We start from the raw sequence: 90,126 nt of genomic DNA, 5'->3' as shown, positions 1-90,126 counted from the left end.
TGGGACGGAGACAATGTACAACAAGTGCTCCATCAGCGGTGTGCGTATCTCAATGGCTACTTCTCAAGATGAGTCTTGCAAGACTGGGATACACCCGGGCATTAGCAGGTAGAGTGTGTTTCTGGCTCAGTTTAATTGCGGCTTAATTGCGGCGATCGCCAAAGCTTTTGGTACAGCAACAACGCACCGCTTACCTGGTTGAGACTACAAGTTAGGCCAGTGATTTTGCGCGAAAATCATGCTCAAGCTAGTGCATGACGAATAGCATTTCCTCTCACACTGATCGAGTCTGAGGTTGAGTCGATTCAACCTCTAGATCCCTTCAGAATGAAATGGCCCTGACCCCCAGCCCAGGCTATGGGTGGTTGACCAACGGGTTTCACCCCTCTCGTCGTTGGTCAGGGGCATAGCGCTACCCACGCTACCAGCCGAGGGCGGTGCCGTCTCCCCTGGGGTCAGCCCCACCCCACAGCACCCCTGTCTCGGGGTGAATGTGGATCATCTGGGCGTGGCCCATCTGCTCGGCCCAAGCGGGCAGGGCCGCCACCGGATGCCCCCGCCGGGCCAACTCCGCCTGAATGGCTTCAGGAATGCGGCCCTCTAAGGAGAGGCGGCTGGTGCTTTCGCCCCAGGTGCGCCCCTGCAACCAGCGGGGCCAGTCGATCGCCGACTGGGGGTCAAGGCCAAAGTCGATCGTTCGGGTCAGCAGGGCCGCCTGGGTTTGGGGCTGACCTTCACCGCCCATGGTGCCCAGCACCCACTCCAGGTCGCCAGCGGGGTTGAGCGCCAAAGCTGGAATCAAAGTGTGAAAGGGGCGTTTGCCGCGAGCCAGGCTGTTGGCCTGGGCGGGGTCGAGGGAAAAGAACGAGCCTCGGTTTTGCAGCACAATGCCGGTCTCGCCCCCTACCACGCCACAGCCGTAGTCAAAGTACAGGCTTTGGATGGTGGCAACGGCGTTGCCCTGGTCGTCGACGACGGCGCAGAAGGTGGTGTCGCCATTGCCGATACCGGGGCCGTAGGGTTGAGCCTGGGCCATGGCGATCAGGGGTCGCCGCCGATCGGCGTAGGGCTTGCTAATCAGCTCCTGGATCGGGATGTTGACGAAGTCGGGGTCGCTGAGCCAGCGATCGCGGTCGGCAAAGGCCAGTTTGGTGGCCTCGACCATCAGGTGATAGTAGTCGGCGGTGTGGTGGCCGATGGCCTGGAGGTCATACCCCTCTAGCAAATTGAGTATTTGCAGCACCGCAAACCCCTGGGTGTTGGGGGGCATCTCGACTACCCGGTAGCCCCGATAGGTGGTGGCAATCGGCTCGACCCAGTCGCTGTGGTGAGCGGCAAAGTCGGCGGCGGTCAAAATGCCGCCCCGGTCGGCCAGGTGACGGGTGATTTCGGCGGCGATCGCCCCTCGGTAAAACTCAGCGCTGCCGCCGCTGGCAATGGCCCTCAGGCTCTGGCCCAGGCCCGCATTGGTCAGCACCGTGCCTCGGCTGGGCACCTGCTGCTGGGGCAAAAAACAGCGCTGGGCATAGGGGTCTTGGCTGAGCAGATCGCGGTTGTGCCGAGTCCACACCTCCTGGGAGGTGGAGACGGGGTAGCCCTGCTCGGCGTAGTCAATGGCAGGCTGGAGAATGTTGTCGAGGGGCAGGCGACCAAAGCGATCGTGGGCAGTACACCAGGCATCGACGGTGCCCGGTACTGTGATCGCCGCCAGGGGGCCACGGCTGGGCAGCTCGCGGTAGTGGCGATCGCAGTAGTACTCGATGGTGGCCTGGGCCGCCGCCCGCCCCGAGCCGTTGAGGCCGTGCACCTGACGGGTGGCGGCGTCGTAGATTAACCAAAATGAGTCGCCCCCCAGCCCGGTCATGTGGGGATAGACCACGCCCAAGGTGCTGTTGAGGGCGATCGCCGCATCCACAGCACTGCCCCCCATCTGCAACACCCGCAGCCCAGCCGCCGAAGCCAGCTGGTGGGGCGAGGCTACCATACCGCGAGTACCCACAGCCGGGGGACGAGTTGGAACCTGAAAATCTAAGGCCATGGCGATAATTTAGATCTCTAATTTAGATCTCTGGCATCCAAGAAACATGGGCGGAGACAATCTTCCAACCCTCAGAAAATTGTCTCCAAACTTGGGTCAGTCTGCCTGAGCGAGCCGGTTGGCCAATCAAACCACCATAAAACTCCAGCGTAACGACGGCGGTATCACTATTAAAAGCTGTCACCTTAAAGTTAGAAATCTGGCGACTGAGTTTGCTATCTGGCCGAGATTTTCTGTAGTTCTGGATCGCCTCACTACCATAAAGGTTTTCCATTGGCCCAAAGCGCACCACCTCTGAAGAGTCCCAGAAAAATTTAGTCAGCGTGGCCACATCATTATTGCAAAGGGCCAATTCATACTGGTTATAGAGCTGAGAAATCTCTTCGACCACCTTAGGATTGTTGATTTCAGTCATGGGGTTACCTGGCAGAATTCACTGGGGCAATGGGGGCTTTGACTATTCCCTGGGCTTCCAGAACAGCCGCCGTCCGCAAAATTAGAGATTCGCGATAGGGAGCTGCAATGATTTGTACCCCCAGTGGCAAAGCCCCAGGCCGATAGACCGGCACCGACAGCACCGGCAACCCAATAAAGGAGAGGGGTTGGGTAAACCGTCCTAGGTTGGTGCGTGAGGGCAGCGTTGCCCCATCGACTTGGATCGTGGTTTGCCCGATAGGGAAGGCTGGGTAAGGCGTGGTGGGAGCCAAAATGATGTCCACATCCTGAAAAATCTGCTGCACCTGCTGGCGATACCATTGGCGAAATCGCTGGGCCTGAATGTACCAGGCGGCCGGTAAAAGGGCTCCGGCCAGCAGGCGATCGCGAGTCATGGGGTCAAAGTCCTGGGGGCGATGGCGCAAATCCTGAAAGTGCAGTTCTGCCCCCTCACAGGCGGTAATGGTCAGGGCCGCTGCTCTGGCTCGATGGGGTTCTGGTAGTGTTACCTGCCGTGTCACCTGTAGGGCCTTGGCCACGTGCTGAACCGCCACCAGCGCTTCAGCGGTTGCTCCCTCCGCAAAATAACCGTCGGCAACGGCGATCCGTAAACCCTCTACTCCCTGGTTGAGCTGGGGCAGACAGGGCTCGGGGGGGCGATCGCAGCAGACCGGGTCGCGCTGATCTGGCCCCTGGAGCAGATCAAACACCGCTGCCATGTCTCGCACCGACCGGGTAAATGGCCCCACGTGGTCGAAGCTGCCCACAAACAGCGCTGCCCCCGCCCGCGACAGCCGCCCATAGGTGGGCTTGAGGCCAAACACACCACACAGAGAGGCGGGCACTCGAATCGAGCCATTGGTGTCAGACCCCAGGGTGAAAGGCACTAGGCCCCCCGCCACCGCTGCCGCCGACCCCCCCGAAGACCCCCCGGCGACGCGGGCGATGTCATGGGGATTGTGGGTAGGGCCGTAGTGGGTGTTTTCGGTCGAAAAGCCGTAGGCATATTCATCCATGTTCAACGTCCCCACCAGGATGGCCCCAGCCTGCTTGAGGGCGGCGATCGCGGTGGCATCTTGGGTGGCGGGCGGCTTTTCGGCATTGATGATCGACCCGGCCAGGGTGGTTACTCCCTCAATGTCAAACAAGTTTTTGACCGCAAAGGGAACTCCGGCCAGGGGGCCAGGATTCACACCGCTGGCGATCGCTCGATCCACCGCCTCGGCCTGGGCCAGGGCTGAGTCAGAGAGTACCGCTGTAAAGCAGTTAAGGGCTGGATCTAGAGCCGCGACTTGCGCCAAAACATCCTCAATCACGCCGGTTGCCGTGACCGTCTGATCGTGAATGGCCTGGGCCAGGCTAGTTGCGTCAGTATGAATTAGGGTCATGGTTGGAACCTCGGTGCGGCTTCGATATCTTCAGGGATAGAGAAGCTCAAGAACACTTGAGAAATCCTGTAAAGTTGATGCAAATTTTCGACTACACCAGGCTGGTGGTCGGGGTGAATGGGCAGGTCAATTAAATACGACATCTGCTCTATGTAGGCAGCGATCTCTTCAGGCGACTTATTCGGTTGATTCACAGATTTCTCCTTAGAAAAAGTTGACAACTTCCCAGAGAACAGAACCGAGGGTGAATTTGCGGCTATAGCGTTATCTGGCAACGCCCTAATCAGCCGCAATCCACCACTGGAAAAACTGCTTAGATGCCTCATGAAAAGATAGAGGCATTTTATGTTCTGGGATTACTAAATCCCTCATGCTTTCGCTAGTCAAAAGTTGGAACAATAATCCGATGATGAGTGCAGAAAAACCTGGTAGAAGTGAACGGTATGACAAATTTCTGGTTGACTGACAAAACTTCTTAGCCCCATCTCCGGAACCCCTCACCCTAGCCCTCTCCCAAGGGGAGAGGGAACTGGAGGCGTGGATCGGCTCCCCTCGAGAGAGGGGTTGGGGGTGAGGGTATACAACTTTTGTCAGTCAACCTGTTCTCAGGCTGCGATCGCCGCTTGCAGAGCCTCAATTCCGGCCTGGGCCACCTCCACATCTTGTGCCCCAGTGCCGGAGCCGACCCCGATCGCCCCCACCACCTGGCCATCAATTACGATGGGCAGTCCTCCCTTGAGGTTGGTAAGTTGCCCCCCGGTGGCGAGAGCGAGTTTAAGCTCCACATCGGCGGCAATGCCCCCGGTGGGAGCACAGCTGGAGGCAGCGGTCACAGCTTTTTGCGTGGCAGAAATCTGGCTTAGCACCTTGGCACCATCCATGCGGATGAACGCCAGCAAATTACCGCCGGTATCCACAATGGCAATGCACTGGGGTACATTCATGGCTTCGGCTTTGGCGATCGCCCCTTGGAGCACGATCAGAGCAGCGGCATGGGTGAGTTCTTGGGTTTTGCGGAGATACATGGGTCGGTGGGTAAAAAAACGGTAAATAATAATGTGTGAGCTGCCAGGTAAACGATAGCGGGTAGACCGTACACCCTGACTTGGCACTACTCGGCTTCAACAATCGCGGCCACTAAGTTGCTACCGGGTACGCCCTGGTGTTCATTCCCGGCGGAGGCCAAGATCATGGGGTCGCCGACCACAGAGGCGACGACGGCATTGGCCACGGCCTTGGCCACAATTCCGGCGTAACCGGAGAGAAAATCACTGTGGATGGTATGGCGTCGGTCACGCACGGCGTTGACGGCATCGGCACCACAGTTCACAAACATTTGAACGATGCGCTGTTGTTGCTCGGCGGTGAGGGGCGTGCTGGGATGAAGCCCGGCAGACTCTAGGGCAGCATAGATACCAGCGGTATCGAGCTGATCGGCCATCACGCCGTGGCCAACCCGGTAGGGGCTGATAGATCGTTCCGAATTGCCCATCACCAGGATGCGACAGGCCGACTGTTCTCCCCCGGCAGAGACAGACCCCCGGTCGGTGTAGAGGCTGCGATCGCGGTTGACCACCCCCTCCACCAGCTTGGTTTCAGGAATTTCCTTCAGCCCTAGGGCAATGCCCAGGGCACTGGCACCTTTTGACAGGGAGCTGGCCTGACCGAGATTGGTGCTGACGACCGCAACCCCTCGCTGGGCGGCGTCTGCGAGGCGAGCCGGAGTCATGGCGGGGCACTTGACTTCGACGCAGTGAACATCGGCCAGGTCGGTAATGCCCGCATCGGCAATGGCGGCTTCTACCGCTTCGGCCACCAGTTTGATCTGGGTCAGGGTGCCGTATTCTTCAGGCTTTAGCACGCGAGTGTTGGCGGCCCCTACGGTCAAGCGTTTGCCCGAGGGCGGGTGAGCCGGAGCGGCTGCGGACTGGCGGGTAAAGACCGTGTAATGGGGGCTCATCAACCCGCCGCAGAGGCCGATCATCATCATGGGAATGCGGTCAAACACCGCCTGGGGCGACATCTTGAGATAGTCGGCCAGCAACAGCTGCATGCAGAGAGAGCTATAGCCCCGGGCGTAGCCGGTGCCCTCGGTCTGGGCAATAATGCCGATGATCGATTCTGCCTGAAGTTGGCCGGTTTCTAGCAGCATTTTTAAGCCGCTAACGTCTTCGGGGGCGCTCATAGGCAAGCGAAATACCCCGACATTGATCCAGTCTTGCTGCGTCATTAACCTTGTCCTGAATGATAGATATGTAGTTGAAACCCTTTGAATTAAGCCTCTAGCGCCTGGCGAGCTGCCGCTAATGTGGTTTGGATGTGGCTGAGGGAAAGGGCGATCGCCTGATCGGCGTCTCTGGTTCGATAGGCGGCCAAAATGTCGTGATGCTCTTGCTCAGAGGCACTGCGCTCGGCCCCGTTGTGGGTAAACGACAAATTGATGTAAATCGTGGCAATATCCTCCAATCGCTCCAGAACGCTTTGCAGGTGCTGGTTAGGTTTAGTGCCGTAGAGACATCGGTGAAAATCTCGATTTAGGGCGATCCAACGGGTCTGATCGACCTCGGTAGCCATTTGATCGAGAATGACCGCCGCCTGATCGAGCTGTTGGGGGGTAGTCTGGCTAACGCCCCGGCGCACACAGGCGGGCAGCAGAGCCGTCCGGACTTCAAAGATATCTTCCAGCTCAGTCATCGTCGGCACATGGACAACGGCCCCTCGAAAAGCACCAAAATCGACCAACCCCTGGCTGTTCAGTTCCCACAGAGCTTCGCGAATAGGGGTTACACTGATCTGCAGGGCGGTGGCTAGCTCCGCCTGCACGAGCCGAGTGCCGGGGGGCAATTCCCCCGACAAAATGGCCCGACGCAAATACTCCACAACGTTAGCTTGGGTTGTACGGGAGATTCCCTGTACCCCTGACCACAAGAGTTTGGTAGTCACGCGTTTTCCTTAACGTAAGATTTTGGATGGGAAACGTTCACAAAATGCCACTGGCATTTATGTCGAAGTTGAGCATCTCTATTCCGTAGCCTAGGCTACAGCGTGCAGAAAGGATTGGCCGTTTCATACTTCATATATGATGCATGATACTTGAAGAGTACATCATATATAAAAGATGAACAAGCCTAATAGCTGCTTTTGGAGTCTTTATGGTCAATAAGGAGTGTTTTGACGCTACTTCCACCGTTTTAGTGGCGCTTTCTGGTGCTTACGCCCCCATGCGGAGGGTCTGTCTGTGCAGGGAATGCTAATTGTAGTGCTGGGTTCCCTGTGTCTGGCTACCCAAAACGTTCTGCTGAGGGTCATTTTTTCTGAGAGTTCTATTCTGGGGCAGTTCGACTGGGGAGAGTTGATTCCGTCCTCTCCTGGCAATTCGCTACTGGTGCTGCAGATGCGATCGGTGCTGATCTTGCCGGTTATGGTGCTGCTGTCTTATCGGCTCTATCCGTCTACTACCAGTGCTTTGCGGCATCTGGCTCAACCCCAACGACGCCCTACGTTGCACCTGGCCCTGCTCAGCAGCAGTTTTTTATTCTTAGCCCTGGCGCTTTTATTTATTGCCATTGCCAGCATTCCGGCTGGGGTCGCCACGGTACTGTTTTTCATTCATCCGGTGATTACCGGGCTGCTGTCCTGGAAGGTGTTTGGCAACCGACCCACCCGTCTGCGCTTCGGGGTAACGGTGGGGGTACTGCTCGGCGCGGTGCTGGTGTTGCCCAGTTTTACCGAAACGATGAGTGGTTCTGTGGCCCTGGGGGTAGGTACTGCATTGGGGGCTAGCGTAGCCTATTCTCTTCAAGGAATTTTGGCGCAGATATGCTTTAAGCACATCCATCCGGTACCATTTACGCTGATTAATTTTGCCGTCATGGCACTGCTCTCCACGGCAAGCCTGATGCTGGTGACCATTGACGTACCGCCGGGGCAATGGGAGATTTTGTGGTTAATGAGTCTGATTACAGCTGGCCTAACGCTGCTAGGCCAATTGTTTTACAACATTGGCATTCATCTGGTGCGGGCGGCTTCAATGTCTATTGTGGCGGTGAGTAATCCAGTCTTTACCGTGATTATTGCCTGGCTGTTTTTGCAGGAAAATTTGCAGTCCCGCCAGATTCTCGGCATGCTGCTGGTGGTGATCAGCATTGTGGTGCTCGGGCAGGAACAGTCCCGACGGCTGGATGCGGCTCCGCCCTAGGGACTGTGACCTACTGTGCAAGTTAGGCAGTACCGACGGTCAGGGGAATGCCCTGCTGGCAGAGAGGGCAGGCCTCAGGATCAATGGCATCCATATTTTGCAGAGAAATCAGCACCTCGACCGGGCAGGATAGATCGACTTGAAAGAGACCTTTGGTGGCAATTAAGCCAACGCCAACCGGTTCTGCTTGGGCCGCTTTTACAATCTCGATGAGTTGTTTTGCAGTTCCTCCTGTGGTGGTCACATCATCAACGATTAGAACTCGCGCGTGGGGATGAAATGCGAAGCCATCGATGAGGTGATAGTCATGATTTTTTTGACGTGCGATCGCAACCGTTGCCCCCAGGCGCTTAGCCACTTCAAAAGCTAAGATACTTCCGGCTTCATTGGCTCCTAAGACGGCATCAATAGTGCCGCCAAACCGTGCGGCTAGAGCATCAAATAAAAACTGAGCCTCGGTTGGTCTTTGGAACAATTTTATGCATCGGAAAAACCGCCGACTGTGCAGCCCACTGGCCAGCTTAAAGTGACCAGACTGAAGGGCTTCAGTCGCTTCGGCTAACGACTGAAATTGTGTATCTAGATCGTTCGATTGGGGCATAAAGCTAAAGAGAAAGAAGACAGTGTTACAGCTATTATCATACTGTTTAATCTCCCGGTTGTTGAGAGACGCCATGGGCAAAGCTTCCTTGCGGTGACAGGAAATTCCATCCTCGCAATATTCAAAGATTCTACGAGAAAACTGCCCGTAAACTGCTCAGTATTTCTGGCCAAAAAGAATGTTTTTTGTGCCCTCGATTACATTAGTCTAGGCAAAATTATTTCAAGATTTAGGTCTGGTAAATTCTCGGCACAAGCGGTGTCTTAACCCTATGAAAAATCTGTTTTCTCTAAAGCCATTAGCCGTCAGTGCTATTACGTTGGCGGCACTCATCGGTTTATCTAGCTGTCAATCTCCCGAGTCCACTATTTCGCAAGATACCGAGGCGGCGGCAGAGACCACTCCCGATGCTGCAACCCAAGATTTGACCCCGGTCAAGTTCACCCTGTCCTGGTTGCTGCAGGGGGTCGATGCGCCCATGACCCTGGCTATGGAGCGGGGCTACTTTGCCGAAGAGGGCCTGGAGGTGCAGTTCGAGCGGGGCTACGGTTCCTCTGACACCGCCAGTAAAATTGCCGTTGGGCAGTACGACATGGGCTTTGGCGACATGTACTCAATGATTGAGTTCAACGAGCAAAACCCAGATCAGAAGCTTGTAGCGGTGGCCGTTCCCTACAACAAGGCTCCTTTTGTGTTGATTTCACTAAAAGAGACCGGCATTCAGTCACTCCAAGATCTAGAAGGCAAGAAGCTGGGTGCCCCAGCCGGGGACGCCCCCCGTCGTCTGTGGCCAGTGTTGGCCGAAGAGGTTGGGGTAGACGCTGATTCGGTTGAATGGGTCACCATGGAACCGCAGCTGCGGCAAACCTTCTTGCTGCAGGGCAATGTGGATTCTATCAGCGGGTTTGTGTATTCCATGATGCCCGCCCTGGTGGAAGGGGGCAAAACTGAAGATGACCTCGATATCTTCTACTACACCGATAACGGCCTCGACTTCTACGGCAACGTTATCCTCGTGAAAGAGTCGTTTCTAGAAGCCAATCCTGACGTGGTGCGGGGCTTTTTGAAAGCCTACATTCGCGGGCTCCAGGATACGCTGATTGACCCCGTTGCCGGACTGGATAGCGTCATCGCCCAGGGGGATGAGTTGATCGATCGAGATGCTGAGAAGCTGCGGCTGCAGCTTGCCCTCGACGGCATGTTAGTCAACGAAGAAGTGGAAGCTAACGGTCTGGCAGCGGTTGATCCTGAGCGCCTCCGGGTAAGCATTGAACAGACGGTAAAAGGCTTTGGCCTAGCCAACACCCCCGCCATTGAAGAGGTGTTTAACGACAGCTATTTGCCGCCTCTGGCGGAACGGCAAGCCCCCCCGGCAAGTGAACGGACGCCTCTGGAATAAGCGTCATCATCCCTTTAACGCTAGTGGGGCTAACCCTGGGGTCAGGCAAGGTTGCTTGCCTGACCCCAGGGTTAGCCCGAGGCCAGGAACACCCCCAGGGCATGATCACGTTTTCGGAGGTTTGCAATCCTATAGCTCAATTGGGTGGGGCAAAATCGCCTTGGGCAGAATGCCGTGAACCCCTTTTTGGGGCATATTCACCGCCTGGGTAATGTGAAAATGGACGCCCAGGCTACACAGCAGATAGGCGTCTTCTGTGCTCAGCCCCAGCATTTTTTCTAGAAAAGTCAGCATGTGGGTTAGGGCCATTTCAAAGGCGGCATCCAGGGTTTCGCCAAACCCCATGGTGATCCAGGCGTCGGTGGTTTCTGCCAGGGGCAGGGGCAGGTGGGATAAATCGGTGCGTCGCCAGAGCTGAATGGTGCCTGCCATGGAAGTTTCTAATGCGGTCAGGCAGACTTCGCCATCTCCCTGTAGGCTGTGGCCATCGCCAATGGAAAAGAGCGCTCCCGGCAAAAATATCGGCAGAAACAGCCGACAGGGCGGCTGCAGCAGGCGATTGTCTAGGTTGCCGCCATAGCTTCCAGGGGGAACCGAGTGGCGATTAGGCTCTGCCGTGGCCACTCCCAAAATGCCAAAAAACGGCTGTAGTGGCAGCCGAATTCCGCTCTTGGCTGGGAACTCGATGCTGCCACTGGCCAAATCAATGGGAATGAACTGTAGGGTTTTGTCTGGTAGCAGCCTGGGTAAAGCCCCCTTAGCAGGGTCGCTCAAGATAAAACCCACAGGCAGGAGAGGCTGGATCGACTCCAGCCGAATTTCCAGCACTTCTCCAGGGCAGGCCTCTTCTATATATATGGGGCCAGTCAGCAGGTGGGGGCCAGAGTTAACGCGACGGTGCAGCGGCAGATTTTGGCAAATGTCTAGAAAGGCCGGGGGCAAAAACTCAGGGGGAGCCTGCTGATATACCGGTAGACCAGAGAAGGTTTCAACGGTGATGCGATCGCCCGATCGCACCGTTAACGCGGGCGGAATTTGGGAAGAGAAGCCGCCATAGTGAACTGTTTCGCACGTCGCTTTCAGGGTGTAGTGAGTCACGCTATTAATTTAGTAAATGATCAAACAAGAGCGACCTCAATAAATTAACCCTTTCCCAATAGGTTAAAGACGCTACCAAACATCACTCTTTTTGATTTCTAGCTAAAAGAACAATTTATTTGGTAGCCGTTATTACAGTTTGTCAGGCCACACTCTCAGACAATATATCATATATGATTCTTGAGTCGGTCCTGACAAAACCTTCGTGGGTTAAGGCTTATGGTTGAGCACGTATCAGTTAAGACATTGCCTCGGGTAGATACATCTGCAGCTTTAGAATTTCGTAATGTCAGCCTGAACTATCGCAGTTCAGGCCAGTCTCTGTCGGTAATTGACCAGGTTTCGTTATCGATTAACCAGGCAGAGTTTGTCTCTATTGTCGGCCCCAGCGGCTGCGGCAAAACATCGCTTTTACGCATGATATCGGGGCTAAATCCGGTAGAAGAAGGGAGCGTTTCCTTTCGTGGAGAAGAAATCACTAAGCCCCTAAGCAATGTAGGAATTGCGTTTCAGAACCCAGTCCTTTTGCCCTGGCGCACCACGATTCAAAATGTGTTGCTCCCCCTAGAAATTGTGCCCGCCCACAAGCGGCGATTGAGAGCTAACAGGGCAGAATACATGACGGCGGCGCAGGAGCTGCTCGCCACCGTCGGTCTGAAGGATTTTCAAAACCACTATCCCTGGCAATTGTCCGGTGGCATGAGGCAGCGGGCTTCCCTCTGTCGGGCGTTGATTCACCAGCCGGAGCTGTTGCTGCTCGATGAACCGTTTGCCGCCCTTGACGCCTTCACCCGTGAAGAGATGTGGGAACTGCTGCAACGCCTCTGGGAACGCACCCAATGTACCAGCGTGCTAGTAACCCACGATCTGCGGGAGAGCATTTTTCTCTCAGACACGGTCTACGTCATGGGGCCTCGACCCAGCCGGGTGGTCTACGTCTTAAACGTTGATTTGCCCCGCCCTCGCACTCTAGATATGTGCTTTACCGAAGATTTTCACCACATGTATACAGAGCTGCGGCGGCATATTCAGCGCTACTAGTTCTTCTAGCTAGCGCTGCAGCCCGACGCGGCAACGGCTCATCACTGCGATCCCATTACTTCTTTAACGCGTTACCCCTATGGTGCTGACAGAATCCCTCAAAACTCCTGCCTTTAATGTCAAGTTTCTGCTGAATTCTAAGCACAGTAGCTATCTGTTGCCTGCGATCACTCTGGTGTTGCTGTTGGTGGTGTGGGAACTAGCCGTGCACCTGTTTTCAGTGCCAACGTTTATTTTGCCTGCTCCCACGGCCATTCTGGCTGAGATTCCTCGGTGGGGCTTGGCGGTAGCTAGAAATGCCTGGATTACCCTAACAACAACTATGTTGGGATTTCTAATGGCTCTGGTTTCTGGAGTGCTGTTAGGCTTTGTGATTGGCTATTCTCGCCTGGCCAATTTAACGATTTATCCACTGCTAATCGGGTTTAATACTATTCCCAAGGTGGCACTGGTGCCGCTGATGTCTATCTGGTTTGGCATTGGGGCCATACCGGCGGTGCTGACGGCTTTTTTGCTGGCTTTTTTCCCCATTGCGGTGAACGTGGCCATTGGTCTAGCTACGGTAGAAACCGAGATGCAGGATGTGCTGGTTTCCCTGGGGGCTTCGCGCCTTGAGGTGTTTCAAAAAGTGGGTCTGCCCCACACCATGCCCTACCTGTTTGCCTCTCTAAAAGTGGCCATCTCCCAGGCCTTTATTGGCTCGGTCATCGCCGAAACCGTAGCGTCTAATGGCGGCATCGGCTATGTCATTCTTTCCGCCAGCTCTAGTTTTAATGTGCCCCTGGCATTTTTGGCCCTGTTGTCTCTGGCGGTGATGGGGGTTGTGCTCTACAGCATTTTCGCAGTGCTAGAAAAGCGCTTTGTTCACTGGATTTGAACCATTCTTCGATGAAAATTGATCTCTACAAAATTCCCCAGGCTAGCCCTGATGACCTGTCTGGGCTAGAGACGCTGATCCGGCAGGGGAGCTTGGACCCGGCCCAAATCATTGCCATTTTGGGTAAAACCGAGGGCAATGGCTGCGTCAACGATTTTACCCGAGGCTTTGCCACCCAAACGCTTAAGACCTATCTGGCCACCCACATTGGTGCGGCGGCGGCTAAGCAGATTGTGTACATCATGTCTGGGGGCACCGAGGGAGTTCTCAGCCCTCATCTGAACGTTTTCACCCGTCAGCCGGATGCCCCCGAGGCCTTGCCCCACTGGGGTCTGGTGATGGGGGTCAGCCGTACCCGTGCCTTTGAGCCTGAGGAAATTGGCTCTCTGGCGATGGTAGAGGCGGTGGCAGAGGCGGTCTGCGAAGCCGTGGCGGAGGCTGGGCTGACTCCAGACCATGTTCACTTTGTGCAGATTAAATGCCCGCTGGTGCAGGCCAACCGGGACAGTGGCCACCAGCGCAGCAGCTATCAATCAATGGCTGATTCTCGTGGGGCCTCGGCCCTGGGGGTGGCCCTGGCCTTGGGGGAGCTCAAGCTAGAGCAAATCACCTCAGACTTGATCGGTCATGACTTTAGCCTCTACTCAAAAACTGCCTCAACCTCTGCGGGGGTAGAGCTACAAAACTGCGAAATTTTTGTGTTGGGCAATGCCGCCCATGCCACTGGCGATCTGGTGGTTGGCCATGCCGTGATGCAGCATGCTCTGGATATGGCAGCGGTGCAACGGGCGATCGCAGATACCGGGCAGCCTGCGTCACAGGTGGTCAACATCTTCGCCAAGGCCGAGGCCGACCCCAACGGCACCGTTTTGGGCCGTCGGCACACCATGCTAGATGACTCAGATATTAGCCACACTCGCATGTCACGGGCTGTGGTGGGGGCCGTGGTAGCGGCTGTGGTGCAAGACCCGATGGTCTATGTGTCGGGCGGCAGCGAGCATCAAGGCCCACCCGGAGGTGGCCCCGTGGCCGCGATCGCTCGCATAGCCTAAGGTCGCTTGCCCCCGCCCCTCAGCGATCGGCCAGAGTGAACCGGTGCTGGAGCGTGGTCTTTCGTCAGGTCGCCTCTGGCTCCGGTTGGGGTGCGGGGTTGTTCGCCCAGGTGCGCTTGCTGATCAATACGGCTCGCCGTCAGGGTATTTCTGTCTGCGAGGCCATGGCTCGCGCCCTTACCTCACAGCAGTCTGACTGGCTACTGAATGGAGCAATGGCGATTTCTTGGGGTGGGGGAAGAGATGGTGGTGAGTGATCGTTAAGTGCTGACTAGGCTACGTGAGCCGCGATGGGGAATGATTGCATCAGGAACATCAGCGTGGCAGTTTTAGTGCTTATTTAGGCGATCGAATTTCCTATGTTTTTTGCGGTTTAATGATGATTTTTTGTGGCTGAGTTAAAGCTAACTAGACAAGGCAATTGAAAAATATTTCATGTTTTACCTGTTTGATTAGTACCAAATCCTGCTTGACTATCCCTGATTCAGCAGGGAGCACAGCGGTGCGCCCCTACAGGTTGGTCGCTTGGAAATCAGGAGTATAAAATTCGGATTCGGTATAACTATCTCGATCGAAATTTATATGGTCTAGATTGGTAAAAATTAATGCCTCTATGGAAACTGAGGTTTTGTCCTGACTGTATACTGCCTTAGTTATTTTATGAAGCAAACATTATGAAATTATCTGGCTTGATGGTTCTACCGTTGATGCTTGGCCTCTCTGCTCTGACCGTTGCCTGTGACGCTGGCGGAAATACGGAGGCTGACGAGCAGCAAGAAACAGCGCCTGCTAATGCCGAGCCGATGGACGGTGAGGCGGACGACGACGACGATGACGATGACGAAGAGGATGACGGTGACGGTGACGACTAGAGGCTTTTAATCGATAGCAGGCGAATGCGCCCTAAGGCATTCCTCTGAGGGGTTGGTGCCAAGGGGGCAGGTGTCTTTCAAGACTATGGCAACCCTATGAGCACCGCAGGCACTTGCCCCCTTGGGTGTAAGCGGGTTTCAAATCGGTGCTAAGCCGTTACTTCGATCGTGCGGCGGGCTTTTTGGCTGGGGTTGGCGGCATCGGTGACGATTACCTGACGGGTGCCTAGGGCTGCCGTGGGCGCAATCGCCAGGGTGACCGTAGCCCCCGCCACGGTGGGTGTGATGCCGTCGCCATTGGGCAAAAGGGTGACGGTGGCCGCTGCATTGACGGGGCCGCCGCCGATCGCTTCGCCGGTGAGGGCCAGACTGGCTCCCTGGGCGACTTGATAGCCCGCGGCATTGATCAACCGAAAGTGGGGTTCGAGGGTGAGGCTGGTGGTCAGGGTAGCGGTGGTGCCGCCCCGCCCCACCTGCACAGTAAAGGGCAGCTGGGCGGTTTCTTCCGGTGGGTCATCGACAGAGAGGCGCAGCTTAAAAATGCCGCCATCGGCGATGAAGCCCTGCAAGGGGGCGGGCACCGTCTCGGCGGTGATAGTAGGGGTGGGATTGGTCACCGATGGGGGAGCGCCACCAGGATAGGTGACTGTACCCAGGGTCAGCGGCGCGAGGATAGCGGTGGGCACCAGCACAAACACCTCATCCCCAGGGTGGCGGTTGGTAGTGACAATGCTGCTGGCCTCTAGGTCAATGGCGCTGCGAATGGGCAAGGTGTTGGTGACCGCGATCGCAAATCGCCGGACGGAAATGAGCAAATCGCTGGGCAGGTGAACGCCGTGGTGGTTTAAGCCGCCAGCGTCAAAGCGGGTGCTGTCGGTGTCGAACCGATACACCCGCGCCACATCTACCAGCTCATCCGCCGTGGTGTTTTGCGCCTGCGCCACGATGACGTCTTCGCCGTCGAGCCGAAGGTTGGCCCCGGTGGTGGGGCTGATCAGCAGCAGGGTGTAGCGGCGATCGCTGTTGGGGGTGGTGACCACCGGGGCTCGCTGGGTTTGCACCAGGGTAATGGTGGCGTTCTCCGCGACGGCCTGACCGGCCACCTCAACGGTGACATCGGCCACGGTGCGGTTATAAAACAGCGTTTGGGTTGCGCTATCCTGGGCGGCGCGCCCGTCCTCGGCCCCTGGAATGTTGGGTGTTACCCCTGCTGCTGTGGTTGTATTTTCCTGGACGGTGATGCGGTGGTCGCCGGGGCGGGTAAAGGCCACGTACATGCCCTGGCAGCGCTCCAGCAGCGCCGTGGTCGGAATCCAGCCGCGATCGCTCGGCACCATGCTGCGAATGGGGTCAGCCACATTGGCCGACACATCCACCGGGTTGTTGAGGTCTTTGCGGTAAAACCCATCGGCCACGGCGTTGCCCGGTTGGGTGGTGGCATCCCCAGCGGTGGCCCCTCGGTTGGGGTTATCGGCGGTGGTTTCGGCGGTGACAAAGGGCATCAGCCGCACCCGATTTTGCATGGCAATGCCGGGTATATCCTGGCGATCGCTTTGCAGCACCGTACCTTCACGATTCAAAATGAAGTACCAGTAGCGGGCCATATCGCCCACAAAGGCGACCTCGCCGCGCAGTCGCCCCAGGGGGCTGTAGAGATCGCCGCTCTCCTGAGAAGACTCCTGCTCCATCATTGACAGGTGGCCATTGCCGTCTTGGTTAAAGGCGTTGTCCCACCAAAAATAGCCGGGCACCAAGGGCGACCAGGCTTTGGTGCCAAACAGGTATTTGCCAATGCGCCCCAGCACATCTAAGAAAGAGCCGCGCTCGGGGCGAGTGCGGAAGTAGAGCTGACCGTAGGGGTCAAAGATCCACCGCATCCAGTCCATCCCGGCTTCGCGGATCAGCACACTGTCGGCGTTGCCCATGGGGTCATCTTCGCCCACCTTGGCAATGCGAAACTCCCGGTCTTCGCCCAGGTCAAACAGCACGGTGTCTTGCAGTTCGACGGTGCCATCCGCATTCACTGCAGTGACCACCGTGCGTTTTGAGATGTTGCGCGTGGTGACCGTCACCCGATCGAGGGTCTGGAGCGATAGGGATGACCCATTCACCGGCTCAATGCGAATGGCGGCGGGTCGGGCCGGGTCGGGCACCGCGGCCGGGTAGTAGTCGTGCCAATCCCAGGCAGAATCGGGTGTGTGGGTCGAATAGGGGGCCACCTGCACGGTGCCGGTATAGGGGATGGGCGATCGCAACGTCACGGTATTGCCCTCAACCCGTTCTACGGCGCGCACCACAGATCCACTTTCGGCCTGCACGATCACCCGCGAGGCCGGGCGCACCGCATTGCCGCCCGCGTCGGTGGTCAGGCGCAGGGTCAGCCCGTCGGGGTCGGCGGTGGCGGGGAACACATCGCCGCGCCCCCCGATGGTGCGCCCCAGGGCGTAAAACAATTTGCCGATGCCCAGCAAAATGCCCGAATAGGTGCTGCCCACAAAAAAGTTGAGCAGCCCCCCGTGGGTGAGAAACAGCAGCGCATCGAGGGGCCAATCGACCACGCTCTGGGAGCGGCGCACATTGACGGCACCGTTGGGCAATTCGGCCCGGCTGCGGGTAATGCGAAACCGCTGGCCATCGCGATCGCCCAGCTTGAGAGTCACCGGGCGGCTGCCGTTGGTGATCTGAACGTCGTCATCCTTGGCAAAGGCAATGCCGCGAAAGTCAGGCATGTGCAGGTAGCGGTTGTCGCCCTCTTCGACAATTTCGCCCGGCACGTAGGCAGAAAATTCTGGCAGCGCCACATCGGAGGCCAGATCATAGATCAGCTCTACCGCCCAAACCGGAAAATAGCCCAGCAGCAGTGGCCCCCAGAGCGCACTCTGGAGGGTGTGGTTGAGTTCGTGATCGACCAGGCTTTGGTGGCGATCGACCTCCCAGTTTTCGGGGTCTTGGGGAATGCGGACGGTGCCGGGGCTGAGCTGCCCCGCTGCGGTGCGATCGCCCTCTGTGGCCCGGCGGAAGGGCACTACCAGCACCAGCTCAGGGCCTGTGGGCAACGCATCTACCGGATCTTGAGCATTGATAGCGCCAAACTCGCGCGCCACCAGGCTGGCCGCACCATCTTGGGTAAAGGTGGTGGCATAGCGGGTGTGCGTCACCACAGGAATCTGGACGTTGATCGGGCCTGCCATGGTGGGTGCCGTGGCCAACGCCAGCTCCAGAGTGCGATTCCCGTTACTGTCAATGCGCAGGGGCCACACCGTCTCGCCATCGACCAGCGCAAAGTTATTGCCCGCCGTGAGCACATCCGGCTCCCAGACCTGAAATTTGAACTGGTTCGTGGTGACTGTGCCGCCGCTGACGGTGCCAATGGGTTCCCCGTGAATGCCAACGTGGGCGTTGCCGGATAGGGCAGTTGTCGTTCCGGGCTGCACCGCAGCGGTAGGGGCCAGGCGCTGCACCGTTAGCCCCGCAATCGCCCCCGTGGCGGGAAGGTCGGGCGGTGGCGGTGGGGTGGCCGGGGTGGGGGTTTGCAGGTCTAGGTCTCCGGTCAGGGTCAGGGTGGTGCCTTCGACGGCGCTGACTCGGTATTGCCGGGGGCGAAGGGCACCCGTCCAGTCGATCTGCACCAGTTCCCCGACGCCAAAGACGGGCATGTGTACCCGATCGCCCCCGACGCGGGGCTGAACGGTGACCGTCAGCGGAGCCTGCCGCTGCGCCTCATAGGCGGGGCTGTCGGCGATCAGGGGCACGATGCGCAGGGCCGGATTGCCCGCCGGGTCGCGCACCGTGAGGGGGCGATCGCAGGTGACGGTCAGCATGACCTGGCGCACCAAGCCCCACTCTCGGCTGGGGCCGTTGACCAACAGCACGGGCTGGGCCGGGCGAGGCTGGTTGGGCAGCGCGGCGGCGGTGGGTGTGACGACGAGGCTGAGGGTGGAGCCAGAGATAGCCATACCGTTGATCGGCGTGCCCGTGGTAGCGACGCCGCCGATGGCCGTCGCCCCAAACCGCTGAATCATCAGCGTTTCACCGTTGAGGGTAACGGGCGGGGTAAGGGCGATCGCCACCTCCCGGTCGATGGAGAGTACGGTCAGGGCTGCACCGCCAAAGGTAAAGTGCTGCACCTGGTAGGGGTTGGCCGGGTTGCCGGGGAGATTGCCATCCAGCACCAGGCCATCGTAGACCCGGCTAGCGACGGAGCGCACCGCCAGATTGGCGGCATTGTCTTCCACCCAGAGAAAGCCTACGGTCGGTGCGGTGCGCACGGCCTGGGGCTGGTAGGTCAGGGTCGTGCCCGCCTCTGGGGCGGCGGTGCGTTGGCCCAGTTCTGCGCCGCGCACCAGGGGTTGCCAGGTGACACTGCCGCCAAGGCCCAAACTGGTGAGGTCGCGATCGACCTGGCGCACGGTGCCCCCAGGGTTGGCGGTGACGCGCACCGCTAGGGTATTGCCCGCGCCCGTCACGGCGATCGCATCCCCGACATTGGGGGGCGTGACGCTGCCAAAGTCGAGGCTCTGGGCTGCGGTGAGGGTGGCGGGTTGGGCGGTGCCGCTGAGCTGGGCGATCGCCACGGTCAGCGGCTGCACAAAGGTTCCAGGCAGGGCGGCATCTAGCGTTACCTGAGCCTCTAGGCGCTCAATCAGCAGGGTCGCTTCATCGGTGTTTTGGGTGATGTGCAGCGGGTCGCCAGCGGCGTAGGCGGCAGTCGTGCCCACCGCATTCAAAAGAGTTGGGGAGACGCTGCTCACGGCGGTGTCGGTGGCCTGGGGCGCGCCCAACCGCCGCAGGGTGACGGGGTTTTGTAAGGTCGGGATGTCGCGATCGAGGCGGAGGCGAGTCTGCCCCGATGCTTCGGTTACGGCGATCGCCTCCACAACTTGCCGCAGCGTGCCGCTGTCTTGCAGCAGCCCAAACTCGTTGACCACAAAGCCCAGCCCGGTGCCATTCAGCACCGCCACGATGCGGGTGTCGCTGGTGCCGACCCCCAGCCCATCCGACACCTCCAGCTCATGCACGGTGCCCGCCTGGGGGCCGCTGAGGGTCTCGCGAACCCGGTTGAAATGCAGCCCCCCGCGCGGGAACTGGGGCACCAGGGAGCCGGGCACCACGGCCTCTGCGGTGCCGCCCGATCGCGACCAGTTGAGCAGGCGCATATCGGTGTTATTCAGAAGCCTTGTAGAGTCATTGGCGTCCGTCACTGTCTCGGGTGGAATGTTGCCCGGCAGGGCGGTGCCCCGCAGCAGAAAGGGCTGGCCACTGCTGGGCTCCACCTTTAAAAGGGTGCCGTAGAGGGTGGGGCGAAAGTCGGTGTCGGGGGCAAAGACGCGCACCCGCGTCAGCGGTTCAAAGGCCAGGCGGCGGTTGGCCCAAATAATGTGCTGAAACGTCCAGGCCCGCTCGCCCCCTTGCTGAAAGGTGCCGACAAACCCGTCGCGACGCACCCCAAACGACCCCAGGCGATCGCTGCTGCCCAGTCCGTCGGAGTCGATAAACCGGCTGCCCCAGTCGGTGACAAAGGGCGGCACGATCAGCCCCACCGACATGATGAAATTTAGCCAAAAATCCATTCCTAGCCAGCTCACCAGGTTGTTTTGCAGCGACCAGGTGAGGTCACTCAAAATCAGCGGAATCGAGATCTCTCCGGTGGGGTCGGCGCGCCCAATCGGGTCGTGCTGACAGAGGGTGTAGGGGCCACTGGCCACCGCCTCAACGGTGAGGGGGCCAGCGTAGCCGTCGGTGCGGCGGGGGTCGGTGTGGCGGCCATGCCAGGGGTCGGGGGCGGTGAAGCATCCGGTCAGGGGGTCAAGACTGCGCGATCGCAAGTACACCTTGCCCTGCCAGACGCTGCCGCCATACAGCCCCGGCACCCCGTCATGGTGCAGCACCGTTTCGCCAAAGGCATCGCGGGGGATGGGGGTGATTTGATCGCGGCGAATTTCGCGCACGGGGGTGCCCGAGGGGTCGAGGGAAAAGGCGGCGCTGAGCGGCTCGCCCAGTGGGCCATCGATGCGCCCCAGACAGGCAAAGCCATTCCACAGGTAGGTGGTCTGAATGCGACCCTGGGGGTCTTTGACCACCCACAGGCGGCCCAGGTCGTCGCGGTGCCAGTGGGTGGGTGGGGGCGTGGTGCCCAGGCGATCGCCCCCGCTATGGTAGGCCAGGGTTTGCACCCCATCGCCCTGACGCACTCGGATCAGACGACCTTGTCCGTCGTAGGTCAGGTGTCGTGTGCCGGTGGGGCTGGCGATCGCCACCAGCTGATCGTTGGCGTAGGCATAGAACCAGTTGCCCTGGTCGCTGAGGCAGGCGGTGACGCGGTGTTGGGCATCCCGCCGCACCTCGACGCCGTCGATCCACACCGGGCGGCCAGCCTCGTCCCAGCGGTAAGTCTCGGTCCAGCGCTGGTGGGCGGTCTGCCCGTGGCGCAGCAGCCCGCTGGGCAGCATCACCTCCGAGAAGGTAACCAGCCCGTCGCCCAGTATGCGGCGATCGCCATCCTGCGCTAGGTAGGGGGTGCCGTTGCAGTGCAGGCGCAGCAGCTGCCCGGTTTCCCGATCGCGCTCATAGACCAGCAGCCCATCGCTACCGGGAATCGAAAAGGTCTGGATGTCGCGGGTCATGGCTACACCTCCACGGTGACAGATGCGCTGGCGCTACCGCTGGCATAGCGCAGTGCCTCCAGCAGGTTGATGAGTTCCCGGCGAATGGCTTCGACCGCCTCCTCAAAGGCTTCCACCAGGCGTGGCCCTAGCCCTTCGACGGCGTCGAGCAGCTCGGTAGGGTTGAGGGCGTTGAGGCGATCGCCGATCGCCGTCAGCGATGTCCCAATGCCCGCCAGAGCCTGGGTCGGCAGAGCGGCCTCCAGCTGGTTGAGAATGTCGTCTAAAAAGGAGAGATCCCCCAGCAGGGCGGCGGGGTTGAGCGATCGCACCGCCGCAACCACGCTATCCAGCACCGCCTTCAGCTCCTGGGCAAAGATGGCGGGGTCGTAGGCGGCTAGGGTGGCGCGCAGGGCGGCGTGAACCTCCCCCAGCTCGGCCACCAGCCGTCGGGGGTTCAGCACATCTAGCTCGTCGCGCAGCACCGACACCACCGCTAAAAAGCGCTGGGCCTGGGCACCGGGGTTAATGATTTCGATCAGCGATTGAATGCGCTGCACCAGTCGGGGCAGCTCGGCGTTGAGGGTAGGCAAAACCTGGGAGGCTCGCCGCAGGGCAGCGGCCACCAGTTCATCCATCTCCAGGGCGATCGGCTCTGGGTCGAGGGCGGCCAGCAGGCTGTCGAGACTGCCGCCCAGGCTGGTCAGACGGCACCGTTCTAGGGCGGTGGCGGCGGTTTCTATCGACGCCCCCAGGGCACCGCCGGCGATCGCCGCCAGGTTGCCCACCTGGCCTTTGGTTTGCTGCACCTCGGCGGCGAGGGCACTGCGCAGCGCCCCTGGCCCCACCAGGGCGATCGCCCCCAGCGCCCCTTCGACATTGAAGCTGCCGCCCGATAGGTTCGCCTGCACCGCCAGCTGGGCCCGCAGCTGGGCAGGGCCAATCGGCAGCAGTAGGTCATCGAGGCCGCGCTGTAGACTGGCCTCCAAATCCCACAGGTGGGCCTGAAGCTGGCGCAAATCGCGGGCCAGGCCGCCGCTGAGCCCGTCGATTTGGCCCAGCACTTCCCCCGCCGGGCCAGCCGTCAGCGCCGTCAGCGCTTCCCTCAGTTTGTTGGGCAGATACCCAAACATGCGTACCACATCCCCGGCCCGCAGGTCGTTGGGCAGGTCGGGGGCGGCAGGGGTGGCGGCGGGGCTGGCGGGGGGCGCATCGAGGGAGACGCTGCCCTCGGGGGCCAGCTGTTGAATCGGGCTCACCACCGTGCGCGACAGGGTTTCGCCCACATTGCCAATGGCGTCGCTAGTGCTCTGCACCACGGCTTCGGGGGAGGGCAGCGACAGGTTGCCCAGCAGATCGTCGTAGGCCTGCACCACCGGCTGGAGCAAGATTCCCGGCTGCACGGCATCGATCGCCTCCAGCACCGCCTGGAAGGGTTGACGGATGTCAGCCACCAGGGGCGTGGGGTCGAGCTCTTCTAAAAACGAAACCGCCTCATCCAGGTAGCCGGTCACGCCCGCTAGCAGGCTGGAGGGGTCAAAGTTGCGGATTTGATCAAAGGCGGCCTGGATCTCGGCTTCGATGGACTCAATCAGATTGGCGGGAATCAGGTTGGCGATCGCATCTCTCGCCGCCTGCAACCCCTCCGAAATGCCGTTGCGCACCTCCTCGGGCAGGTTGAACTGATCCACCGCGTCGCGCACGGGCTGAAACACCGCCTCCAAGTCGATGCCTTCGAGAAACTCGATCAGCTGCTGCACCACGGCCCGCAGCGGCTCCGGCAGCGCCACCCCAGACAGCAGCTCCTCGGCGCTCTGGCGCAGCTCCACAATGCTGGTGATGATCTGGTCGGTCGCCGCCTCAATGTCTAGCCCGTCAATGGCGGCGGTCACCTGGTCAATGACGGCTTTGAACTGGGTGAGGGCATCGGCCACCCGCTGCAAAATGGCCTGGGCCTCTGCCGCCAGGCTATTCACGGCGTCGCCAATGGTTTGCAGGGCGGTGGTGACCCCGCCCAGGGCGCTGCGGATGGTCGATTCTACCTCCTCCAGCACGCCGCGCATCTCGGCGCCCAGATCCACCGTTTCAATGGTGGTGCGGATCTGTTGCAGCATGCCCCTGGCCTCGCGGGCATAGCGATCGAGATCCAGGTCTTGAATGGCCTGGGCCGCGCCGTGGATAAAGCGGCTCACTTCTGCCCGCAGCGATCGCAGCGGCAGCTCCCGCAGCAGATTGCGCACCCAGGCCTCCAGCTGATGCACCTGCTGCTCCAGCGGCCCCACCACGTGAGCCTCGATCAGCGCCTCCAGGTATTGCACCCACTGCCCCAGGCCGCTGCTCAACTGCTCGGGGGTCAGGGTATTGAGAAAGTTACGGGCCAGCACCAGCTGTTCGCGCCACTGGTCCATAAATTCTAAAATGCCCTGCTCGGCACTGCGCAGGGTGCCGCTGATCTGGTCGAGGGGGCGCAGCACCAGGGTCAAATCTATTCGGTTGAGCTGCTGGTAGACCGATTGCAGGTCACGGCGCAGCACCGTCAGCGTGTTTTCGCGCACCCGCGCCAGCAGCGCCAGCCCCGCCTCCACCTGGCGACTATCCCCCGCTTCGGCAGCCAGGGCGATCGCATTTAGGGCGTCCACCACGCCAGCGGTGCGGTTCGTGGGCAGCGCAATGCTCTGGGCGGCGGCAAAAATGCCGTCCAGGTTCTGGCGCACCTGCACCAGCCCGGCTTTGGGAAAGGGCAGCAGAATCTCGATCGCCAGCTCGGCCAGGGCCGTCGGCTCCGTCGGCATGCCCCGCTCCACCGTATCGATCAGGTAGCGAAACTGCCCTAGGGCATCGCCCCCCGCCTGCACGTAGCCCTGACTGCCCGCCTGCAGCAGGCTGAGGGTGCCGCTGAGCGATAGCCCCAAACTCCGCCCCAAAATGGCGGGGTCGCGATCGATGCCCTCAAACAAGCTGAGAATCAGCGTAGTGCCGTCGCGCACCGCCTCCACGTACTGGCCAATGGGTACGCCATCGAGGTTGAGCGGTTCGAGCAGGGCGGCGATCGCCTCCATCAGCGGCTGAATGAGGGCCGTGGGGTTATCCGCCGCCGTTCTCAGGGTCTCAATCGCCTCTGACAGGCTGCCCAGCGCCGTTTCCACGGCGCCCCCCTGCAAGACCTGTTGCAGCTGGGGGCTATTGACTGAAACAGTGATGTCAGCGCGGGCGTTGACAATGGCCGAGAGATCAAGGCTTTGCAGGTCTTCTAGGAGCGTCATCGGGGATACCTCAAGACCAGGTCAGATACATCGAGGGTGAGAAACAGAGGGCTGCTCAAGCGCGGCGGCTGGGGTGCAAAGGCCGCCGCTGGCCAGTTGAACCCAGGGAGATGCTGGTCGGTTTGGGCGATATTGAGCAGCGGCTGACCGTTGAGTAAAAGGGGGCGATCGCCGGGTTTGTCGTCTCGCACTGCCAGCTTCACCAAGGGCAGCGGGCGCTGTACCCAGAAAAAGCGCCCCTGATTGGCTCGCACCGCAATCCCCACCGGCACGGTAGGCGCAGGCAGGGCCGGATCATCCATCCAGGGCAGGTCAACCCACACCAGGGCAATGTCGCGGCTGGCCTCAAGCTGACACACTCCTGGGCGGCCCAGGGCGCTGCCCGGTACCCCCGACGACAGATCCACCAGCGAGACGGAGATCTCACAGGCCACCGGAGCCCGACCGATCAGGCCCACCTTGACCGGCGCTAGGGTTTGTGAAGCTGACGGGCGGAGCACCGCTGGGGGCAGCGATCGCACCACCGGTTCTGCGGCTACCACTACCCCTGCGATCGCCTCACTGGTGGTGGGCATTTCATCGGCAACGGTCTCTAGCAGGCGGATGCCCTCGTAGTGAATGGTTAGATCGGCGATCGCCAAACCCGGCGCTTCGGTGGCCAGGGGCGTTTTTAGCAAGTTTGGATCAAGGGGCAGAGCCTGGGATTCTCCTCGCAGAGCAACCGACGTGACGCCAGGGAATTCACGCACCAGGGCTCCCTGCACGGCGGCGGTGCCAAAGCGCACCCGGCTGGGGGTATTGCCCTTGAGCAAAAAGGTGACGCTGGGGGCCTGGTTGGCCTTGAGTCGCTGCTCTAGGGCGATCGCCAGAGGAGCCTTGAGATCAATCTCGGCCACGGGGGCATCCAGCGGCCATTCGTTGGGGAGCGCCCAGATTGCGGTGCCCTCGGGGTCGAGCAGTTGCAGGTTCTGCGGCAAAATTTTGGCCCAGCCCGTCACCTCCCCCAGCTTCATCTCCCGTTCCTGAAAGTCTTGAGGAGCGGCATTTTTGACGATGGTCAGGCGCAGCCGATTGGCGGCCATCGTGCCCGGCAGGGCCAGGGTGCGGTTGCTAAAGCTGGCCCCGGTAAAGAGCGCCGGAATCGCCCCTCGCGCCCCCACCGCAGGCACAGCGTAGAGCGGCAGCCAGCCCCCCGCCGGGTTGGGCATTGACACCAGCAATCGCGCCCCATCCCCCAGGTGTTCTGCTCCGGCCACATCGGCCCAGGTGCCCCCATCAGTTTTGTACTGCAACCCCTTCAGGTTCAGGCTGGTGATGCGTTTGCTCTGGGGAATAGAGATCTCAAACCCGTTACCCGCCGATCGGGGAGACAGAATGCCGAGAGACTGCGTCAGCGCCGCTGAGCCGACCTGCACCGTGGCCGACTCCACCACCGCTCGGCTGGCGCCGGGGACGGGGGGCCAGGTAATGGCGATGGCCTTGCCCTCCGCTGGCAGGTCTATTTCTGGCAAGAGCAGCGGCGTCACCCGCCCTACCAAATCAGCCATGCCGCTGACGACCCGTCGGTCTTGTAGCCCCAGTTGAAAATCAACTCTCATGTTGCCCTCACCATCAGGGGAAACCGCCCCAGCTCAACACCGACCTGCCCGGCCCCATCCTCTAGACCCACGACCAGTTCGTCCCTTGTGGCCTCGGCGGGGGGCGCATAGCGAATATTGGCCTGGCCCTCGGCCACCGTTACCAGCCGCACCCCGGCTACTCCGTCGCTGCCGCCCGTGAGGCTGCCCGCACCGGGGCGACCGCCCACCCCCGCCAGGGTCATGGCCAGCCGATCAAAGGGCAAGGCGGCGGCAGGTTCGCTGGCTCGCAACTGCAACCCCTGGGCAAACCCCAACTGCAACACCAGATCCACCGGGTCACCGCCCGCCACCAGGCGGGGGTTAGCGGGGGCGATCGCCAGGGGCCGCGCCACACCGCGCAGTCGAATTTCGCCAATTTCTCGCCCGGCTGCGCCTACCACGCCCACGGGCCAAAAACAGCCCGTCGCCCTGAGGGTGAGCGTTACGGGGGTAGTGGTCGGGCCGGAGACGGGGGGCACCGTTGCGGCGCTGAGCAGCTGCAACTGCTGAATCAAGAACCCCGGATCGGTGCCCCCCCGCAGCGCCGTGCCATCCTGAAAATCTGGATTGCCCAAGGCATAGAGGACGGCATCGAGCCCCTGCATCTGTTGCGATCGCCCCTGGTTATTCGCCGCCAAAATCTCGATCGCCACCTCGCACTGCAACCGCAAGATGCGCCGAAAATCGGTGGAACCGGGCACGATCTCGGGCCGTACACTGCCAAAGTCAGGCTCCACAGGCTCCACCTGGCGCACGCCCACCAAGAGTCGGGGGGCATTGCCCCCGCTGCCGGGGGTGACCTCAACCCGGCCCCCAAAGGGAGCCGCCAATCGCCCCCCGAGCACCTCCGCTAGCCGCAGTTCAAACTCACGAATCATGGCTGTTACGGTTCCCTCAAGCGTTCTGTCACCGCCCGATCGACCAGGTTGGGCAGGTTGACCGTGGTGCGCTCCACCTCCCGGGTCACCACCGCCGGAATGCGGGTGTTGAGCAACTGGTTGACCTGGGTGGTCATGTTTTGCGCGAACTGGGTCTGAAAGGTATTCAGATCAGTGCGCGTCACAAACGTCTGCCGCACCTCAGTCTGCAAGGCCCCCAATTCGGCCTTGGTCGCCGCCGTCTGCTGAAATTCCGTCCGCAACGCCCCCAGATCGTCGCGGGTGACAAAGGCCTCCCGGAACTGGGGCGTCAGGGCGGCCAGCTCATCCTGCACCACGCCGCGCAGTTCACCCCGAAACTCGCTGAGGGCGGCGCGGCTCTCGACCACGGCAGACTCCCGAGCGATCGCCCCCAGTTCCGATCGCAGCTCGTCGCGCAGGGGCGCGATCGCCTCACCCACCTGCACCCTGGTCTGCTCGCCCAGTTGCCCAAACCGACCCTCAAGGCCGTCTAACAATCCAACGTTGCGGCGATCGATCTCCTGCATCAGGTTGTCGCGCAGAGAAATCCGAGCGGCGGCCTCACTGCGGAACCCGGCTTCGACCCGACTATCCAGCCCCTCCAAACGGGTGTCAAACTGGCTAAGGCGAGTGTCGATGCCCCCCAGGCGAGTAGTCTGTTCGCGCAGCTGGGTCTGAAGCTGGGTGAACTGCTGCGACAGCCCCGCCAGGTTGCTTTGCAACTGACCTAGACGGTCGGGCAATTGGCGATCGAGGGCGGCGGCCACCAGCCCCTCGGCCTGTTGCCCAAAGGTTTGGGTCAGTCTTCCCTCCACGGCGGTGAAGCGCTGGTCGAGCCCCGTCTGAAAGCCCTCCAGCTGACTTTGCAAATTGGCATTGACCTCAGCCCGAATGCCCCCCAAGACCGATTCACTAATGCCCGGCAGGGAACCGGCGATCGCCTGGGATACCAGCCCATCCACCTGGGCCAGCCGATTCGCCACATCGGCCTGGAGTTCTTGCCGCAGCTGGCCGGTGGAAACCCGCAGATCGTTAGCCAGCGATGCGGTCAGCTGGGCCCGCAGATCGCCCACCTGGGCATCGCTGATGCGGCCGGGGCGATTCTTGAGGGCGGCGTCTAGCTCTGCCTCGGTGACCAGGGTATTGGTCAGTTCGGTCAGGCGCTGTTCTAGGCGGGTGGCATCTAAGAAGTCTCCCGCCGGGGTGCGCAGTCGTTCCCGAAACGATTCTAGGCTGCTGAGGCGGTTGGTGACGGTTTCAAAATCGAGGGGTTGCCCGTTGACGGTGAGACTGTCGCTCAGCTCTAGCACTCGCTGCACATTGGCCCGCATGCCGCTCAGGTCTTCCCGCAGGGTGAGAATGTCGTCGCGGGTGTTGGGCAGTCCTTCAAACTGGCGGCGCACCACCGTCAGGTCAGACTCACGCTGTAGGTCACGGCTGACCAAGCTATTGATCTGGTCCCGGAAGGTTTGCAGGTCATCCTTTAAATCGGTAACCTGCGTGGGAACGCGGTTAATCCGGCGCTCTAGCTCCGAGAGCTTAGCGGTTGAGCCCGGATCGCTGAGCGGCCCCTGTTCGAGCAGGGTGCGCAGCCGCGGGTCGAGCCAGGCCAGTTTGACCTGGTCGGGGTGTTCGTGGGGCGGCACTGTTTCGGGGGCGGCCTCGGCCAGCACGGCCCGGGCCACCTCGATGACCACGCCCACTAGGGCATTCCAATCCTGCGCCTGAATCAGCTCACCCCGCTGCCTCTGGGCCAGGGGTGTGAGCCGCGAAATCAGGGCTTGTAAGCGTTCTAGCTCGGCAACGGTTGGCATGGCTTATCCTCTCAAACCCTGGAAGTTAAACAGTGTGGCTCCGCTGGCTGCCCCGGCTCGCTGGTAGACCTGAAGCTCTGAGTCGGCGCGAATCTGGGTGCCCGCCTGGGAAAATTGCTGCGCTTTGGTCGTCAGTTGTTTCACCGACTCCTGGTTGAGGAAGGTATCGGCGTTGTCGCCCTGGGACACCGCGAGTTGCTGCACCTCGGTCAAGATCAGGTTGCTGGCGATCGCCAGCTTGCCCGTAAACACCGACGGGTCGGCCCGCACCGCATCCTTGAGATCCTGCACCCGGCCCCTGAGGCGATCGCGAATGGCCGGGGTAGCGCCACCCAGGTCGAGCACATCATTGACGGTTTTGTCGAGGTTGGCGGTTTCTAGCTCGCGACGAATCTCCAGCAGGCTTTTGCCAAAGGCTTCGGCAAAGCGCCGCAGGTTGCCCTGCACCTCGTCGATTTTTTCGGCAATTTCGGGATGGTCGTGGCCCTTGGGGGCCACCAGCTGGGTCAGTTCGCCGATCGCCCCGGCCAGATCGCTGACGGCGGCCACCATCACATTCCAGTCCGCCGCCCGAATCGCTTCGCCGGGGCTCTTACCACCCACGGGCTCTAGCCGTCGCCGCACATCGGCGGCCACCTGCTGCACCGGAGCCAGATCGGCATCGGGAATGTCGCGAATGGGCGTGTCCCGAAACAGCTCCTGGGGCACCGGAATCGTAATCCGGGTCGGCGTCGGCTGGGGAAACAGCCGAATCAGCCGTCGATCAATCGGCTGGATCAAGTTGGGGTGACGCACCTCGACCTCGTAGGGGCCGGGGTCGAGATCGCGCACGACCAAACTGCCGTCTAAGAAGGGCGATCGCTCCACAACTGTGCCGGTAGCCTGATTAACCAGACGCACCGTGGCGTCTCGGTTGGCGGCGGCGTAGCCCTGGAGTTGAATGCTAAAGCTGCTTTTCATAGGGGTGAGGGGGTGGGTGGATGGGTGAGTGAGTGGATGGGTGGGTGGGGGCCGTTTAACTCATCTACCCGCCCACCCATCCACCCTTAGAGCAACCACTGCAAATCTCCGTAGGGAAAGCTGACTTCCCAGAAGAGGGTGAGTTCGTGGTCGTCGTTTTTGACCAGCGGGGCAAAGATGACCCGGTTGTAGAGAATGGTGCTGTCTTCCTGGCGGGAGAGCAGCCCGGCTTCGCGGATGGTGCCGACGGCGGCGGCGGGGGGCAGGGTACTGCGGATACGGACTCGCACCACCCGTCGGGCTTCGTCGAGCTGGGGGGCGGCGAAGGCGTCGGGGGGGAGGGCAATTTCGGTGGGAGACGCCAGCGGAGCAACGTCACCCACCGCGACATTGGTCAATTGGGGGGTGTTAAAGGTGCCGGTTTCGGGGCTGTCGCTGGTGCCCACGCCCATGTGGGTAATGGGGGAACCGCGTCCGGCAATCAGGTTGGCGATCAGCTCAGCCCCCCCCTGCATGACGGAGTTGTATTCCTCCCGAACCGCTAGGATGCAGCCCTGGGGATCGGTCAATTCAAGTCGCAATCTGGCGCGCATGGCGGGTCTCTTCCCTCCCTCAGCGAAATGTAGAATCGTCAAATTCGGTCACGCTAAACAGGCCGCCCACCTCCAGCAGCTGATCGCTCCCGGTTGGCCCCGTCTCTTGTATCTGGATGGGCGAAACCCCGGTCATATAGTCGGCCTGGGCCTGGATTTCGCTGAACACCTGGAACTCCACACTGGCGGCTACCCCGGCGGGTTTGAGTTGAGCTACCCCCTGGTTGAGGGAGCTGTGCAGTTCCTCATAGCTGGCGATCGCCGCTTGCACTGCCCCCGGTGGGTGGGCGAGGGTGGCGGCGGGTAACTGCACCGAGAAGCGGGCCGGTTGGGTCTCAACCCAGGTCGCCTGGAGCGCGATCGCGGGTTCCTGGTAGAACAGCGCCTGGTCAAAGTTGACCTGGTCATAGAGTCCCTGATGCAGCAGCAGGTCGGGCAGCGAAAACAGAAACCGATCGAGGCCGCGCTGGTCGTAGTGGGCCACGGGCAGAAACCAGAGGGTGTTGGCCCCGGAGCAGAGGGTGAGGGCGATCGCCGGATCGAGCAGCTGTTCGGGCGTCCAGGGCACCCCTGGCTGGAGGTTCACAATCGATCGGAGTTGGGCCGTAACATCGCGCTTTTCTAGCTCTGCGGTGACGCTGCCGTCGGGGTTGGGGCGCAGCCAGAGGCGCTGGCCGGGGGGCACCTCGCCCAAAAACAGCAGCCCCTCCCCCGTCGTCACATTCACCACCAGAGGCACCGTCTCGGGGCCATCGGCCAGCCCCGTGAGCAACAGCCCCAGGCGACTGTCATCTAGCCCGTTGTTGGCCAGCTCAAAGGACTGCAACGGCTGTAGCCCACCGGCCAGCGGAATGCGCTCGTACTGCCGTTGGGGCGGCGTATCGAGAATGGCAGGCCCCAGCCGGTGAACCTGCCGCCCCAGGGAGAGCGAATCGGGGGGCGGGGTGAGGCCGTCGCCGTAGATGGCGGTGCTCGCTTGCCAGCGCAGGATCGGGGGGATAGTGCGAATGCCCACGGCCGCCTGGTAGCGACGCACGTAGTCGGCGACAAAGTTGGCGATCGCCCGCTGCGTCACGGCCCCATCCTGCAACCGCGCATCTCGCAGGGCATGCACCCAGGCGCGAAATTCCCCCAGGTCTTGCCAGGGCTCTGGCAAAATATCGAGCACCGCCGCCAGTTTCGCCGCTTCTTCCAGGGTGAGCACCGCATCAAACCAGTGGGCGCGCTGTACCTCCAGGGCATCCTCATCCAACATTTCAAGCTGCACGGCGGGGACGGCGAGCATGTCCTCCACCAGTTCGCCTTCGCGGTAGAGCAGCGGCAATCGGTTGACCATAGCCTTGAGGTGTGCCATCAGACCTGGCCCTCCCGCACATCAATCTCAATCGCGTCGATTCGCAGGGTTTCAACGGGGGCGGGGCGATATTCACCGATGCCGTCGCGCAGCTGTAGAAAGCGGCGATCGGCGGTTTCTAAGGTGATTGTGGCCTCATCGCGAATCAGGGCAAAGCGGCTCTCATCGCGAATGGCGGCGGCCAACCCGTCTACGGTCAGCGGCGCATTGGCATCGCGCCCTTGGACGTGGCTGTTCACCGCGGCGTTGATGGCGGTGGTGGCATTTTCAACCGTCACGCCGGGCAGCAAATGCACGGGCAGCACAATGCTGACGGTGGTGGTGGTGGTGGCTGTTGCCGCCGCCGCTCGCTCGTATTCAATCGTCTGAATTTGAATGCGATCGCGGGTCACCTCCAGCACCTCACCACCGCCCAGGGTGAGGTCGTCTACCGCCGTGCCGCCGTCGGGCACCAGGCGAATGGTGGCATCGACAATGCGGGAGTCGCTGAGGGCGATCGCCAGCAGCTGGGCGCGGCGGATCTGTCCGCCAGGGGCAATCTGGCTGAAGTAGCCCAGCAAACGCTGCTTCAGGGTTTCGACCAGGTTGGTCTGCTCGGCGGCGGGCAGGGTACTGCCCGCCAACACCAGCCTCTCAATCCGCACATCCAGCCGTTTTGCCGTAGCGCGTCCGACCAAAACCCGGACGCCCGCTGGCTTGAGAACTTCAATGCGCTGACGCACTTCCTCCCGTTTGGCGGGGGTATCTTCGCTGTAGGCCACCTCAACGCGAATTTCTCCCGGTCGTAGGGTGGGGTCAGTGTCCGGATCGGCGATCGCCACATCCTTAATGCCCTCCAGCGACAGCAGACCAAACTTGATCGCATCCAGCGTGCCCCGCACCGCTCCGGTCAGGGCGCTGCGGGTGCGGCGGCGCAACTCATCATCGGTTTCAGGGGCGCTGAGGCGGCGAGCGGGTTGGGCATTGGTGACCTCAACAATGCCCGCAATCAGCACCTCCAGACGGTTGAGTGCCCCCGTCTCAACGGGCTCCGTCCCCTGGGTTTCGCCCCCTGCCAGCACGTCTCGGCTCGTCTCTCCCGGCTCCAGGGTCAGGCTATCGAGGGTCAGGTATCGGGCTCCCGAGGCGCTGACCACCGCTGTTCCCGCTGGAATGGTGATCCGCCCCACCGTCCCTTCCTGCCGCGAAAATCGCAGCCGCACCACGGGGTTGCCCGTCGGCAGGCGAGTCACCCCCACCAGCGCGACCACTTTATCGAGGGAGTTGCCCTCCGCCGTTTCTAAAAAAGCAGATTTGTAGACCAGCTCCAGGTTCAGCTCACTAACCGCCAGTTCACGGCCAAAGGTCTCCATCAGGGTGCGCGCCACCGACCCCACGTTGAGATCGGTCAACGGCACCGGATCGGTTTGAATGGGGTAATAGTTAACCGTCAGCGGCGTACCGGCAATGGGGCGATGACCCTCTGGCCTAAACCGGATGGCATCTTTCTCAGTTTCGCGGCCCGTGGTAGAAATTAGCTCAAAATCGGCGGGCGTAAACCGGTAGGCAATCTGTTGATCGGGCAGCCGCCCGGCCACCTTACCCTGGAGGTGAGAGATGCGCCGCACCGGACGCCGATTGAGCAAAATCGGGTTGTCTCCCACGGGCATCGTCAGGCTTTCGCGCACTGTTCCCCCGGTGAGAACAGTGAGCAGATCCCGCACAATGTCGGGGTAGAGTCGGGGTGAATAGCTCATACGCCCACCTCCAGCGAGAGTACCAGCGGGTCGCCCTCTAGCACCGGCTGCACCGCCAGGGTAAAGACAAAGGAATCCAGGGTTTCGGCGTCGGGGTCAAAGGTGAGTTCCACGGCTTTGTTTTGGACGCGCGGCTCCTGGGCCACCACCTCCAGCACGTAGGCGCGGCAAAGATTGCGCAGGGCCGGGGTTTTGCGTTCGCCGATCAGCTCGTGCAGGCGCGACCCGTAGCTGCTATGGCCCAGCTCTGCCAGAGCACCCACCGGGGTCAATAGCCGCAGCAGCAACGCCTGGGCCAGATTTTCGCGACTGCCCAAGGTCTTGAGATCAAACGCCTCCTTCGCGCCGCCCACCAGCTTGCCGCGAATGGGCCGCCGCTCGGTCACCAAATCCAGCGCGGCGGCATCGTGGGCCACCAGGTTTGGCACCACCGCTAAGTCAATTCCCAGAACGCTCTGCGTCATAAAACCCCATCAACATTTGAGTTTTGAATTTTGAGTTTTAAGTTTTGAAGTTTGAGTTTTGAGTTTTTCCCCACCTTCTCCACCTCTCATCCCCAAAACACCGTCCCGACTGCCACAATCTGACCCACCGGCACATCCGCCGGATCGTTGCAGGTCTTGACCGGGTCGGCATTGCGGGCGGCGGCTTTGCCCCCAATTTTTACCGTCATGCTGCCCATAAAGACGGTGCCTTGATTGGCCGGAGGTTTCTGAAAGGCCGTGCCGGGGGGGGTGGGAATGTGGGCGGGCTGGTTGGTGGCGGTAGACCCTTCCACCGCCGCCGGTTGGCCGTTAATTTTGACGGTGTTGATCAAGCCGCCGTCCAGCATTCCCACAAAGGGATGGGGCAGGGGGGTGGGAACGGGGCCACCCGGTGTCGGCACCAGCACGATGTGGGTATCCACTGCTGTAACCAGATGATTGGCGATCGCCGCTGGCATTCCCATCAGTTCACCTCTACCTTCGCGCCACGAATTTTGACATTGCCCGAGCCGCTGATCTCGACGTTGGTGCCTTCCAGCACCAGGTCCCCGGCCGCTTTGACGACAATATTGCCGTCTTGTTTAAGGGTGATTTTGGAGCCCCCCGCCGCGACCTCGGCTCGGCCACTGCCAGAGCTTTGCAGGCTGAGCTGCACCTCCCCCACCGTGACCTGCACCTTATCTTTGAGAATCTCCAGGGTGACGTTGTCTGGCAGCTCACAGCGAATCGAGGGGGTGTCGCCCTTAACCTCAAGCTTGAGTTTGGGGCTGCTTTCCCCCGAGGGCAGGTGCAGCACCAGCTGGCCCTTGTCATGCACCGGGGGATTTTGGTCGGGGTGGTAGAGCCGCCCGACCACCACCGGCGCGTTAACGTCACCGTCGAGAAACAGCACCACCACCAGGTCATCGACGGCGGGCATGGCGGCAAACCCCAGCGCCCCCACGACGATCGGCACCCTGGGCAACACCAGCCCCGAGTCGCGCAGTTCCACCGTCACCGCATGATCTGGGGAGGGAGAGCCCTCTGCGGCGGCAAACTGGCTGACGACTCGACCCACCGCCGCTACGCCGCGGGCATTGGCTTCGTAGCGAGCAATGCGGGCGATGCTTTCGTACAGTGCTGTGCTCATTACAGACCTCCCAGGGCAGAGAGGGCAGAACCCAGCAGCCCATCCAGCAGACCCGCCGTGGCTACGGTCACCCCGTCAAAGGTGGTAGAACCACCGTGCAGTGGGTCTAACCGATGCTGCACCCGCGTCAACAGCCAGGCCCCGGCAGACAACCCATCGGGTAGGTCTTGCACCTCCAGCACGGTGCCAGGGCGCAGGGCTGGCAGCAGAAAAGTGTGGGCCGTCACCTGCTGGGTCAGTCGCGCCGCCTGCTGGGTGGCCGCTTGGGAGGCACGCTGGGCCACCTGGGGCGATCGCAGCAGCGCCACCGATCGCCGCACCGTTTGCCGCCCAGCGACTGGAGCATTGTCGGGCACGCCCTTGAGGCTGGGACGCAGGGCGTTGGGGGCTTCAGCCGAGCCAGCGGGGCCATGGCCCATGAGGGCCACCTGCTGCGCCGGTGCCGCCCGTTCCTCGACGGAGTAGGACAAGAGCTCCCGCCCGTAGAGCAGGGCTAGCTCTGGCTGGCTCACCGCCGCAGACGCCACGGTGAGCGCATTGTCGGCGTCAAAATGGGCGATCGCGCCCCCTAGATCCGCCAGCAGGGCAATGTGTTCGGCGGCGGTGCGGCCCTGGTGAGCGACGTAGGCGGCCAGCGGCAGATCCAGATCAATCCGCCCTACCGAGAGATTGACCTCCCCCGCTAGGGCTTGAATGATCTGCTTGGCGCTCTGCCGCTCGTAGGTCGCCGCCGGACGAAATTTGGCCAGCGTGGCCCCGCCATCGACCCCCACCACGACCGTAGACCACAGTCCGCGCTGAACACCTTGCACCTCCCCCGTCAGCACCCGTTCTTCGCCTTCGCCGCCGTCCAGACTCAGCTCAACCGCATCCCCCGGCACGGCGCTCAGCTCGACTGTGGGCGGCAGCGTAACCTGAAACCGCCCCACCCCCGGCAGGCAATTCAATTCCACCTGTACCTGGGCTACTTGAGTGGTGTAGCGCAGGTTGCCAAGGGTGACGGTAATTGCAGGCGATAAACTCATGGGGAAAACAGGGATGAAAGGGTTTGGGCCGCGTCGGTCAAACTGGAGGCAATCTGCCCCATGTTGCTAACCACGTTATCCATCGGGGCCAGCACCCCATCGAGGGACAGGCCGTCTAGGTTGGCCAGGGCGCTGAGTTGGTCAATGGCGGCCAGGGCTTGATCGACGGCCCCGGCCACTTCGCCCGCCAGGTCGCTCAGGTCGCCCAAAATATCGGTGTCAAAGCCCAGATCGCCCAGCCCAAAGTCGTCTAGGCCCCCAAAGCCAGAAACCTGGGCCGGGGGCGGCAGGGGTGGGCTTTCCGCCAGCGACAGCTGACATTGGTAGAGCTGGGGCAACCCGGCTATCTCCTGGGCGCTAAACCCGGTGATCACCACCTTTTGCAAGTCCAGCGCTGAGGCTATATCCGCCGCAAAGGTCAATTCTGCTCCGGTGGCAGCGGCCTGTTGCAGGGTTTCGAGCTGGGCTTTGGCCTCGGGGCCAGCCAGCACGCTGGCGATCTGAATCTGGTGAGAGGGCCGTCCGGCGCGCTGCTGCAATGTGCCGGGCAGACTCACAATGCGCGTCGGCACAAAGCCAGCATCCAGGGTGTGCTCGATGTGCTGAATCGCATCGAGAGAAATGTCGCCTAGCAGCGGAATCGGTCGAGTTGTTTCGGTCATCGGGGAATCCCCCTGAGGTCAGCTTCGTGGTGTAGGAGGGTGGCGAGGGTGTCGGCCAGGTCGGCGGGGAGGGGGGGAGATGGGGAGGGGGCGGGGAAGTTTTGAGTTTTGAGTTTTGAGTTTTGAGTTTTGAATTGGGGCGGTGGGGAGGGTGGGGAAGAGGGGGATAGTGGGGTGGGGTGAGGTGGGGAGGGCGATCGCCCGTTCCACGGCTGAATTGGTTCGGGTATTGCCGTTTGAATAGGTTCAGTTTGAATGGGGCCAGGGGTTGGCTCGACGATCTTCCCTGCCGTTTGCCCGATAGTGGGTGGGTGCATGGGGAGTGGGGGAACAGCGGTTTGGAACGACGATAGCGATCGGGTGGAAAAGCGCTGTCTTTTTGGCAATGTGTCTAGTGGATCGGCCTGATCGGCTAACGGAGCAGATTTGGTTTGGAAAAGGTGATCTGGTTGAGCGGCAACCCTGGGTTGAACCTGAGGCGAATGGAGGGCACCCGCAGTTTCGAGTTGGGATGGTTTGGTTTGAAGGCTGAAATGGTGGAGCGCAACTCTGGCGTGATTTGATTGGGCAATGGGTTTGACTGCGGGTTTGTACTCGTGGTTTTTGTACTCGTGGTTAAAGGCGGCGATCGCCTGCGCCTGAGTTTCGACCATTGCCTGCTCAAACAGATTCTCAGCCCGATCGCCGCGACGGAACATTGACGGGCTCAGTGGCTCCTCCTGCCAATCCTCCGTTGAACCTGCCCCCTCCCCTCGGCGGAGCAAGTTGTTGGCCAACTGTTCTCGAATGTAGGTCAGGTCGCTTTCTTCCTCAGACAGCAAGACCAGACGCTTCCAGCCAGTGTCTGACGAGGCGGGGGCTGACAGCGATTCCTCTAGGGAAAGGGCCAGCTGATCGACCTCAAGGGCGATCGCCTCGGCCAGCTGTTGGGGGCTCCACCCCGTCTCTTGGGCGACCAGCCTCACGGTGCGATCGAGATCGGGGGCGCTCTCCCATAGCCCACCGGCCAGGGCCAGGGCGATCACATCGAGCACACAGTCATCCATCGGTTCATGGTGTTCGTCTTGGGATTGGCCTGGGGCGCTGATGCTTCCCAGCGATCGCAACCCCTCCCAAAGAGTTAGTTGCGGCTGGGTCGAGGCCATCGCTTCCCACACCAGCCGATTGCGTTCACCCAGGGTAAGCGATCGCACCAGCGGCCCGGTTTCACCCCCAACCCGCAGTTCGCCCTGGGAACCCGCCGGGGCGATCGCCACCGTCATGGTTCCGAGGCGAGCTACCCCGCGCAGGGGTTCTAGCGAAACCAGGGGAGAGGTCAGCATTAGCCCAGTTCCTCCCGCACTCGCGTTGCCGTGAAACTGTAAACAGCCTCACCGTGGCCCCCCACCCCCAGATTGAAGCTCTTTTCGAGCAAAAAGCACTCATCAAAGGTCACCGCCATCTGGGTGCCGCCCTGCTTGAGCTGAGCCGTAATTTGAAAGGGTGTGTCGCCGGTGATGCTATCGAGCTTGGCATTGGTGGAGGCGACCATCAGCCGCCCTTCCACTGATTGCGGCCCCGAAACTAGGCCAATGCGCTCTGCACTGCCCAGAGCGTAAATATTTTGGCGCACCTGCTGACGACGATATTCAATCGTCCGCAGCCCCTCAATGGGCTCTCCATCCACCAGGGCTGAACTTTCGTTAGCAGCAAAAATTGTGGGCATAGCCTCCTCCTAAAGAGCACGGTTGATTCTGTTTCGCTGACTCTGTTTGGCTGAATCAGGCGCTAGTTCTTGACCCGAATGGTGGCGTAGATGTAGTCGATCGCCCGCACCGGACGCACGGCAATGTCAATGCGCACAATGCCCTGGGCAAAGTCTTGCTGCGTCGAATAGACATCGACCACAAAGGCCGGATCGCTGCCATCGGTCGAGGGCACCAGCGCCCCGGCCCGTTCCATGCGGGTAAACACCGCCACAATCTGCTGTTTTAGGGCCATGCGCGCGTCTTCGGTGTTGAGCCGCCCGATGAAGTTTTCGGACATGGCCTTGGTCTCGCGAATGGCCTGATCGGCCACGCGCGTCACCGAGATTTGATCGCCCGTGGTGTCGATGCCCCGCAGCGCAATTACCCCCCGTCCGGTGCGCTGTTGCACCACCAACAGGTTGATGGCCGTGCCCAACAGCTGGTTGAGCTGGCTCTCGCGATAGTTGGCGGGTTCCAGATCAAACAGTGGGACTGACTTAAACGTAGGCGACTCCTGCGGGTTGAGCCGCCCGATCACCCCGGCCACCGCGCCCTCGGCCCCCGCTGGCGACACCAAGACAAAGCGTCGATTGCGCCCGACGGCGGCGTGATCTTTGATCTTGTTGACATCGTTTTGTTCGTCCGCCGTCACCGAGCCAAAGGCGATGCGGGGGGCACCATTTTCTGATAGGGCCACCGCATGGGCCACCAGCGCCTGGTGAATTTGACGCACCTCTGCGTTGGGTCGTCCCGGTTCAACGGAGGCGGCTACCAGGTCAATGCGAGGGTCGTCTGCCAGCAGGTCGATGGCATCGCGATACTGATCTACCGTGGGCGAGGTGCCGTTGCCAAAGGCCTGTAGGCTGGTGGTGGCCGTGGGCAGGCGATCGCTGGCCGAGGCCGAAAGGGCCGGGCGCACCCGCACCAGACGACTCTGGGCCAGCAACACGTAGGGCAAATACTGGTCACTGTCGGGGTTCATCCCCAGCCCGCTAAAGTCTTCCTGCAAGCCCCCCTGAAACACCCGCAGCCGAATATCATTGGTGCCTGAAACCGTCAGCTGCACACTTAGCCCATCGGGGTCGGCCTCATCGCTGGGCAGTAGTTGAAATAGGGTTTGGGCACCTCCTTGGCGGGGCACATCCAGCGGCGCACCATTGGCGGCAAAGGCATAGGTGTCTGCCGTGGGCTGAGCCGACTCAAACCCTGGGTCAATCGCCACCACGTAGCGAGACGACCGATTGAGCGTGTCAAACACATCATCGGCTTGCCCCGGTGCAATTTGCAGATCGCTAAAGGTCTCTACAATTTTTCCGTCAATCAGCAGGCGCAGGGTGATGCGCACCAGATTGCCCGATGCGTCGGCAATGCCGCGCACCTCGGCCCGCAGCCGGTTGCCCCATGCGCCATTGGAGCGGCACCGCAGCTGTACCGCAGGCTGGCTGTTGGCGTTGAGCAGCACTAGATCGGCTGGGCTGCCCCCCACCACAGGCGCAATCACCGCCTCGCTCACGCCGTTTGCCAGCGCATGCACCACCTCTGGCATGCTGACCAGCGTTCCTGGCCCCAAGAGCTGCCGCACTTCGGTCACTTTGGTGACGCCCACCAGACCTCCCCCAGCGGGGATGCGATCGACAATGCCCACAATGCCTAAAATGCCAGCGGTGGCCGGTGGAGCAGGCAAAACATCAAAACGAGCCTCAACTCGTACGCCTGGGACAACCAGGGTAGCCATAGCGCCTCCTAAAAAATAACGGATCGGCGAAACGTCTTTGATTTAGAACTTCTGTTAATTGGCGGCGAATTATGATGATTAGCCCCAATCTCTTTACTCCAAATGCAGAGACTTAATTAAAAAAAAGCAGAAACCATCGAGGCAATAGAGCCTTTAGGCTCTATACCAGCTCCAGCTTAGAATCTGGAACTTTTCTATCGGCAAAACTCACTGCTGAATTTTAGATCTGGTTGATCTAAGTCTGATCTATCTAATCTGGAAGCAAGTCAAAAAGCTTAACCAGAAAAGAGAAGGTATGCTCTTGGGCGTAGTTGCAATAGAAACTATCTCCTTAAGCGAAAAATCTTGTGGCTCACACAAAGTGGCCAGTTTTAGACTGATTTATGTGGGTAGTATGCTCGCCTTGAGCATGTAGATATCTCGTCTGCACGCTCAAATTTCACAATTTATGCAGGGCTGCTGTAGCGGCTTGCTAAGAAATGAGGTGCACCCAGGTTGCGAAGCCAATCAGAGCAAAAGACTTAAGCCTTTGCCCGTACTTCCAAAGGATTGAGACCCGCTACAGTCAAAAAATCTACAGGTAGAAAATCACAGATGCTTGAGAAAACAATTTAATTTGTAGATGACTTTTCTCAGGGACTTTAACCATAGCCTGACCAGGCCCAAATTGATGGCGTGCTTTGAATAAGCGTAGAATAAGTTGATGTTTCTTAACCTCAGTTCGGGATGACGCTGCCCCTTCCTTTGGAGGGGTGCCCGAAGGGCGGGGTGGGGCAAACCTGCTCCAGCGAATAATCAGCTGCATACGGTGATGTTTCGCCGCTAACCCAGGCTGACCCACCCCTGCCCCTCCCAGGAGGGGACAGCAAGCCTGCTTTTGCAGAGAATTTTTTTATCCCGAACTCAGGTTTAGTTAGGTCTATAGAAAAAACCTTACGCCGCCAATATTTTGTCATCAAGGGTGAAGTCGACATTGGCCTGGGCAGCACCGGAGGCCAGATAATCGTTTCGGAATGAATCTGTTAGCCCCGTTACCAGGTCGTAGGTGGGTGTCCAGCCGAGCTCGGCCTGAGCTTTGTCGATCGCCGTAAAGAAGTGTTGCACCCGCATGGGGAATGCCTTGGCTTTGCCAAAGTCAAAAGCCTTGGGGTCGTAGTGGACAATCGCTTTAAGATCTTTGCCAGCGGCTTCGGCACAGGCGCGGGCGAGCCCGTCAAAGGTGACGGCTTTTTCGCCAGAGATATTGTAGATCTGGCCGATCGCCGTCTCGTTCCCCAAGATTGCTGCCATCGCTGCGGCTAGGTCTTGCACATGGCCGAGCTGGGTAAGGTGCATGCCGTTGCCGGGGATGGGGATGGGGCGATCGCGTACAATCCGGTCGAAAAACCAAGATTCTAACGGGTTGTAGTTCTGCGGGCCGTAAATATAGACCGGGCGCACTGAGGTAAAGGGCACCCCCTGGGCCTGGAGGTAGGCTTCGGTTTCAAACTTACCCTTGTGACGACTTTTTGGATCCACCGCATCGCCCTCAATGTGAGGCATCTGGTCAGATTTAAGATAGACTCCGGCGGAGCTGACATAGACAAAGTGTTGAATCTGGCTGCCAAAAAGCTCTACTAGGGGCTGGGTGTCAGCCAGCTCGCGCCCGTTGTTGTCGAAAATGGCGTCGAAGGTTTCGCCTGCCAGCCGGGTTTTGAGGTTGCTAGCGTCAGTGCGATCGCCCACAATGGTCGTCACCCCAGCCACCGGGGCAGGGCGGTTGCCCCGGTTAAACAGCACCACCTCATGGCCCTGCTCTACCAGCAATTTTGTGAGATATACCCCGATAAACCGGGTGCCACCCATCACCAATACGCGCATTACTCTCTCCTTATAGCTAACCAGCGCCCTCAGGATATGCCCCAGACGCACTGGACTTAATGTATGTATATTAAGCTGCTCTGATCCCCGAAAATCTCTTGAAAAATCAACGCATCTGGGCGTCAACCCGTTAAGCAAACCGGTAGATCAATGCCCAGGTCTTACGCTCCGGGGGGAACCCGCATAAAATGTTATGAGTTGAGCACTGGCCTCAGCACCCTACGCGAGATGGTCTATACATGCGCGAGCTGGACAACGCCTATAAAGTTCTAGAGCTAGAGCCTGGGGCATCCCTTGAGGATGTCAACCAGTCCTATAAGGATTTAGTATTTGTCTGGCACCCAGACCGCATGCCCCAAGACAACGAGCGGCTGTACCAAAAAGCCCAAGATAAAATTAAAGCGCTAAACCACGCCCGCGACTTGCTGCGATCGCACAGCCGCAATGCCAGCAGCGCCAGCAGCCGCTATGGCAATTATGGCAATGCCAGCAGCTACCGCCCCGCTTCTGCTAGCCACAGCTCCACCGACTACCGCTCGACCTACAACAACGGCTATAGCAGCAATGGCTATAGCAACACCGGCTACAGCAGTGCCCAAGCTCAGAGCGCTAGCGATGATGGCGAGTCGCGATCGTCCTCCCATAACCGCTACTATCGCTACCAGCGCAACACTTACAGCAGCAACTACTACGGCACCACGGGGCAAAGTAATGGCAGCCCTGGGTCTTCTGGCACTGGTGACAGCACCGAGGCCTCCAGCGCTGGCTCTGCGCAGACCTATCGCCAGCGTCGCGATGCCGCAGCGGGGGTAGGCAGTAGTAAAGCTGCCGGAACTGCTAGGCCAGCGGGCACCGCCTCAACCAACGGCGGCTCTTCCCAAGGCAATGGCCAGACCCAGAGCAAACCCGCCAGCGACACCTACAACAGCTACAACGCCCACACCCGCAACGGTGCCTCTAGCACCCACCGATCGCGCCAAAGCCCTGACCTCAGCGGCACTGACATGAGCGGTGCCAACCTCCGCGAAAAAGACTTCGCGGGTCGCAACCTCAGCGGCGCTAACCTCAGCGGGGCCGACCTCAGCGATGCGTTTTTGCACAAGGTCAACCTCAACCAGGCCAACCTTAGCAAGGCCAAACTCTTTCGCGCCAACTTGCTTCAGGCCGACCTCAGCCACGCCAACCTGCGCGAAGCCGATCTGATCGGTGCCGACTTTAGCGGGGCCGACCTCAGCGGGGCCGACCTCAGCGGGGCCAAGGTGGCCGTAGGCGGGCGCACCATGGTCAAGCTCACTGGCACCATTCTCACTGGGGCGATCATGCCCGACGGCTCGATTCACGATTAGACCCATGACGGCGGCCGATCGCCTTGAGGGGCCTGATACCGAATCCGAATTCCATACCCCCGACTTCCCACTGACCCACCTGTAGGGCGTTGGCGTAGCCTGGCCGGAGGCCTTACCGCTGTTCGCCCTGCTGAATCGTGGGTTAGGCGAGCAGGATTTGGTATGAGTATAAATAAGCCGGGGGAAGACTCTCAATACCCCTCAAATGGCGAATTTGCGCCTGGCATCCCAGGGGTTGACAGGAACCGCGCGTCGAGCCTTCTCAGCCGAAATGACGCTGAAATACCGGGGCGGGAAGGCTCGATCAGGCGAAAGACAGGTCGTCAGCAAGGTATTTTGGCTCTCAAAATTAGCTTTCGTCGGTCACCCAGACGGGGGCTGTTGAGCAAGATGAATCGCGGTTTTTTCGGCCTCTAGCTCCCGCGCTAAAAACACATTGAGGAAGGTTCGAATGATCGCTAGCAGAGCCAGTCGCCCTAGGGCCTCTAGGGAGGGAGCCACGGTGGTATTGGCAATGTCGGCCCCCAGCTGAAACTCTAGGGCCAAGGAGAGCCACAGGCCAAAATTGAGCCGAACTTTGGCCAGGGCGATCTCTGGATCGCGGGGGGTGCGCTGGGTCAGGGGCGATCGCCGCCATCGCTGCTTGACAGCAAGTTGTAGGGTAGACAGCAGCCCCACCAAAATGCAAAATACCGAGATACTCTCCAAAATCAGCGCTAACGACCCCGCCACATGATTGAGCAGGGATTCCAAAACTTCCAGCATTTATCTCGTTCTCCGTCAGCTTTAGAACGTTGGCATGGGGGCGGGGGCGCTATCCCAGATCAGCCTGCACCCAGCGACCCGCCGATACTACTCAGCAGTACCCCCACCACAGCTTTGTCGGCAATAGACCAGGGAGCTAAGATCGCCAGAACTGAGGCATCGTCAGCGCTGGGTTAGGGTCGTTGGGATGGCAAGTCTTCAGGTAAAGATCTAGGATCCAGGAGCGACAACCAGGACATCGACTAGGGCGATGAGACCAAAGACAATAACGACGCCAACTATCACCGAAAGATTAAAAATTTGGGGCGGTTTAGCCAGGTAGTCACCCCGCTCCAGGGCCTTGATGTCGGAACGGTGAGTGATAGCAATGGGAATCAGCAGGGCAATGCCCAGGGCGATCGCCCCTAGGCTGAGAAAATCGCTAAGCTGAACATTGCTGGCGACGGGATTGGGTGAAACTTGCTGAACTTCGGCAGCAACTTCATGAATAGAAATACCCAGCCCTAGCAGTAATAAAGCACTGTTAACCCAACTGGCAATCGTTCGTTCTACAGCCTGACGATTGCGTTCTTTGGCCAGTTCTGTAACATCGTTGGTGGGTCTAGATGAGGGGTAAATCATGACCTATGACTGTCTAGGGTTGGCTGACAATACAAACGTAGACACAATGGCGTCGGTTGATTAAAGCAGGGCTTTAACGATAATCCCTACAAAGGCTGTGACCCCAATGCAGATTAAGCAAATCGCTACGGTTAGGCCCAGCGAGCGCCGAGGCTGATAGAGATAGCTGCCCTGCCGCTGAATACGATGCAATTCTTGGTTATGTTCGAGGGCCGCAATCACCATGGCATAGGTGCCTAAGGCAATGAAGGCCAGACCCAAAATGCGAGACAGCCGGACTGGATTGATGTCTGCGGTTTGATTAAAGCTATGGATGACCGTCACAATGCGGTCTATGCCAAAGCCAAAGCCAATTAGCGAGAGGCTCGTGCGAATCCAGGCCATCAGGGTGCGTTCGGCGGCAGCTCGGTTGCGCTCTCGGGCTAGCTCGGCCTGAATGTTGGGTGGGAGATCTGGCGGTTGGGGGACGGTTGACATAGCAAGTTTTGGGGGTGAAAGGTGGGCTGGGCAGGGGTTACAACGTAGCCCTGATCTTGCGGCGATAGTTGTCGATCAACACGTAGACGCTAATCAGCAGGATCCACAGCGGCAAAAACAGTACCACCCAGCCCAGGCGATCGATGTGGCCCACCCGAAACAGCATGATCAGCGCCAGGCCGTAGCCTAAAAATGACAGCCAGCGGGGCAGCACCCCGGTGCGTAAAAACAGGGTCGCGGTCGAAATCATAAACACCCCGGCCACTCGAATGGCGTAGTTGATCATGATCTCCTGGGCAAAGGCGGTACCGATCGCATAGTAGCTGGCCGCAATCTGGGGGTTGGGCTCGTTGGCGTAGAGCGTCAGCAGGCTGCCGGTCACCGCCGCACTGGTAAACAGCATGGCGATAAACAACAGCCCGCTGCCAAGAAATACGGTAGAAAAAAACTGGTCTTCGCTGCTGCCCAGGCGATCGCGCACCACCCCCATAAACCACAAAAAGGCAATGCCCGCAAAGGGGATCAGGTTCAGCCCCACAGCCAGCGTTTGCCGATGGGCATTAAACACCTCGGAGGTAGTTGTGTTGCCGGGCAGGGCCACCAAAAAGAGCACCAAACTGGTGATAAATAACCCTGAAAACACAATGCCCGCAATGGCGGCGGCCTTGGGGGCGGTGAGCTTGGATCGGCGAGGTAGGGGGGCTTCGGGGGGCATGGTAGGCTCTGCTTAACCTCTGTGTGGGATAACTTCACATCGAAGAGATACTAAATAGTCCCCTCCCCTCCCCGGAGGGGTGCCCGCAGGACGGGGTGGGTCAGTCTTGGCAATCGGCTCGTTGCTTACCGTGGGTAGCTCGGTTGGTTGTCTGGGTTAGACCCACCCCTGCCCCTCCCAGGAGGGGAGCAACCCTATTCTTCCTAGGCCTAACTCTAAAGAGTCAACCCAGGAGGATCAGGCTGCCGTACGATCAGCCGAAAGCTGAGGTGACAGGTGGAGGTATCCACCGGCTCGGCCATGCGGGCGGGGGGGCGATAGCGGCGGCAGTAGCTGGGGGCACACAAAAACGAGCCGCCCTTGATCACCTTGCGGGGAATTTTGATCTCGGCGCTCTGGGGGTCGTAGCTGGCCGCGCGTTCGCCGCCGCGCGGGTTCACCCGTTCGCCACAGCAACTATCTTGCTTGATCTGGCGGTGCTCCTGGTACCAGTCGGTGGTCCATTCCCAGGTGTTGCCGATCATGTCGTAGAGGCCGTAGCCGTTGGGCGCAAACACCCCCACCGGAGAGGTGCCTTCGTAACCATCGGTCTTCAGGTTTTGCCAAGGAAATTCACCCTGCCAGGTGTTGGCCATCATTTTGCCGTTGGGGTGCAGTTCATCGCCCCAGGCAAACTCGGCGTTTTTGCGCCCGCCCCAGGCGGCAAACTCCCACTCCGCTTCGGTGGGGATGGCTTTGCCAATCCACTGGGCGTAGGCGGCCACATCTTCGTAGGCGACATGCACTACGGAATGGTTTTCGCGCCCTTTGATAGTGCTGCCGGGGCCTGCGGGGTGCCGCCAGTTGGCCCCAGCAACATAGGCCCACCAGTTGTAGTGGCTGCCCTTGTCTACGGGGCGATCGGGCTTAACGAATACGCAGGAAGAGGGTGCTAGCAGCTCTGGCTGGGCACCGGGGTAGTGGTCGGGGTTGGCGGGGCGCTCGGCCAAGGTGACATAGCCCGTGGCTTTGACAAACTTTTGAAACTGGGCGTTGGTGACCAAATATTTATCCATCCAAAAGCCGTCTACGGTGACGGGGTGGGCCGGGGCCTCTTCGGCATAGTGGTGGTCGGAGCCCATGGTAAAGGTGCCGCCCGGTATCCACACCATGTCTTTGGCCGGGGGGCGACCAGGGGGCTTAGCGGTGGGCAGGGGCGATCGCGCCATAAAACCTCTCCTTGGGGACAACGTGCAACGGTCTGAGGCTACTGCCAAGCAAACATGCGGTTCCAATCCTGTTTCATATCCACCACTACCCAGCCCTGCTGGGGGGCTTCGGATAGAGCCACATTCAGGCGGCCCATGGGCGATGTGTCGTAGGCAAACTCGCGATCGCCGTCGGTATGGCGCACAATCAGCCCCAGGCGTGACCCTGACCCGGCGGTAGTCCACTGCAACATTTGCAGGTCGCCATCGGAGTTGCCGAAGGCCGCGATCGGGCGTTTGCCGATGTAGTGCTGAATGGCGGCGGGTTTGCCCGCTTTGTCATTGAAAAAATAGAGTTCGGGCAATCGCAGAATCACCGGTTGGCCGTCGCGCAGCTCGTACTGGGTCTTGCCGCTGCTGCCAATCACCTGCTCTGGGGGAACGCCATAGATCGGCTCGGCACAGGCCCGCATGAACTCGACCCCGCCCCCGGAGACGATAAAGGTTTTGAAGTCGTTGGCCCGCAGGTATTCCAGCAACTCCACCATCGGCTGATACACCATCTCGGTAAAAAGCGTTTGCGTGGTGGGGTGTTTCGCCGTCGCCAGCCAATCCCTAACGATCGCCGCAAATTCGTCACTGGTCATGCCCGCATGGGTAGCCATCACCAGCTCTAGCAGCACCTGCTCACCCCCCGTCAGGGCGGCTTTCAGGTCGCCCCGCAGCACCGAAGAAAAGGGGGCTTGAGTCTGCCACTCGGGGTGCTGGGGGGCCAGGGCGCGAATGCGATCGAACACAAAGAACGCCTGCACGTACATTGGGTACTCGCACCAGAGGGTGCCGTCGTTGTCGAAGGTGGCAATGCGATCGGCAGGGGGCACAAAGTCAGGACTATTCTCTGTGGTTACCTGGGTCACAAAGTCGAGAATCGCCTGTTTGGCGATGCCATCGTTCCAGGAGGGTAATGGGTCAGTCATGGAAGACATCAATAGGTATGGGGGATTCGACGATTTAGATCCCAGGGGTTTTCATGAAAGTAATGGCCATCCCCTCCTGGGAGGGGTGCCCGGAGGGCGGGGTGGGTCTCGGAGTCTAGGCTGACCCACCCCTACCCCTCCCAGGAGGAGAGGTTGAATCTAGTGGTTGCGGCTGCTGCCCGCTTCCGCTAGCTGGCGCATTACCGCATCCAAATTGAATGAGGCAGGTTTTTGGCGAGGTGGAAACTGCGTAAACGCCTCAATCTGCTGCGCTACCACCGCCTGCATCCCGTAGATCAAGTAGGCGTGGGAGATCACCCAATCCCAGTAGGTGTTAGAGTTTTCGTCAGCCCGTTCAAAGGGGTCGCGGCGCAGATTAAAGATCTTCGGTGCCCGCAGTGACACAAAGGGCTCAAACCAGCACTGTAAGGTCTTGGCCCGCTGCTCCATCAGCACCGTCTTCCAGTCGCCGACGCGAATGGCCAGAATGTCGCCGTCGTCACTGATGTAGAAGAAGTATTTCCGAGGGCTTTCCTCTACTTCACCACACAGGTAGGGCAGCATGTTGAATCCATCGAGATGCACTTTGTAGGTCATGTCGCCAATGGTGTGGCCCTTGAGCAGCTTCTCCTTCACCTCTGGCTCACCTGCCGCCGCCAATAGAGTCGGCAGCATGTCTTGGTGCGAGACAATGCCATTCACCACCGAGCCAGCCGGAATTTTACCCGGCCAGCGCAGAAACGCCGGGACGCGCCAGCCGCCTTCCCAGTTGGTGTTTTTTTCGCTGCGGAAGGGGGTGATACCCGCATCGGGCCAGGTATTGTAGTGAACCCCGTTGTCGGTGGAATACATAACAATGGTGTCGTCGGCAATGCCCAATTCATCTAGCTTGTCGAGCATTTCGCCGATGTGCTCGTCGTGGGCCACCATCGCATCGTTGTAGTCGCCCTGACCGCTCTTGCCCTTGTTCTTGTCGGCTACGTGGGTGCGAAAGTGCATAGCCGTGGTGTTGTACCACATAAAGAAGGGCTTACCGTCCTGGTGGGCCTTGTCGATGAAGCCCAGGGCGCGCTCCGTCACCTCGTCATCGATGGTTTCCATGCGCTTTTTGGTCAGCGGGCCGGTATCTTCGATGGTTTGGCCACCCTTGCCATCGGCCAGGCAGTGCAGCACACCCCGAGGGCCAAACCGCTTCTTAAACTCAGGATCTTTCGGATAGTCGGGGTCTTCGGGCTCTTCTTCGGCGTTGAGGTGGTAGAGGTTGCCAAAGAACTCGTCAAAGCCATGCAGGGTGGGCAAAAATTCGTCCTTATCGCCAAAGTGATTTTTGCCAAACTGACCAGTGGTGTAGCCCAGGGGCTTGAGCAGCTCGGCAATGGTGGGGTCTTCTTTTTGCAAACCCACATCGGCCCCCGGCATGCCCACCTTGGTCAACCCGGTGCGGATGGGGTTTTGGCCGCAGATAAAGGCAGCGCGGCCAGCGGTGCAGCTCTGCTGGGCGTAGTAGTCGGTGAAGGCCACCCCTTCGTTGGCCACGCGATCGATATTGGGGGTGCGGTAGCCCATCTGGCCCCGGCTGTTATAGCTGATGTTCCACCAGCCGATGTCGTCGCCCCAGAGAATGAGAATGTTAGGCTTACCGTTTGGCATGTGGTTTCTCCTTGTATTAAAGGGTTTTGATGTTATTGAAAGGTTTTAAGAGCAGCCGGGGACTGCCCTAGGTAATATCTGCTATGACCGAGACAGCAACGATGTCTCAGATGTAGAACTGGGGATGGAGATGCAGGACGTATGTCACTATAGTGATCGCGGATTTCTTTGAGTATCCGAAACTTCCAACCTGGCTGATAGTTACAAATCGTGAGCTAACATAACAATGAGCCGAAGGAGAGCCCTTTGACCTTAGCGATCGCTTAGCCAATGTCTGATGCCTCAGTTTTTGAAGCTGTAAGCCCAACGTGGTAAACACATTAGATCGGCCTAGTCCTATTCTGTATCGTCAGTTTCAGGATGTTGATGCTTTTGGCCAAGCCTTTTATGCCGAGGGGCTTTCCTTAACCCAGCTAGAATCTGGACAATTTTCAGGTTCCGTTACCAAGGTTCAATTTGAGGATCTGCAACTGGTGCGCCTGACCACTAGCTGTAGTCTTTATAGCCAGGGGGCTAAGGCTCCCAATAGCCAGATCTTTAGCGTTAGCTTGACTGAGCCTAATGGCCAGATCCTGAGCCATAGGAAAGCACTGCCGCCTCAGTCGCTGTTTGGCTTTGACCCAACCCGCGAGATTAGCTTAATTACCCCAGAAAACTTTCAAATGGCGATTGTTTTGGTGCCTGTAGAGCGACTACAGCAGTACCTCCAGGAAGTAGACCGCGATGATTTAGACACCCAATTTTTTCGGAAAAACACCATCCAAATTGAAGACCATCGGCTGGACGATCTACGCGACTACCTCAACCAAATCTTTCACCTGGCGGTGACGAACCCTGATTTTTTGCGGCGTTCTTACCTCCTGATTATGGGTGACCTACTGCCCCTATTGGTCAACTGCTTTAGCGATGATAATTGCTCCAGGCCCTGCCCTCACCCCTTTCGCCGGGCCACCCTGGTGCAAGAGGCCGAGGCATTTATGCTGGCCCACCTCGACGAGCCCATTACCCTAGAGGCCATCTGCAAAGCGGTCAAAACCAGTAAAAGTGCTCTCTCCTACGGGTTTCAAGAGATTTTTGGCCTCAGCCCCATGGCCTACCTCAAAACTGTGCGACTGAACGGGGTGCGCCGAGCGCTCAAGGCCAGTGACCCAACTCAAGCCACAGTGATTGGTCTTGCCAATCGCTACGGTTTCTGGCACATGGGCCATTTTTCTCGTGACTACCGGCGTATGTTTGGTGAGTCGCCCTCGGAGACCTTGAGGGGGCTCCTATAGACAGGTTTTCACGAGTCAGTAGAGGGGCAAAATGAAACGCTGCCGTAGTGTTTTTGCGAGAGATTGGGTGCGTTACGCTGAGCGGTGACGCACCCAATCTCTGGGCTTGGCTACTTAGTTTTGGCAGCCACGAACGTTAATATTGTAGGCAATATTATTTTCACCGCCAACGCTGGTATTGATGAGAAAGGGCCGCTCACCGGTTGGAGAAACGAATCGTCGGGAATAGGTTTGATCTTTCTCAACTGCTGCCGAGGTAGAGAAAACGTTTGCCTGGGAACCATCGGGATATCTGAAGTTGACGCCTATGGCATAGGTCGCATTGTTCTCAGGCACAAACGTTACTTCGTAATAGTCGATAGCGCCATTGGGAGGTACGGCAAAATCTAAATGAATGTTGCCGGGGCCAAAGAGGGAGAATTTAATCACCCGCCGAATTTGAGATTGACCGGTTGTGACCTCTAGTAAATCAATACAGGTGTTGCTCTGGCTGGCTTGGCTGATGGCTGGAGCTGGCGTATTGGCCTTGACATCGACCCCCAGCATACCTACTAGTGACCCTAAACTAGCGAATAGTACTAGTCCGAGCAAGTAGCGTTTTTTCATGGTGCAGTCATATCCTTCGTATATTTTTTGAGTGATTCTGATCGGAGTCAGAAGTTTCTAAGCATTAGATGTGTTGTTTTGCTATGTTAGCCAGAGGCTGATTGAGTCTTTGAAAAAACATCACTCTATTGTATTGAACAGCTTTTAGCTGCTCAGATAGAGCTGATGTTATCAGTTGTTTGGCGTTATGAAAATCTTAAAATGATAACCCCTTAGAGTCGCCTGAATCGTAACATTAAATTGGTTAATATATGTCTCGATCAGAGCATCAAAAAAATAAGGCCTCCAAAACTAATTTTCTTTTTTGAAGATAAATAGTTGACTTTAAAGAACAGCAAAACTTGATGTATCGGTTGCGGTAAGGTGCCGATCATCTCGCTGCCCACAGTAAATCCGAGTTTTAATCTGTCGCCTGCTGTGGAAAATGTCTGCGATCGCCAAAGTGATTTTTGCCAAACTGGCCGGTGGTGTAGCCCAGGGGCTTGAGTAGCTCAGCTTGGTGGGGCCTTCTTTTGTAGTCCCAGCCTGGCTCCCGGCATACCCACCTTGGTCAACCCGGTGCGAATGGGGTTTTGCCCGGTAATAAAGGCGGCGATGCCAGATGCAGAGTGAGTGCTAGAGATGCACCGCATGGGCCACTATAGAGATCTTGCCTATGCGTGAATATCCGAAAATTCCAATTTGCCGTTCTTTACAAAGCGCAATCTTGGGCGATCGCGATCGCGCCTATGAGCCTCAGTCACCCAGCTAGAAGCTGGACGCGTTGAAGGATCTGTCACTACAGTTCAACGAACAATGGTTGCCCATAAACAGGCGCTGTTTGGCTCGGGCGCTCAAGGCCAGCGACTGCTGTCCCCTGGTTTGATGGGAAGTGTCTTCTCCGCCCGTACAATCGCTTGTCCTTCTCGCGAATCGAAACAGTCTCCCTAAGCCTAACCAAGCGTGCCGCCATCGAGACAAATGTAGTACAATTGATCTGTTCGATCCACGCTAGGCAAAGGGTCGATATTCTGGCTGCCAAACTACGAGCACTGGGGATAGACCCCGAGACGCTGACCTAGATTGCCTTCCCACGGAGAATCTGGCCTTGCTGAGTGACAGTGCGAACGTGGGGATGGGGGCGCAGCGCGCCCCTGGGAGGACCATGAATACTTGAATGCATGCCGGTGCTCAGCAACCCCAAGCATCTAGAGGGTTGCCGACGGCCCTGGGGTAGGGCGGAACGACTTCTTTCGATTTTGTTCCTCTGTGAGGCTCCATCTGGCCTTAGAATCAAGCGATAATTTTGGACTCATGCCCGATCAGACCGGCCCCCGAGGGCCAACCCACCGCCCCACAGGATGACTCTCCATGGCCATTATTGCCCTCAAAGCCTGGTACCTCGAAGCCTATGAACCGCTACGAGAGTTAGAAAAACGCCCCCACGACCTGCGCCTGAGCAAAAACAGCCTGCTCAAGTCGGCGCTGCGGGCCGATTTTCTTGACGACAGCGATGAGGTAAAGCAGTCGGCCTGGTTTCAGCGGTACCTCGATGGCGAGACGGTAGAGTTTTATATCGAGGGCAGCGGCGGCTATGCGATCGCCAACATAGACCTGATCAGCCACGAGATCTATTTCACCAAGCAGGAGGTGATGGCTCACCTAGAGCCGATCATCTATTTCTGCTACCAGCCAGAGTACAGCCCCTCTGCCGAGGCTCTGCACCAGGCGCTCACCGATGCTGTCGAGAGCTTGAACCAAAAATCTCGCGTAGCGCTCACCCTCGAAGTATCGCACCGGCTCAGCGATGGCCCCGCCCGGCTCAACAGTGCCCTGGCCCGCAAGATTCGCAAAGCGCTCTTGTTTGTGGCCGATGGCACCCCGATCACCATGGTAGAAGGCAGCCCTACGCTGCTCGTGCCCAGCCCCCATGTGTGTGTTGAGATGGGCTATGCTCTCCAGGCCAAGCCCGCTGAGCAGATCTTGCTAGCCCAGATGGATCGACCCGATATCGCCGGGCAATATCCCTTTGACCTGCCCGCTCAAAATCGGCTGACCTTTAAGACCAAAGCCGATATTGCCAAGCAGCTGCCCCAGGCCCTAGAGCAACATTTATCTCGCTTTAATCTCTGGGCCTAGGGAGCCGCTACCCTAGGAAACGTAGTTTAGGCTTTAGACCGTGCCCCGGTGGCTACCGCGCCGTTGGGTCGGATGATTTAGAGTAAAACCGTTGCATTCCCATGCTTGCCCCGAGGAATTTACCATGCTAGACACTCCCGATCTTCTCAGGCTCCTGCATCCCTTTCTGGCCGTTACCTTTTTGATGCCGCTGATTGGGGTGGCATTTTACTTTGCCGTACAAACTCGCCAGCGGCGCTTGGCGGTGGTCAACCAAGAGAAATCCACCATTGCTCCGGTGGTTGGCAAAGAGCATATGCGCGTTGGTCAGTGGCTCTCGGGGTCGGTGGTGGCCCTGGTGCTGCTGGGGTTGGCCCATCCTATTTTCAAGACCATTACCCGCGAAAACGCCTGGGTCGAAGACCCCTTTCGGGGATTTTTTGTGCTGGCGATATTTGCCCTGACCATTGCCTCTCTGGTCTTTTTGTACCGGGCTACAACACCTCTGTGGCGAGGGGTAATGGCGACCCTCACCGGTACGGGGCTGTGGCTGCTGGGTATGCAGCCAGGCGTATGGCGGCGCGGCATTGAGTGGTATGTTTCCCACTTTTATCTGGGCATGGCGGCAGCAATGCTGATGATTTTTGCCCTGGCGACCCTGCCTGAGATCTACAAGTCAAAGCGCTGGCGCTTGGCCCATGCCGCCCTCAACACCGTGGCGGTGCTGCTGTTTATCAGTCAGGGCATTACCGGTGTGCGCGATCTGTTAGAGATTCCGCTGCACTGGCAAGAGCCGTTTATATTTCAGTGCGACTTCGCCAATAAGACCTGTTAGAACATGAGTTCGGGATAAGAAAACTCCCTACATAATTCAGAGTCACTTTCCCCTCCTGGGAGGGGTAGGGGTGGGTTAGTCAAGGTCAGCAGGGGATCTTCCTATATTCAGAAGCTTATTTTCCGTAGCAGTTTTGACCCACCCCGCCCTTCGGGCACCCCTCCCAAGGAGGGGAAGTCGTTATCTCGAAATGAGGTTGCTTAGGGTTCGCTGCGGTCAACACCTCGTACAGACCCCAGATGGCCATGGGGCGCAGTAGTGGCAGGCGCGGTAGGTGCCCAGGGTGGCGATCGCCCCAAAGCCATAGCCTACAATGGGGGCAGCCCGATCGCCCCCTTGGAGCCGCTGCGATGGAACCCGTGAGCCTGACTGCCGCCGCGATCGCCACTCTGGTGGCCACCAAAGCCTTTGAAAAAACCGGCGAAAAGCTATCCGACAGCCTGTGGAACCTGGTCAGCGGCTTTCTGACCTCCCTGCGCAAAAAAGACCCCGCCACCGCTCAGGCCATTGAGCAGGTGGCCCAGCAGCCTGCATTGGCCGAGCAGCAGCCCGCCACCCACGGCACTGCCGCCCTGGTCAAAACCGTGGAGACCCTGGCCGCCCAGGATGGTGAAATTCAAAGCGCGGCGGCGGCCATCCAGACCGCTGTGCAGGCCCAGCCGGGGGCGATCGTAAACATGACCCAGCTGGCGGAAAAAATCGGTGTCGTCAACCAGGGCACCATCATCAACCAGCAAAACACCATCAACCTGTAGGGCCAGCCGGTGGTTGAAAAGATTGGGGTCGTCAACCTGGACAAGGTTGAGTACCAGACCAACATCATCACCATTCACGAGGCCGAAAAGGCTCGACTGATTTATAGCGACCCCCTGCCCGACCTGCGCTACTTTCAGGGGCGGCAGGCTCAGCTTGGCGACATGACCACCTGGCTGCAAGATGGCACCACCGCCATTGTGGGCGTGCGGGGCGAGGGAGGTATTGGCAAATCAACCCTGGTGGCCAAAGCCTTTGCCGACTGCCCCGGCTTTGCCAGTAAGTTTTGGGCCGATGTGCGTACGGGCACCAACCTGGCGACTCTGGCTCGGCGGGCGTTGCAGGAGCTGGAGGTGCCCCTCGACCAGGTGCAGGCCATGGATGACAAAGACCTGCCCCAGCGACTGCTGCGCCATCTGCAAACGGGTCGCTACCTGCTGGCGATCGACAATATGGAGTCGCTGCTGACGCCGGAGGGGGAGTGGCAGGGGGGCTACGCCGACTTTTTGCGCGATTTTCAGCAGTTGGGCAGCCAGAGTGTGCTGCTGCTGGCCAGTCGAGAGTATCCGCCCAGGTACTTTGGCTGGCGACAGTCGGAGTGGCTGCTGCTGGAGGAGGGACTGAGCCCGGAGGAGGGGGCGGCGCTTCTGGTGGATCTGGGGGTAGAGGATGCCCCCGCCGATCTGCTGCCCCTGGTGCGGCGGGTGCAGGGCAACCCCCTGGCGCTGACGCTGGTGGCTGGGTGGCTGTGCAATGAGTATCGCCCTGGCAACCGCCGGGTGAGCCATCTAGAACAGTTCGAGAACCTGTTTCATCTGAGGGGCGATCGCCCCTACGAGACCAATATCAGCGCTGAGGAGGTGCTGACCTGGAGCATGGAGCGGCTGCCGGGGCCGCTGCGGCACCTGCTGAACCAGGTGAGCGTGTTTCAAAACGAATTTACGGCGGAGATGGCCGCTGCCTTGGTGCTAGAGCAGCCTGTAACGGATGCTGACCTGCGCGATTTGGATCGGCGATCGTTGCTGCAAGAGCTGGCCCAGCCCAGCGCTGCTGGTCACCTGCAATTTCGTCTACAGCCCCGCATTCGTGAGTTTGTGCAGCGGCAGGCGGGCGATTTGACCACTGCCCATGAGCGGGCGATCGACTATTTTTGGAGCCATCGGCAACAAGAGTTTGGCCCCAACGACAGCCAAGAGGCTGCGAAGGAATCTCTGGAAACTTTCTACCACCTGATACAGCTGGGGCGGTTCAACGATGCGGCCACCGTAGCGATTGAATGCGACAGTTTTTTTAATTTGCGGGGATACTACACTACCCTGGCTAACCTGTATGGACAGCTTCATCAGCAGTGGCAACCCACCACCGCAGAGAGGCTCAATTTTGCTTCGGTTTGCGGCAATTTGGGCATTGTGTACCGTTCGCTGGGCCAATACCCCCAGGCCATTGAGTATCACCAGCAGCAGTTAGCGATCGCACGGGAGATCGGTATTCGCGAAGCGTTCCCGCAGGAAAGTCGCTACTACGAGGCCATTTCCCTAGGTAATTTAGGCAATGTATACAATTCGCTAGGACAATTCCTACAAGCGATTGAGTGCTTTCAACAGACATGGGCATTCGCGCAGGAGACCAGCGATCGAAGAAGCGAGGCTAATTCTCTAGGAAATTTAAGCAGTGCATACATTGCGCTGGGACAGTACCCACAAGCAATCAAGTGCCTTCAGCAAACGTTAGCTATTGCACAAGAGATCGGCGATTGCAGAAGCAAGGCCAACTCTCTATGCAATTTGGGCCTTGTGCACCATTCGCTGGGACAATACTCACAAGCAATTGAGTACCACAAGCAGGCATTAACAATCGCTCGGGAGATCGGCGATCGTAGATGTGAATCAAGTGCCTTGGGCAGTTTGGGCAATTCGTATCATGCGCTAGGGCAATATCGCCCAGCGATTGAGTATCACCAGCAGTGGTTAGCGATCGCACGAGAGATTGGCGATCGCCGGGGCGAAGCCGATTCCTTAGGTGGTTTGGGCAATGCATACCGTGCGCTGGAGCAATACCCCCAGTCGATTGAGCATTATCAGTATGCATTAGCTATCAAGAGGGAGATTGGCGATCGTTATGGTGAGGCCATTGCCCTTTTTAACATTGGCAGAGCTTTGGCTAGATTGGATGAGAAATGGGACGCTCGCCAAGCCTACGAAGCAGCAAACGTGCTGTTCCACAACATGGGCTTACAACAACACGTTGAAGACTGTGAGCAAGCACTCTATAAACTGGCCGAAGAAATTGTCGTAGAGCCCAAGCAAGCTCCGACCATTGGCAACCCAATACTGCTATCTCGCCTGAAAATCCCGATCGCTCTATGGTTCTTGCTCGGCATTGGATTTTCTGCCCTGCTGTGGTGGCTCCTGCGGTAGGGTGCATTCGCGGCCCCAAACCCACGCCCATAACCCACCAATTCTCGCACCGCAATGCACCGCCCACTCATCGCGAGAATCCCCAAAACCGGGTTCCTCGCTGTGGTGCATTGCGGCGGGCGGGGGTGAAAGGGTTAAAGCAGGGGGTGTCGCGCCGCGAATGCACCCTACGACTGTATTGATTTGGCCTATGATCGCTCTATAGCCCACGGTTACTCGCCCATGCTGACTCGCTACATCCAAACCGCCATGCATCAAGCGGTCTACGAGCTGTTAGACGACGGCACCTTTTACGGCGAAATTCCCACCTGCCCAGGGGTTTTGAGCAACGCGGCCACCCTCGAAGCCTGTCGTGAGGAACTCCAGAGCACCCTAGAAGAATGGCTGATCCTGGGTTTACGCCTGGGCCACCCCTTACCCATTCTCGACGGCATCGACCTCAACCTCGCCGCTGTTGAGGTGGCCTAATGCCTGCCTTTGGCCCCATCCAGCGTAAAGACCTGATTCGCTATCTCAAACAGTTGGGTTTTGAAGGGCCATATTCTGGCGGTAAGCATCAGTTTATGGTCAAAGAAATGCTCCGGCTCACCATCCCTAATCCTCACCAAGGAGAAATCAGCAAAGCTCTTTTGGGCAAAATCCTGCGTCAGGCTGGCATTGGCCGCGACGAATGGGAGAACTTGCGATAGTTCAAGATCTCTATGCAGCAGTTCTAGCGGTAGGGTGCATTCGCGGCCAACGGATTCTTGTGCGAAGGCGATCGCCTCCGTGCCGCAATGCACCGCCCACCCATCGAGAGAATCCCCACAATCGGTTTCTCTCGATGGTGCATTGCGGCGGGCGGGGGTGAAAGGGTTGAAGCAGGGGGTGCCGCGCCGCGAATGCACCCTACGGATTGGTGCTGGCGGTGAGCACATTGTACAAACCCCAGATCGCCATGGGGCGCATGTAGTGGCAGGCGCGGTAGGTGCCCAGGGCGGTGATCGCCTCGGGAGTACGAAATTGCAGGCCATAGTCATAGGTTTGCTGGATGACGGCGGTGGCGATCGCCATCGCCTCTTCCCGCTTACCCATCTGAGCAAAAAACGCCGCCAGACCAAAGTTGATGCCAATCCACACCTCCTGCTGGTGGGTGCTGTCGGGGTCCTCCGGGCTACCGTCCGGCAGAACGCCGTTGGCCGCACCGATCGCCATCTTTAAAGTTGCCGCGCTAAAGTTGCCCAGCTGTGCCCCCTCAAACTTTTGCTGGGGCGGGCGTTCTTGGCTCTGCACCACCTGGTTAAACTTCACAAAGCAGGCGTCGTAGATGGCATCGAGGGCCGACAGGGTGAATTCGTCCTCCACCAGGTCGGGCAGGCCCAGGTGGCGCACCATAAACTGGCCGCAGAGCTGGTCGGCCATCACCACATCCGAGCCGCTGCCCGTATCCAGCCGGTAGTAGCGCCCGTTCCACAGCTTGGGGTGGTAGGCCTTGAGGCCGTTGTCGAGCCAGCGGCGGTACTGGCTGAGCAGAATGGGGGTATTGCCGGGGGCGAGGTTATTGGCGGTGAGGATTTCTGCAATCGCGATCGCCGCCTCCATGGCCCCGAGCCACAGCCCGCCGCAGTAGGCGCTGATGCCCTTGAGCTGCCAGTCGTCGAAGGTCTGGTCGGGGGCACCCTCGTTTTCGGGAATGCCGTCGCCGTCGCGGTCAAACTGCTTCAGGTATTGCAGGGTATCGACCACCGCTGGCCAGCAGTCCTTTAAGAACGCTACATCCGTCGCGCCCGTGAACTGGTAGGCGCGGTAGACCTGGAGCACAAAGTCGCTGCCCAGGTCTTTCCACAGGTTGCAGTCTTGGTAGCTGGTGTAGTTGGTCTGCTCCCAGGGGTGCTCGTTGGGCGCTCCCAGGTCGTGGGGCGTCGCGCCTTTGAGCTTGCGGATCGCCGGGGGATTTTCTAGCCCCATGGTGACGTAGTAGCCGATGATCCGCCGCCGCTCGTCTTGGGTGGGGATGGCGCGGGCAAAGGCGCGCAGCACGGCTTTCTCTAGCTCGGGCCACAGCAGTAGGGTGGCAAAGCCGCCGTAGAGGCGCACGTCCAGGCTTTCGTACCAGCGATAGTCGATGCACTCTAGCACCGCAAACTGGCCCACGGGGTCGGCCTCGGTGGCGGCGCTCCACAGGGTGCCGCCGCTGGCCAGGTCGTAGAGCTCGTTAAACAGCGCCATTTTGAAGGCGTCGGGCAGGTCGGGGCGATCGAGAATCGGCTGCTGCCAATCCACGATGTGCTGCTGCCAGGTTTTGTAGTCGCTGAGGGCAGTAAAGGCGATCGCCCTCGCATTCCGCCCCGTTTTGCCAAAAAAGTCGGTATAGCGGCGATAGTTCACCACTCCAGCGGCAAACTCCGTCACGGGCAAATCCCAGGCCAGGGCGACGGGGATTTGCTTGGTTTCGCCGGGCTGTAGGGTAAAGCGCAGGGCGATCGCACCCCCAATCTGCTCCCCCTTGTTTGCCGGGGACGTGTCCAGCAGATTCATCAGCCGCCCCAGCTTAGCGAAGCTATCCCACAGGTCGCGCCCGTCGCCCGCTGGGTTCCAGCGCAGGTCGTAGGAAACTTCGATATTCGGATCGTCCAATGTGGCGATGCACCACTGGCCGTCGCCCTCTTTGGGTTCACCCTGCCAGGCCCCGTCCATCACCAGCGCCTTGAGGCCGTCGGCGTTGATGAACTGGTTAAAATTGCCCTCGCTTTGGGCGATCGCAGGCACGTAGTCGTAGTAGGGGCTGCCGTCGTCGCGCTGGAGTACCTCGGGAGATTTTTGGGTGTTGGTAAACCAGCCCACCATGTTTTGCCAGCTCACCAAAATGCTCAGGGTGATGGGAAAGCGGGTGGGGTTGTGGGCCGTCCACTCAAAGGCCACCACCGGATAGCTGGCTTCTTTGTAATTTTGGGGCCAGATCGGAGTGATCTGTTCACAGGTGATCTGAGCGCGGAAGACATGCTCGTAGTGGTACCAGCTGCGCGGGTAGAGGGCGTGGTAGCTGCCCGTAGTTTGTGCTTTGGTGGATGCGGGATACCACTGCCAGGAGGACAGAGTCTCGTCCTGAGGCGACTCGGTGCTGAGGGCGTAGGTCTGGGTGCCCGCCCCGGTGCTCTCCCACAGGGCGAACTGGCAGCCAGGAAAGCTCTGGAACACATGCTCGCCGCCATCGAGGTGCCAGAGGTTGAAGTCGCCATTGGGCGATCGCCCCACACAGCCCGCTCCCAGCCCGCCTAGAGGGGCACCATGGCTGGGGCCATCGTCTAGGTTGCTGCCGTAGCGCACGATGTAGTGATGCTCCCAGGGCTGGCCGAGAGGCCGCTGCCACGCCTGGGAAGGAATTTTGGGCAAAGAACTGGAGGGAAGAGGTGGGATTTCAGTCATCCCCAAATCTTACCGGAAGAGGATTACCAGAAGCGTATGCCGGGGGTACGGGCACAACAACGCCTCTCCTAAACGCCTTTCCTAAGATAGAGATATTACGAGCGGCAGCCTTCTATGCTAGGTCTGCTAAGGCGCTGGTGCTTTGATCACCCGTAACGTTTCTCAACCATATCCCCCCCTTGCCTAAGCCTGAAGCCAGTACCCTGAGTCCAGATTATTCACAAAATTGTCTATCAGGAGCTGTCGTTCTTGTCTTGACCGACATTTAGGTGAGGCAGCCTACTTCAGCATGGATTTTTACCCCATGCCTTGGCGGGGGCAGGTTTGACGTGAGCATGACGAGATCTTCAACAATTTGATAAACAATGCTGGTTGAGTCTACTGCTGTGATCTGGGGCTTGGGAATAGTCGCTAGCTTGGGGCTAGTGGGGCTGGCGGGAATGCTCTATCTGCGAGGGGTGCTGCGGGTAGAGGCTGACTATGGCATTGTCAACGTTCCCCTGGTTGATGACCCCACCTTTGATCTCATGCTCAAGGGGCTGACCAACTCCACCGCGACTACCGGGCGGCTGACGGGTTTTTGGCATGAGATCGACGATATCTATGCGGCTCGCTGGGCTGCGATCGCCGGGGCCGAGCAGCTGATCCAGTACGAGACCTACTTTATGACCCCTGGTCGCCGGGCCGATGCCTTTGCCGAAGCGATCGCCGATCGCGCCCTGGCTGGAGTCAGGGTGCAGCTGCTGTTTGACCACCACGGCACCGAAGCCATGCCAGAAAAATACTGGCAGCGGCTGCGCAATGTGGGCAGCGAGATTCAGTTTTTTCGGCAGCCCAACTGGCGAGCCCCGATGCAATACAACTCGCGATCGCATCGCAAACTGCTGCTGATCGATGGGCAGCGCGTCTACATTGGCGGGGCCGGTGTTTCCGACTGTTGGGATGGCACCGAGTTTGATCACGACACCGCTCCCTGGCTCGACTTTGAAGTCGCCTACGAAGGGGAAGTGGTGAACATGCTGCAGGGCAAGTTTTTGCGCAACTGGGTCTATGCCGGTGGCCAAATCAACCTGGCCAATGACCTGCACCCGGTACCGGCTAGCGCTGCCACGCCCCAGCAAGAAACGCCCCTATACATTACCGATGACACCTCCAGCCTCAATGAATCCACCATTCGTATGCTCATGCAGATTGGCATATTGACGGCCCAGCAGCGCCTGTGGATTGGCAGCCCTTATTTTGTACCCGATGGCAACACCACCCGCGCTCTGCTAGAGGCCCACAAAAACGGCGTCGATGTGCGAATTCTAACTATGGGTGCCGCCACCGATAAACGCATGGTGCATCTGGCCAGTCGTGAGCTCTACGGCCCTCTGCTCCAGGCGGGCATTCCCATCTGCGAATACCAGCCCAGCATGATGCATGCCAAATTTATGCTGGTAGATGATGCCTGGGTGAGTACTGGCAGCGCCAACTTAGATCCCCGCAGCTATTTTCACAACGACGAGCTCAATATCTCAGGCGTCTACCCCGAGCTGGCCCAGAAGGTAGAGCAATTTTTTACCCGTGCGCTGTCCGACAGCCAGTGTCTCACCTACGCCGAGTGGCAAAACCGACCGCGCCCCGAAGCTCTCAAGGGCCGGGCAGCACTGCTGTTAAAAAACTTGCTGTAGAGCATTGTGCCTAGACTATTGCACCCGCCAGCAACCCAACCACGGCCCCGGCGGGTACCAGTTGCCAGGTGGGGCGACGGAAGTGCACTAGGGCCACCAGGGCAGCCAGGCCTACGGCGACGGCGACCAGGGTGCGGGGCAGGGTCGGTTGCAGCAGCGCCGCGCCAGCGAGGGGAATGGCGGCGGCGGCGATCGCCCCCAGGGCCGCAGGCATTACCCCCTTGAGAAAGCTCTTGACCCAGGGGTTTTGGCGCAGCCGCACCAAAAAGGGCGAGGCAAACATGATGAACAAAAACGACGGCGTAAAAATGGCGACAGTGGCGACCAGCGCCCCCAAGGCTCCAGCCACCTTGTAGCCCACAAAGGCGGCGGTGATCACCACCGGGCCGGGGGTGAGTTCGCCCAGGGCGACGCCGTCGATAAACTGGTTGCGGGTCATCCAGCCAAAGTCATCGACCACGGCGGCTTCGAGCAGGGGAATGATCACCAGACCGCCACCAAAGATAAAGGCCCCGGTCTTTAAAAAGAAGGTGGTGAGGGGTACCAGGTAGTCTTGAATGCGGTCAAATCCCCAAAAGCTGGCGGCGGCGGCAGGCTCGGCAGGGAGGTTGGCTAGCCAAACGGCTGGCCCCTGGGTGAGGGGCAGCAGCGGGGCCAGCCAGGCGCTAGCGGTGGGGGATGGCCCCGCTGGGGGGGGAACCCTGGGACGATAGATGATCAACCCGACCAGGCCCGCCAGCAAAAACAGCAGCAGAATATTGACCCGAAAGGCGAGAAAAAGAATGAGCACGGTGAGGGCGATCGCCACCCCCTGCCAGTCTTTGATCGCCTTTTTGCTCAGCTTGTAGCAAAACCCAAAAATAATCGCGATCACTACCGGCGAAACGCCCAGAAACAAATGCTCGATCTGGGGCACCCCTTCGAACTTAAAGTAGGCCCACGACAGGGCTAAGACAATCAAAAATGCTGGGGCAACAAAGCACAGCCCCGCCACCAGCGCCCCCAGCTGGCCCGCTCGCAGGTAGCCGGTGTAAATGCCCGTCTGGGTAGAGGCGGGGCCAGGCAGCATTTCACAGATGGCCACCCCTTCGAGAAACTGCTCTTCGGTAAACCAGCCCCGCCGCCCCACCGCCTCATCGTGGATCATGGCGATGTGGGCCTGGGGGCCACCAAAGCCAATCAAGCCCAGCTTAAAAAACAGCCGGGCTAACTCCTGAAGGCGGGCCGACAGAGACTCTGGGGCAGGGGCCAAGACCGATGACTCGGGCGCGGGAAGCTGGCTCATAGGATAGGAAAAATAACTGAAAGCAGTCTATCGACTTTCGATAGCGAAATCCTATAGCGCAGACTACATTTCTGGGCGATCGGGCTCCTCAAAGAGTTCGCCAAATAGCTCTTTTACCTTATGCTTGGCCTCCTCTAGCTGCTGTTTGCCCAGGTCGGTAGCCCGATAAAAGCGCCGAGTCTGCCGCCCATGCTTCTCTTCGCTAGATGATAGAAAACCCTTGCGCTCCATAGCGTGGAGCATGGGGTAAAGCGTGCCAGCGCTGAGCTTGTAGCCGTGGCGGCCCAGCTCATCGATAATGCCGAGGCCAAAGATCGGCTCCTGCACAGCGTGGTGCAAAATGTGCAGGCGAATCAGACCAGAGTAAAATTCGCGTCCATCCATAGGGTTGGCTATAGGGTCTAGTCAGGCGATCGCCCAGGCCAATGTGCGGGGTAGAAACCGGTTGCCTAGCACCAGCAGCCCCAGCTACCTGGTTTCTTTGCCCCTACTATACCGAGCCTTGCCACAGCGGGAATATGAGGAATCGATCGCCTAGCCTGCCCCAGGTCTAAACCGTCACCGCACTCGCAGTCTTAGGATCTGGCAGTTGGGTGGTGATCAGCGCCGCCGCCAACACAAACACACTCGACGCCCACAGACAGCCCACCAGCCCAAACCACTGGTAAAACAGCCCCGAGGTAATCGTTCCCAGCAGCCGCCCCCCCGAGTTAGCCATGTAGTAAAAGCCCACGTTCAGCGTCACATCCTTGTCTTCGGTGTAGGCCAGAACTAGATACGAGTGCACCGCCGAGTTAAAGGCAAACACAACACCAAACACCACCAGCCCCACCGTCACCGCAATGTCACCCCGCACCCCCACCCTCAGCATCAGAGCGATGAACGCCGGAATCACCGTTAAAATCGAGGTCCAAAACAGAATCGTCTTGGCTCTGGGCACTACCTTCCCGGCGCTGTTTTTTCGCAGCAGCTGTGGGGCCAAAAACTGCACAATGCCATAGCCAATCACCCAGGTGGCCATGTAGGTGCCCACCTGCATAAACGTCCAGCCCAGTACCTCGTACAAAAACACCGGTAGCGCCACCACAAACCACACATCCCGCGAGCCAAACAAAAAGAACCGCGCCGCCGACAGCACGTTGATCGCTTTGCTCTTAGAAAACAGTTGCCGAAAGGTCACCTTCTTGCCAATCTTGCCCATGCCAGCGGGCAGCAGCGCTCCCGAAATCAAAATCACCCCCAGCACCGCCGCCTGAATCAGCAGCGCCGAACGAAAGCCCACCCCCTCCAGCAGCGCCGCCCCTACAAAAAAACCCACCCCCTTGAGCGCGTTTTTCGAGCCAGTCAGCACCGCCACCCACTTAAACAAGCGCGACTCGGCCTCCTTCGGCACCACCAGACGAATGGCGCTTTTAGAACTCATCTTGGTGAGATCCTTGGCAATGCCCGAGAAGGCCTGGGCCACCATCACAAAGCCCACCTGCACCGGCACCACCCAGTCAGGGTTCAAACAGCTCAGCATCCCCAGGGCAAAAATTTGCAGCGCAATGCCGCCGTAGAGGGTCTGCCGAATGCCCACCTGGGAACCAATCCAACCGCCAAAGAAATTGGTGACCACGCCAAAAATTTCGTAGAAGAGAAACAGTGTGGCAATTTCAAGCGGCGTGTAGCCCAGCACATGAAAGTGCAGCAGTACCATCATTCGCAGGGCACCATCGGTGATGGTAAAGCCCCAGTAGGCAGCGGTGATGATCGCGTAGTTGCGAATGCTTTCGGGTTTGAAGGTGGAGGGGGGCATGGGGGTGGGTGAGCAGATGGGTGGATGGGTAGGGGCACACTGCGGTGCGCCCGCACGGGATGGATGAGGCTATAGGCTCTGGGCTACCTTGCGGGCTAGCTCAGCCATGCGACAGGAGTAGCCCCACTCGTTGTCGTACCAGGCGAGAATTTTCACCTGGGTCTCATCGACCACCATGGTGGAAAGGGCATCGACAATGGAGGAGCGGGGATCGTTGAGGTAGTCAATGGATACCAGGGGACGAGTCTCATAGCCAAGAATGCCTTGCAGAGGGCCGTCGGCAGCGGCCTTGAGCATTTGATTTACTTCGTCTGCGGTGGTGGAGCGCGCCACCTCAAACACGCAGTCGGTCAGCGAGGCATTGAGCAAAGGCACCCGCACCGCCAGGCCGTTGAGCTTGCCCGCCAGCTCGGGGTAGATCATTGTGATGGCGGTAGCTGACCCCGTGCTGGTGGGAATCAGCGACAGCCCCGTGGCGCGGGCGCGGCGCAGGTCTTTGTGGGGGGCATCGACAATGGTCTGGGTGTTGGTGTGGTTGTGGATGGTGGTGATGACGCCGTGGCGAATGCCCAGCCCCTCATGGATTACTTTGACTACCGGAGCCAGGCAGTTGGTGGTGCAGGATGCGGCGGTGAGCAGGTGATGTTCTGCCGGATTGTAGAGATGGTCGTTGATGCCATAGACCACGTTCAGCGCGCCTTCCTTCACTGGGGCGGCAACGATCACCTTTTTGACGCCGTTGTCGTAGTACGGAGCCAGGGTTTCAACGGCGCGAAACTTGCCGGAGCACTCCAGCACTAGGTCAACGCCGTAGTTGGCCCAGGGCACCTCGCCGGGGGCAGCGTGGCCGCTAACGGTGAGGGGAGTGCCGTCGATGGTGAACTTTTCGCTGCCTACGGCTTCCACATCGCGATCCCAGCGCCCGTGCACTGAGTCGAACTTGAGCAGGTGGGCGCAGGTTTCGGCCTCGCCTTTGATCTCGTTGATGTGGACAAATTCCAGCTCTGGGAAGGCCCAGCCAGCCCGCAGCACCAGCCGCCCGATGCGGCCAAATCCATTGACGGCAACTCTGACCATACGTTCTCCTGGGCGCGATCGCGCCAACACATCCACGCATCAAGCAGTGGCCAAAGGCAAGCTTGCCCTGACCTACGAATCGTTATTTCAAAAAAAGTTGATGCTTTTATTGTTTCAAGGAAACTTGATTTGTCAAGTTTCCTTGGCTACATTGAAAATTGGCGACTCCTCAACCCGTCGGGGCTCTCCATGCCCTACAGCGGTAATGCGCCATAGCCGCCACCGCCCGGCGTAGCAATTTGAATGCAGTCTCCCGGCTCCACCGCCACCGTAGCCTGCCCCGGCAGCACCTCCACCCGCCCATTGGCGCGGATTACCCGGTTTTCGCCCACCTTTCCCGGCTGACCCCCTGCCAGCCCAAACGGCGGCACTAGCCGATGGTTCGAGAGAATCGCTGCCGTCATCGGTTCGCGAAATTCTACTCGGCGCACAATGCCGTTACCGCCCGCAAACTTCCCCGCCCCGCCGCTGCCCGGTTGAATGGCGAACTCGCGCAGCAGCACCGGAAAGCGCCACTCCAGCACCTCGGGGTCGGTGAGGCGCGAGTTGGTCATGTGGGTATGCACCGCATCGGTGCCGGGGAAGCCGGGGCCAGCCCCCGAGCCGCCGCAGATGGTTTCGTAGTACTGGTGGTGCGCGTTGCCGAAGGTGAAGTTGTTCATGGTGCCCTGGGAGGCCGCGATCGCACCCAACGCCCCATATAGCGCATCGGTCACCGCCTGCGATACCTCCACATTGCCCGCCACCACCGCCGCCGGGTACTGCGGGTTTAGCATCGAGCCTGCGGGAATGACAATTTCCAGCGGCTTCAGGCAGCCCGCATTAAGCGGAATATCGTCATCCACCAGGGTGCGAAACACGTAGAGTACGGCGGCCTTGCACACCGCCGCCGGGGCATTGAAGTTGCTGGGTCGCTGGGGAGAGGTGCCAGAAAAGTCAATTGTGGCGCTGCGCTGTTCCCGGTTCACTGTCACCTGGACGGCGATCTGACTGCCATCATCCATTTCGTAGGTAAACTGGCCGTCGTGGAGGCGATCAATGACTCGGCGCACGCATTCTTCGGCGTTGTTTTGTACGTGCTGCATGTAGGTCTGCACCGTGTCGAGACCATAGTGATCTACCAGTTTTTGCAGCTCTTGTGCCCCCTTTTCGTTGGCCGCAATCTGCGCCTGCAAATCAGCGATATTCTGCGTCGAGTTCCGCACGGGATAAGGTGCTGTAGTCAGGATTTCCAGTAATTCAGTTTCTAAGAAATGGCCCTGATCCATGAGCTGCACGTTGTCGAGCAGCACACCCTCTTCTTCGATACTCGTACTGTCGGGTGGCATTGAGCCAGGGGTGATACCGCCTATGTCAGCGTGGTGCCCCCGAGACGCAACGTAGAAGAGGGGGCGGGTGGATGGGGAGTGGTTCGTCCCCTCCTGGGAGGGGCGGGTCGCCGCCAAAAATACGGGTGTGATTACGGTGATATCGGGCAGGTGGGTGCCGCCGTTGTAGGGGTTATTTTGCAGATAAACATCGCCGGGTTTTAGACCGTCGCCCTTAGCCTCAATCAAACTCCGCACGCTCTCGCCCATGGAGCCCAGATGAACCGGAATGTGGGGCGCATTGGCCACGAGCTGACCATTTTGATCAAACAGCGCGCAGGAGAAATCTAGCCGCTCTTTGATATTCACTGAGTAGCTGGTGTTTTGCAGCGTAATCCCCATTTCTTCAGCCACGGCGCGGAAGAGGTTGTTGAAAATTTCGAGCAGAACAGGATCGGGTAATTTTGAATTTTGGACTTTGAATTTTGGATTGTCTTCTGCCTTCTGCCTTCTGCCTTCTGCCTTCAAAATCAAATGCCCTTTGGGGGTAAAAGTGGCATTCCAGCCGGGTTCAACCACGTTGGTGCCGGTAGCTTCGATGATGAGGGCGGGGCCTGCGATCGCATCCCCCGGACACAAATCTTCCCGATGGTAAACAGGCGTCTCATGCCATGCCCCAGCAGTGTAGACGGGGACGATAGTTTTGGGCACCAGAGGTGTGGTGCGAACCTTGTGGATCTCGGACTCTTCGGGGCTGTGGGTGTGGCCGATTACCTCCACGGCGGCGGTATCGACAATTAGGCGCTTACCCTCCTGGGCAAAGCCGTAGCGCTGGCGATGCAGAGCGGTGAACTGCGATCGCATCGCCTCTACCCCCGCAAAATCCACAGCCAGAGTCGAATCGGTGCCCTCATACTTGAGCAGCAGGCGAGGCAGCACTTGGGGGGATTTTGAGTTTTGAGTTTTGAATTTTGGCTCGTCCCCTCCTAGGAGGGGTAGGGGTGGGTCTATGAGAGAATCCTGAACTTTAGACTTTGGATTGTCGAGGGTAAACCCTTGCTGTTCCAACTCCTCTAAACCCTTAGCAGCAAGGGACTCTACAATTTGCTGAATCTCAGTCAGCGTATCCTCCCCCAGGGGCAGCTCGACCGATCGCTCGTTCAGCGCCCGCACATCCGCCAGCCCCATGCCGTAGGCCGACAGCACCCCCGCGTAGGGATGCAGAAACACCTCCCTCATGCCCAGGGCGTCGGCAATTAGGCAGGCGTGCTGGCCCCCCGCTCCGCCAAAGCTGCACAGCACATATTCAGAAACGTCGTAGCCTCGCTGCACCGAGATTTTTTTGATCGCGTTGGCCATTTTTTCGACGGCGATCGCCAAAAAGCCCGCCGCCACCTGCTCAGGGCTACGCACATCCCCTGTGGTCGCCTGAATTTCTGCCGCCAAAGCCGTGAATTTCCCTCGCACCACGCCGCTGTCCAAGGGCAGATTGCCCTCTGGGCCAAACACATGAGGGAAAAACTCCGGCTGAAGCTTGCCCACCATCACGTTGCAGTCAGTCACCGCCAGCGGCCCGCCGTGACGATAGCAGGCCGGCCCCGGATAGGCCCCCGCCGACTCTGGCCCCACCCGGTAGCGGCTGCCGTCAAAGCTGACGATCGAGCCGCCCCCCGCCGCCACCGTGTGAATCGCCATCATCGGTGCCCGCAGCCGCACCCCGGCCACCTCGGTTTCAAAACTGCGCTCGTATTCACCTCGGTAGTGCGACACATCGGTGCTGGTGCCGCCCATGTCAAAGCCAATCATGCGATCGTAGCCCGCCTGGCGACTGGTCTGCACCGCACCGACTACACCCCCGGCAGGCCCAGAGAGAATGCTGTCTTTGCCCTGAAACAGCGCCGCATCCGTCAGCCCGCCGTTGGACTGCATGAACATGAGGCGAGGAGGCGAGTCTTGAATTTTGGATTTTGGATTTTGGATTTTGGCAGCGTCTATCCCCTCCTGGGAGGGGTAGGGGTGGGTTTCCGACCGGGAGGGGTAGGGGTGGGTCTGCAACTGCCCCGCCACCCGATCCACATACCGCCGCAAAATTGGCGACAGGTACGCATCCACCACCGTCGTATCGCCTCGGCTGATGAGTTTGATCAGCGGACTCACCTGGTGGGAGATAGAAACCTGGGTAAAGCCGACCTGACGGGCCAATTCTCCCAGGCGCAGCTCGTGGGCGGGGTAGCGATAGCCGTGGAGTAAAACAATGGCACAGGCCCGAATCCCTGAGTCAAACGCCCGCTGAAGTTCCTGCCTGAGGCGACCCTCCTCTTGATCAGTCAGCGGCGTCAGAACCTCCCCCTGGGCGGTGAGGCGTTCGTTAACCTCAAGCACCTGCTCGTAGAGCATCTCCGGCAGCTCGATGTGACGGGCAAAAATGTCGGGCCGGTTTTGGTAGCCAATGCGCAGAGCGTCGCAGAATCCTTTAGTGGTGAGCAGCAAGACGCGATCGCCCTTTCGTTCCAGCAGCGCATTGGTCGCCACCGTCGTCCCCATCTTCACCGCCTCAATCGTCTCAGCGGGGATCACCTCATTCGCTCCTAGGCCCAGCAGATCGCGAATGCCGTGAATGGGGGCATCGGCATAGCGATCGGGGTTTTCGGACAGCAGTTTGTGGACGACAATTTGCCCATTGGGGCGGCGAGCCACAATGTCAGTAAAGGTACCGCCGCGATCGATCCAAAATTGCCAGCGCTGGCCAGGTAGAAAAGATGGAATCATAGGGTCAGGGGAAATTGTAGAGCAGCCTAAAACCCATTGTGAACTACGGCTAAACTCTAAAGGCAACCCGTTGGCATTGCCCACAGCCAATGCCAGACTCATGCCAACGGGGTTCAGCCATCTGCATGAGTGCTCGTGTAATTGCTATCTCAACTAACTGTTATGGATACTCGCTCTAAAGTCTACGTTGCTGGCTCCCGTGGCCTCGTCGGCAGCGCTTTGGTCAGAACCCTCAGAGCCCAGGGCTATGAGAATTTACTACTGCGCTCTAGCCAGGAGCTAGACCTGCGCAGTCAGGCGGCGGTGGATGAGTTCTTTGCTGCTGAAAAGCCAGATTATGTCTTTCTAGCCGCCGCTCGGGTTGGTGGCATTCAGGCCAACAACACCTACCGGGCCGAGTTTCTCTACGACAATTTGATGATCGAGGCCAACATCATCCACAGCGCCTACCGCCATGGAACAGAGAAACTCTTGTTTTTGGGGTCTTCCTGCATTTACCCCAAGCTGTGCCCCCAGCCGATGCAAGAAGACTACCTGCTGACGGGGTTTTTAGAGCCGACCAATGAACCCTATGCGATCGCCAAAATTGCTGGCCTCAAGCTCTGTGAAAACTACTGCCGCCAGTACGGGGTAAATTTCATCTCGGCCATGCCCACCAACCTCTACGGTCTCAACGACAACTTTGATCTGGCCAACTCTCACGTGCTGCCCGCGCTGATGCGCAAGTTTCACGAGGCCAAGGTCAACGGCGACCCCACGGTGACCGTTTGGGGCACTGGTACCCCCCTGCGCGAGTTTCTCTACGTCGATGACCTGGCCGACGCCCTGGTGTTTTTGATGAACACTTACAACGAGGTCGATTTTGTCAACGTCGGCACCGGGCAGGAAGTCTCCATTAAAGAACTGGCGCTGACTATCAAAGCCGTTGTCGGCTATGAGGGTGAACTGGTGTTTGATACGACCAAGCCCGACGGCACCCCCCGCAAACTGCTGGATGTAACGCGGCTCAACGCCGCCGGATGGCATGCCCAAACCGATCTCAAGACCGGTATTGAGCACACCTACAGATGGTTCTTACAAAATTATGACAGCCTGCGGGGGCGCGAGGCCGCCTAGGTCGGTTCACACTTGCCGCTGCGGATGAGGCCTACCCTCCGGGCGATCGCCTCATCTTGAGAGGCGTAAGGCCCCCACATAGGCCGCCGGTCTTGTAATTGCCCACGGCTGACGTTTTCGGCAGAGAGCACCTGGCAGGTTCCATCTTCCCCCTGCACGACATACCAGCCCTCATTTCGTTCAGTCATTGCCACGTTCCTCAACCACACGGTGCTAATCCATTAAACTCGGTTTTGCCCCGGCTGAGGATAGAGATTCAGTAGCAAAAGCGGTCATTGTTATTCGCTATGGTCTGACCTTTGCCCTTGCGCATGGCCCCCAGCACGGTAGAAACGACCACGCAGCGGTGGGTGTGCCGTTCTCCCGTAATCGTCACCGTGATCGTGCCCTGTTCCCCAATCGCCTTCGATTTGAGGTTGCCGTACATGTCAAATCTGGTGTAGTGAATGCCACCGGCCTGGGTTAGGGTATTGTCGATATCTGCCAAGACCACTCCGTCTGTTAAGGGTCGCCAGGCAGCCACCTGCACAGCGGGCATTGATTCAGGATGGCTAGCCCACTCGATACGCCCGTTGCGCTCTCGCAGACTAAAACGGCGATCGTGGCGGTTTTGGGTGGCATCGGCTTGGGTTGATCGCAGTGCCTGGTAGAGCATGTCTTGGGTGATGTTGATTTTGCGCTGGTTCAAAAACCCAAGGAAAGAGGGGGCGGCGATCGCCGCCATCAGCCCAATGATCACCACCACGATCAATCCTTCCAGTAGGGTAAACCCGGCAGACTCCACCCCTGGGTAAGACGGTTTGCCCGACCGCCGCCAAGGTTGAGACATATTTTGCGTCATAGTTGTAGATGCCTAAAGCCTGATGGGGTCAAGGTGCCCATCTGCCGTTGGCCCTGGGCCGTAGTTAGGGCAACAATCGGTCATTGTGCCGAGGACTGTCTGGGAAGGCTGACACATAGCCTAAGAGCCGCAAAGTCGGTAAGCTGACAAAGGTGTTGCGATGGCCCCTGGTCTAAATCTTTAAACCAATGCCCACTCAGTTGCATTTTGCCCTGGCCATCTCCCTGGGCTAGGCTACGCTAGCCCAACATTTCAACCGTTGCTTTCAACTGCTCATAAGGAGACCCCGCCCGTGGATGTTAGAGCCGCCGTCGCCCTAGGCCCAGGCCAACCCCTCACCATCGAAACCGTTCAGCTCGAAGGCCCGCGCGAGGGCGAAGTGCTGGTCGAAATTAAGGCCACCGGCATCTGCCACACCGACGCCTACACCCTCTCAGGCAAAGATCCCGAAGGGCTGTTTCCGGCGGTGCTGGGCCACGAGGGGGCAGGTATCGTAGCCGAAGTCGGCCCCGGCGTCACCAGTCTCAAACCTGGCGACCACGTGATTCCGCTGTACGTGCCCGAGTGCCGCCAGTGCGAATACTGCCTCAGTTTTAAGACCAACCTCTGCCAGGCCATTCGCCTCACCCAGGGGCGGGGGCTCATGCCCGACGGCAGCAGCCGATTTTCCCTCGACGGCAAACCGCTGTTTCACTACATGGGCACCTCGACCTTTGCCAACTACACTGTGGTGCCCGAGATCGCCCTGGCCAAAATTCGCCCTGACGCGCCCTTTGAGAAGGTTTGCTACATTGGCTGCGGCGTCACCACGGGCATCGGAGCGGTGATCAACACCGCTAAGGTCGAGCCGGGGGCCAACGTAGTCGTGTTTGGCCTCGGCGGCATTGGCCTCAACGTTTTGCAGGGCTGTCGTATGGTGGGGGCCAACAAAATCATTGGCGTTGACATCAACCCCAATCGGCGAGAGTTAGCTGAGAAGTTTGGCATGACCCACTTCGTCAACCCCAAAGACGTCGAGGGCGATCTAGTGGCTCATCTGGTAGAGCTAACCGGCGGCGGGGCCGACTACAGCTTTGAGTGCGTCGGCAATGTCAACCTCATGCGCCAGGCCCTAGAGTGCTGCCACAAAGGCTGGGGAGTGAGTGTGATCGTGGGCGTTGCCGCCGCTGGCGAAGAGATCAGCACTCGCCCCTTTCAGCTGGTGACCGGGCGAGTGTGGAAGGGTACCGCCTTTGGCGGAGCCAGGGGCCGCACCGACGTGCCCAAAATTGTCGATTGGTACATGGACGGCAAAATCAACATTGATGATTTGATCACCCACGTCATGCCGCTGGATGAGATTAACACCGCCTTTGACCTGATGCACCGGGGCGAGAGCATCCGCAGCGTGGTGACGTTTTAGGGAATCCTCACCCCTGCCTCTCTCCCCAGGGAGAGGGGTTCTGCTTGTAGTCCTGGCAGGGAAGACATGGGGGTCTGCCCCTTCCCACCACCCTCCACCCCCATCACCCTTCCATCCTCTATGTCCCTCACGCTTCACAATCAACATGCCTGCTTTGGTGGCACCGTTGGCTACTACAGCCACCCGTCAGATGTCTGTAACTGCGAGATGCGGTTTGCGGTGTACGTGCCACCCCAGGCCCAGGCTGGCCCGGTGCCAGTGCTCTACTACCTGTCAGGCCTCACCTGCACGGAGGATAATTTCACCAGCAAGGCGGGGGCGCAGCGCTATGCAGCCGAGCACGGCATTATGCTGGTGGCCCCCGATACCAGCCCCCGAGGCAAAGAGGTGCCCGATGAGGCCGACGCCTGGGATTTTGGCACCGGGGCGGGTTTCTATGTGGACGCCACAGAGGCACCCTGGAGCAGCCACTACCGCATGTACAGCTATGTCACGGCAGAACTGCCTGCGCTGATTGCCCAAGAATTTTCCATTCGCCCCGATCGCCAGGGCATTTTTGGTCACTCTATGGGGGGCCATGGCGCGCTGGTGTGCGGGCTGCGCAACCCCGATCTGTTTAAGTCGATCTCGGCCTTTGCCCCGATCGCTGCACCATCCCAGTGCCCCTGGGGACAAAAAGCATTTGCGGGCTATTTGGGGTCAAATTCTGAAAGCTGGAAGACCTACGATGCGACCGAGCTGGTAAAAGACAGGGCTCGGCCCGATTGCACCATTTTGATTGACCAGGGCACGGCTGATGCTTTCCTCGATCAGCAGCAGCTTTTACCCGAGGTGTTTGCCGCCGCTTGTAAGGCTGCTGGGCAACCTCTAATGTTACGCAAACAGGCAGGGTACGATCATGGCTACTTTTTCATGGCTTCCTTCATGGGCGATCACCTCCGTCACCATGCCGATGTGCTGACGAAGGGCTAGTCTAGGAGAGATATAAGCCCCATCTAAGTCCTAAAGGAAGTTCTCCCCCTGGTAGAACTCTAGCTCCTGGGCTGGACTGGGTATAACTGCCCCTTTCACTATGTAATTAGGAAATTAGGAGACCCGTTATGGTGAGATATTGCGTTGCTGCGCTGCTAATGATGCTGGCCTGGCTATGGCCTGCTTCGGCCTGGGCTAGCCCGTCGACGGTGCTGCTGGCCCAAGCTCCTGGAGCTGAGGTAGCTGAAGCCGCTACTAAGGCCCTGGGCGATGATGAGATTGCTATTTTTGCTAAGGCCTACCAGGCGGTGCAGACCCTGCGCATGCGGGCAGAGGGAGATATGGCCAAGGCGGTTGAGGATGAAGGGCTGACCATTGACCAGTTTAATGCGATCGCCGAAACCCAGCTCGATGGCCCAGCCCAAACCGCTGACGACATGGCTAAAGTTGCTGCTAAAGCCAAAATCTCTAAGGCCGACAAGAAGAAGTTTGACGCCGCCGTTGAGCGCATTATTGCTATTCGCCAGAGCACCGAAGGAGAAATGGAAACGGCTATTGAATCTGAGGGGCTATCGATCGACAGCTTTAATAGCCTGCTAGAGCAGTCTGCCGACGACACCGATCTACAGCGCAAAATTAGCGATCAGATCGTCAAACAAACCCTTCAATCTGCCAAGTCAGCAGATTAAGCTCAAGTCTAGAAACCGGAGGCGATCGCAGGGCTTTCTCTAGATCTGTGCCCCAGCGCAGGGTGGAGCAGCTACTTTGTAGTAGTTATCTCAGGTTTTGTGAGTTTATGTAAACCTCGCCCCTGCCCCCCAATTAATCAGCGCACAATGAGCCACAGGAGCTAAGTTCCACTGCTTGAGGGTTTTGTCATGGTGCCTTTCTTTAAAGCCGCCCCTGTGGAAGTTGATACCGAGACAAAGATTCTCCAGGCGGCGCTGAAGCTGTTTGCTAAACGGGGCTATGGTGCCACCACCACCCGCGAGCTAGCCCAGACCGCTGGCGTGGCCGAGGGCACTCTGTTTCGCCACTTTGAAAACAAAAAGGCCATTTTGGTGGCGGTGGCCAGCCAGGGCTGGGTCGAGATTCTCACCGATCTGCTGACCGAGCTGAGCGAAATGGCCAGCTACAAGGCGATCGGCCAGGTGATGCAGCGGCGCATGTTGAACCTGCAAAAAAACTCGGCCCTGATGCGCGTCTGCTTCATGGAAGCCCAGTTTCACCCCGAACTGCGGGAGCAGATTCAAACCGAGGTGATCGGCAAGATGATCGACGTCGCCGAGGCCTTTTTTCAAACCGCGATGGATCGCGGGGTCTATCGCCCGATGAATGCCCGCATGGTGGCGCGAGTTTTCTTGGGTATGTTTACCGTAGCGGGCTTTAGCCAAGACACCCTCGGCGATGAAGCCGCCTCACCCCAGGCGATGAAAGACCTGGCGGAATGTTTGACAGATATCTTCTTGAACGGTGTGCTGGCCTAATCGCTGAATATACCTCTCCCCTGGATGCCTTGATTGACCTGACTAGGCGACTCACGCTCTACGAGCTTCAGGACTCCATGGATTCGGCAGAGTTCTTTACTCAGTACAACCAAGTTGCCCTTGGGTGAGGTTTAAGGCCACCTTTGATCACAAGAACCCTGATCACAAGAATACCGAAGCATCTTGCTTCCTCCTGAGGGCGCAGGGCCTGCGCCCCTACAGCGGGGTATCTTCTTTGCCAAAAATCTCCTAATCGCTATCCTCACTAGACTGATCACCAGCCTTAGCTAGCCCAGGCTTTAGAAGTAGCCCCCAGACGGGGTTGAAGGGGTGTACGGTGGCAGTGGGGTGATTTTTGCTGACGAGCGATCGCCCCTCATTGGCCCACTGAAACGCCGACCCGGCTAGGTTGTACACCGCACCGTAGCCCGCCGATTGTAGCTGACTCACCAGTCGGGCCGAGCGATAGCCCACCGAGCAGTAGGCGACAATGGGCTGGGCTGGATCTAGATGCAGCTCGATCATGTCTTCGAGCTGAACTGCACGACGGGCACCGGGCAGATGGCTCACCGCAAACTCGTAGTCTCGACGCACATCTAGCAGTACCGGCGCGTTGTCTGTGCTCAACCAATCGGCCAACTCCTGGGTAGTAACGGTCGGCACCGCCGGAAACGATCGCCGCACCCAGAGATTTACCGCCCACCAGGCCACAGCTCGAATCGGTTGCATTAGCATCAGAGGTAGAGACTGTTTTTTCCAGGCGTCGGCGCAGGAGATCACCATGCTGGATTTTAACCCCTGGAATGATCTGCTTCAGACCTATGTGGACGATCGGGGCCGGGTAGACTATGCCCGCTGGCAGAAGAAAGACTCTGCCACCCTCAAGGCCTGGCTAGAGAGCCTGCCCTCTAGCCTTGACGGCCTGAGCCAAGAAGAATCGCTGGCGCTGCTGATCAACCTCTACAACGCTCTGACCATTCAGCAGGTGATCGATCGCTACCCGATCGCCTCTATTTTTCCCCAGGTGCTGGGGGTGCCCAACTGGCTCAGCTTTTGGCGGTTTTTTAGCCGATCGCTCTACCCCCTCGACGGCCAGCGCATCAGCCTCAACCACCTTGAGCACGGTATTTTGCGGCCCCAGTTCCAAGAGCCGCGCATTCACTTTGCTCTGGTTTGTGCCTCGGGGGGCTGCCCGATTTTGCGCAACGAGGCCTATCTGCCCGACATTGTCGAAGCCCAGCTCGAAACTGACGCCCACCGCTTTATTCACAACCCCGATAAGGTGCGCTACGCCGCCGAGACGGGGGTGCTCTATTGCAGCCAAATTTTTAAGTGGTATGGCGAAGACTTTCTCCCGGTGGCCCCATCGATGCCTGACTACATTGGCGCTTACCTGGGCCTCCAGCCGCCGCTGTCAGCGCTCACCAAGGTAGAGTATTTGCCCTACGACTGGGGGCTAAACGATCAGCGCCAAGGGGTGATCTAGCCCTGTTCTTCGCTCTCTAGCTGCGATCGCGACTCGCCCCAGTAGGCGCTGACGGTAATCACTTCCTGGCTACCTTTGATTTCTGATGTCCACCGGTAGACGGTGTTTTTGGGGTTGACGCCCACCTCTAGCAGCTTGGCACCCATGTAGTACTCCATAGAGTCGCGGGTGCGCTTTTTAAAGAACTCAGACTGATCTTTGGGCACCGTGCGGGACAGGTGGGCCTGAGTGTGTTTGGGCTTCGCCATGGACGTTAACAAAAGGAGTTCTAGGACGTACTTATCATAACCAGAGAACAGGCCGTTCTGGGGGCTAGGATCAGCTTAGGGAACTGCTGGAGAATAGTTTTTAGCAGCCATTTGCGGAGATTTTTTGACAAGGAGATATCCCTGATCAGGGCAAACGACTGTCTGCCCCTAGGGTAAAACGACTCGTTGGTGGGATAGCTACTGTGCTGAGAATCTCTATCAGCTGTGGCGATTGCCTAAAACCCCCAGGTGCGTTTGGGGCCAGTATCGAGGTGAATGATATTGGGAATGTTGCTGTAGATGCCAACGCCCCCCGGCCAGGTGAGCATGACGGCATTGGCCACCTGGCGACCACTCATGCCCTGTACCTGAATGTCGGCGGCCCGGCCAAACAGGTGCTGACTCTGGGAGGCACCGCCCACGGCTGCGTTAACGGCAGGGGGCCGATACCAGGAGTTGATTTGAAACGGGCGACCAAGGCGATCGCGCACCGGCTGCAACGCCCGCGCCAGACCAATGATGTTGTCGACAATGGCCTGGGTCTCGGGAATACGGGTGGCGTTGCGGGTGGCCTCGCCCCAGGTAAAGCTGCCGCCGGGGATGATCGGCTGGTCGGTATAGAAGGTGGAGGTATTGCCCGGCAGCCGGAACGGGCGGCCCACGTACTGGGGCGGCGGCGGTGGCGACGGCGACGCTGGTGGCGGATAGACCACTGCGCCAGCCCGCTCTACCTGAGCATGGCCCTGGAACACGTACCAGGTATTCAACCCGTTGATGTCGTCTTTGACATACTTGAGGGCAAAGCGAATGTGGCCGTTAAACGGCCCCTGGGCATCGGCAAAGGCGTAGCTGCTGAGGGTGAGGGTGGTGCCGGGAGAGACGGGGGTCTGCTCGGTGGGGGCTAGCTGGCTGCTGTCAACCGGGCGGCGCTTAAGCAGAGTGTTGGCGGTCACCCGCAGCACAAAGGCGTTGGGGTCTGGGCGCGGAAACACCACTTCGTTGTCGAGGGTGACGAAGGCGTGGGGGGTGAAGACAAACCAGGTGCTCAGCCCGTTGACAAAGTCTTGGGGGTTGCGAATGGCAAATTTGATGTGGTTATTGAAGTTGCCCTGGCTGTCGCTAAAGGCGTAGGAATGCAGGTCAAAGGCCCGTCCCCGAGGCACGGCCACGGTTTCATTGGCGTTTAAAAGGCTGGAGTCGAGGGGGCGACGCTTGATCAGGGTGCCGGTGTTGATCCACAGCACGGGCATGCTCTCCTGGTCTTCGTGGGGGTAGACCACCACGCCATCGGCCTCAACCTGGGCCGCTTGGCTGGGCACAAACCAGGTGTTGAACCCGGTACCGGGGGGGCGATCGCCCAGGGCGACTTTGATATGGCCATTAAAGCCGCCGTTGATGTCGGCATAGGCATAAGATTGCAGCGGAAAAATGCTGCCAGCGGCGATCGCCACCTGCTCATTGGCCGCCAGCTGCCCCGGCGGCTCTGGCCTCAGTACAAAGGTGGTGGCCCGATTGACTCGTAAAACTTGATTCACCATGCACCCTCTGCGATCGCATTGCCCTGGGCCAACCCATCATATGGCATGGTTAAGGGACTGTTCTCATACCTGGGAGATAGGCCCGAGGAAAAAAATTAGGGAAAACACCAGGGAGAGCATCGCCGTTTTGGGTTGGGTACCACTATGACTGTTTGGCAGGCCGATCTGCACCGCCCGCCCCTGGTGAGCGATCGCGGCGAACCCCTGTGGGAAATTTTGCTGTGCAGCGACGACTTTAGCTTTAGCTATGGGGCCACAGCGCCCCAGGCAGCCATCAACAAAGCCTGGGTTACTGCCCAGGTGCAAACGGCCTTAGAAAAAGCTGGCACTGCCCCCAAAAAAATCCCCGAAAAAATTCAGGTATTTCGTCCCCAGGCGCTGTCGCTACTCACCACCGCCTGCGAACCCCTGGGCATTGCCGTAGAGCCGACCCGCCGCACCCCCACTCTGCACCAGTGGCTGCGACAGCGCACCCAGTGGTACCCCACCCAGCCCAACGCCATTGCGGTGCCCTACAACCCGCTGCACATTGATCTGTCACCCCCGGTGCCCCTGCCCGAAAATCTCTGGGGCGACAGCTGGGGCTTCACCGCCCTCTCGGCCTACGACTTTGAGCAAACCCTGCCCTACGAACCGATCCCCCTCCGCGCTCTGCGGCCAGAGCTGATACCCTCCCGATTGGGCCTGGCCAGCACCACCCCGATTCCGGGCGTAGTGGTCGATGCCGGACGGCAGGCCATGGCCCTAGCTCAGTGGGTGCAGTCCCAGGCCCCGGCCTGGCTGAGCTATGGGCGCGGCGAACCCGATGGACTGATTTTAGATGCGGGGCTGTGCGATCGCTGGGTGTTTACGACCTTTAGCGACCCTGAGGTGGCGATCGCCGGTCAGCGCTTTGAGCAGCGCAAACGCCAGAGCCAGGGCCTCCATTTTCTCATCATTCGCCCCGATGACTCAGGCATGACCACCACGGGGCTCTGGCTGCTTCAGCAGCCGATCAGCCGTCCCTGATTGCCCCTGGCAGATCGGTATAGACTCTGTCGATGGGGTGAAATGCAGTGAAGCCAACAGCAGTGAGCTTGGTTGGGTGCTGCTGGCGCGCCACCCAACCTACAACTTTAGAACTGACAGACCACTAGGCGACATTTTTGTGTACAAATGTTGCGGAGAGAAAAGTGCTGAACCCCTTTTCCCGTAAGAATTAGAGAGCATCACAGAGTGATAAGCTAACGGTTACGCTTTAGTTTGCTTTGAGCCGGGCGCTTTTGTGGCGCTGCTTGTTTCAAGGGCAGGCCGAAAAGGTGGATTCTCCCTTGGTAGGACTCCGCTGTTGCCCCTGGCTTTGGGTTAGAAACGCTTTTTTGTAACGCTGTTTTTGTAAATTGGTGACGCCTCAAATGACCGCAGTGAACCAGGTACCTCTGTTGCTCCGCGCCGCTCGCCACGAGGTGCTGGAGCGCCCCCCCGTGTGGATGATGCGCCAGGCGGGCCGCTACATGAAGGTGTACCGAGACCTGCGCGATAAGTATCCGTCGTTTCGCGATCGCAGTGAAAATGCCGACCTGGCGATCGAGATCTCGCTACAGCCCTGGCGCGCCTTCCGCCCCGACGGCGTGATCATGTTCTCCGACATTCTCACCCCCCTGCCGGGTATGGGCATTCCCTTCGACATTGTCGAGAGCCAGGGGCCGATCATCGATCCGCCCATCCGCACCCAGGCGCAGATCGACGCCGTCCACGAACTCGATCCCGAAACGGCGCTGCCCTACATCCGCACCATTCTGCAAACCCTGCGCAGCGAAGTGGGCAACGAGGCCGCCGTGCTGGGCTTTGTCGGCTCCCCCTGGACCCTGGCGGCCTACGCCGTGGAGGGCAAGACCTCCAAGAACTACACCAAGATCAAAGGCATGGCCTTCTCAGAGCCTGCAATGCTACACCAGCTGCTGGGCAAGCTGGCCGACAACATTGCCGCCTACGTGCGCTACCAGATCGACTGCGGCGCCCAGGTGGTGCAGCTGTTTGACTCCTGGGCTGGGCAGCTCAGCCCCATGGACTACCGTACCTTTGCCCTGCCCTACCAGCAGCGGGTGGTACAGCAGGTGAAGCAGACTCACCCCGACACCCCCTTGATTCTCTACATCAGCGGCAGCGCCGGAATCTTTGACCTGATGGGCGAGTCGGGGGTCGATATCGTCAGCGTTGACTGGACGATGGATATGGCGGAGGCCCGCCGCCGCCTTGGCCCCACCATTGGCGTGCAGGGCAATATCGATCCCGCTATCCTGTTTGGCTCCCAGGCGCTGATTCGCGATCGCATTCTCGACACCATTCAAAAAGCGGGCAATCGCGGCCACATTCTCAACCTGGGCCACGGCATTTTGCCCGGCACCCCCGAAGAAAACGCCGCCTACTTCTTTGAGACGGCCAAGAATGTAGATAAGCTGCTGGCGGCTGTGTAGACCTGCACGTTAGACCGTGCGAACGTTTTAGGACAATTCTGACAAGGAAAATACCTCAGGACTTTGCTTCCTCCCGAGGGCGCAGGCTTTGCGCCCCTACGTGGAGGTATCTTCTTTTCCAGAGATCTCCTTAACGCTTCTTTTAGAGCTACTTGCCATGCTCTCTCTCACCCAGGGCCACCTCAAGCTGCTGGAGATGTGCCCTCGGCGCTACCAGTACACCTACCTCGATCGCTACACAGCGCCCACGGCCCCGGATCAGCTCTTGCGTCAGGAGTGGGGCACCCAGTTTCACCTGGTGATGCAGCAGCGGGAGCTGGGGCTGCCGGTAGACGATCTGCTGCGAGAAGATGCTGATTTGGCCCAGGCCGTAGAAGGCATTTTGGCGGCTGCACCCGAGCTGTTTAGTTCTAGCCCCGGTGAGTTTCGCCAGAGTGAGCACCGCCGCACCCTCGTGTTGAATGGCTATCTGCTGACGGCGGTTTACGATCTGCTGGTGCTGGGGCCGACCCAGGGTCAGATCATCGACTGGAAAACCTACCAAAACCCGCCGACCCAACGCCAGCTGACCCAGGAGTGGCAGACGCGCCTGTACTTGTACCTGCTGGTCGAAACCACTGGCTTGACCCCAGAACAGGTGACGATGACCTACTGGTTTGTGCCGCCGCCTGGGGCTGAGGGCACCTCGGCCCCGCCGAGCAGCATTGCCCTGGCCTATTCTGCCGTCCAGCACCGTCGTACCGAGGCTGACCTGCAACGGCTGACCGATCGCCTCACCACCCTGCTGGCAACCCCCGGTGACCTGCCCCAGGTTGATCGAGAGCGAGGGCTTTGCACCCACTGCCCCTTTGCGGTGCGCTGTCGGCGATCGTCAGAGCGCTACGGGCTGGCTGGATTGGCCAATCTGCCCGCGATCGCCGATATTGCCGAAGTGCCGCTGTAGGGCTGTTCTATTCTCACTATCAGCGAGACCCAGCTCACCACCCCTGTTTCGCCATCGAGTCACCGAAATAGATAACAGCGATGAAACCCTACCAGGCCATTCCCATCGATGACTGTGGCGAGCCGCTGGTGCCTATACCGCGCGATCGCTTTCCTCTGGTGCAGCCTCACCCCTACCAGGTGCTGGGGGCACCCTACGGCGATCGATCGCCCTATTGGCTGCGCCAGGGGGTGTTGATGGCGCTGATCCAGGCGCAAGATCGGCTTCAGCAACAGCAGCCCGGCTGGAAGATTCAGGTGTTTGATGCCTTTCGTCCTCTGGCGGTGCAGCAGTTTATGGTCGACCACACCTTTCTGGCCCAGGTGCGGGGGCGGGGTTGGCCGACCGAGGGGCTCACCCCCGCCCAGCGTGAGGAGGTGATGGCTGAGGTGGTGCAGTTTTGGGCGGTGCCCAGCGATGACCCGGCTACGCCGCCGCCCCACAGCACCGGGGCCGCTGTGGATGTGACCTTGGTCGATGATGCGGGGGTGCCGGTGGCCATGGGATCGCCTATCGATGAGGTGTCGCCGCGATCGCACCCTGACCATTTTGCCGCTAGTACTGCGATCGCCGAGCAGGAGTTCCACGCCCACCGCACTCGGCTCCATGAGGTAATGCAGGCCGCTGGGTTTTGCCGCCACCCCAACGAGTGGTGGCATTTTTCGCTAGGCGACCAGCTGTGGGCCTGGCAGCGGCGACAAGAGACCGGCAGCAACAAGTTTTTGGCCCACTATGGGCGAGCCTCGGTAGACTTGGGGGAACATTAAACCCCACGGGTCTCGCAGCGGTAAGGGAGAGAGCAGCAATGGCATGGACTAGGCTAGTCAGAGCACAGCAACCGCTGTCTGCAATGCGGGGACGACTGACCTGGAGCCTTGCCCTGGTGAGTGCCCTGGCCAGCGCCACCCCTGCCCTAGGGCAAACTACCGAGACGGTGCAGGCCGCCCTTCAGCTGGCGGTCTGTCTCAATGACTGGGATAGCGCGATCGCCCGCACTATTCAGCTAGAGCAGGTGCCGGGGCTACCGATCAAAACCCAGGCTCAGCTGGTGCAGTTTCGTCGGCAGATGCAGATTTGGCGACAAAACCAAACCGTAGTCAGCAACATCTCGGGCTGTGAGCCCGTGCTGGCTGGGTTCGGTATTCCTGGGTATACGGGGCGACCGCTCGAAGTCGAGCGCGCCCTGGCCAACGCTGGGCTGATCGACCCCATCGTCGTGCCCGATGTCATTTTGCAGGAGCAGGCGGCGCTGTGGCAGGCCAGCCTAGGGGTCACTGCTGATACCCCCCTGACGCCCCTGGCGGCGGCCCAGCGCATCAACACCCGCACCGGCAGCGGCGTTTCTACCGGGGCGGTCAGCCGTCGCGTCGATATCTATGCCTTTGTGGCGGCCCAGGGCGACCTGGCTGACCTTAGCCTGACCGTCACCCAGCAGCGGCCTGGTCTGCTGTTTACAGACGCCCAGGCGCTGCTCTTTGTGTTTGACGCCGAGGGCCGACTGCTGGCCGAAGCCCGCACCGCTGCTGCCACACCGCCCCGTTTAACGGGTCTGCCCTTGCCCAGCACCGGCGGCTATTACATTGCTGTCACCACCCCCGAGCACCGCCCCGTGCTTGACGAGGGGGGCTTTATCGTTGGCTGGCAGGGCATTGGCACCAGCGCCATCACCTACACGCTGACTCTGACGGGGTTGACCCCCTCGCCCCAGCTGGGCGTTGGCACGATCGGCCTGGGCGCACCGTAATGGCTCACCGTCACGGCGTGGAAACAGGACAGACATAGGCAGCCTTCTCGCCACTTGAGGAAAATCCAGTCCCCATCCTTCCTGCTGTTCACCCCTAACGTCAGTTCGAGCTAACGCCGTCCCCTCCTCGGAGGGGTGCCCGGAGGGCGGGGTGGGTCAAAATGGCGACGGGACGTCAGCTTCTGAAGCTGGGCAAAAGCGTCTTACCGCTGAATTAACCCACCTCTACCCCTCCCGAGAGGGGACGGGCTGCCTGTTGGCCCAAAGGACCATTCTCAGTCGAACCCATGTATCCCTAAGGTTGGCGGCAAATGCCAAATACCGAGGTAAACCCGTGGAGAAAGGTAGTCTGCCCCACTGGGCCGATCTCACCGCCACAGAAAAAGCCGCCCAGGGGCACCCCCGGCAGGTACTGGGCAAACAGGCTAGAGTCAAAATTGGGCTGTTCGTAGAGGCCTTCGCCGCGCCCCATACAGGCAAACATCAAAGCCCCTACCGGGGCAGCTGTGGTCTGCTGCTGGTAGCGCTGTAGCAGCGTCTCTAGATCGATGGCTGAGGTCTGGGCATCGCGCAGGTGAAACTGCACTCGCTGGCCGGGGCGCAGGCGATCGCCCACGGCAATGGCCCCTGTTTTTGGGTCTACCCCCAGCAGGGTGCGAATGAGAAAGTCGCCGGGTTCGAGGCTGAGCTTAAAGCCGTCTTGGGCGATGCCAATAAATAGGGAGCTTTGGGCTAGCTGGCGATCGCTCTCCGACAGCGTCTCAAACATGGTCTGCAACAGTTCTAGGGGCGGGCGCGAGGTGTCGCTCTCTGGTGCCCCGAGGGACAGCAAGATATTGCGCTCGACCTGGTCAACCCGGTAGATCGGGCCGATGGGGCGACAGCCCTGGGCGACAATGGTGTCGAGCACCACGGGGCCAGACAGGGCTACCCCTACTACCCCTTCGGTGTACAGGGTGCGATCGCAGAACAGCCCGCTGTGGCGGCGAAAGGCGTCAACGCCTGCCAGACCGCCGATTTTAACCCCGTCGGGGTAGGCAAAGTCGAGCCCCTGGAGCAGGTCAGTCACCTTCGACGAAAACGGATCGGCCATCAAAATAAACTGCGGATTGTCGGCGGGGGCAACCCCGATCAGCTCGGCCCAGGCGTCGGGGGGGCTGTCGAGGTCGGGCAGGTCGTCTGCCGCTAGGGCAAAGGTCTGCACCGCGACCCCCGGCAGACAGGCCACCGTCAGGCTGAGGGCCGGGGTGCCCTCTAGCTCTTGGGGGTGGCCCTCGGCGTCAACGCCAATGATGCCGCCCCCGCTGCACCCCACTAGAGCGGGCATGGGCAGCAGGTCGTGGATCAGGGGCAGCAGCCGAGCAAACTCGCTGGTAAATGACGACGAAATAAACACCAGCCCCAGGGTAGGGGTGCCCGTCAACCGGCCACGCAGCTGATCGACCACATCTTTGACGGCCCCCTCTAGGGAAGGCCGACTAGAGACGGCATTGACCCACTCCATGGCTGGCTGAGCTGAGGGATGGGCCACTGGCTGGGTTTGGGGAGAGTCAGTCATGGGTAAAACCCCTGCTTTCAGTGGTTACAGTCTAGATCGGATTGTCTAGGGCAAACGCATTGGCAAAGGGAGCGTAACAGCGGCAGAAGTGAAGTAGTGAGGGAGGTGTTGAGCGGAGAGGATGCGGGTGGTGCTGCGATCGCTGCCTGCATCCCCAATTTCTCTGGGGGTACCATAGCGATAAGGTTTTCTCTGCCGCCGTGGATCGCACCCAGCTCTTTGCCACCCTCAGCAATTTGTCGCCCGCCGACTTTGAGCGGCTGCTGGTTGATATGAAGATGCCCAGAATGAATCGAGCTGGAACCTCAGCGAAAATTGGCGAGCAGGTTAGCGCTTTCCTAGAATGGGCCGATAGCAATATTGGGCCGGGGGTGGAGGCGATCGCCCGGCACCTGGCCGACCTCAATTGCTTTGAGTTTGATGGATACCTGCGATCGCTCGTCGCCACCTACGAAAAATGGCGGGAGCACTACACGCTGACCGATGCCACGGGCAAAGTTGAGCTACCACAGCCAGAGCAACCCTCGGTTTTTGACTTTGGCCTGATGGTGCAGGCTGTCGGCAAAGAGAAGGATGCCCTCGGTTCTGAACCGCGATCGGAGGAACGGGAGAAAACGGAGCGGTTGCCCGTGCTGAAGGGCATTCGCAAGTATGCCGATGGCCATGTGCTGCTGGTGGGCCGTCCTGGCTCTGGCAAATCGACGGCGCTGATTCGGCTGTTGCTGGAGGAGGCGGTGGCCCTCACCCCCGGCCCCTCTCCCAATTTTGGGAAAGGGGATCTGGAGAAAATTCCGGTTTTGGTGGAGCTGCGCTATTGGCAGACTTCAATTTTGGAGCGCATTCGGGCGTTTCTCTACCAGCACGACCCCGGCCTCAATTTAGAGGATGCCGATCTCAATGCTCTGCTGCGCCAGGGGCGGTTTTTGCTGCTGATCGACGGGCTGAATGAGCTGCCGTCTGATGAGGCCCGCAGCCAGCTGGCCAGCTTTCGCCGCGACCACCCCAGGGTGCCGATGATCTTCACCACGCGGGATCTGGCCCTGGGGGGCGACCTAGGGATTGAGAAAAAGCTGGAGATGCAGCCGCTCACCGAGCCGCAGATGAAGGAGTTCATTCGCGCCTATGTGCCTGACCAGGCGGAGGCGATGCTGCGGCAACTAAATAACCGCCTGCGGGAGTTTGGCCAAACGCCGCTGTTGCTGTGGATGCTGTGCGAGGTGTTTCAGCAGTCGCCCAATCGGCAAATGCCTAATAATCTTGGTGGCATATTTCAAGTGTTTACTCGCACCTATGAAAACAGCAGTGTGCAGCAGCACAAAATCGCAGCCCTAAAGGGAGATGTTAAACCACTGACAGATCGCCGCCTGTGGAAAGACGCCCTCAAAGCCTTGGCAGCCCTAATGATGCAGGGCGAAACCCCGGTCGATTTTCGCGTGGCGATTCACCGCACCGAAGCCGAGCGAGAACTCGGCAAACTCTTCGCCAAGGAGAGGTTCCCCGTTCGCGACATTTTAGACGACTTACTTAAATACCACCTGCTGCAAAACCGCACCACCGACCAACTCGAATTTCGCCACCAGCTCATTCAGGAATATTACGCCGCAGAACATTTGCTGCGGTTATTGCCAGAGCTAAGCGATGAACAACTCAAGCGCGACTACCTCAACCTGTTGAAGTGGACAGAACCTATTGCTTTGATGTTGGCGCTGGTGAATGAAGAAGCCCAGGCTCTGCGGGTGGTGAAGTTGGCGATCGATGATGTGGACTTGATGCTGGGGGCGAGGCTTGCAGGGGAGGTGCAACCGGTGCTTCAATGCACGACAGTTAGCTGGCTGAATACTCTTAGCGTTCCACTCCTCCTTAAGTGTAATTGTTGGTCAAACAGCCACTCTGATAGAGCTATAGAGGGCTTGCTAGACGCACTCAAAGATCCCGCTCCTAATGTTTATCGAAGTGCAGTTGGTGCATTGGGAACCATCGGCAGTGAACGTGCCATTGAGGTATTACTAAATGTTCTAAACGAAGCTGAATATTCTGATGTTAATGACATAATTAGAGCATTGAAAATAGTCGGCAGCGAACAAGTTGTCAATGGTTTATTAAATGCTCTACGTAGTCACAATCATGATGCCGATTATAGTGTAGATATTGTAGAGGCATTAGTGAATATTGGCAGCGAGAGTGCTATTAATGGTTTGCTGAATGCCTTAGAGGATAGTCGTTCTGATGTTCGGTGGCCTGCTGCTTTTGCGTTAGGGTTTTCTGGCGATAAGCGTGTCGTTAATGGTTTGCTGAATGCCCTCCATGATACTGACACTACTGTTCGCATTGAAGCAGCAACAGCATTGCAATTAATTGGTGGCGAGGAAGCTGTTGATAGCTTAATAATTACTCTGAACGATACTGATTATGATCTTGGTTTTTGCGCAGCAGTAGCCTTAGCAAAAATCGGTAATGAGCGTGCCATTGCAGAATTGCTGAATTCGCTAGATAGTACTGATATTGAGATGCGCAGGATTGTGACCACTGCCTTGAAGTACGTTGGCAGCGATCGTTTCAATGGGAGCTTGTTGAACCTGCTAAATGATGCTGATCTCTATATTCGATTAAGAGCAGTAGAGGCACTAGGCAAAATCAATAATGAACGTGCTATAGATGGTCTGCTAAATGCCTTAGATGACACTGAGGCTTTTGTTCGAAAAGATGCGGCAGAGGCATTGGGGAAAATCGGTAGTGAACGTGCTATAGATAGCCTGCTAAATACCTTGGATGACACTGAGGCTTCGGTTCGAAGAAATGC

75 protein-coding genes and 1 pseudogene are annotated in these 90,126 nt (G+C 59.1%); 28 read left to right on the top strand and 48 right to left on the bottom strand.

Annotation, left to right across the window (positions count from 1 at the left end; genetic code table 11):
* Positions 1-421 precede the first annotated feature (421 nt).
* The 7 genes from ggt to AC0QKW_RS05710 all read right to left on the bottom strand — a co-directional run bounded on the left by ggt (position 422) and on the right by AC0QKW_RS05710 (position 6,804).
* Positions 422-2,038 carry a gamma-glutamyltransferase gene (ggt, locus tag AC0QKW_RS05740; RefSeq protein ID WP_473150102.1) on the bottom strand — a complete coding sequence of 539 codons (1,617 nt, stop codon included), beginning with the start codon at positions 2,036-2,038 and terminating at the stop codon, positions 422-424.
* Between the two features lie 22 nt (positions 2,039-2,060).
* The gene (locus AC0QKW_RS05735; RefSeq protein ID WP_473150101.1) at positions 2,061-2,453 is read right to left on the bottom strand and encodes an AtzH-like domain-containing protein; all 393 of its coding nucleotides are present in this window, start codon (positions 2,451-2,453) and stop codon (positions 2,061-2,063) included.
* A gap of 4 nt (positions 2,454-2,457) precedes the next feature.
* The gene (locus AC0QKW_RS05730) at positions 2,458-3,861 is read right to left on the bottom strand and encodes an AtzE family amidohydrolase (protein ID WP_473150100.1); all 1,404 of its coding nucleotides are present in this window, start codon (positions 3,859-3,861) and stop codon (positions 2,458-2,460) included.
* Positions 3,858-4,055: a DUF4089 domain-containing protein gene (locus AC0QKW_RS05725; RefSeq protein WP_473150099.1), complete on the bottom strand. Its 198-nt coding sequence runs from the start codon at positions 4,053-4,055 to the stop codon at positions 3,858-3,860. The genes AC0QKW_RS05730 and AC0QKW_RS05725 overlap by 4 nt, the downstream gene beginning before the upstream one ends.
* Before the next feature lie 411 nt (positions 4,056-4,466).
* The gene (locus AC0QKW_RS05720) at positions 4,467-4,886 is read right to left on the bottom strand and encodes a GlcG/HbpS family heme-binding protein (protein WP_473150098.1); all 420 of its coding nucleotides are present in this window, start codon (positions 4,884-4,886) and stop codon (positions 4,467-4,469) included.
* 86 nt (positions 4,887-4,972) lie between these two features.
* On the bottom strand, positions 4,973-6,091 hold the full coding sequence (locus AC0QKW_RS05715; protein ID WP_473150097.1) for a ring-opening amidohydrolase: 1,119 nt from the start codon (positions 6,089-6,091) through the stop codon (positions 4,973-4,975).
* 44 nt (positions 6,092-6,135) lie between these two features.
* Positions 6,136-6,804 (bottom strand): GntR family transcriptional regulator, encoded by a 669-nt coding sequence (locus tag AC0QKW_RS05710; protein WP_473150096.1) that lies wholly within the window; start codon positions 6,802-6,804, stop codon positions 6,136-6,138.
* A gap of 304 nt (positions 6,805-7,108) precedes the next feature.
* Here AC0QKW_RS05710 and AC0QKW_RS05705 point away from each other — a divergent pair, with 304 nt between their 5' ends.
* A complete protein-coding gene (locus AC0QKW_RS05705) occupies positions 7,109-8,059 on the top strand; it encodes a DMT family transporter (RefSeq protein ID WP_473150104.1) in 951 nt (316 codons plus the stop codon).
* A gap of 22 nt (positions 8,060-8,081) precedes the next feature.
* On the opposite strand, the gene AC0QKW_RS05700 is transcribed toward AC0QKW_RS05705, so the two are convergent.
* Positions 8,082-8,735, bottom strand: a complete 654-nt coding sequence (locus tag AC0QKW_RS05700; protein ID WP_473150095.1) for an orotate phosphoribosyltransferase — start codon at positions 8,733-8,735, stop codon at positions 8,082-8,084.
* A gap of 196 nt (positions 8,736-8,931) precedes the next feature.
* On the opposite strand from AC0QKW_RS05700, the gene AC0QKW_RS05695 reads away from it, so the two are divergent.
* Positions 8,932-10,059: an ABC transporter substrate-binding protein gene (locus AC0QKW_RS05695; protein WP_473150094.1), complete on the top strand. Its 1,128-nt coding sequence runs from the start codon at positions 8,932-8,934 to the stop codon at positions 10,057-10,059.
* A 129-nt stretch (positions 10,060-10,188) separates the two neighbouring features.
* On the opposite strand, the gene AC0QKW_RS05690 is transcribed toward AC0QKW_RS05695, so the two are convergent.
* On the bottom strand, positions 10,189-11,157 hold the full coding sequence (locus AC0QKW_RS05690; RefSeq protein ID WP_473150093.1) for an acetamidase/formamidase family protein: 969 nt from the start codon (positions 11,155-11,157) through the stop codon (positions 10,189-10,191).
* A gap of 219 nt (positions 11,158-11,376) precedes the next feature.
* Between AC0QKW_RS05690 and AC0QKW_RS05685 the strand changes: the two genes are divergently transcribed.
* From AC0QKW_RS05685 to AC0QKW_RS05665, 5 genes are all read left to right on the top strand, one after another.
* Positions 11,377-12,198, top strand: coding sequence for an ABC transporter ATP-binding protein (locus tag AC0QKW_RS05685; RefSeq protein ID WP_473150092.1), 822 nt, complete (start codon positions 11,377-11,379; stop codon positions 12,196-12,198).
* A gap of 79 nt (positions 12,199-12,277) precedes the next feature.
* Positions 12,278-13,075 (top strand): ABC transporter permease, encoded by a 798-nt coding sequence (locus AC0QKW_RS05680; protein ID WP_473150091.1) that lies wholly within the window; start codon positions 12,278-12,280, stop codon positions 13,073-13,075.
* Between the two features lie 11 nt (positions 13,076-13,086).
* Positions 13,087-14,127: a cyanuric acid amidohydrolase gene (gene atzD / locus AC0QKW_RS05675; protein WP_473150090.1), complete on the top strand. Its 1,041-nt coding sequence runs from the start codon at positions 13,087-13,089 to the stop codon at positions 14,125-14,127.
* Between the two features lie 53 nt (positions 14,128-14,180).
* Positions 14,181-14,384: a hypothetical protein gene (locus AC0QKW_RS05670; protein WP_473150089.1), complete on the top strand. Its 204-nt coding sequence runs from the start codon at positions 14,181-14,183 to the stop codon at positions 14,382-14,384.
* A 450-nt stretch (positions 14,385-14,834) separates the two neighbouring features.
* A complete protein-coding gene (locus AC0QKW_RS05665) occupies positions 14,835-14,999 on the top strand; it encodes a hypothetical protein (protein ID WP_473150088.1) in 165 nt (54 codons plus the stop codon).
* Positions 15,000-15,148: 149 nt separating this feature from the next.
* On the opposite strand, the gene AC0QKW_RS05660 is transcribed toward AC0QKW_RS05665, so the two are convergent.
* The 18 genes from AC0QKW_RS05660 to AC0QKW_RS05575 all read right to left on the bottom strand — a co-directional run bounded on the left by AC0QKW_RS05660 (position 15,149) and on the right by AC0QKW_RS05575 (position 42,462).
* Positions 15,149-21,622: an RHS repeat-associated core domain-containing protein gene (locus AC0QKW_RS05660; RefSeq protein WP_473150087.1), complete on the bottom strand. Its 6,474-nt coding sequence runs from the start codon at positions 21,620-21,622 to the stop codon at positions 15,149-15,151.
* A 2-nt stretch (positions 21,623-21,624) separates the two neighbouring features.
* Positions 21,625-24,864: a hypothetical protein gene (locus tag AC0QKW_RS05655; protein ID WP_473150086.1), complete on the bottom strand. Its 3,240-nt coding sequence runs from the start codon at positions 24,862-24,864 to the stop codon at positions 21,625-21,627.
* On the bottom strand, positions 24,861-26,462 hold the full coding sequence (locus AC0QKW_RS05650) for a hypothetical protein (RefSeq protein WP_473150085.1): 1,602 nt from the start codon (positions 26,460-26,462) through the stop codon (positions 24,861-24,863). Before AC0QKW_RS05650 ends, AC0QKW_RS05655 begins: the two co-directional genes overlap by 4 nt.
* A complete protein-coding gene (locus AC0QKW_RS05645) occupies positions 26,459-27,361 on the bottom strand; it encodes a hypothetical protein (protein WP_473150084.1) in 903 nt (300 codons plus the stop codon). The genes AC0QKW_RS05650 and AC0QKW_RS05645 overlap by 4 nt, the downstream gene beginning before the upstream one ends.
* Before the next feature lie 5 nt (positions 27,362-27,366).
* Positions 27,367-29,196, bottom strand: a complete 1,830-nt coding sequence (locus tag AC0QKW_RS05640; protein WP_473150083.1) for a hypothetical protein — start codon at positions 29,194-29,196, stop codon at positions 27,367-27,369.
* A 3-nt stretch (positions 29,197-29,199) separates the two neighbouring features.
* On the bottom strand, positions 29,200-30,156 hold the full coding sequence (locus AC0QKW_RS05635; protein WP_473150082.1) for a peptidase associated/transthyretin-like domain-containing protein: 957 nt from the start codon (positions 30,154-30,156) through the stop codon (positions 29,200-29,202).
* Between the two features lie 86 nt (positions 30,157-30,242).
* The gene (locus AC0QKW_RS05630; protein ID WP_473150081.1) at positions 30,243-30,749 is read right to left on the bottom strand and encodes a hypothetical protein; all 507 of its coding nucleotides are present in this window, start codon (positions 30,747-30,749) and stop codon (positions 30,243-30,245) included.
* A gap of 19 nt (positions 30,750-30,768) precedes the next feature.
* Entirely contained in the window at positions 30,769-32,103 is a 1,335-nt protein-coding gene (locus AC0QKW_RS05625; RefSeq protein WP_473150080.1) for a hypothetical protein, read from the bottom strand.
* Positions 32,103-33,839 (bottom strand): baseplate J/gp47 family protein, encoded by a 1,737-nt coding sequence (locus AC0QKW_RS05620; RefSeq protein ID WP_473150079.1) that lies wholly within the window; start codon positions 33,837-33,839, stop codon positions 32,103-32,105. The genes AC0QKW_RS05625 and AC0QKW_RS05620 overlap by 1 nt, the downstream gene beginning before the upstream one ends.
* Entirely contained in the window at positions 33,836-34,303 is a 468-nt protein-coding gene (locus tag AC0QKW_RS05615) for a GPW/gp25 family protein (RefSeq protein WP_473150078.1), read from the bottom strand. The genes AC0QKW_RS05620 and AC0QKW_RS05615 overlap by 4 nt, the downstream gene beginning before the upstream one ends.
* A gap of 86 nt (positions 34,304-34,389) precedes the next feature.
* Positions 34,390-34,788 (bottom strand): PAAR domain-containing protein, encoded by a 399-nt coding sequence (locus AC0QKW_RS05610; protein ID WP_473150077.1) that lies wholly within the window; start codon positions 34,786-34,788, stop codon positions 34,390-34,392.
* Entirely contained in the window at positions 34,788-35,453 is a 666-nt protein-coding gene (locus AC0QKW_RS05605; RefSeq protein ID WP_473150076.1) for a phage baseplate assembly protein V, read from the bottom strand. Before AC0QKW_RS05605 ends, AC0QKW_RS05610 begins: the two co-directional genes overlap by 1 nt.
* Complete coding sequence (locus tag AC0QKW_RS05600; RefSeq protein WP_473150075.1) at positions 35,453-36,478, bottom strand: contractile injection system protein, VgrG/Pvc8 family; 1,026 nt, start codon at positions 36,476-36,478, stop codon at positions 35,453-35,455. The genes AC0QKW_RS05605 and AC0QKW_RS05600 overlap by 1 nt, the downstream gene beginning before the upstream one ends.
* Complete coding sequence (locus AC0QKW_RS05595; protein WP_473150074.1) at positions 36,475-37,140, bottom strand: hypothetical protein; 666 nt, start codon at positions 37,138-37,140, stop codon at positions 36,475-36,477. The genes AC0QKW_RS05600 and AC0QKW_RS05595 overlap by 4 nt, the downstream gene beginning before the upstream one ends.
* Complete coding sequence (locus AC0QKW_RS05590) at positions 37,137-38,462, bottom strand: hypothetical protein (RefSeq protein ID WP_473150073.1); 1,326 nt, start codon at positions 38,460-38,462, stop codon at positions 37,137-37,139. The genes AC0QKW_RS05595 and AC0QKW_RS05590 overlap by 4 nt, the downstream gene beginning before the upstream one ends.
* Positions 38,462-38,845: a hypothetical protein gene (locus AC0QKW_RS05585; RefSeq protein ID WP_473150072.1), complete on the bottom strand. Its 384-nt coding sequence runs from the start codon at positions 38,843-38,845 to the stop codon at positions 38,462-38,464. The genes AC0QKW_RS05590 and AC0QKW_RS05585 overlap by 1 nt, the downstream gene beginning before the upstream one ends.
* A gap of 62 nt (positions 38,846-38,907) precedes the next feature.
* A complete protein-coding gene (locus tag AC0QKW_RS05580; RefSeq protein WP_473150071.1) occupies positions 38,908-40,602 on the bottom strand; it encodes a phage tail sheath C-terminal domain-containing protein in 1,695 nt (564 codons plus the stop codon).
* Positions 40,603-41,535: 933 nt separating this feature from the next.
* Positions 41,536-42,462, bottom strand: a complete 927-nt coding sequence (locus AC0QKW_RS05575; protein ID WP_473150070.1) for an NAD-dependent epimerase/dehydratase family protein — start codon at positions 42,460-42,462, stop codon at positions 41,536-41,538.
* A 239-nt stretch (positions 42,463-42,701) separates the two neighbouring features.
* On the opposite strand from AC0QKW_RS05575, the gene AC0QKW_RS05570 reads away from it, so the two are divergent.
* Positions 42,702-43,808 carry a pentapeptide repeat-containing protein gene (locus AC0QKW_RS05570; RefSeq protein ID WP_473150069.1) on the top strand — a complete coding sequence of 369 codons (1,107 nt, stop codon included), beginning with the start codon at positions 42,702-42,704 and terminating at the stop codon, positions 43,806-43,808.
* A 363-nt stretch (positions 43,809-44,171) separates the two neighbouring features.
* On the opposite strand, the gene AC0QKW_RS05565 is transcribed toward AC0QKW_RS05570, so the two are convergent.
* The 7 genes from AC0QKW_RS05565 to AC0QKW_RS05535 all read right to left on the bottom strand — a co-directional run bounded on the left by AC0QKW_RS05565 (position 44,172) and on the right by AC0QKW_RS05535 (position 50,200).
* Entirely contained in the window at positions 44,172-44,570 is a 399-nt protein-coding gene (locus tag AC0QKW_RS05565; protein ID WP_473150103.1) for a DUF1622 domain-containing protein, read from the bottom strand.
* A gap of 213 nt (positions 44,571-44,783) precedes the next feature.
* Positions 44,784-45,194 (bottom strand): DUF202 domain-containing protein, encoded by a 411-nt coding sequence (locus tag AC0QKW_RS05560; RefSeq protein WP_473150068.1) that lies wholly within the window; start codon positions 45,192-45,194, stop codon positions 44,784-44,786.
* Between the two features lie 60 nt (positions 45,195-45,254).
* On the bottom strand, positions 45,255-45,671 hold the full coding sequence (locus AC0QKW_RS05555) for a YidH family protein (protein WP_473150067.1): 417 nt from the start codon (positions 45,669-45,671) through the stop codon (positions 45,255-45,257).
* 37 nt (positions 45,672-45,708) lie between these two features.
* On the bottom strand, positions 45,709-46,386 hold the full coding sequence (locus tag AC0QKW_RS05550; protein WP_473150066.1) for a hypothetical protein: 678 nt from the start codon (positions 46,384-46,386) through the stop codon (positions 45,709-45,711).
* 215 nt (positions 46,387-46,601) lie between these two features.
* On the bottom strand, positions 46,602-47,594 hold the full coding sequence (locus tag AC0QKW_RS05545; RefSeq protein ID WP_473150065.1) for a formylglycine-generating enzyme family protein: 993 nt from the start codon (positions 47,592-47,594) through the stop codon (positions 46,602-46,604).
* 38 nt (positions 47,595-47,632) lie between these two features.
* Positions 47,633-48,550 (bottom strand): HAD family hydrolase, encoded by a 918-nt coding sequence (locus tag AC0QKW_RS05540; protein ID WP_473150064.1) that lies wholly within the window; start codon positions 48,548-48,550, stop codon positions 47,633-47,635.
* 159 nt (positions 48,551-48,709) lie between these two features.
* Complete coding sequence (locus tag AC0QKW_RS05535) at positions 48,710-50,200, bottom strand: arylsulfatase (RefSeq protein WP_473150063.1); 1,491 nt, start codon at positions 50,198-50,200, stop codon at positions 48,710-48,712.
* Positions 50,201-50,508: 308 nt separating this feature from the next.
* Here AC0QKW_RS05535 and AC0QKW_RS05530 point away from each other — a divergent pair, with 308 nt between their 5' ends.
* Positions 50,509-51,474, top strand: coding sequence for a helix-turn-helix domain-containing protein (locus AC0QKW_RS05530; protein ID WP_473150062.1), 966 nt, complete (start codon positions 50,509-50,511; stop codon positions 51,472-51,474).
* A gap of 114 nt (positions 51,475-51,588) precedes the next feature.
* Here AC0QKW_RS05530 and AC0QKW_RS05525 read toward each other — a convergent pair whose 3' ends face one another.
* Both AC0QKW_RS05525 and AC0QKW_RS05520 read right to left on the bottom strand, forming a co-directional pair.
* Positions 51,589-52,080, bottom strand: coding sequence for a hypothetical protein (locus AC0QKW_RS05525; protein ID WP_473150061.1), 492 nt, complete (start codon positions 52,078-52,080; stop codon positions 51,589-51,591).
* Positions 52,081-52,501: 421 nt separating this feature from the next.
* A pseudogene (locus AC0QKW_RS05520) lies at positions 52,502-52,682 on the bottom strand (arylsulfatase); the annotation flags it as partial.
* A 748-nt stretch (positions 52,683-53,430) separates the two neighbouring features.
* Here AC0QKW_RS05520 and AC0QKW_RS05515 point away from each other — a divergent pair.
* The 6 genes from AC0QKW_RS05515 (at position 53,431) to AC0QKW_RS05490 (ending at position 58,871) form a co-directional block, all read left to right on the top strand.
* The gene (locus tag AC0QKW_RS05515) at positions 53,431-54,198 is read left to right on the top strand and encodes a hypothetical protein (protein ID WP_473150060.1); all 768 of its coding nucleotides are present in this window, start codon (positions 53,431-53,433) and stop codon (positions 54,196-54,198) included.
* 124 nt (positions 54,199-54,322) lie between these two features.
* On the top strand, positions 54,323-55,012 hold the full coding sequence (locus AC0QKW_RS05510) for a DUF4079 domain-containing protein (protein WP_473150059.1): 690 nt from the start codon (positions 54,323-54,325) through the stop codon (positions 55,010-55,012).
* A gap of 350 nt (positions 55,013-55,362) precedes the next feature.
* On the top strand, positions 55,363-55,767 hold the full coding sequence (locus AC0QKW_RS05505; protein WP_473150058.1) for a hypothetical protein: 405 nt from the start codon (positions 55,363-55,365) through the stop codon (positions 55,765-55,767).
* Between the two features lie 9 nt (positions 55,768-55,776).
* Positions 55,777-58,182 carry a tetratricopeptide repeat protein gene (locus AC0QKW_RS05500; RefSeq protein WP_473150057.1) on the top strand — a complete coding sequence of 802 codons (2,406 nt, stop codon included), beginning with the start codon at positions 55,777-55,779 and terminating at the stop codon, positions 58,180-58,182.
* A 222-nt stretch (positions 58,183-58,404) separates the two neighbouring features.
* On the top strand, positions 58,405-58,650 hold the full coding sequence (locus AC0QKW_RS05495) for a type II toxin-antitoxin system HicB family antitoxin (protein WP_473150056.1): 246 nt from the start codon (positions 58,405-58,407) through the stop codon (positions 58,648-58,650).
* A complete protein-coding gene (locus tag AC0QKW_RS05490) occupies positions 58,650-58,871 on the top strand; it encodes a type II toxin-antitoxin system HicA family toxin (RefSeq protein ID WP_473150055.1) in 222 nt (73 codons plus the stop codon). The genes AC0QKW_RS05495 and AC0QKW_RS05490 overlap by 1 nt, the downstream gene beginning before the upstream one ends.
* A gap of 199 nt (positions 58,872-59,070) precedes the next feature.
* On the opposite strand, the gene AC0QKW_RS05485 is transcribed toward AC0QKW_RS05490, so the two are convergent.
* A complete protein-coding gene (locus AC0QKW_RS05485; RefSeq protein ID WP_473150054.1) occupies positions 59,071-61,587 on the bottom strand; it encodes a GH116 family glycosyl hydrolase in 2,517 nt (838 codons plus the stop codon).
* 365 nt (positions 61,588-61,952) lie between these two features.
* Here AC0QKW_RS05485 and AC0QKW_RS05480 point away from each other — a divergent pair, with 365 nt between their 5' ends.
* Positions 61,953-63,260 carry a phospholipase D-like domain-containing protein gene (locus AC0QKW_RS05480; protein WP_473150053.1) on the top strand — a complete coding sequence of 436 codons (1,308 nt, stop codon included), beginning with the start codon at positions 61,953-61,955 and terminating at the stop codon, positions 63,258-63,260.
* A gap of 10 nt (positions 63,261-63,270) precedes the next feature.
* Here AC0QKW_RS05480 and chrA read toward each other — a convergent pair whose 3' ends face one another.
* The 5 genes from chrA to AC0QKW_RS05455 all read right to left on the bottom strand — a co-directional run bounded on the left by chrA (position 63,271) and on the right by AC0QKW_RS05455 (position 71,496).
* Positions 63,271-64,545: a chromate efflux transporter gene (chrA, locus tag AC0QKW_RS05475; protein WP_473150052.1), complete on the bottom strand. Its 1,275-nt coding sequence runs from the start codon at positions 64,543-64,545 to the stop codon at positions 63,271-63,273.
* A 63-nt stretch (positions 64,546-64,608) separates the two neighbouring features.
* Positions 64,609-64,929: a PadR family transcriptional regulator gene (locus AC0QKW_RS05470; protein ID WP_473150051.1), complete on the bottom strand. Its 321-nt coding sequence runs from the start codon at positions 64,927-64,929 to the stop codon at positions 64,609-64,611.
* A 166-nt stretch (positions 64,930-65,095) separates the two neighbouring features.
* A complete protein-coding gene (arsJ, locus tag AC0QKW_RS05465) occupies positions 65,096-66,343 on the bottom strand; it encodes an organoarsenical effux MFS transporter ArsJ (RefSeq protein ID WP_473150050.1) in 1,248 nt (415 codons plus the stop codon).
* 69 nt (positions 66,344-66,412) lie between these two features.
* Positions 66,413-67,420 (bottom strand): ArsJ-associated glyceraldehyde-3-phosphate dehydrogenase, encoded by a 1,008-nt coding sequence (locus AC0QKW_RS05460; protein WP_473150049.1) that lies wholly within the window; start codon positions 67,418-67,420, stop codon positions 66,413-66,415.
* A 194-nt stretch (positions 67,421-67,614) separates the two neighbouring features.
* The gene (locus AC0QKW_RS05455) at positions 67,615-71,496 is read right to left on the bottom strand and encodes a hydantoinase B/oxoprolinase family protein (RefSeq protein WP_473150048.1); all 3,882 of its coding nucleotides are present in this window, start codon (positions 71,494-71,496) and stop codon (positions 67,615-67,617) included.
* A 162-nt stretch (positions 71,497-71,658) separates the two neighbouring features.
* Between AC0QKW_RS05455 and fcl the strand changes: the two genes are divergently transcribed.
* Complete coding sequence (gene fcl / locus AC0QKW_RS05450) at positions 71,659-72,612, top strand: GDP-L-fucose synthase (protein WP_473150047.1); 954 nt, start codon at positions 71,659-71,661, stop codon at positions 72,610-72,612.
* On the opposite strand, the gene AC0QKW_RS05445 is transcribed toward fcl, so the two are convergent.
* Both AC0QKW_RS05445 and AC0QKW_RS05440 read right to left on the bottom strand, forming a co-directional pair.
* Entirely contained in the window at positions 72,609-72,800 is a 192-nt protein-coding gene (locus AC0QKW_RS05445; RefSeq protein ID WP_473150046.1) for a hypothetical protein, read from the bottom strand. The genes fcl and AC0QKW_RS05445 overlap by 4 nt on opposite strands.
* Positions 72,801-72,868: 68 nt before the next feature.
* Positions 72,869-73,441 (bottom strand): pilus assembly FimT family protein, encoded by a 573-nt coding sequence (locus AC0QKW_RS05440; protein ID WP_473150045.1) that lies wholly within the window; start codon positions 73,439-73,441, stop codon positions 72,869-72,871.
* Between the two features lie 304 nt (positions 73,442-73,745).
* Between AC0QKW_RS05440 and AC0QKW_RS05435 the strand changes: the two genes are divergently transcribed.
* The 4 genes from AC0QKW_RS05435 (at position 73,746) to AC0QKW_RS05420 (ending at position 77,314) form a co-directional block, all read left to right on the top strand.
* The gene (locus AC0QKW_RS05435; RefSeq protein ID WP_473150044.1) at positions 73,746-74,855 is read left to right on the top strand and encodes an S-(hydroxymethyl)glutathione dehydrogenase/class III alcohol dehydrogenase; all 1,110 of its coding nucleotides are present in this window, start codon (positions 73,746-73,748) and stop codon (positions 74,853-74,855) included.
* A gap of 120 nt (positions 74,856-74,975) precedes the next feature.
* Complete coding sequence (gene fghA, locus AC0QKW_RS05430) at positions 74,976-75,827, top strand: S-formylglutathione hydrolase (protein ID WP_473150043.1); 852 nt, start codon at positions 74,976-74,978, stop codon at positions 75,825-75,827.
* 128 nt (positions 75,828-75,955) lie between these two features.
* The gene (locus tag AC0QKW_RS05425; RefSeq protein ID WP_473150042.1) at positions 75,956-76,516 is read left to right on the top strand and encodes a DUF4168 domain-containing protein; all 561 of its coding nucleotides are present in this window, start codon (positions 75,956-75,958) and stop codon (positions 76,514-76,516) included.
* Between the two features lie 189 nt (positions 76,517-76,705).
* A complete protein-coding gene (locus AC0QKW_RS05420) occupies positions 76,706-77,314 on the top strand; it encodes a TetR/AcrR family transcriptional regulator (protein ID WP_473150041.1) in 609 nt (202 codons plus the stop codon).
* A 249-nt stretch (positions 77,315-77,563) separates the two neighbouring features.
* Here AC0QKW_RS05420 and AC0QKW_RS05415 read toward each other — a convergent pair whose 3' ends face one another.
* Positions 77,564-78,043, bottom strand: a complete 480-nt coding sequence (locus AC0QKW_RS05415) for a rhodanese-like domain-containing protein (RefSeq protein WP_473150040.1) — start codon at positions 78,041-78,043, stop codon at positions 77,564-77,566.
* 52 nt (positions 78,044-78,095) lie between these two features.
* On the opposite strand from AC0QKW_RS05415, the gene AC0QKW_RS05410 reads away from it, so the two are divergent.
* The gene (locus AC0QKW_RS05410; RefSeq protein ID WP_473150039.1) at positions 78,096-78,800 is read left to right on the top strand and encodes a DUF547 domain-containing protein; all 705 of its coding nucleotides are present in this window, start codon (positions 78,096-78,098) and stop codon (positions 78,798-78,800) included.
* Here the strand turns inward: AC0QKW_RS05410 and AC0QKW_RS05405 are convergent.
* A complete protein-coding gene (locus AC0QKW_RS05405) occupies positions 78,797-79,048 on the bottom strand; it encodes a hypothetical protein (protein ID WP_473150038.1) in 252 nt (83 codons plus the stop codon). The genes AC0QKW_RS05410 and AC0QKW_RS05405 overlap by 4 nt on opposite strands.
* A 236-nt stretch (positions 79,049-79,284) precedes the next feature.
* The gene (locus AC0QKW_RS05400; RefSeq protein WP_473150037.1) at positions 79,285-80,586 is read right to left on the bottom strand and encodes a YcbK family protein; all 1,302 of its coding nucleotides are present in this window, start codon (positions 80,584-80,586) and stop codon (positions 79,285-79,287) included.
* Between the two features lie 144 nt (positions 80,587-80,730).
* Here AC0QKW_RS05400 and AC0QKW_RS05395 point away from each other — a divergent pair, with 144 nt between their 5' ends.
* The 5 genes from AC0QKW_RS05395 to AC0QKW_RS05375 all read left to right on the top strand — a co-directional run bounded on the left by AC0QKW_RS05395 (position 80,731) and on the right by AC0QKW_RS05375 (position 85,768).
* Positions 80,731-81,594: a Tab2 family RNA-binding protein gene (locus AC0QKW_RS05395; protein ID WP_473150036.1), complete on the top strand. Its 864-nt coding sequence runs from the start codon at positions 80,731-80,733 to the stop codon at positions 81,592-81,594.
* 386 nt (positions 81,595-81,980) lie between these two features.
* Positions 81,981-83,042 (top strand): uroporphyrinogen decarboxylase, encoded by a 1,062-nt coding sequence (gene hemE, locus AC0QKW_RS05390; RefSeq protein ID WP_473150035.1) that lies wholly within the window; start codon positions 81,981-81,983, stop codon positions 83,040-83,042.
* Positions 83,043-83,199: 157 nt separating this feature from the next.
* The gene (locus AC0QKW_RS05385; protein ID WP_473150034.1) at positions 83,200-83,985 is read left to right on the top strand and encodes a PD-(D/E)XK nuclease family protein; all 786 of its coding nucleotides are present in this window, start codon (positions 83,200-83,202) and stop codon (positions 83,983-83,985) included.
* A gap of 80 nt (positions 83,986-84,065) precedes the next feature.
* Positions 84,066-84,791: a M15 family metallopeptidase gene (locus AC0QKW_RS05380; RefSeq protein ID WP_473150033.1), complete on the top strand. Its 726-nt coding sequence runs from the start codon at positions 84,066-84,068 to the stop codon at positions 84,789-84,791.
* 38 nt (positions 84,792-84,829) lie between these two features.
* Positions 84,830-85,768 carry a hypothetical protein gene (locus AC0QKW_RS05375; protein WP_473150032.1) on the top strand — a complete coding sequence of 313 codons (939 nt, stop codon included), beginning with the start codon at positions 84,830-84,832 and terminating at the stop codon, positions 85,766-85,768.
* Positions 85,769-86,063: 295 nt separating this feature from the next.
* Here the strand turns inward: AC0QKW_RS05375 and AC0QKW_RS05370 are convergent, their stop codons facing one another.
* Complete coding sequence (locus AC0QKW_RS05370) at positions 86,064-87,326, bottom strand: FIST signal transduction protein (protein ID WP_473150031.1); 1,263 nt, start codon at positions 87,324-87,326, stop codon at positions 86,064-86,066.
* A 200-nt stretch (positions 87,327-87,526) separates the two neighbouring features.
* Between AC0QKW_RS05370 and AC0QKW_RS05365 the strand changes: the two genes are divergently transcribed.
* Positions 87,527-90,126, top strand: a 2,600-nt coding sequence (locus AC0QKW_RS05365) for an NACHT domain-containing protein (RefSeq protein WP_473150030.1), incomplete at its 3' end; no start/stop codon positions are given.

It is taken from the genome of Pseudanabaena sp. PCC 9330, from assembly GCF_055795045.1.
This window is presented reverse-complemented; position numbering and strand designations above follow the sequence as displayed.

Bases quoted from the DNA above. Each gene is read 5' to 3' on its own strand.
- ggt (WP_473150102.1), bottom strand. From the start codon at position 2,038: ATGGCCTTAGATTTTCAGGTTCCAACTCGTCCCCCGGCTGTGGGTACT.
- AC0QKW_RS05735 (WP_473150101.1), bottom strand. From the start codon at position 2,453: ATGACTGAAATCAACAATCCTAAGGTGGTCGAAGAGATTTCTCAGCTC.
- AC0QKW_RS05730 (WP_473150100.1), bottom strand. From the start codon at position 3,861: ATGACCCTAATTCATACTGACGCAACTAGCCTGGCCCAGGCCATTCAC.
- AC0QKW_RS05720 (WP_473150098.1), bottom strand. From the start codon at position 4,886: ATGTATCTCCGCAAAACCCAAGAACTCACCCATGCCGCTGCTCTGATC.
- AC0QKW_RS05715 (WP_473150097.1), bottom strand. From the start codon at position 6,091: ATGACGCAGCAAGACTGGATCAATGTCGGGGTATTTCGCTTGCCTATG.
- AC0QKW_RS05705 (WP_473150104.1), top strand. From the start codon at position 7,109: ATGCTAATTGTAGTGCTGGGTTCCCTGTGTCTGGCTACCCAAAACGTT.
- AC0QKW_RS05700 (WP_473150095.1), bottom strand. From the start codon at position 8,735: ATGGCGTCTCTCAACAACCGGGAGATTAAACAGTATGATAATAGCTGT.
- AC0QKW_RS05695 (WP_473150094.1), top strand. From the start codon at position 8,932: ATGAAAAATCTGTTTTCTCTAAAGCCATTAGCCGTCAGTGCTATTACG.
- AC0QKW_RS05685 (WP_473150092.1), top strand. From the start codon at position 11,377: ATGGTTGAGCACGTATCAGTTAAGACATTGCCTCGGGTAGATACATCT.
- AC0QKW_RS05680 (WP_473150091.1), top strand. From the start codon at position 12,278: ATGGTGCTGACAGAATCCCTCAAAACTCCTGCCTTTAATGTCAAGTTT.
- atzD (WP_473150090.1), top strand. From the start codon at position 13,087: ATGAAAATTGATCTCTACAAAATTCCCCAGGCTAGCCCTGATGACCTG.
- AC0QKW_RS05665 (WP_473150088.1), top strand. From the start codon at position 14,835: ATGCTTGGCCTCTCTGCTCTGACCGTTGCCTGTGACGCTGGCGGAAAT.
- AC0QKW_RS05660 (WP_473150087.1), bottom strand. From the start codon at position 21,622: ATGACCCGCGACATCCAGACCTTTTCGATTCCCGGTAGCGATGGGCTG.
- AC0QKW_RS05655 (WP_473150086.1), bottom strand. From the start codon at position 24,864: ATGACGCTCCTAGAAGACCTGCAAAGCCTTGATCTCTCGGCCATTGTC.
- AC0QKW_RS05650 (WP_473150085.1), bottom strand. From the start codon at position 26,462: ATGAGAGTTGATTTTCAACTGGGGCTACAAGACCGACGGGTCGTCAGC.
- AC0QKW_RS05645 (WP_473150084.1), bottom strand. From the start codon at position 27,361: ATGATTCGTGAGTTTGAACTGCGGCTAGCGGAGGTGCTCGGGGGGCGA.
- AC0QKW_RS05640 (WP_473150083.1), bottom strand. From the start codon at position 29,196: ATGCCAACCGTTGCCGAGCTAGAACGCTTACAAGCCCTGATTTCGCGG.
- AC0QKW_RS05635 (WP_473150082.1), bottom strand. From the start codon at position 30,156: ATGAAAAGCAGCTTTAGCATTCAACTCCAGGGCTACGCCGCCGCCAAC.
- AC0QKW_RS05630 (WP_473150081.1), bottom strand. From the start codon at position 30,749: ATGCGCGCCAGATTGCGACTTGAATTGACCGATCCCCAGGGCTGCATC.
- AC0QKW_RS05625 (WP_473150080.1), bottom strand. From the start codon at position 32,103: ATGGCACACCTCAAGGCTATGGTCAACCGATTGCCGCTGCTCTACCGC.
- AC0QKW_RS05620 (WP_473150079.1), bottom strand. From the start codon at position 33,839: ATGAGCTATTCACCCCGACTCTACCCCGACATTGTGCGGGATCTGCTC.
- AC0QKW_RS05615 (WP_473150078.1), bottom strand. From the start codon at position 34,303: ATGACGCAGAGCGTTCTGGGAATTGACTTAGCGGTGGTGCCAAACCTG.
- AC0QKW_RS05610 (WP_473150077.1), bottom strand. From the start codon at position 34,788: ATGGGAATGCCAGCGGCGATCGCCAATCATCTGGTTACAGCAGTGGAT.
- AC0QKW_RS05605 (WP_473150076.1), bottom strand. From the start codon at position 35,453: ATGAGCACAGCACTGTACGAAAGCATCGCCCGCATTGCTCGCTACGAA.
- AC0QKW_RS05600 (WP_473150075.1), bottom strand. From the start codon at position 36,478: ATGAGTTTATCGCCTGCAATTACCGTCACCCTTGGCAACCTGCGCTAC.
- AC0QKW_RS05595 (WP_473150074.1), bottom strand. From the start codon at position 37,140: ATGACCGAAACAACTCGACCGATTCCGCTGCTAGGCGACATTTCTCTC.
- AC0QKW_RS05590 (WP_473150073.1), bottom strand. From the start codon at position 38,462: ATGCTGACCTCTCCCCTGGTTTCGCTAGAACCCCTGCGCGGGGTAGCT.
- AC0QKW_RS05585 (WP_473150072.1), bottom strand. From the start codon at position 38,845: ATGCCCACAATTTTTGCTGCTAACGAAAGTTCAGCCCTGGTGGATGGA.
- AC0QKW_RS05580 (WP_473150071.1), bottom strand. From the start codon at position 40,602: ATGGCTACCCTGGTTGTCCCAGGCGTACGAGTTGAGGCTCGTTTTGAT.
- AC0QKW_RS05575 (WP_473150070.1), bottom strand. From the start codon at position 42,462: ATGCGCGTATTGGTGATGGGTGGCACCCGGTTTATCGGGGTATATCTC.
- AC0QKW_RS05570 (WP_473150069.1), top strand. From the start codon at position 42,702: ATGCGCGAGCTGGACAACGCCTATAAAGTTCTAGAGCTAGAGCCTGGG.
- AC0QKW_RS05560 (WP_473150068.1), bottom strand. From the start codon at position 45,194: ATGATTTACCCCTCATCTAGACCCACCAACGATGTTACAGAACTGGCC.
- AC0QKW_RS05555 (WP_473150067.1), bottom strand. From the start codon at position 45,671: ATGTCAACCGTCCCCCAACCGCCAGATCTCCCACCCAACATTCAGGCC.
- AC0QKW_RS05550 (WP_473150066.1), bottom strand. From the start codon at position 46,386: ATGCCCCCCGAAGCCCCCCTACCTCGCCGATCCAAGCTCACCGCCCCC.
- AC0QKW_RS05545 (WP_473150065.1), bottom strand. From the start codon at position 47,594: ATGGCGCGATCGCCCCTGCCCACCGCTAAGCCCCCTGGTCGCCCCCCG.
- AC0QKW_RS05540 (WP_473150064.1), bottom strand. From the start codon at position 48,550: ATGACTGACCCATTACCCTCCTGGAACGATGGCATCGCCAAACAGGCG.
- AC0QKW_RS05535 (WP_473150063.1), bottom strand. From the start codon at position 50,200: ATGCCAAACGGTAAGCCTAACATTCTCATTCTCTGGGGCGACGACATC.
- AC0QKW_RS05525 (WP_473150061.1), bottom strand. From the start codon at position 52,080: ATGAAAAAACGCTACTTGCTCGGACTAGTACTATTCGCTAGTTTAGGG.
- AC0QKW_RS05515 (WP_473150060.1), top strand. From the start codon at position 53,431: ATGGCCATTATTGCCCTCAAAGCCTGGTACCTCGAAGCCTATGAACCG.
- AC0QKW_RS05510 (WP_473150059.1), top strand. From the start codon at position 54,323: ATGCTAGACACTCCCGATCTTCTCAGGCTCCTGCATCCCTTTCTGGCC.
- AC0QKW_RS05505 (WP_473150058.1), top strand. From the start codon at position 55,363: ATGGAACCCGTGAGCCTGACTGCCGCCGCGATCGCCACTCTGGTGGCC.
- AC0QKW_RS05495 (WP_473150056.1), top strand. From the start codon at position 58,405: ATGCTGACTCGCTACATCCAAACCGCCATGCATCAAGCGGTCTACGAG.
- AC0QKW_RS05490 (WP_473150055.1), top strand. From the start codon at position 58,650: ATGCCTGCCTTTGGCCCCATCCAGCGTAAAGACCTGATTCGCTATCTC.
- AC0QKW_RS05485 (WP_473150054.1), bottom strand. From the start codon at position 61,587: ATGACTGAAATCCCACCTCTTCCCTCCAGTTCTTTGCCCAAAATTCCT.
- AC0QKW_RS05480 (WP_473150053.1), top strand. From the start codon at position 61,953: ATGCTGGTTGAGTCTACTGCTGTGATCTGGGGCTTGGGAATAGTCGCT.
- chrA (WP_473150052.1), bottom strand. From the start codon at position 64,545: ATGAGCCAGCTTCCCGCGCCCGAGTCATCGGTCTTGGCCCCTGCCCCA.
- AC0QKW_RS05470 (WP_473150051.1), bottom strand. From the start codon at position 64,929: ATGGATGGACGCGAATTTTACTCTGGTCTGATTCGCCTGCACATTTTG.
- arsJ (WP_473150050.1), bottom strand. From the start codon at position 66,343: ATGCCCCCCTCCACCTTCAAACCCGAAAGCATTCGCAACTACGCGATC.
- AC0QKW_RS05460 (WP_473150049.1), bottom strand. From the start codon at position 67,420: ATGGTCAGAGTTGCCGTCAATGGATTTGGCCGCATCGGGCGGCTGGTG.
- AC0QKW_RS05455 (WP_473150048.1), bottom strand. From the start codon at position 71,496: ATGATTCCATCTTTTCTACCTGGCCAGCGCTGGCAATTTTGGATCGAT.
- fcl (WP_473150047.1), top strand. From the start codon at position 71,659: ATGGATACTCGCTCTAAAGTCTACGTTGCTGGCTCCCGTGGCCTCGTC.
- AC0QKW_RS05445 (WP_473150046.1), bottom strand. From the start codon at position 72,800: ATGACTGAACGAAATGAGGGCTGGTATGTCGTGCAGGGGGAAGATGGA.
- AC0QKW_RS05440 (WP_473150045.1), bottom strand. From the start codon at position 73,441: ATGTCTCAACCTTGGCGGCGGTCGGGCAAACCGTCTTACCCAGGGGTG.
- fghA (WP_473150043.1), top strand. From the start codon at position 74,976: ATGTCCCTCACGCTTCACAATCAACATGCCTGCTTTGGTGGCACCGTT.
- AC0QKW_RS05425 (WP_473150042.1), top strand. From the start codon at position 75,956: ATGGTGAGATATTGCGTTGCTGCGCTGCTAATGATGCTGGCCTGGCTA.
- AC0QKW_RS05420 (WP_473150041.1), top strand. From the start codon at position 76,706: ATGGTGCCTTTCTTTAAAGCCGCCCCTGTGGAAGTTGATACCGAGACA.
- AC0QKW_RS05415 (WP_473150040.1), bottom strand. From the start codon at position 78,043: ATGCAACCGATTCGAGCTGTGGCCTGGTGGGCGGTAAATCTCTGGGTG.
- AC0QKW_RS05410 (WP_473150039.1), top strand. From the start codon at position 78,096: ATGCTGGATTTTAACCCCTGGAATGATCTGCTTCAGACCTATGTGGAC.
- AC0QKW_RS05405 (WP_473150038.1), bottom strand. From the start codon at position 79,048: ATGGCGAAGCCCAAACACACTCAGGCCCACCTGTCCCGCACGGTGCCC.
- AC0QKW_RS05400 (WP_473150037.1), bottom strand. From the start codon at position 80,586: ATGGTGAATCAAGTTTTACGAGTCAATCGGGCCACCACCTTTGTACTG.
- AC0QKW_RS05395 (WP_473150036.1), top strand. From the start codon at position 80,731: ATGACTGTTTGGCAGGCCGATCTGCACCGCCCGCCCCTGGTGAGCGAT.
- hemE (WP_473150035.1), top strand. From the start codon at position 81,981: ATGACCGCAGTGAACCAGGTACCTCTGTTGCTCCGCGCCGCTCGCCAC.
- AC0QKW_RS05385 (WP_473150034.1), top strand. From the start codon at position 83,200: ATGCTCTCTCTCACCCAGGGCCACCTCAAGCTGCTGGAGATGTGCCCT.
- AC0QKW_RS05380 (WP_473150033.1), top strand. From the start codon at position 84,066: ATGAAACCCTACCAGGCCATTCCCATCGATGACTGTGGCGAGCCGCTG.
- AC0QKW_RS05375 (WP_473150032.1), top strand. From the start codon at position 84,830: ATGGCATGGACTAGGCTAGTCAGAGCACAGCAACCGCTGTCTGCAATG.
- AC0QKW_RS05370 (WP_473150031.1), bottom strand. From the start codon at position 87,326: ATGACTGACTCTCCCCAAACCCAGCCAGTGGCCCATCCCTCAGCTCAG.